The 103,427-nt window shown below is 69.4% G+C and carries 103 protein-coding genes, 1 tRNA gene and 1 pseudogene (1 of these 105 only partly in view); 45 read left to right on the plus strand and 60 right to left on the minus strand.

Features of this window, described 5'->3' with window-relative positions; translation table 11 throughout:
- The 3 genes in view from ureC to AXK61_RS19515 are tightly spaced (at most 6 nt apart) and all read right to left on the minus strand, a layout consistent with a single transcriptional unit that may run on beyond the window.
- Window positions 1-521 carry the start of an urease subunit alpha gene (ureC, locus tag AXK61_RS19505; protein ID WP_068746767.1) on the minus strand. Its footprint begins 1,207 nt before the window's first position, so the window shows 521 of its 1,728 coding nt (coding positions 1-521); the start codon lies at window positions 519-521; its stop codon lies off the left edge, out of view.
- A complete protein-coding gene (locus tag AXK61_RS19510; RefSeq protein WP_068746768.1) occupies window positions 518-871 on the minus strand; it encodes an urease subunit beta in 354 nt (117 codons plus the stop codon). The genes ureC and AXK61_RS19510 overlap by 4 nt, the downstream gene beginning before the upstream one ends.
- 6 nt (window positions 872-877) lie before the next feature.
- Window positions 878-1,180: an urease subunit gamma gene (locus AXK61_RS19515; protein WP_068746769.1), complete on the minus strand. Its 303-nt coding sequence runs from the start codon at window positions 1,178-1,180 to the stop codon at window positions 878-880.
- Window positions 1,181-1,346: 166 nt separating this feature from the next.
- Between AXK61_RS19515 and AXK61_RS19520 the strand changes: the two genes are divergently transcribed.
- Window positions 1,347-2,009 (plus strand): hypothetical protein, encoded by a 663-nt coding sequence (locus AXK61_RS19520; RefSeq protein WP_068746770.1) that lies wholly within the window; start codon window positions 1,347-1,349, stop codon window positions 2,007-2,009.
- Window positions 2,010-2,098: 89 nt separating this feature from the next.
- Here the strand turns inward: AXK61_RS19520 and gndA are convergent, their stop codons facing one another.
- Together gndA and AXK61_RS19530 are read right to left on the minus strand one after the other, a co-directional pair.
- Window positions 2,099-3,541 (minus strand): NADP-dependent phosphogluconate dehydrogenase, encoded by a 1,443-nt coding sequence (gene gndA / locus AXK61_RS19525; RefSeq protein WP_068571060.1) that lies wholly within the window; start codon window positions 3,539-3,541, stop codon window positions 2,099-2,101.
- A 79-nt stretch (window positions 3,542-3,620) separates the two neighbouring features.
- The gene (locus AXK61_RS19530; RefSeq protein WP_082789453.1) at window positions 3,621-4,058 is read right to left on the minus strand and encodes a very short patch repair endonuclease; all 438 of its coding nucleotides are present in this window, start codon (window positions 4,056-4,058) and stop codon (window positions 3,621-3,623) included.
- 245 nt (window positions 4,059-4,303) lie between these two features.
- Here AXK61_RS19530 and AXK61_RS19535 point away from each other — a divergent pair, with 245 nt between their 5' ends.
- From AXK61_RS19535 to AXK61_RS19550, 6 genes are read left to right on the plus strand one after another with little or no spacing between them, the layout of a single operon-like run.
- Window positions 4,304-5,755: an ATP-binding protein gene (locus tag AXK61_RS19535; RefSeq protein WP_231855609.1), complete on the plus strand. Its 1,452-nt coding sequence runs from the start codon at window positions 4,304-4,306 to the stop codon at window positions 5,753-5,755.
- Entirely contained in the window at window positions 5,752-6,738 is a 987-nt protein-coding gene (locus AXK61_RS26075) for a PD-(D/E)XK motif protein (RefSeq protein WP_082789454.1), read from the plus strand. The genes AXK61_RS19535 and AXK61_RS26075 overlap by 4 nt, the downstream gene beginning before the upstream one ends.
- Window positions 6,739-6,753: 15 nt before the next feature.
- On the plus strand, window positions 6,754-9,711 hold the full coding sequence (locus AXK61_RS19545) for a Z1 domain-containing protein (protein WP_068746773.1): 2,958 nt from the start codon (window positions 6,754-6,756) through the stop codon (window positions 9,709-9,711).
- Window positions 9,712-9,746: 35 nt separating this feature from the next.
- Window positions 9,747-10,262, plus strand: coding sequence for a PDDEXK family nuclease (locus AXK61_RS25510; RefSeq protein ID WP_197466878.1), 516 nt, complete (start codon window positions 9,747-9,749; stop codon window positions 10,260-10,262).
- Window positions 10,263-10,277: 15 nt separating this feature from the next.
- Entirely contained in the window at window positions 10,278-10,622 is a 345-nt protein-coding gene (locus tag AXK61_RS26080; protein ID WP_414930013.1) for an NgoMIV family type II restriction endonuclease, read from the plus strand.
- Window positions 10,623-10,674: 52 nt separating this feature from the next.
- Complete coding sequence (locus tag AXK61_RS19550; RefSeq protein WP_082789455.1) at window positions 10,675-11,778, plus strand: NaeI family type II restriction endonuclease; 1,104 nt, start codon at window positions 10,675-10,677, stop codon at window positions 11,776-11,778.
- 29 nt (window positions 11,779-11,807) lie between these two features.
- Here AXK61_RS19550 and AXK61_RS19555 read toward each other — a convergent pair whose 3' ends face one another.
- The 7 genes from AXK61_RS19555 to AXK61_RS19585 all read right to left on the minus strand — a co-directional run bounded on the left by AXK61_RS19555 (window position 11,808) and on the right by AXK61_RS19585 (window position 19,854).
- A complete protein-coding gene (locus AXK61_RS19555) occupies window positions 11,808-12,896 on the minus strand; it encodes a DNA cytosine methyltransferase (protein ID WP_068746775.1) in 1,089 nt (362 codons plus the stop codon).
- Window positions 12,897-13,038: 142 nt separating this feature from the next.
- Window positions 13,039-16,623: a chromosome segregation protein SMC gene (smc, locus tag AXK61_RS19560; protein ID WP_068746776.1), complete on the minus strand. Its 3,585-nt coding sequence runs from the start codon at window positions 16,621-16,623 to the stop codon at window positions 13,039-13,041.
- A 25-nt stretch (window positions 16,624-16,648) separates the two neighbouring features.
- Window positions 16,649-17,098, minus strand: coding sequence for a DUF350 domain-containing protein (locus tag AXK61_RS19565; protein WP_068571057.1), 450 nt, complete (start codon window positions 17,096-17,098; stop codon window positions 16,649-16,651).
- Window positions 17,095-18,300, minus strand: a complete 1,206-nt coding sequence (locus AXK61_RS19570) for a glutathionylspermidine synthase family protein (RefSeq protein ID WP_068746777.1) — start codon at window positions 18,298-18,300, stop codon at window positions 17,095-17,097. The genes AXK61_RS19565 and AXK61_RS19570 overlap by 4 nt, the downstream gene beginning before the upstream one ends.
- Window positions 18,300-19,127, minus strand: a complete 828-nt coding sequence (locus tag AXK61_RS19575; protein ID WP_068571055.1) for a hypothetical protein — start codon at window positions 19,125-19,127, stop codon at window positions 18,300-18,302. Before AXK61_RS19575 ends, AXK61_RS19570 begins: the two co-directional genes overlap by 1 nt.
- A 3-nt stretch (window positions 19,128-19,130) precedes the next feature.
- The gene (locus tag AXK61_RS19580; RefSeq protein WP_269451180.1) at window positions 19,131-19,412 is read right to left on the minus strand and encodes an acylphosphatase; all 282 of its coding nucleotides are present in this window, start codon (window positions 19,410-19,412) and stop codon (window positions 19,131-19,133) included.
- A 4-nt stretch (window positions 19,413-19,416) separates the two neighbouring features.
- Window positions 19,417-19,854, minus strand: coding sequence for an OsmC family protein (locus tag AXK61_RS19585; protein WP_068571054.1), 438 nt, complete (start codon window positions 19,852-19,854; stop codon window positions 19,417-19,419).
- Window positions 19,855-19,943: 89 nt separating this feature from the next.
- Between AXK61_RS19585 and AXK61_RS25170 the strand changes: the two genes are divergently transcribed.
- Genes AXK61_RS25170 through arr form a run of 3 tightly spaced genes read left to right on the plus strand, consistent with a single transcriptional unit; the run spans window position 19,944 to window position 21,421 of the window.
- Window positions 19,944-20,465: a hypothetical protein gene (locus AXK61_RS25170; RefSeq protein ID WP_139057867.1), complete on the plus strand. Its 522-nt coding sequence runs from the start codon at window positions 19,944-19,946 to the stop codon at window positions 20,463-20,465.
- A gap of 23 nt (window positions 20,466-20,488) precedes the next feature.
- The gene (locus AXK61_RS25175) at window positions 20,489-20,983 is read left to right on the plus strand and encodes a DUF1648 domain-containing protein (protein WP_068746778.1); all 495 of its coding nucleotides are present in this window, start codon (window positions 20,489-20,491) and stop codon (window positions 20,981-20,983) included.
- 15 nt (window positions 20,984-20,998) lie between these two features.
- A complete protein-coding gene (gene arr, locus AXK61_RS19600; protein ID WP_068571051.1) occupies window positions 20,999-21,421 on the plus strand; it encodes an NAD(+)--rifampin ADP-ribosyltransferase in 423 nt (140 codons plus the stop codon).
- Window positions 21,422-21,451: 30 nt separating this feature from the next.
- On the opposite strand, the gene AXK61_RS19605 is transcribed toward arr, so the two are convergent.
- Window positions 21,452-22,150, minus strand: a complete 699-nt coding sequence (locus tag AXK61_RS19605) for an LGFP repeat-containing protein (protein WP_068571050.1) — start codon at window positions 22,148-22,150, stop codon at window positions 21,452-21,454.
- Between the two features lie 135 nt (window positions 22,151-22,285).
- Window positions 22,286-23,710, minus strand: coding sequence for an aminotransferase-like domain-containing protein (locus tag AXK61_RS19610; protein WP_068571049.1), 1,425 nt, complete (start codon window positions 23,708-23,710; stop codon window positions 22,286-22,288).
- 93 nt (window positions 23,711-23,803) lie between these two features.
- Here AXK61_RS19610 and AXK61_RS19615 point away from each other — a divergent pair, with 93 nt between their 5' ends.
- Window positions 23,804-25,042, plus strand: a complete 1,239-nt coding sequence (locus AXK61_RS19615) for an aminotransferase class I/II-fold pyridoxal phosphate-dependent enzyme (RefSeq protein ID WP_068571048.1) — start codon at window positions 23,804-23,806, stop codon at window positions 25,040-25,042.
- A gap of 27 nt (window positions 25,043-25,069) precedes the next feature.
- Here the strand turns inward: AXK61_RS19615 and mutM are convergent, their stop codons facing one another.
- The 7 genes from mutM to AXK61_RS19650 form a co-directional block, all read right to left on the minus strand.
- Complete coding sequence (gene mutM, locus AXK61_RS19620) at window positions 25,070-25,930, minus strand: bifunctional DNA-formamidopyrimidine glycosylase/DNA-(apurinic or apyrimidinic site) lyase (protein ID WP_068746779.1); 861 nt, start codon at window positions 25,928-25,930, stop codon at window positions 25,070-25,072.
- Window positions 25,930-26,709: a ribonuclease III gene (rnc, locus tag AXK61_RS19625; protein ID WP_068746780.1), complete on the minus strand. Its 780-nt coding sequence runs from the start codon at window positions 26,707-26,709 to the stop codon at window positions 25,930-25,932. The genes mutM and rnc overlap by 1 nt, the downstream gene beginning before the upstream one ends.
- A complete protein-coding gene (locus AXK61_RS19630; protein WP_068746781.1) occupies window positions 26,706-27,290 on the minus strand; it encodes a YceD family protein in 585 nt (194 codons plus the stop codon). The genes rnc and AXK61_RS19630 overlap by 4 nt, the downstream gene beginning before the upstream one ends.
- Window positions 27,291-27,339: 49 nt before the next feature.
- Entirely contained in the window at window positions 27,340-28,140 is an 801-nt protein-coding gene (locus AXK61_RS19635) for a DivIVA domain-containing protein (RefSeq protein WP_068746782.1), read from the minus strand.
- Window positions 28,141-28,271: 131 nt separating this feature from the next.
- Window positions 28,272-28,745: a pantetheine-phosphate adenylyltransferase gene (coaD, locus tag AXK61_RS19640; protein ID WP_068571043.1), complete on the minus strand. Its 474-nt coding sequence runs from the start codon at window positions 28,743-28,745 to the stop codon at window positions 28,272-28,274.
- The gene (rsmD, locus tag AXK61_RS19645; protein ID WP_068746783.1) at window positions 28,742-29,302 is read right to left on the minus strand and encodes a 16S rRNA (guanine(966)-N(2))-methyltransferase RsmD; all 561 of its coding nucleotides are present in this window, start codon (window positions 29,300-29,302) and stop codon (window positions 28,742-28,744) included. Before rsmD ends, coaD begins: the two co-directional genes overlap by 4 nt.
- 21 nt (window positions 29,303-29,323) lie before the next feature.
- Window positions 29,324-30,625, minus strand: coding sequence for an MFS transporter (locus AXK61_RS19650; RefSeq protein WP_231855615.1), 1,302 nt, complete (start codon window positions 30,623-30,625; stop codon window positions 29,324-29,326).
- 331 nt (window positions 30,626-30,956) lie between these two features.
- Between AXK61_RS19650 and AXK61_RS19655 the strand changes: the two genes are divergently transcribed.
- Window positions 30,957-32,564, plus strand: coding sequence for an alkaline phosphatase D family protein (locus tag AXK61_RS19655; protein ID WP_068746785.1), 1,608 nt, complete (start codon window positions 30,957-30,959; stop codon window positions 32,562-32,564).
- Here the strand turns inward: AXK61_RS19655 and AXK61_RS19660 are convergent.
- A complete protein-coding gene (locus AXK61_RS19660) occupies window positions 32,551-33,936 on the minus strand; it encodes an LLM class flavin-dependent oxidoreductase (RefSeq protein WP_068746786.1) in 1,386 nt (461 codons plus the stop codon). The two genes, AXK61_RS19655 and AXK61_RS19660, sit on opposite strands and share 14 nt — an antisense overlap.
- A gap of 60 nt (window positions 33,937-33,996) precedes the next feature.
- Window positions 33,997-34,377: a VOC family protein gene (locus AXK61_RS19665; RefSeq protein ID WP_068571038.1), complete on the minus strand. Its 381-nt coding sequence runs from the start codon at window positions 34,375-34,377 to the stop codon at window positions 33,997-33,999.
- 40 nt (window positions 34,378-34,417) lie between these two features.
- On the opposite strand from AXK61_RS19665, the gene AXK61_RS19670 reads away from it, so the two are divergent.
- Genes AXK61_RS19670 through AXK61_RS19690 form a run of 5 tightly spaced genes read left to right on the plus strand, consistent with a single transcriptional unit; the run spans window position 34,418 to window position 38,141 of the window.
- A complete protein-coding gene (locus tag AXK61_RS19670) occupies window positions 34,418-35,281 on the plus strand; it encodes a ribokinase (RefSeq protein ID WP_068746787.1) in 864 nt (287 codons plus the stop codon).
- Complete coding sequence (locus AXK61_RS19675; protein WP_068746788.1) at window positions 35,278-35,835, plus strand: Vgb family protein; 558 nt, start codon at window positions 35,278-35,280, stop codon at window positions 35,833-35,835. Before AXK61_RS19670 ends, AXK61_RS19675 begins: the two co-directional genes overlap by 4 nt.
- Before the next feature lie 54 nt (window positions 35,836-35,889).
- A complete protein-coding gene (gene ectA, locus AXK61_RS19680) occupies window positions 35,890-36,420 on the plus strand; it encodes a diaminobutyrate acetyltransferase (protein WP_068746789.1) in 531 nt (176 codons plus the stop codon).
- Window positions 36,421-36,455: 35 nt separating this feature from the next.
- Window positions 36,456-37,751, plus strand: a complete 1,296-nt coding sequence (gene ectB, locus AXK61_RS19685) for a diaminobutyrate--2-oxoglutarate transaminase (protein ID WP_068746790.1) — start codon at window positions 36,456-36,458, stop codon at window positions 37,749-37,751.
- Complete coding sequence (locus AXK61_RS19690; protein WP_068746791.1) at window positions 37,752-38,141, plus strand: ectoine synthase; 390 nt, start codon at window positions 37,752-37,754, stop codon at window positions 38,139-38,141.
- A gap of 76 nt (window positions 38,142-38,217) precedes the next feature.
- Here the strand turns inward: AXK61_RS19690 and AXK61_RS19695 are convergent, their stop codons facing one another.
- Window positions 38,218-38,988, minus strand: coding sequence for a CbiQ family ECF transporter T component (locus tag AXK61_RS19695; protein ID WP_068746792.1), 771 nt, complete (start codon window positions 38,986-38,988; stop codon window positions 38,218-38,220).
- Window positions 38,985-40,976 carry an ATP-binding cassette domain-containing protein gene (locus AXK61_RS19700; RefSeq protein ID WP_231855610.1) on the minus strand — a complete coding sequence of 664 codons (1,992 nt, stop codon included), beginning with the start codon at window positions 40,974-40,976 and terminating at the stop codon, window positions 38,985-38,987. Before AXK61_RS19700 ends, AXK61_RS19695 begins: the two co-directional genes overlap by 4 nt.
- A gap of 69 nt (window positions 40,977-41,045) precedes the next feature.
- Here AXK61_RS19700 and AXK61_RS19705 point away from each other — a divergent pair, with 69 nt between their 5' ends.
- Both AXK61_RS19705 and AXK61_RS19710 read left to right on the plus strand, forming a co-directional pair.
- On the plus strand, window positions 41,046-41,798 hold the full coding sequence (locus AXK61_RS19705) for an isocitrate lyase/PEP mutase family protein (protein WP_068746826.1): 753 nt from the start codon (window positions 41,046-41,048) through the stop codon (window positions 41,796-41,798).
- A gap of 5 nt (window positions 41,799-41,803) precedes the next feature.
- Window positions 41,804-42,325 (plus strand): hypothetical protein, encoded by a 522-nt coding sequence (locus tag AXK61_RS19710; protein WP_068571031.1) that lies wholly within the window; start codon window positions 41,804-41,806, stop codon window positions 42,323-42,325.
- 13 nt (window positions 42,326-42,338) lie between these two features.
- Here the strand turns inward: AXK61_RS19710 and AXK61_RS19715 are convergent, their stop codons facing one another.
- The 3 genes from AXK61_RS19715 to AXK61_RS19725 are packed head-to-tail and all read right to left on the minus strand — an operon-like array spanning window position 42,339 to window position 45,848.
- Window positions 42,339-43,052, minus strand: coding sequence for a hypothetical protein (locus AXK61_RS19715; RefSeq protein ID WP_139057866.1), 714 nt, complete (start codon window positions 43,050-43,052; stop codon window positions 42,339-42,341).
- 44 nt (window positions 43,053-43,096) lie between these two features.
- Window positions 43,097-44,452 carry an MFS transporter gene (locus AXK61_RS19720; RefSeq protein ID WP_068746793.1) on the minus strand — a complete coding sequence of 452 codons (1,356 nt, stop codon included), beginning with the start codon at window positions 44,450-44,452 and terminating at the stop codon, window positions 43,097-43,099.
- A 25-nt stretch (window positions 44,453-44,477) separates the two neighbouring features.
- The gene (locus AXK61_RS19725; RefSeq protein WP_231855611.1) at window positions 44,478-45,848 is read right to left on the minus strand and encodes an MFS transporter; all 1,371 of its coding nucleotides are present in this window, start codon (window positions 45,846-45,848) and stop codon (window positions 44,478-44,480) included.
- A gap of 110 nt (window positions 45,849-45,958) precedes the next feature.
- On the opposite strand from AXK61_RS19725, the gene AXK61_RS19730 reads away from it, so the two are divergent.
- The 4 genes from AXK61_RS19730 (at window position 45,959) to AXK61_RS19745 (ending at window position 50,522) form a co-directional block, all read left to right on the plus strand.
- Complete coding sequence (locus tag AXK61_RS19730) at window positions 45,959-47,005, plus strand: magnesium and cobalt transport protein CorA (protein WP_068746794.1); 1,047 nt, start codon at window positions 45,959-45,961, stop codon at window positions 47,003-47,005.
- Between the two features lie 107 nt (window positions 47,006-47,112).
- The gene (locus AXK61_RS19735; protein WP_068571027.1) at window positions 47,113-47,364 is read left to right on the plus strand and encodes a hypothetical protein; all 252 of its coding nucleotides are present in this window, start codon (window positions 47,113-47,115) and stop codon (window positions 47,362-47,364) included.
- 42 nt (window positions 47,365-47,406) lie between these two features.
- Complete coding sequence (locus AXK61_RS19740) at window positions 47,407-48,273, plus strand: Sir2 family NAD-dependent protein deacetylase (protein WP_068746795.1); 867 nt, start codon at window positions 47,407-47,409, stop codon at window positions 48,271-48,273.
- Window positions 48,274-48,293: 20 nt separating this feature from the next.
- Window positions 48,294-50,522, plus strand: coding sequence for a glycoside hydrolase family 3 C-terminal domain-containing protein (locus AXK61_RS19745; RefSeq protein WP_068746796.1), 2,229 nt, complete (start codon window positions 48,294-48,296; stop codon window positions 50,520-50,522).
- Window positions 50,523-50,559: 37 nt separating this feature from the next.
- On the opposite strand, the gene AXK61_RS19750 is transcribed toward AXK61_RS19745, so the two are convergent.
- Complete coding sequence (locus tag AXK61_RS19750; RefSeq protein ID WP_068571077.1) at window positions 50,560-51,561, minus strand: glycoside hydrolase family 3 N-terminal domain-containing protein; 1,002 nt, start codon at window positions 51,559-51,561, stop codon at window positions 50,560-50,562.
- Window positions 51,562-51,641: 80 nt separating this feature from the next.
- Here AXK61_RS19750 and AXK61_RS19755 point away from each other — a divergent pair, with 80 nt between their 5' ends.
- Window positions 51,642-51,983: a helix-turn-helix domain-containing protein gene (locus AXK61_RS19755; RefSeq protein WP_068746797.1), complete on the plus strand. Its 342-nt coding sequence runs from the start codon at window positions 51,642-51,644 to the stop codon at window positions 51,981-51,983.
- A 20-nt stretch (window positions 51,984-52,003) separates the two neighbouring features.
- Here AXK61_RS19755 and AXK61_RS19760 read toward each other — a convergent pair whose 3' ends face one another.
- The 3 genes from AXK61_RS19760 to AXK61_RS19770 all read right to left on the minus strand — a co-directional run bounded on the left by AXK61_RS19760 (window position 52,004) and on the right by AXK61_RS19770 (window position 54,321).
- Window positions 52,004-52,588, minus strand: coding sequence for a ClpP family protease (locus AXK61_RS19760; protein ID WP_068571023.1), 585 nt, complete (start codon window positions 52,586-52,588; stop codon window positions 52,004-52,006).
- Complete coding sequence (locus AXK61_RS19765) at window positions 52,585-53,202, minus strand: ClpP family protease (RefSeq protein WP_068571022.1); 618 nt, start codon at window positions 53,200-53,202, stop codon at window positions 52,585-52,587. Before AXK61_RS19765 ends, AXK61_RS19760 begins: the two co-directional genes overlap by 4 nt.
- A gap of 111 nt (window positions 53,203-53,313) precedes the next feature.
- Window positions 53,314-54,321 (minus strand): AurF N-oxygenase family protein, encoded by a 1,008-nt coding sequence (locus tag AXK61_RS19770; RefSeq protein WP_068571021.1) that lies wholly within the window; start codon window positions 54,319-54,321, stop codon window positions 53,314-53,316.
- A gap of 108 nt (window positions 54,322-54,429) precedes the next feature.
- Between AXK61_RS19770 and AXK61_RS19775 the strand changes: the two genes are divergently transcribed.
- Window positions 54,430-54,936 (plus strand): SRPBCC family protein, encoded by a 507-nt coding sequence (locus AXK61_RS19775; RefSeq protein WP_414930012.1) that lies wholly within the window; start codon window positions 54,430-54,432, stop codon window positions 54,934-54,936.
- Window positions 54,937-54,948: 12 nt separating this feature from the next.
- Here the strand turns inward: AXK61_RS19775 and proB are convergent, their stop codons facing one another.
- The 10 genes from proB to AXK61_RS19825 all read right to left on the minus strand — a co-directional run bounded on the left by proB (window position 54,949) and on the right by AXK61_RS19825 (window position 68,237).
- A complete protein-coding gene (gene proB, locus AXK61_RS19780) occupies window positions 54,949-56,043 on the minus strand; it encodes a glutamate 5-kinase (RefSeq protein ID WP_068571075.1) in 1,095 nt (364 codons plus the stop codon).
- Between the two features lie 44 nt (window positions 56,044-56,087).
- The gene (gene obgE / locus AXK61_RS19785) at window positions 56,088-57,548 is read right to left on the minus strand and encodes a GTPase ObgE (RefSeq protein ID WP_068571020.1); all 1,461 of its coding nucleotides are present in this window, start codon (window positions 57,546-57,548) and stop codon (window positions 56,088-56,090) included.
- Between the two features lie 114 nt (window positions 57,549-57,662).
- On the minus strand, window positions 57,663-57,926 hold the full coding sequence (gene rpmA / locus AXK61_RS19790) for a 50S ribosomal protein L27 (RefSeq protein WP_068571019.1): 264 nt from the start codon (window positions 57,924-57,926) through the stop codon (window positions 57,663-57,665).
- A 44-nt stretch (window positions 57,927-57,970) separates the two neighbouring features.
- A complete protein-coding gene (gene rplU / locus AXK61_RS19795; RefSeq protein ID WP_068571018.1) occupies window positions 57,971-58,282 on the minus strand; it encodes a 50S ribosomal protein L21 in 312 nt (103 codons plus the stop codon).
- Window positions 58,283-58,429: 147 nt separating this feature from the next.
- A complete protein-coding gene (locus AXK61_RS19800; protein ID WP_068746798.1) occupies window positions 58,430-61,462 on the minus strand; it encodes a translation initiation factor IF-2 N-terminal domain-containing protein in 3,033 nt (1,010 codons plus the stop codon).
- A gap of 302 nt (window positions 61,463-61,764) precedes the next feature.
- On the minus strand, window positions 61,765-62,178 hold the full coding sequence (gene ndk / locus AXK61_RS19805) for a nucleoside-diphosphate kinase (RefSeq protein ID WP_068571016.1): 414 nt from the start codon (window positions 62,176-62,178) through the stop codon (window positions 61,765-61,767).
- Window positions 62,179-62,241: 63 nt separating this feature from the next.
- The gene (locus AXK61_RS19810) at window positions 62,242-62,640 is read right to left on the minus strand and encodes a DUF4233 domain-containing protein (RefSeq protein WP_068571015.1); all 399 of its coding nucleotides are present in this window, start codon (window positions 62,638-62,640) and stop codon (window positions 62,242-62,244) included.
- Window positions 62,637-64,064: a bifunctional tetrahydrofolate synthase/dihydrofolate synthase gene (gene folC, locus AXK61_RS19815; RefSeq protein ID WP_068571014.1), complete on the minus strand. Its 1,428-nt coding sequence runs from the start codon at window positions 64,062-64,064 to the stop codon at window positions 62,637-62,639. Before folC ends, AXK61_RS19810 begins: the two co-directional genes overlap by 4 nt.
- On the minus strand, window positions 64,061-66,763 hold the full coding sequence (locus tag AXK61_RS19820) for a valine--tRNA ligase (RefSeq protein WP_068571013.1): 2,703 nt from the start codon (window positions 66,761-66,763) through the stop codon (window positions 64,061-64,063). Before AXK61_RS19820 ends, folC begins: the two co-directional genes overlap by 4 nt.
- A 52-nt stretch (window positions 66,764-66,815) precedes the next feature.
- The gene (locus AXK61_RS19825) at window positions 66,816-68,237 is read right to left on the minus strand and encodes a neutral zinc metallopeptidase (protein WP_156485763.1); all 1,422 of its coding nucleotides are present in this window, start codon (window positions 68,235-68,237) and stop codon (window positions 66,816-66,818) included.
- A 46-nt stretch (window positions 68,238-68,283) separates the two neighbouring features.
- On the opposite strand from AXK61_RS19825, the gene AXK61_RS19830 reads away from it, so the two are divergent.
- Window positions 68,284-69,927, plus strand: coding sequence for a DUF2207 family protein (locus AXK61_RS19830; RefSeq protein WP_082789460.1), 1,644 nt, complete (start codon window positions 68,284-68,286; stop codon window positions 69,925-69,927).
- 34 nt (window positions 69,928-69,961) lie between these two features.
- Complete coding sequence (locus tag AXK61_RS19835) at window positions 69,962-71,581, plus strand: ABC-F family ATP-binding cassette domain-containing protein (RefSeq protein ID WP_068746800.1); 1,620 nt, start codon at window positions 69,962-69,964, stop codon at window positions 71,579-71,581.
- A gap of 93 nt (window positions 71,582-71,674) precedes the next feature.
- On the opposite strand, the gene clpX is transcribed toward AXK61_RS19835, so the two are convergent.
- From clpX to tig, 4 genes are all read right to left on the minus strand, one after another.
- Window positions 71,675-72,949, minus strand: coding sequence for an ATP-dependent Clp protease ATP-binding subunit ClpX (gene clpX, locus AXK61_RS19840; protein ID WP_068571009.1), 1,275 nt, complete (start codon window positions 72,947-72,949; stop codon window positions 71,675-71,677).
- Between the two features lie 186 nt (window positions 72,950-73,135).
- Complete coding sequence (locus AXK61_RS19845) at window positions 73,136-73,798, minus strand: ATP-dependent Clp protease proteolytic subunit (protein WP_068571008.1); 663 nt, start codon at window positions 73,796-73,798, stop codon at window positions 73,136-73,138.
- An 18-nt stretch (window positions 73,799-73,816) separates the two neighbouring features.
- Window positions 73,817-74,410: an ATP-dependent Clp protease proteolytic subunit gene (locus AXK61_RS19850; protein ID WP_175399982.1), complete on the minus strand. Its 594-nt coding sequence runs from the start codon at window positions 74,408-74,410 to the stop codon at window positions 73,817-73,819.
- 137 nt (window positions 74,411-74,547) lie between these two features.
- The gene (tig, locus tag AXK61_RS19855) at window positions 74,548-75,969 is read right to left on the minus strand and encodes a trigger factor (RefSeq protein ID WP_068571007.1); all 1,422 of its coding nucleotides are present in this window, start codon (window positions 75,967-75,969) and stop codon (window positions 74,548-74,550) included.
- A gap of 168 nt (window positions 75,970-76,137) precedes the next feature.
- Here tig and AXK61_RS19860 point away from each other — a divergent pair, with 168 nt between their 5' ends.
- The 3 genes from AXK61_RS19860 (at window position 76,138) to AXK61_RS19870 (ending at window position 77,971) form a co-directional block, all read left to right on the plus strand.
- Window positions 76,138-76,524 carry a DUF1304 domain-containing protein gene (locus AXK61_RS19860; RefSeq protein WP_068571006.1) on the plus strand — a complete coding sequence of 129 codons (387 nt, stop codon included), beginning with the start codon at window positions 76,138-76,140 and terminating at the stop codon, window positions 76,522-76,524.
- A gap of 63 nt (window positions 76,525-76,587) precedes the next feature.
- Complete coding sequence (gene speG / locus AXK61_RS19865) at window positions 76,588-77,109, plus strand: spermidine N1-acetyltransferase (RefSeq protein ID WP_068571005.1); 522 nt, start codon at window positions 76,588-76,590, stop codon at window positions 77,107-77,109.
- Window positions 77,110-77,215: 106 nt separating this feature from the next.
- The gene (locus AXK61_RS19870; RefSeq protein ID WP_082777945.1) at window positions 77,216-77,971 is read left to right on the plus strand and encodes a YoaK family protein; all 756 of its coding nucleotides are present in this window, start codon (window positions 77,216-77,218) and stop codon (window positions 77,969-77,971) included.
- Here the strand turns inward: AXK61_RS19870 and AXK61_RS19875 are convergent.
- A complete protein-coding gene (locus AXK61_RS19875; RefSeq protein ID WP_068746801.1) occupies window positions 77,922-78,458 on the minus strand; it encodes a winged helix-turn-helix transcriptional regulator in 537 nt (178 codons plus the stop codon). The genes AXK61_RS19870 and AXK61_RS19875 overlap by 50 nt on opposite strands.
- Window positions 78,459-78,546: 88 nt before the next feature.
- On the opposite strand from AXK61_RS19875, the gene AXK61_RS19880 reads away from it, so the two are divergent.
- From AXK61_RS19880 to AXK61_RS19890, 3 genes are all read left to right on the plus strand, one after another.
- Window positions 78,547-79,248 carry an SDR family oxidoreductase gene (locus AXK61_RS19880; RefSeq protein WP_068571004.1) on the plus strand — a complete coding sequence of 234 codons (702 nt, stop codon included), beginning with the start codon at window positions 78,547-78,549 and terminating at the stop codon, window positions 79,246-79,248.
- Between the two features lie 29 nt (window positions 79,249-79,277).
- Window positions 79,278-79,703 (plus strand): tautomerase family protein, encoded by a 426-nt coding sequence (locus AXK61_RS19885; protein ID WP_068746802.1) that lies wholly within the window; start codon window positions 79,278-79,280, stop codon window positions 79,701-79,703.
- Window positions 79,704-79,770: 67 nt separating this feature from the next.
- Entirely contained in the window at window positions 79,771-81,090 is a 1,320-nt protein-coding gene (locus AXK61_RS19890) for an MFS transporter (RefSeq protein ID WP_068746803.1), read from the plus strand.
- Window positions 81,091-81,102: 12 nt separating this feature from the next.
- Here AXK61_RS19890 and AXK61_RS19895 read toward each other — a convergent pair whose 3' ends face one another.
- Complete coding sequence (locus AXK61_RS19895) at window positions 81,103-82,005, minus strand: NADP-dependent oxidoreductase (RefSeq protein WP_068746804.1); 903 nt, start codon at window positions 82,003-82,005, stop codon at window positions 81,103-81,105.
- A 178-nt stretch (window positions 82,006-82,183) separates the two neighbouring features.
- Here AXK61_RS19895 and AXK61_RS19900 point away from each other — a divergent pair, with 178 nt between their 5' ends.
- The 3 genes and pseudogenes from AXK61_RS19900 to AXK61_RS25775 all read left to right on the plus strand — a co-directional run bounded on the left by AXK61_RS19900 (window position 82,184) and on the right by AXK61_RS25775 (window position 84,791).
- Complete coding sequence (locus AXK61_RS19900) at window positions 82,184-83,461, plus strand: ATP-binding protein (protein WP_068746805.1); 1,278 nt, start codon at window positions 82,184-82,186, stop codon at window positions 83,459-83,461.
- A gap of 190 nt (window positions 83,462-83,651) precedes the next feature.
- Window positions 83,652-84,395 (plus strand): annotated as a pseudogene (locus AXK61_RS19905) (uracil-DNA glycosylase); the annotation flags it as partial.
- 27 nt (window positions 84,396-84,422) lie between these two features.
- Window positions 84,423-84,791 carry a DUF488 domain-containing protein gene (locus AXK61_RS25775; protein WP_231855616.1) on the plus strand — a complete coding sequence of 123 codons (369 nt, stop codon included), beginning with the start codon at window positions 84,423-84,425 and terminating at the stop codon, window positions 84,789-84,791.
- A gap of 199 nt (window positions 84,792-84,990) precedes the next feature.
- Here AXK61_RS25775 and AXK61_RS19910 read toward each other — a convergent pair whose 3' ends face one another.
- From AXK61_RS19910 to AXK61_RS19920, 3 genes are read right to left on the minus strand one after another with little or no spacing between them, the layout of a single operon-like run.
- Entirely contained in the window at window positions 84,991-85,311 is a 321-nt protein-coding gene (locus AXK61_RS19910) for a hypothetical protein (protein ID WP_068746806.1), read from the minus strand.
- Between the two features lie 19 nt (window positions 85,312-85,330).
- Window positions 85,331-85,996, minus strand: coding sequence for a DUF1361 domain-containing protein (locus AXK61_RS19915; protein WP_068746807.1), 666 nt, complete (start codon window positions 85,994-85,996; stop codon window positions 85,331-85,333).
- 40 nt (window positions 85,997-86,036) lie between these two features.
- A complete protein-coding gene (locus AXK61_RS19920; RefSeq protein WP_231855613.1) occupies window positions 86,037-86,558 on the minus strand; it encodes a GNAT family N-acetyltransferase in 522 nt (173 codons plus the stop codon).
- Window positions 86,559-86,889: 331 nt separating this feature from the next.
- On the opposite strand from AXK61_RS19920, the gene AXK61_RS19925 reads away from it, so the two are divergent.
- A tRNA-Pro gene (locus tag AXK61_RS19925) sits at window positions 86,890-86,963 on the plus strand.
- Between the two features lie 78 nt (window positions 86,964-87,041).
- On the plus strand, window positions 87,042-87,275 hold the full coding sequence (locus AXK61_RS19930; protein ID WP_068746809.1) for a hypothetical protein: 234 nt from the start codon (window positions 87,042-87,044) through the stop codon (window positions 87,273-87,275).
- Between the two features lie 576 nt (window positions 87,276-87,851).
- Here AXK61_RS19930 and AXK61_RS19935 read toward each other — a convergent pair.
- Window positions 87,852-89,030: a benzoate/H(+) symporter BenE family transporter gene (locus AXK61_RS19935; protein ID WP_068746810.1), complete on the minus strand. Its 1,179-nt coding sequence runs from the start codon at window positions 89,028-89,030 to the stop codon at window positions 87,852-87,854.
- Window positions 89,031-89,052: 22 nt separating this feature from the next.
- Between AXK61_RS19935 and AXK61_RS19940 the strand changes: the two genes are divergently transcribed.
- Window positions 89,053-89,565 carry a helix-turn-helix domain-containing protein gene (locus AXK61_RS19940; RefSeq protein WP_068746811.1) on the plus strand — a complete coding sequence of 171 codons (513 nt, stop codon included), beginning with the start codon at window positions 89,053-89,055 and terminating at the stop codon, window positions 89,563-89,565.
- Here AXK61_RS19940 and AXK61_RS19945 read toward each other — a convergent pair.
- From AXK61_RS19945 to AXK61_RS19960, 4 genes are all read right to left on the minus strand, one after another.
- Window positions 89,562-90,149, minus strand: coding sequence for a hypothetical protein (locus AXK61_RS19945; protein WP_082789463.1), 588 nt, complete (start codon window positions 90,147-90,149; stop codon window positions 89,562-89,564). The genes AXK61_RS19940 and AXK61_RS19945 overlap by 4 nt on opposite strands.
- 61 nt (window positions 90,150-90,210) lie before the next feature.
- Window positions 90,211-90,978 carry an ABC transporter ATP-binding protein gene (locus tag AXK61_RS19950; RefSeq protein WP_068746812.1) on the minus strand — a complete coding sequence of 256 codons (768 nt, stop codon included), beginning with the start codon at window positions 90,976-90,978 and terminating at the stop codon, window positions 90,211-90,213.
- Window positions 90,975-92,036 carry a FecCD family ABC transporter permease gene (locus tag AXK61_RS19955; protein ID WP_068746813.1) on the minus strand — a complete coding sequence of 354 codons (1,062 nt, stop codon included), beginning with the start codon at window positions 92,034-92,036 and terminating at the stop codon, window positions 90,975-90,977. The genes AXK61_RS19950 and AXK61_RS19955 overlap by 4 nt, the downstream gene beginning before the upstream one ends.
- A complete protein-coding gene (locus AXK61_RS19960) occupies window positions 92,033-92,965 on the minus strand; it encodes an ABC transporter substrate-binding protein (RefSeq protein ID WP_068746814.1) in 933 nt (310 codons plus the stop codon). Before AXK61_RS19960 ends, AXK61_RS19955 begins: the two co-directional genes overlap by 4 nt.
- Window positions 92,966-93,022: 57 nt before the next feature.
- Between AXK61_RS19960 and AXK61_RS19965 the strand changes: the two genes are divergently transcribed.
- The 5 genes from AXK61_RS19965 to AXK61_RS19985 all read left to right on the plus strand — a co-directional run bounded on the left by AXK61_RS19965 (window position 93,023) and on the right by AXK61_RS19985 (window position 98,014).
- Window positions 93,023-93,661 (plus strand): Type 1 glutamine amidotransferase-like domain-containing protein, encoded by a 639-nt coding sequence (locus AXK61_RS19965; protein WP_231855614.1) that lies wholly within the window; start codon window positions 93,023-93,025, stop codon window positions 93,659-93,661.
- Between the two features lie 41 nt (window positions 93,662-93,702).
- Complete coding sequence (locus AXK61_RS19970) at window positions 93,703-94,836, plus strand: alkaline phosphatase family protein (protein WP_068746815.1); 1,134 nt, start codon at window positions 93,703-93,705, stop codon at window positions 94,834-94,836.
- Window positions 94,837-94,946: 110 nt separating this feature from the next.
- Window positions 94,947-96,149, plus strand: coding sequence for an acyltransferase (locus AXK61_RS19975; protein ID WP_082789464.1), 1,203 nt, complete (start codon window positions 94,947-94,949; stop codon window positions 96,147-96,149).
- 84 nt (window positions 96,150-96,233) lie between these two features.
- Window positions 96,234-97,100: a DUF222 domain-containing protein gene (locus tag AXK61_RS19980; protein ID WP_068746817.1), complete on the plus strand. Its 867-nt coding sequence runs from the start codon at window positions 96,234-96,236 to the stop codon at window positions 97,098-97,100.
- A complete protein-coding gene (locus tag AXK61_RS19985) occupies window positions 97,034-98,014 on the plus strand; it encodes an HNH endonuclease signature motif containing protein (RefSeq protein ID WP_068746818.1) in 981 nt (326 codons plus the stop codon). Before AXK61_RS19980 ends, AXK61_RS19985 begins: the two co-directional genes overlap by 67 nt.
- 9 nt (window positions 98,015-98,023) lie before the next feature.
- Here AXK61_RS19985 and AXK61_RS19990 read toward each other — a convergent pair whose 3' ends face one another.
- Both AXK61_RS19990 and AXK61_RS19995 read right to left on the minus strand, forming a co-directional pair.
- Complete coding sequence (locus tag AXK61_RS19990; RefSeq protein ID WP_139057862.1) at window positions 98,024-99,178, minus strand: hypothetical protein; 1,155 nt, start codon at window positions 99,176-99,178, stop codon at window positions 98,024-98,026.
- Window positions 99,179-99,240: 62 nt separating this feature from the next.
- Complete coding sequence (locus AXK61_RS19995) at window positions 99,241-101,007, minus strand: hypothetical protein (protein WP_068570984.1); 1,767 nt, start codon at window positions 101,005-101,007, stop codon at window positions 99,241-99,243.
- 303 nt (window positions 101,008-101,310) lie between these two features.
- Between AXK61_RS19995 and AXK61_RS24565 the strand changes: the two genes are divergently transcribed.
- The gene (locus tag AXK61_RS24565; RefSeq protein ID WP_139057861.1) at window positions 101,311-101,727 is read left to right on the plus strand and encodes a site-specific integrase; all 417 of its coding nucleotides are present in this window, start codon (window positions 101,311-101,313) and stop codon (window positions 101,725-101,727) included.
- Here AXK61_RS24565 and AXK61_RS25515 read toward each other — a convergent pair.
- Both AXK61_RS25515 and AXK61_RS20005 read right to left on the minus strand, forming a co-directional pair.
- The gene (locus AXK61_RS25515) at window positions 101,724-102,914 is read right to left on the minus strand and encodes a DUF5343 domain-containing protein (RefSeq protein WP_197466879.1); all 1,191 of its coding nucleotides are present in this window, start codon (window positions 102,912-102,914) and stop codon (window positions 101,724-101,726) included. The two genes, AXK61_RS24565 and AXK61_RS25515, sit on opposite strands and share 4 nt — an antisense overlap.
- Before the next feature lie 193 nt (window positions 102,915-103,107).
- The coding region (locus AXK61_RS20005; RefSeq protein WP_197466880.1) for a transposase at window positions 103,108-103,427 on the minus strand (320 nt) is incomplete at its 5' end.

The raw sequence follows: 103,427 nt of genomic DNA on the forward strand, positions 1-103,427 counted from the left end.
TTGGTGCCCGCCGCGGGGCCGGTGCCGCCGCCGATCATGGTGGTGACCCCGGAGGTGAGCGCGGTGTCGATCTGCTGGGCGCTGATGAAGTGGATGTGCGTGTCGATGCCACCGGCGGTGAGGATGCGCCCCTCCCCCGCGATGATCTCGGTCGCGGCGCCGATGGTGATGCTCACCCCGTCGGAGATCTGCGGGTTGCCGGCCTTGCCGATCTTCAGGATGTGCCCGTCGCGCAGCGCGACATCGGCTTTGACGATGCCCGTATGGTCGATGATGAGGGCGTTGGTGATGACGGTGTCGGGGATCGGCCCGGTGGTCGTCGAGCCCTCCCGGGTGAGTACGCCGTTCTCGCCCATGCCGTCGCGGATCACCTTGCCGCCGCCGAAGACGACCTCCTCCCCGTACACGGTGAGGTCGCGCTCAACGACCGCGAACAGCTCGGTGTCGGCGAGGCGGACGGCGTCGCCGACCGTCGGGCCGTAGAGGTCGGAGTACTCCCGCCGGCTCAGTTCGAAGCTCATCGTGCTCCCCCGTTCCCGGGTGCGGCGGGCGCACCGTCGGACGTCTCGAGCGGGCCGTTGACGCGGTTGGCGAGCCCGTGGACCTCGCGCGTCCCCGCGAGGGCGACCAGGCGCACCGTCTTGCCGTCGCCCGGCTCGAACCGCACGGCGGTCCCGGAGGGGATGTCCAGACGGTGGCCGTACGCCGCGGCGCGGTCGAAGTCCAGGGCCGCGTTGGCCTCGGCGAAGTGGAAGTGCGAGCCGACCTGGATCGGGCGGTCGCCGGTGTTGGCGACGCGGACGGTGCGCGTGGGCCGGCCGGCGTTGCCGGTGATCGGCGCGGCGGCGAGGCGGAGTTCTCCGGGGATCATGCGCGCCTACCGGATCGGGTGGTGGACGGTGACGAGCTTGGTGCCGTCGGGGAAGGTCGCCTCGACCTGGACGTCGTGGATCATCTCGGCGACGCCCTCCATGACATCGTCACGGGACAGGACGGTGGCGCCGTACGCCATGAGGTCGGCGACGCTCCGGCCGTCGCGGGCGCCCTCGACGAGCTCGTACGTGATGATCGCAACGGCCTCGGGATAGTTCAGCTTGAGGCCGCGGGACTGGCGGCGGCGCGCCAGGTCCGCGGCGACCACTATGAGCAGTTTGTCCTGCTCTCGAGGCAAGAGGTGCATGAGAATTCACTCAAATCCTTTGCCCCCGTGGCAGTCAAGCCAGATCGTTAGGCGCAACAACGTCGAAACACGAAGTTAACCTCGCGCCGACGCCGCGCTCCGCGGCGACCTAGTCTGGAAGGTACGGACGCATCCGCTCGACCGGCACGAGACGAGGTGATCGGCGATGGACAGGAACGTGGCTCGCGGCGAGAACAGTGCCATGACCTATCGGCGCCTGCGCGTGCTCATCGGCTGGATCGGCTTGAGCCTGCCGGTCGTCCTGCTCGCCGCGGGCATCGTCGACGGGCACGTGCAACAGTCGCTCAGCGCCTACTACTACACCGCCGTCGGGCCGTACTTCACCGGCGCGGTGTGCGTGATCGGGGTGTTCCTGCTGGCGTACCGGTTCGGCGACGCGGCGGTGGAGAACCTGCTCACCAGCATCGCCGGGATCGCGGCGCTCGGCGTCGCGTTCTTCCACGCGGCCCCGACGAACCCGAGTACCACGCAGAACGTGCTGGCCGCGATCCACCTGACCTGTGCGGGTGTGCTGTTCACGCTCCTCGGTGCCATCGCCGTGTTCCTGTTCCCCAGCGACGTCCCGCCCGCGCAGGCGTGGCAGGCCCGCACGTACCGGGCGCTCGGGGTGACGATCTGGGCGGCGATCGTGGCGATGGTCGCGCTGAACGCCCTGGTGCCGGAGTTCTACCGGAGCACGCACCTGTTCTTCTGGCTGGAGTCGGTGTGCGTCATCGCCTTCTCCGTGAGCTTCATCCTCAAGGGCAGGCTGCGCTGCAGCGGGGCGACACCGTCGACCGAACGGCGCCGCGAGGCAGCGCCGGCGTAGCTCCGGGCCAGCCGAGATGACCGGGGCCCTGCAAAAGCGACGGTGACCGCGGCGCGCAGCCACGGTCACCGTCGGGGATGTTGCCGGACTCAGTCCGTCTGGACCTCGCTGCGGTCGCCCGACCACAGGGTGTGGAAGACGCCCGGCTTGTCGACGCGCTTGTAGGTGTGCGCGCCGAAGAAGTCGCGCTGGCCCTGGACCAGAGCGGCCGGCAGACGATCGACGTTGAGCGAGTCGAAGTAACTCAGCGCCGTCGCGAAGCCCGGCACCGGCACGCCCGCCTGGGTCGCCGTCACGACGACGCGCCGCCACGCGTCCTGGCCGTCGCGGATCGCCTGCGCGAAGTACGGGGCCTCGAGCAGGGTCGCGAGGTTCGGGTTGGTCTCGTAGGCGTCCGCGAGCACGTTGAGGAACTGCGCGCGGATGATGCAGCCGCCGCGCCAGATCTTGGCGACCGCGCCCTTATCGATGTTCCAGCCGTACTTCTCGGCGCCGGCGATGATCGCGTCGAAGCCCTGGGCGTAGGCCACGATCTTGGAGGCGTAAAGGGCCTTGGCCACGTCGTCGACGAAGCTGTCGTCCACCGACGGTGCCGCCGGGCGCGGGATGTCCAGCGCGCGGACGGCGTCGCGCTGGTTGCGCTTCGAGGAGACTGCGCGGCCGAAGACGGCCTCGGCGACGCCGCCGACCGGCACGCCCAGGTCCAGGGCCGTCTGCACGGTCCAGACGCCGGTGCCCTTGCTGCCGGCCTGGTCGGTGACGATGTCGACGAAGGGCTTGCCCGTCTCGGCGTCGACGTGCTTGAGGATGTCGATGGTGATCTCGATGAGGTAGCTGTTGAGCGGCCCCTCGTTCCAGGTCTTGAAGATGTCCGAGATCGCCGCCGGCGAGTGGCCCGCGACGTTGCGCAGCAGGTCGTACGCCTCGCCGATGAGCTCCATGTCGGCGTACTCGATGCCGTTATGGATCATCTTGACGAAGTGTCCGGCGCCGTCGGTGCCCACGTGCGTCACGCAGGCCTCCCCCTCGGCGACCGCCGCGATCGACGCGAGGATCGGGCCGAGGGTCTCGTAGGACTCCGGGGTGCCCCCGGGCATGATCGACGGGCCCTTGAGCGCGCCCTCCTCGCCGCCGGAGATGCCGGCGCCGACGAAGTGAATGCCCGTCGGCGCGATCTTCGCCTCACGGGCGATGGTGTCGTGGAAGTTCGCGTTGCCGCCGTCGACGATGATGTCGCCCGGCTCGAACCGCTCCTTGAGCTGCTCGATCACCGCGTCCGTACCCGCGCCGGCCTGGACCATGATGATCGCGGTGCGCGGCTTGGCGAGGCTGGCGACGAACTCGTCGATGGTGTCGCTGGCGACGAAGTTCGCCTCGGGGTGGTTCTTGGCGACCTCGTGCGTCTTCTCCGGCGAGCGGTTGTAGATCGCGACGGTGTTGCCCTCACGGGACGCCAGGTTGCGGGCCAGGTTGGAGCCCATCACCGCCATCCCCACCACTCCGATGTTCGCCTTGGCGTCGTTGCTGCTCATCGCTCGTTCGTCCCTCTTCCTCGTGCCGGTCCACACTCGGCCCCTACGTTACGTCCCCATGCCCGACGGTGCCTCCACCTCACCCTCGGTTCGCACGCTCCCGCTTCGCCGCGTCTACGACGTCCTTGATGGCGGCCGCCGCAGTCGCGGGATCTTCGTGCTCCCACACTCGGACGACCGTCCACCCGGCCTTACGCAGACGCTGGTTCGTGTCCTCGTCCCTCGCCCGGTTCTTCTCGACCTTCGTCGCCCAGAACTCCGCGTTCGTCTTGCTCACCGAGTGGTGCTCCGGACATCCGTGCCAGAAGCACCCGTCGACGTAGATGGCGACCTTGAGCCGTGGGAAGACCAGATCCGCACGGCGGCGCGCCAGGTCTCGAAGTGGAGCTCGATCTACGAAATAGCGGAGGCCGAGACGGTGCGCCTCCCGCCGGACCGCCAATTCGGGTTGCGTGTCCCTGCGACGGTTCGACTTCATCGACCGTCTCACGCCGTCTGACGATGCCCACGAATTCATGACCCCAGTCTCATCGTCCTGTGACCACACACCACCAGGACCACTCTTTCGTACCCAAAAATCGGGTTGAACTCGCTCTTCAGACTGTCACAGTTCTGAAACCCGGGCCGGGTCCGTGTCAGCCACTACGACTATGGTCGCGATGTGAACCTCCCACGACGCGATCAGAGGTGTCGATGACCACCGCATGGCAATTTCGTGTTCCGACCACCGGCTCAGTGACTTTACCCCCGGACGCTCGGTACATGGAGGCGCTGACCAGTCAGGGCTACGGATTCGAGGCTGCGATCGCCGACCTCGTCGATAACTCAATCGATGCTGGGGCCCATGACGTCGTGATTCACTTCCTTCGCGACGAAGACAACCTCGTTAGCCTGCTGGTCATAGACGACGGTTGCGGCATGGATGCGCCAACGCTAGACATCGCCATGACAGTGGGAGCGCGACGCGACTATACCCCCCGCTCGCTAGGCATGTTCGGAACAGGACTCAAGTCAGCCTCACTGAGCCATGCAGATGCTGTCACAGTCGCGAGCCGAACCAAGAACACACGACCGGTCGGCAGACGATGGGCGATGAAAAACGCACTCAACGGCTTCCAGTGCGATATCGTGGACAACGACTACGCTCAGACGCTGATTGACCGATACAATGGCTGCCCAATCGGCTGGCACGGCACCGTGGTCAGATGGGACGACGTTAAGGACTTCCCGCAGATCGGGGACACTTCACAAACGGATAGATACCTCACCCGAACTATCAGCCGTCTCGGCCTTCACCTCGGCCTGCAATTTCACCGATTCCTTGCCGACGATCGTTTCAACATCACGATTGCGGTCGAAGACGTAGCCTCGGGAACCCAGTACATGAACTTCGGCGTCGAGCCGTTGAACCCATTCGGGTACCCCGTCACTGGGAATTCCGAGTATCCCCGGGCCTTCACTGCCGACTTGCCTGGAACGGATCCAATAACACTCAATGCTCATATTTGGACACCCAGATCCAATCTCGAGCAGTATAGGTCAATCGGCAGCGTTCTCGAGAAGCAAGGATTCTATTTTTATCGAAACAACCGGCTAGTTCAGGCCGGTGGCTGGAACAACTATCGCCAACCCGAACAACACCTTTCGTTGGCACGAGTCGCTATCGATATCCCCGATGGGTCGAGTGACATATTCAGGCTAACAGTCAAGAAAGACGGAGTCGAAACTTCCCCGGCATTCATCCGTGCTCTCGATGCCGCCCATGACAACACGGGCCGCAGCTTCTCAACATACATCGAAGCAGCACAGGCGACATACCGCGACGCCCGCAAGCGATCGACCGCGTCGCGCAAGCCCGTCCTCCCCCCAGGCAGCGGGATCGACCCTGCGGTAAAGATCAGCATTTCGCAGGAACTCCAATTCGTCGCAGGCGAGGACCCTATTGCGATACGCTGGTCACCACTTGAGCAAGAAATATTCTTTGAAATTGATCGAGACTCCCGAATCGTCCACCTGAACAAGAAATACCGCTCTAGCATCCTTGGAGGAAGGAACGGATCCCTAAACGACGCACCACTGGTAAAGGCACTGATGTATCTTCTTCTTCACAAGACATTCGAAGGCGAATACAGCGGCGCTCGAACAAAAGACAACCTCAAGATGTGGCAGACAGTTCTCACAGCCGCCGCTGAAGCTGAAATAGACAAGCCATGAGCGAGGGACCGGATTCTGGAGATTCGATTCCGCCGTGGGCATCAATCGAATACTACCTGGCCAACTCACTGTCCGCGATCTATCCCGTGTCGGACACCGATCACCTGGCACTTCACTACGAAGTACACGGTCCTTCAAAATCAGTCATGCTCCTGGTCGAGCTGCCTCGGTCAGAGAAGTGCCCATCTTCGCCTTCCCCGAGGATCGAGGTCACTGAAGTCAGGTACCGTGGTATGCGCTCCGCGCAGGTCCGAACCAATTCCGTCGACCTCCTTCGCGACTTCCACGACCTCACGATCGCAGTTGTGGACCGAATTCTCCGAGAAGGATTCTCACTTCAAGACGCCCTCAGCGCAACAATTGACTCTTGGCACCGCTTGATCGATACACGCAGCTCGTTGCAGGCAATCCGTACCGGACTGCACGGAGAGCTCGCGATCCTCGATTCGGTTGCGGTTCAACAGGGATGGCGCAGAGCAATGCAATCCTGGGTCGGACCGGAGGGAGCCGTGCACGATTTCTCGCTCGCCGGATTCGACCTTGAGGTCAAAACGACAACTTCAGAGTCCCGGATCCACTCGATTCACGGATTAGAACAACTAACTCCCAAGCCCGGCCGCGAACTATGGTGTGCATCGATCCAACTTGCACCAGGTGGAGCAGCGGGGCGAACCCTCACGGAGACTGTTGAGGCCACCCTAGCAGCGGCATACTCGACATCCAGAGAAGTCGGGGCAAAGCTACTCGACTTGATCCAATCTGCCGGCTACAGTAAGCATGATCCGCAGGCCTTAGACGAAAGATGGAGTATCCGTTCCGAACCATTGATGCTAAGCGCGATCCACGTTCCGCGGATCGCTCCGGAGCTTCTCGGGCAGGTCGCCCAAGATCGCATCTCGAACGTCACATACTCCGTCAATCTGAGCGGTCTCCCACCTGACGTCGATCCACCCCTGGATCTCACATCCTTCCGCCTACCCTAGAAAATTGAGAAGCCCATGTCCGACATTCAGTCTGCACGACTCGACCTACACAACGCGGTACTCGCTGATCTTGCGGCGACGAAGCCCAAGTCACTGTCTCGCGCACTCGAGTACCAAGCTGAGGCGTTGTCATCTCTGCATCAGACACTTGCAACGCTCGATGATTTCGCCACTGCTCTTTCTGACGCTTCCGCAACCGATGAGCTCGTCGAAATGTGGCGAAAGCGATTGACACATTGGGACTATGCTGCGCCGACGTCGTGGTCGAGTGCGCAGCCATCGACAACCGATCGTCGGGATCATATCTACTTAGGTCTTGGACTTGACGAGGCCTTGGCCAGCCAGCTCACGCGCCTTATCCCGGTGGCGACGACTGACCGACCAGTTGTCATCAGCGAAACGTTCGAGCAGTGGTATTCGCCTGATACGCAACACGGTCGCCCATTTTACTGGCCGCACTACGAGCAACTGTTAGAGAAAAAGGGGTGGAGTCCAGAGGCTATCGCGAGCCTAAACGATGCGTCAGACTCCGTTGTCGCACGACTTTCCGATCCCACACGGGAAGAAGCGTATCAAGCCAAGGGATTAGTAGTGGGCTACGTACAGTCTGGCAAGACTGCCAACTTCACGGGCGTGGTCGCAAAGTCCATCGATGCAGGCTATCGCCTAGTAATTGTGCTCGGCGGCACACTAAACATGCTTCGAGGACAGACACAGCGGCGCCTAGACATGGAGCTGGTCGGACGCGAGAATATTCTGCGAGGCGCAAACGAGATCGAATCAGACTACGCCGACGACCCTGCTTGGCTGAAGGGTGATTTTGCCTCATTTGGCGAGCTTCCTTCCGCACTGGGAGCGTTCGATATCGTACGAATGACCACTCGGGACAACGACTACAAGAGCCTATTGCAGGGCATTGTTGCGCTCGAGTTCGAGAAACGGGAGCCAACCCTTCCGTTGCACGACCCGCGAAACCTACACCGCTCATCTGCCCGACTCATGGTCGTAAAGAAGAACAAGTCGGTGCTCACGCGGCTCGTTAAGGACTTGAACAAAATCAAGACACCACTGGCCGAGATCCCTGTCATCATCATCGATGATGAGTCCGACGAAGCATCTGTGAACACGAAGGATCTCAGCAAACCAAACAACGAGCGAACGGCGATCAATAAATTGATCGGCCAGCTCCTGGTCATGCTTCCTCGCGCGCAGTATGTTGGCTACACAGCCACACCATTTGCGAACGTATTCATCGACCCCAGCGATGCCGTCGATATTTTCCCACGGGACTTCATTATCTCTTTGCCGCGCCCCGAGGGATACATGGGCGTGGAGGACTTTCACGATTTGCTTTCGCCAATTCCGCCCCTGGAACGAAACTTCGAGAACTCGAACGAGAAGGCTCACATACGAAACGTCACCCTGGAAGACGAAGATGAAGACGACACCTCGCTTCGCGAGGCGGTGGATGCATTCGTTCTCGCGGGAGCAATGAAGCTGTATCGCGAAGACCACGGCGACACGCCTATGACGTCGTACACCCACCACACGATGTTGATCCACGAGTCGATCCGGATGGCTGATCACCGTGAACTCCTAGTTCGAGCGAAGCGCCTATGGTTCAACGCCGGGTACGCAGGTCCTGCAGGGCACCGACGCCTTCGAGAACTCTTCAACTCAGACTTTGCCGTAGTCAGCGCATCCCGCTCCGAGGGCTACGCTGTACCTGACTCCTACGACGCATTGATGTCCTATATTGGCCCAGCTGTTGCTCGGATCGGTGGCGACGATAATCCGGTGATTGTCGTTAACGGCGATAAGGACCTGGAGACCGGCGTGGCTGATTTCGACAAACGTCCAATCTGGAAGATGCTCATCGGCGGACAGAAGCTCTCGCGGGGATTTACTGTCGAAGGATTGACAATCTCCTACTTCAGAAGGACCACTACGAGCGCTTCAACGCTTATGCAAATGGGGCGTTGGTTCGGCTTCCGCAGCGGATACAAGGATCTCGTGCGCCTGTATCTCGGGCGCACCGAAAGACTGACCGCCAAAAAGACGGTCGATCTATATGACGCGTTCGAGGCTATCTGCCTCGACGAGGAGACCTTCCGCGCAGAACTCAAGAAATATGCGAATCCGATCAACGGATCGTCCCAGATAACTCCCGCCCAAGTCCCTCCCCTGGTTTCGCAACACCTCGATTGGCTTAAACCGGTGAGTCCGAACAAGATGTTCAATGCTCGACTGATTGAAGCCGATACCGCTGGCGAGTGGAACGAACCGACAGCCTATCCTCAGACCGCAAAAGACGTACGCCACAATTTCGATCTATGGGCACCCCAGCTGGAGAAGCTCCCGCACGGTATCGAAACCTTAGAAGTCACGGCTCCTGACGGCGTCCGTGACAAGCTCGTCGCGCTGACTGGAATCATCACCCCGCAGGTCGCACTTGATATTTTCGAAAGATATCGCTGGGCGAATGCAGATCAATTCGCGCCGCATCTGGCGTTCCTTCGATCTATCACTGAATCTGAAGCCGTCGCCGATTGGCTATTGGTTGCCCCACAGTTGACCACGCCGACGCAACAGGCATCCTTGAGCAGCGCTCGCACGTACTCCTGGTTTGCACGCGATCGACGAAGTCAGCGGACGAGCTTCGGCGCTATCAGCGCTCCGCGCCACCGCACGCCGCTTCTCCGGATCGCCGGCGCGCTCCCGCCGTCGGACGATCCTGCTACAGAAGCACTGGTTCGCCCGAAGCGCGGGACCATAGCCTTGTACCCGATCGTCGAGCGCCCTGGACGAGAGTTGATTGAGGAATCTCGGGTCTTCGATCCCGGATCGACAGTCATGGCCTTCTCGTTCGTGGCACCATCGAGCGCTCGAAGTTTTGATGGCCGAATCCTTCGTTTCACCACAATCGATTCGTCGCAGACTTCGCCGGTCATTGACGCGCCCGGCACTACCTGACACCAGGGAGCGCGCGTGCAGACTACGCTTCGTTCATGCCTGCACCGTTCACGAGCGACCTCTGCGGCTACCGCGCTCACGGTAAGCCCAATACATCCGATGTCACCAGTAAGCAATCCGTGAGTCTAGGCATCGCGCTGTTCGACTCACTGGGCGTCGCACGAGACGCTAAGGGCGAGTCCGAGACTGGGCTTCCTCTTGCCAAGCGAGTCCTTGGCGACCTGAGCGCCCGCCTGCGTGACGCAGGTAGCTCGCGATTCGTCGTTGAAGATCGAGCACCCGCCGACTTCGAGCAGTTCCACCACGTCGGAGCCTTCGACCGGCTGAACATCGAACCGTCTCCTGAGTACACCAAGGCCTGGAACAGACTCACGGCACTGGTTCACCGTCAGAAGCCAACGCCGTCGAGCGGACAAATCAGCACGTTCATGGAGGCAGTCGAGACTGCGGTAGCAGACGAAGTCTCAGCCCGTCGGGCGGTGCTCAATGGCGTAGCGCGTGAATCATTACTCCACCTCGATGTGGCCGTCGCAAACGGTTCTACTCCTTGAATCTCCGAGCTCGATATTGGACTTTCTCTCAAATGGTCGCTTCGGACTGATAGGGCGCAGGACTGCCGCACACAGGGCGCGAAGCTAGCAGCGCTTCGACGTGGGCGAATGCCACATTTTGCGGCGGTAACAATCGAACCTCGACCGTATATGCTAAATCTCCTGTGCGGAGGTTCCGGAGATATCGACTGCGTATACCACTTAGATCTTCCCGCGTTAGGCGAGGCGATCGATTCTGTACTCAGATCGAAAAGAGACAAGAAGTCGCGTAATACAGTCGACACGTTTGACAGGTTGATCGATCAGCGACGGCTCCGCGACTACGACGAGTTGGTCAGGTACACTCTCACGTTATCCTGATCGAATTTTCTCAACCCTTCTGCACGAGCGTCTATCACGATCGGGGAACAGAATGTCATCACTCGAACCGGAGCCAAGCACCCTCTTCAAGTACGTCGACTTGAGCCTTCCTCTCGATGTCGACTCACCGATACTGGGGCACACACGCAAGCGGATGAATCCACCGCCGCCCAACTTCACCAAGTCGAAACGTCCCAAGATTGCGTTTGGCCCGCGCCCATCTTTGGGCGCCGGCACCCCGCCAACCAGAGCAGAAGACCCCGAACTCTGGGAAGTCCACGACGCCGTATTACGTGCCGATTCAACCGGCACGCACTTCGCACTGTGTATTAGGTTCGCATTCGATCAGATCCTCGATGGACAACGCACCGGGCGCTGGGACGTGACACAGCTCTCCAAGACCGAGAAGACACATATCGGCACTCTTGTCGAGATCTGGCTCCAACGCGAGTTTCAATTCGAAGACGGACACCATCTCGATTTCGCGATTTCTGGAATTGATGTCGACTGTAAATGGTCACAGAATATTTACGAATGGGAGATACCTCTCGAAATGTACTCGGACAGAAACGAAATCGCGTTAGTCGTATGGGCGAACGAAGACACTGCGCGGTGGGCGGCAGGCTTGGTGCGCATTGCCGAGTCCGTTCTGAAGCCGATGGGCAAGCAGCGCGACAAGAAGCGCAGACTCAACGACACCGGAATCGATTCCATCCTGTGGATCTTCCGAGAGCAGCCAATGATCCGCAATGTTCTCAACGAACATCAGTCCGTGGCCGCACGTCTCGCGGCGCAGAATAGTGGGCAGGCTGCGGTTAATCTACTTTTCCGCGAGGTGCAAGGTAGGCTGATCAATCAGTCGACGATTGCCACAGCTGCCCAGCAGATCGATGCAAGCAAGCGAGCGCGCGATGCACGTAGACACCTGGCTTCCGAGGGGATCCTCGTATTGGGCCCGTACCAGGCCCACGCCGCGATCGCTGCTGAGCTTGGCCTCCCACGCCCAGGACGCAGCCAGTTTGTGAGTGCCCGAGTGACCCCATTCTCCGACGGTGATAGTGGCGACTCAGCTGAAATTGACGGTACCTCGTGGCGACTCGCCATAGAATCAGATCCAGTTATCGCCGCGCCCAGACTTCCAAAGGTTTCGTGGTAGAGCGGTTGATCCCATCAGATGACGCGAAACTACATTGCCATGGCTGAGTACCGACTCGGCGTCCATCCGAACTCAACTTCACTAATCGCAACGTCGCGATCTGCCTCACTGATGCCGAGCACCGCGGACAGGACGTGGACACCGAGCCTCGGCGGAACCGCGTTACCGACCTGCTGGGAGATGTCGCCGCCGCTCCACGGGTAGTCGATGGGGAAAGTCTGCAGGCGACCCGCCTCGTTCATCGAGAATCTGGTCTCGGTGCCGTCCGCCAGTAGGACCTTGTTCCTCGAAACTTTGCCCGTCACAGTGAATGCTGGCAGGTCGGATGTGCGGCGTCCGCGAGCTCGCGCGTCTCCACCCGTTCCATAATTCGACACCACCGTGAAGGGTGCGAGATGTGGCAGGACACCCCCCATCGTTTCCCAATGCGCGACACCCGCGTCGACTACCGAAGGGCGTCCCTTGCCTTGATACTTCATGTGGGTCGGAGTAGGTAGCGAGATACATTCACTCGGAACACCCCGTCGCGCGATCAGCACAGCTCGCCGCCGTGTCTGGGGAACTCCGAACTCCTCAGTCCGGAGAATCCCTGTATCCACGCCATAGCCGTGCGTTTCCAGCACCCCAGCAACGGCCTCCCACACTGGAAGCACCGCTGGTACCTGCTCCATGACGATTGCTTCATAGGGGGTAGAGGCCGTCAGCGCCCACAGCAACGGCTGCAGCACCAGCCCAGTTCGTTCGTCGTCGAACTGCGCGACCTGATGGTCGACCTCGTCGAGCTTGCCGGCACCGAGCTTGTCCACCAGGTCAAGGACTGTGTCCAACGCCCTACGCCCTGCTCCGTGACCCGCAACCGTGAACGTTTGGCAAGGCGGCCCTCCCGTCAGCACGTTGTAGCCCGTGAAGTCTGACGGTCCGAAGTGGCGGACGTCCCCTGCCTGCGTCGGTAACTGGGCAGCAATCCGGGTCTCGATCGCGGCAGAGTCAAACTCGATTCCGACAGATTCGATTCCCAGCCAGTGAGCCGCTACGTCGAGGCCGCCTGGACCGGCGAAGAGGTCGACGATCCTGGGAGATGCGAGTCGCGGTAGTTGACCCAATCGCGTATCTGACATGGTTTCACCAGCTTATTCGATGTCGATTCGAGACGCCTACAGGCGCGCCGACCCCGGTCGAACGCCCACAGCGCTTCAGGTAGCGCGAACACTACCGACCCTGACTGACAAGTTCGCACGTACGGTTGCGCGGCTGAACGTCTTAGACGGGCAGCGCGCCCAGCTCCTGCCCACGAATCCGCTGGGAGATGACCTGCGTGATCCCATCTCCCCGCATCGACACGCCATACAGCGCGTCGGCGACCTCCATCGTCGGCTTCTGGTGCGTGATGACGATCAGCTGGCTCTTGTCCCGCAGCTGCTCGAACAGGGAAATCAGCCGCCGCAGGTTGGTGTCGTCCAACGCCGCCTCGACCTCGTCCATCACGTAGAAGGGTGAGGGCCGGGCACGGAAGATGGCGACCAGCATCGCGACGGCGGTCAGGGACTTCTCACCACCGGACAGCAGTGAGAGTCGCTTGACCTTCTTGCCCGGCGGCCGGGCCTCCACGTCGATGCCCGTCGCGAGCATGTCGGAGGGGTCGGTCAGGATCAGCCGGCCCTCGCCACCCGGGAACAGGGTCTCGAAGACACCCACGAACTCGCGCTCCACGTCCAGCCAGGCCTCGGTGAACACCTGCAGGATCTTGGCGTCCACCTCCTCGACCACGCTCAGCAGATCCTCGCGGGCCGATTTCACGTCCTCGAGCTGCGTGGAGAGGAAGTTGTAGCGCTCCTCCAGCGCCGCGAACTCCTCCAGCGCCAGCGGGTTCACGCGGCCCAGCGTCGCGAGATCCTTCTCCGCGAGCTTGAGCCGCCGCTCCTGCGCCGCCCGATCGAACGGCAGCCCCACCGGCTTCATCACGGTCTCGCCCCGCTCGCGCGCGGCCTCGTACTCCTCCAGCTCCAGCGCAGAAGCCGGCAACAAGACATCGGGCCCGTATTCGGCCACCAGATCGTCCGGCGCCATGCCGAACGACGACAGCACCTGCTCCTCGAGCTGCTCGATCCGCAGGGCCGCCTGCGCCCGCGCCACCTCGTCGCGATGCACGGCATCCGTCAGCTGGGCCAGCCGGGCGGCCAACGACGAGCTCTCCTGCCGAGCCACATCCAACGCCCCGGCACGCTCGGCCCGTGATGCTTCCAGCGCATCACGGTGCGCGGCAGCCCTTGTCACCGCCCGCGCCAACCGCGACGACACCAGCGAGGCTCCCTCGGCAACCGACGCCGCAACCGCAGCAGCAGACAACCGCGATGCAGCCGCCGCCTCAGCCCGCTCCCGCGCCGCCCGCTCGGCCGCGGCGGCCCGTCGAAGCCCCTCGGCCTTGCCCCGCACACCGGCCGCACGCTCCTCGGCCGTCCGCCGAGCGAGCCGGGCCTCCATCTCCACCGAACGCGCCGCAGCAAGGGCCGCAGCCGCAGCGTCGCGCTCCTCGGTCCCCACGGTCACCGACTCGGACGGCAGCGCCTCGGCCAGCCGCAGCCGCTCCTCGCGCTCGACCAGCGCCGCCCGCGTCTCGTCCCGGGAACCTTCGATCCGGGTTCGCTGGGCCACCAGACGCTCGGCCTCGTCCCGCGCACTCCGCGCCGCCTGGCCCAACCGCGCCAGCTGCTCGTAGATCGCGCCCAACTGCGCGTCCGACTCGTGCAGGGCGGCCAGCGCCGACTCCGTCACCTCGCGCCGCGCCGCCAAGTCCTCGTTCGCCCCGGCCAGAGCAGCCGACAGAGACTCCACCGAACGCCGGGTCTCCCCCAGCGTCGCCTCCGCCGTGTCGATCGACTTCTGCACCTCGAGCGTCGACTGCCGCGCCGCGGAACCGCCGGTCAGCACTCCGTGGGAGATCACGTCACCGTCGGACGTGACGGCCCGCAGCTCGGGCCGCTCCGCGACCACCGCCACTGCCTCCGGAACGGAGCCGACGAGCACGCATCCGGCCAGCGCCGCCGTCACCGCCCCCGCCAACGACGACGGTGCCTCCACGCAGTCCGCAGCCCAGACGGCACCGTCGGGCAGGGGGCCGCCCGGCAACGAACCCGACGCGAGTCCCTCGACGACGACCGTCGCCCGTCCGCTGTCCGCGTCGCGCAGCGCGGAGATGGCCGAAACGGCCAGATTCCGAGAGTCCGCCGCCACGGCCTCGGCCACCGGGCCCAGCGCCACCGCGACGGCCTTCTCGTACCCGGCCCGGATCGCGAGCCGCGAGGCGACGGCAGCGGTCACCCCGTCCACGTGCTCGACGACCCAGGCGGCACCGTCGCCCCGGTCCAGATTCATCGACAGCGCCTCGATGCGTGCGGCGAGTGAGGCGACCTTCTGCTCCGCTTCGCGCTCCGAGGCCTGTAGCTCCTCGACCCGCGCGGTCGCGGCGTTGAAGGCGGCGACGCTGCGCTCGTGGTGCTCGTCGAGCGACGCCTCGGAGGCGTCGAGCTCGGCGATCTGCCCCTGGACCTGCTCGAACTCGGACTCGGCGGCCTCGGCGCGCTCCACGGCCTCGGCGATCGCGGCCGTCAGCCGGCCGGACTCCGCCTCGACGGACTCCGCCCGGGTCCGCAGGGTCTCCACCTGGCCGGCGAGTCGCGCCAACCCTTCCCGACGGTCCGCGATGGCCGCGACCGCGGCCATGTGCGCCTTCTCGGCCTCCCGGGCCGACTCCTCACGCTCGGCGAGCTCGTCGGTAGCGCCCTCGAGGATCATGGCGGCCTCTTCGAGGGCCTCCATGAGCTCGGCCTCCTCCTCGGCGACGCGCTCGGCCTCGGCTTCGAGCTCGTCCGGGTCCCGGCCCGGGGCGTGCTGCACGGGCTCGGACAGCAGGCGGGCGCGTTCGGAGGCGATGCGGCCCGTCGACGAGACGCGTTCGGCGAGCGCCGAGAGCGAGAACCAGCCCTCGCCCGCGGCCTTCACCGCCGGATCGAGCGTGGCCACGGCCTCGGAGTGCGACGTGACCAGCGCGTTCGCCTCGTCCAGCTGTTCGGCGACGAGGTTCTGCTCCTCGCGCACCGCGGCCTCGTTGCCGCTCTGGTCGGCGAGTTCGGCGCGACGTCGCACCAGGTCGTCCGCGGCCAGGCGGAGCCGTGAGTCGCGGAGGTCGGCCTGGATGGTCTGCGCCCGCCGCGCGACCTCGGCCTGCCGCCCCAGGGGCTTGAGCTGGCGGCGCAGCTCCGTCGTCAGGTCGGTGAGTCGGGCGAGGTTGGCCTGCATCGAGTCGAGCTTGCGGACCGCCTTCTCCTTGCGGCGCCGGTGCTTGAGAACCCCGGCCGCCTCCTCGATGAAGGCGCGACGCTCCTCGGGCTTCGACTCGAGGATCGCGGCGAGCTGGCCCTGCCCGACGATGACGTGCATCTCGCGGCCGATGCCGCTGTCCGAGAGCAGTTCCTGCACGTCCATGAGCCGGCACTTGGTGCCGTTGATCTCGTACTCACCGGCGCCGTCGCGGAACATGCGCCGCGTGATGGAGACCTCGGAGTAGTCGATGGGCAGCGCACCGTCGGAGTTGTCGATGGTGAGCGTGACCTCCGCGCGGCCCAGGGGCGCCCGGCCGGAGGTGCCGGCGAAGATGACGTCCTCCATCTTGCCGCCGCGCAGCCCCTTGGCGCCCTGCTCGCCCATCACCCAGCGCAGCGCGTCCAGGATGTTCGACTTGCCCGAGCCGTTGGGCCCGACGACGCAGGTGATGCCCGGTTCGAGGCGAAGAGTCGTCGCCGAAGCGAAGGACTTGAAGCCCTTCAACGTCAGCGACTTGAGATACACGAAACGCCAGTTTAGGCGGTGCCCGTCAGAGGACCGCCATCGCCACGATCAGACCGAGGGCGATGTGGCACGCGCCGATCACCCGGGCCTGCGGGAGGAACACCTCGGAGTACATGAGCTCCTCCATGTCCACGCCCGTGACCAGGTCCAACACGCGCACGGACACGATCTGGGCGATGATCCCGACGAGGCCGTAGACCACCGCGTAGGTCACGCCCTCCGCCAGCCGTCCGCCCGCGGCGTAGATCGCGACCACGATGATGAAGGCCATCGACAGCATGCCCGCCGCGGTCACGTAGGTGGCGTTGGGTTTGCCCGCCTTGACGAGCTCGCGGAGCTTGCCGGGCGTGGACAGGTCGACGGCGTAGAAGCCGGCGACCATCAGCACGAGGCCCACGAGGGCGTACAGGCAGATCGCGCCGACGCCCTTACCCAGGGTGCCCATGTCCGCGGCGGCGAGGAAGGTCGTGTTCATGATGCGGTCGTACCTTTCGGAGTGATGCGGTGCGGGATGAAGGCGGCACCGTCGTCGGTGATGAGGCCGGAGGTCTCGCGGATGCCGATGCCGGCGGACTCGTCACCGACGACCCACGCCCCGATCACGGGACGGTAGCCGTCGAACTCGGGCAACGGGTCGAACATCTGGTACACGTAGCCCTCGGCGCCGTAGACGCCGCCGGTGGCCGTCTCCCGACCGCTGTCCACGATCGTGAGGTTCGCGCCCTCCCGCCCGAGCTTCGGCTTCTTCACGTACTCGGTGAGGAAGCCGGGGCTGTCGATGAAGGCGGGCAACAGGTTCGGGTGGTCGGGGTACATCTCCCACAGCACCGCGAGGATCGCCTTGTTGGAGAGGATCGTCTTCCACAGCGGCTCGATCCACGTGGTGGCGGGGATCGATTCGACGACCCGCTTGCCGAAGTCGTCCTCGAGGATCCACTCCCACGGGTACAGCTTGAACACCGAATGGATCGGCGCGTCCTCGAGATCGACGAAGGTCTTCAGGTCGTGGTCCCAGCCGATGTCCTCGATGGGCAGCCCGACGGTGTCGAAGCCCGCCTCGGCGGCCGTCTCCTGCAGGTAGCCGGTGGTCACGTGGTCCTCGCCCGTCGCGTCGGCGCCGGACCAGGTGAAGTGCAGCTCCGACGCCGGGAGGACATTGCGGATCTCGCCCCAGCGCGCGACGAGCGCCTCGTGCAGCGAGTTCCACTGGTCGTAGCCGCCCTCGTCCCAGGAGCGCTTGTCCGGCGCGGTGTCCTGGAACCAGTACCACTGCACCACAGCGGCTTCCAGCAGGGAGGTGGGCGTATCGGCGTTGTACTCCAACAGTTTCGCGGGCCGCCGGCCGTCGTAGCGCAGGTCGAACCGTCCGTAGACGTGCGGGTCCTGCCGCTTCCACGACTCCTCGATCGGGCCCCACGCCCACTCGGGGATGCCGAAATCGGCGTACCGCTCGGTGAGGATCACGTTCTCGACGGCCTTGAGGCACATCGAGTGCAGCACCTCCACCTGCGCCTCGAGGGCGAGCACCTCGTCCATGTCGAACTCGTAGAACACGGACTCGTCCCAGTAGTTCCGGCTGTCGCCGGCCCCGTCGCGCGCCGGGGTGCCGAACACCAGGCCCTGCGATTCGACGGTCCGCTGCCAGCCCTCGCGGGGCGTTCCGCGCATGCGCCGCATCAGGAACCGCTCGATCCGGAGCCGCCCTTGGAGCTCCCGCCCTTGCTGGAGGTGCCCAGGCCGCCGCGATCGATGTTCTTGCCGCTCGAGCCGCTGTTGCTGCCCGCGTTGGTGTTTCCAGACCCGCCCTTGTTGCTCGTGCCCTTCGATCCGGCGGCGGGCGGCGCGGGCTTGCTCGCCGCGTTGGTCTGGCCGTTGGTGCCGAAGGAGGTGGTCTTGGCCGGGTCGATCGCCGACCCCGACGAGGTCCGGAACGCGGTGTTGGCGGGCCGGTCGTAGCTGCCGCCGGTGAGGCGGCCGTTGTTGACGGTGCCGCCGTAGTTGTACCGATAGCTCAGGCCGTTGAGCAGGATGAACCCGGTCACCGGGTTGTACGTGCCGCGCGAGCAGTAGTCGTCGGAGACCACCTGCTGCCCGTCCACCGTGCAGTACGCCGTCTGCGTGCTGACGTTGCGCGCACCGTCGTTGTCCGGAATGGCGACGTAGAGCAGGGCGATCGCACCGACCACACCCACGCCGACGCCCGCGCCGATCATCTGCTTGCGGCGCCGGCTCTTCTTCGCGGCCGCGGCGGCGGCCTCCGCGGCCTCGCGCTCCTGGTCCTCGGCACGCTGGCGCTGCGCGCGCTGCCGGGCGCGGGCCTCGGCCACCGTCTCCGGGCGTGCCTGCGTGTTCTCGTCCTGCTCGCGCATCCGGCCCGGTCGCCGCGGAGCGTCACCGGTGTCCGGCAGGTGCAGTTCGGGCGGCATGCCCGGCACGGGAAGGTGGTTCGACTCCGGCCCGGGGATGAAACCCGCGGGACGGTTCTCAGGAACGGGCGGCTGCATGCCTCACCTCTCCTCGAACGACGGGAGCCCGCCGCGTGCGGGCCCGAACAGTTCCACGACCAGGTCGACCCTGCCCGGTGTGTGCCCCGACCAGAGGCGCTGCAGCAGAGTGTCGCACGCCGGGCGGCCGCCCTCGACCACGACCCGCACGCGACCGTCCGGCTGATTGGCCGCGTAGCCGAGCAGGCCGAGTTCCAGAGCCTGGGTCTTGGTCCAGTAGCGGAAGCCGACGCCCTGCACGCTGCCGTGGACCCACGCCGTCATCCGCGCCTGCTCGTCGGTCACCGAGTCAGTCCGTGGTGATGTCGAGGTTGACGACGGTGCCGGCCTTGAGCGTGCGGCCCACGGTGCAGACCTGATCGATCGCACGGCGCGCGATCGTGACCAGGCGCTCCCGCGCGGCCTCGTCGAGCTCGGACAGGTCCAGCTCCAGGATCTCGTTGAGCTCGGGGTAGACCTCGTTCTCCCGGTCCGCGTCACCGGAGACCCGGACGACCGCGTCGTAGTCCTCGCCGAGCCGGCGGGCGAGCACGTGGTCCGTGGACATGCCGCTGCACGCCGCGAGCGCGATCTTGAGCAGCTCGCCGGGGGTGAACACGCCCTCGACGTCCACCGAACCGACCAGCACCTCCGCACCGCGCGAACTGCGACCCGTGTACCGGCGCACGCCGGTGCGCTCGACCCAGAGTTCCGTGGACGGTGCCTGCGCGTTCGTATCGTCGGCCATGCGACCAATCTACGGCAGATCCGGGCATCTCGACCGCATCCGGTTCCCGCGCCCGGTGCCGTTCACCGAACGCGCGTACCGTGCGGATCATGCGGGCCCGCCAGTGGATCTTCGTCGTCGCCGTTCTCGCGTGCGCGGCCGCTCTGGCCTGGGCGGCCGCGTCCGGTCCGGACCCGTTCCCCACCCACACGGGGCTGGGCGGCCGGGCCGACAGTTGGCGGCCGCGGGGGTCCGCGGTCGTCGAGCTCGCGCTCGTCACCGGCGGCCTCGCCGTCCTCTTCGCCTGCCTGTCGTACGTCGCGCCGCGGCTGCCGGCGTCATTGGTGAACACCCCGCGCCGCGACTACTGGCTGACGGACGCGCACCGTCCGGCGTTCTCGCGGATCATCGCGGACTTCTTCCTCCTGATCGGCAGCGTCGTCCTGTTCCTCGGCGCGGCGTCCACCGCCCTGTCCGTGATCGACGCGCGCGAGAGCGCCGCCCGGTCGGCTCTGCTGGTGCTGTTCGTCCTGACGGTCGCCGCTTCGGTGATCCACCTGTTCTGGACGCTGTCGCATCCGCCGCGCTCCCCCGCCGTCAGGCCCCGTCGCGCCGCTCCCCACCCCAGGTAGTTCGCAGCAGTAACCTTGCAATCATGAGACCTCGATGGTGGATCTTCGTCGGCTCACTGATCCTGTGCGCGGCGGCCCTGGCGTGGGCGGCATCGTCGGGCCCCGATCCGTTCCCGACGCACTGGGGCCTGAACGGCGCGGGCGATTCGTTCTCGCCCCGCGGCAGGGCGCTGGCGATCAACGCGGCCGGAGCGGCCGGGGTCGCGGTGCTGTTCGCCCTGCTGGCGAAGTTCGTATCGGCGATCCCCGATGCGATGATCAACCTCCCACCGGGCACCCGGGCCTACTGGCTCGATGCCGAGCACCGCGCGGAGTTCGACGCTCTTCTGCAGCGTTGGCTGCTCATGATCGGCTCCGGAGTGCTACTCCTCCTGACCATCACGATCGCGGGGGCGATCCTCGGTTCAGGATCGAATCCCGTTCTGGCCGTGGCCGTGTGGGTCTTCCTCGCACTGATCCTCGCGGGCGTCGTGCACCTGATCCGAACGCTCGTCACGGCGCCGAAGCGCGCGGCGTAGCGCTACGCTGGGCGAATGAGTCAGGCGCCGGGCGAGGGCCCGTTCTTCCACGGAACCACCGCCGAACTCCGGCCCGGGGACCTCCTCCGCGCGGGGTTCCGCTCCAACTACAACCCGGACGTGGTCATGAACCACATCTACTTCACGGCCCTGCGGGACGGTGCGGGTCTGGGTGCCGAGCTCGCTGCGGAACTCAAGGCCGACGGTGCCGCCCCGCACGTCTACGAGGTCGAGCCGACGGGTGCGTTCGAGGACGACCCGAACGTCACCGACAAGAAGTTCCCGGGCAACCCCACCCGCTCGTTCCGCAGCACGGAGCCGCTGCGCGTCGTCGCCGAGGTCCACGACTGGACCCGGCTGACGCCCGAGGCCCTGCGGATGTGGCGCGACACCATCGTCTCCAAGGCCCCCGCCGACCGCGGCGAGATCATCAACTGAGCGCCGCGCGGGGTCCGGTCGTGGCCGGGCTTACAGCCCCGCGGGCACGACCTTGCCGTTGACGGTGACCTCGACCTTGCCGGTCTGGGGGTTGAAGGTGATCTTGCCGTGCTCGAAGGTGGTCTGCTTGACCGATCCGACGGTGGTCTCGTCGCTCGTCACGGCGCCGAGCGGGCCGGCGGAGCCGTTCGCGCCGCCCACCTTCTGGGGCTTGCCCTCGGCGTCGCGCTCAATGTTCCAGGCGTCGCGGATCTTGCCCCAGGTGATGTAGGCGGGGGTTCCGGCGTCGGCGTTCTTAGCCGTGATCACGCCGCCCTTGAACTGTTGGAAGATCACACCGCTGTCGCGGGTGCCGGCGTTGTGCGAGCCCATCAGCACCGGGCCGAGCCCCTTGCGTTGGGCCTCGGTCGCGGACGCGTACTTGACGGCGATCGGGCCCGTCAGCTTCACCTCGCTGCCGTCGGTGCCCTTGGCCGTGACCGTGCCCGACGGCTTGGCCGCCGTGGACGACCGCGCCGCGGACGATCCCGACGATGCGGGGCGCGACGCGGAGGCGCCGGCGGACGATGAGGATCCCGCCGTGGTGGTCGACGCAGCTGCGGATGCGGTGGTCGTCGATGCGACGTCCTTGGTGTCCGCGGTGCTGCTGCATCCCGCGGCGATGAACAGGGCCGCGGTCAGTGCCACTGCGGCGCCGACGGCGCGCCGATCTGCGAATCTCGTGCTCATGAGGTCGTGTTCAGTCCCTACCGCGGCACGATCGGCCGCTCGTTCGAACATTCGGCGTCCACGACTCTAGCGACGCAGGCAGTGCTCCACCGGGCGACTGCGGAATCCGTTGCGCGTCATCGTGAACGACCCGCCTCATCGCGTGGGAAGGGCCAGGCCGGTCAGCACCTCCCGGAGCGATGCGCCGAACGCATCGGCATCGCGACCGTGGAGCCTCGCATAGCTGAGTACCAGCCCCGGGACCGGTTCCGCCGCACACTGGCTGCTCAACGATCGCGTGCGCCAATCCCGTTCGCTGAGCGCTCCGACCACCGCCTCGTCGTCATGCCCGGGCAGCAGCACGCACAGGTGCAGCCCCGCCTCCACACCGGTCACCACGAGTTCGGGGCAGTGCTCGCCGAGCACCGTCACCAGCCGCATCCGGCGGTCGCTGTACACGCGGGCCGCGCGCGCCAGGTGCCGATCCATCGCGCCGGTGCGGATGTACTCCCCCAGCGCGTCGGCGGGCAGCGCCGACGGTCCGCGTCGGTGGACCGCCAGCCAGCGCTCCACGGGCCTGCGCAGTCCGGCCGGCGGCACGCACCAGGCGACCCGCAGGTCCGGTGCCAGCGACTTCGACGAGGTCCCCACGTACGCCACGTGATCGGCCGCGCCGGGAAGCGTCACCAGTGCCGGCAGCGGGGCGACGCCGTAGCGGAACTCGCCGTCGTAGTCGTCCTCGATGACGAGCGACCCCGTCCGGCCGGCCCACTCCGCCAATGCGACGCGGCGCTCGACGCTCATCCGGTGGCCCAGCGGGTACTGGTGCGCGGGCGTGGTGAAGACGATCGCGGGGTCGTCGCCGAGCGCCGCAGTCGACAGCCCGTCGGGATCGGCGGCGTGGAATCTCACGTCGAGGCCCTGGTCACGGGCCATGAGCAGCGCGCCGCGGTACCCGGGATCCTCTATGTGCACCACCGCGGACCGACCCGGCGAGGCGTCGACGAATGCCGCGTACAGCGCGGCGACCGCGGACCGCGAGCTGTCGAAGAGCAGCGGCTGCGCGTCGGCGATGCCGCGATGCCGTCGCAGGTGCCCGGACAGCGCGGCCACCAGCGTGGGACTGGGCTCCTCCCACGGATTCACGCCGGCCATCCCACCCGCCGCCGCCCGAACCGCGCGCCGCCATGCCCGCTCGTCGATCAGCGCCGCGTCGGGGATGCCCGGCCGGAGGTCGCGCGGGGAGCGCCCCTGCCGCGGAGCGGGGTCGGGCGTCGACGGCGTGGGCGCGACACCGCGGGTCCGCGCCCCGGCGCGCGCGGCGACGGCGGCACCGTCGCTGATCCGCGTGCCCGAGCCGTGCTGGGCGACGATGAATCCTGCCGCGGCGAGCTCGTCGAACGCCCGCACGACGGTGCCCCGCGAGACGCCGGCCTGCTCGGCGAGGGCGCGGCTCGACGGGAGCCGGTCACCGTCGGACAGTGCGCCGTCCGCGATCCGCTGGACGATCGCCCCCACCAGCTCGGTCGCGCCGGCGATCTCGCCCAGGACGAGGGAGCCGGAGGCGGCGGTGCGAGTCATGGGGGAAGTGTAGGCCGCTCGCGACGAAGTGGTCCTGCCGAATCGACGAAAGTGGAGCTTCTCATCGGTCCGCATAGACGATGGGATGGACCCATGACGATCTACCGGCAGTCCGACCGCCTCCGCGACGTGCGCTACGACGTGCGGGGCCCGATCCTGACCGAGGCGATGCGCCTCGAGCGCGAGGGACACGACGTGCTCCGCCTCAACCTCGGCAACATGCGGCCCTTCGGCCTCGACGCGCGGCCGGAGATCGTCGACGCGGTGGCCGCCAATCTCGGCGCCGCGCAGGCGTACTCCGATTCGCGTGGCATCGCTCCGGCCCGCGAGGCGGTCGCCGAGCACTACCGGCGGTGCGGCATCGAGGCGGCCTCCGCGGAGCACGTCTTCCTCGGCAACGGCGTCAGCGAGCTCATCACGCTCACGCTGCAGGCGTTCGTGAACCCCGGCGACGAGATCCTGGTGCCTGCACCCGACTACCCGACGTGGACGGGCGCCGTGAACCTCACCGGCGGCGTCCCCGTGCATTACGCGGCCGACGAGGCGAACGGCTGGAACCCGTCGATCGAGGACATCGAGTCCAAGGTGACGCCGCGGACCACCGCGCTGGTGATGATCAACCCCAACAACCCGACCGGCGCCGTGTACAGCGAGGAGACGGTGCGCGGGATGGCCGATGTCGCGCGGCGGCACGGCCTCGTCCTGCTCAGCGACGAGATCTACGAGGAACTGGTCTTCGGGGGCGCCCGGCATCATCACGCGGCCCGCGCGGCCGGCGACGACGTGCTGTGCCTGACCTTCGGCGGGCTGTCGAAGGCGTACCGGGTGTGCGGCTACCGTGCCGGCTGGGTCATGGCGACGGGCGCACTCTCCCAGGCCGCCGACCTGCTGGAGGGCATCACACTGCTGTCCAACATGCGGGTCTGCCCGAACGTGGCGGGCCAGTACGCGATCCCGCTCGCGCTGGAGGCCGGGCGACCCGGTTCTCCCCTGTCCGGCGACATCGTGGATCCGGGCGGCGTGCTGGCGCGGCAGCTCGCGGTCACGGCCGACGCGCTCAACGCCATCCCCGGTGTCAGCTGCGTTCCGCCGCGCGGCGCGCTGTACTGCTTCCCGCGGCTGGATCGCGAGATGTTCGGCATCGACGACGACGAGGAGTTCGTCCTCGACCTCCTGCGCACCGAGCACATCCTCGTGACGCACGGGACCGGATTCAATTGGCCCGAGCCCGACCACTTCCGGATCGTCTGCCTGCCCGAGGTATCGATCCTCGAGCGCGCCGTCTCCTCGATCGGCGACTACCTCGATCGCCGGCGGCGCATGGCCGCGTGACGACTACCCGGTGCGCTCGCGGCGCGACTACCCCCGTGGCTGCGGTTGGCACTTCGGGCAGAAGTGCGAGCCCCGGTTCATGAAGGACTCGCGCCGCATGATCGTCCCGCATCGTCGGCAAGGATCACCGTCGCGCCCGTAGGCGTCGAGGCTGCGCGAGAAGTAGCCGGACTGGCCGTTGACGTTCACGTACAGCGAGTCGAAACTGGTGCCACCCTGGTCCAGGGCGGATCGCATCACGTCGGTGGCATCGTCGATCAGCCGGCCGAGGGCGGGCTTCGTCAGCGCCGACGCGCGCCGCCGGCCGTGGATGCCGGAGCGCCACAGCGCCTCGTCGGCGTAGATGTTGCCCACGCCGGAGATCACGGTCTGATCCAGCAGGATCCGCTTGATCTCGGTGTCCTTGGCCTTCATCCGCCGCACCACGGCATCCCGGTCAAACAGCGGATCCAGCGGATCGCGCGCGATGTGCGCCACCGATTCCGGGACGAGCGTGCCGGCGACCTCCACGAGCGGGTCCACCGCCCAGCCGCCGAAGGTGCGCTGATCGACGAAGCGGAGCACGGCATCGTCGGACAACCCGGCCCGGATGCGCAGGTGGCGGTCGTCGCCCGGGCCCACCAGCATCTGCCCGCTCATCCCCAGGTGCACCACGATCGCGGCATCCGCCGATTCACCGCGGCGCGTCAGGGGCAGCCACAGGAACTTCCCGCGCCGCTGCGCGGATTCGACGGTGGCGCCGGTGATCTGGCCGATCATGTCGGCCTCGCCCGCGGCGTGCCGACGCGCGGCCCGCGGGTGCAGGACCTCCACGGAGGTGACCCCGCGCCCCACCAGGTGATCGACGAAGCCGCGGCGGACGACCTCGACCTCGGGGAGCTCGGGCATCAGGCCGACTCGGGTGCGGGCTCCGCAGCGACCGTGTCGGCTTCCGCAGCCGACGAGTCGGTGTCGTTCTCGTCCAAGGACTTCCACGCCGCTGCGGCGGCGCGCTGCTCGGCTTCCTTCTTGGTGCGACCCACGCCCTCGCCGAGGTCGTGCTCATCGACCACCGCGACGGCGGTGAACTCCTTGTCGTGGTCGGGCCCCGTCGAACTGACCCGGTACGCGGGCGCACCCAGGTCCCGCTCGGCGGTGAGCTCCTGCAGCGAGGTCTTCCAGTCCAGGCCGGCGCCCATCGACGACGACGCCGTCAGCAGCGGCAAGAACAGGCGCAGGACCACCTCGCGCGCAACGTCGATGCCGTGCTCGATGTGCACGGCGCCCAGCAGGGCCTCCGTGCCGTCGGCGAGGATCGAATCCTTGTCGCGGCCGCCCGTGAGCTCCTCACCACGGCCGAGGAACAGGTGCGCGCCGAGGCCGCCCTCCCCCAGCCCGCGGGCCACGCGCGCCAGGGCGTGCATGTTGACGACGCTGGCGCGGATCTTCGCGAGCTCACCCTCGGGCTTGTCGGGATGAGTCACGTAGAGCCACTCGGTCACCGAGATCCCCAGCACGCTGTCGCCCAGGAACTCCAGCCGCTCGTTGGTGGGCAGGCCGCCCGCCTCGTAGGCGTAGGACCGGTGCGTGAGGGCGAGCGTGAGCAGCTCGTCTTCGAGACCGACGCCCAGTGCTTCCAGCAGCGGGGCGCGGTCCGTGGCGGGCGGCGCGGGAAGGCGCTTGCTCACTTGTCGTCGGCCTCGCCCTCGGCGGCCGAGGAGAACTGCGCCAACTTCGCCCAGCGGGGATCGAGCTGCTCGTGGGCGTGGTCTGCGGGGAGATCCGCCAGCCGCTCGCCGCACACCTGGCACAGGCCCCGGCAGTCCGGCGAGCAGGTGGGATCGAGGTTCAGTTCCATCCCGACGGCGTCGATGATGGCCTGCTCGAGGTCGATCAGATCGTCGTCGATGCGGTACATCTCGTCGTCGTCCGTGGTCTTCGCCGTCTCGCTGTCCGGGTAGGCGTACAACTCGGTGAGGAACAGGTTGAGGGCGCCGGACACCTCGCCCAGGCAGCGCGCGCACTGCCCGGTCGTGTCGGCGCTCACGGTGCCGGTCACGAGGACCCCCTCGGACACGGCCTGGACCTGAAGGTCCAGGTCGATCTCCTCGCCGGCCTCGATGCCGATCAGGTCGACACCGATCCGTTCGGGAGCGGCCACGGTGCGGTGCATCTGCGCAGAGGTGCCCGGACGACGACCGAAGGCTCGGACGTCGAGGACGTACGGCTTGCCGGCCGGCTGGCGCACGGCGGCACTGGTTTCGTTCACAACAAACCTCGGAAAGTGTCGGGGGTCGAGCCAAACACCCGATTGTACGTCAAGAAGCCCGGTGCGTATCCGCGCGCGACTCCGCGAACTCCTCGAGGTAGCCGTCGGCGGCGCCGTGGTCGCTGTAGTCGTGCACGCCGGCGGCGGTGCGCAACTGCTGACGGCCGCGGTTCACCGAACGCATGGTGGCCCCGAGAACCTCCTCGAACTGTGCGAGCTTGGTGTCGACGTACACGTCGCACTCGCCGCGGAGGCGGTCGGATTCCGCGTGGGCCGCGTCGATGATCCGGTCCGACTCACCCTTGGCTGCCGCCACGACCTCGGTCTCCGAGACCAGGCGCTCCTGCTCGGCGATGCCCTCGGACACCGAGCGCTGGTACGCGGCGTTACCGTCGGCCACGACCCGCTCCGCCTCGGACCGCGCGCGGCCGGTGACGGCCTCGTACTCGCGCTGGGCGCCCCGTCGGACCCGCTCGTCCTCGGCGCGGGCCTCGGCGACCAGCCCCGTGGCGTGCTGGTGGGCCTCGGCCACCATGCGGTCGGCCTGGGCCTTCGCGTCGGCCAGCAGGCGGTCCGCCTCGGCGCGCGAGCGGCTCAGCGTGGCGTCCGCCTCCGAGTTCGCCTGTGTCACGGTGGTGTCGTAGTGGGTGCGCGCCTCGCTGATCAGGCGATCCTTCTGGTCGAGCACGTCCTGCGCGTCGTCCAGATCGGCCGGGAACGCGTCACGGATGTCGTCGAGGAGCTCGAGCACATCCCCGCGGGGCACGAGGCATCCGGCGGTCATGGGGACGCTGCGCGCCTCCTCCAGGATGGCGCCCAGCTCGTCCAGTGCTTCGAATACGCGGTACATACACCCATTGTGACGGGTGGGACCGATGTTTCGCCGTAACGCCGCCGCCGCGTGTCGAGCGGGTCGTCGATTCGGCGGATTCCTCCCCTACGAGGCCCGATCCGGCCTCGTGATCCAGGAATCGACCGATTTCACGACAACTTGGCCGCCAACGCGGTCTGCACGTTGGGCGGGATCAGCTCGGAGACATCGCCACCCAGCTTCGCGACCTCCTTGACCAGCGAACTCGAGACGTAGGAATACCGCGGGGCCGTGGTCAGGAACGCGGTCTCGACGCCGGTCAGGTGCATGTTCATCCCGGCCATCGGCAGCTCGTAGTCGAAGTCGGTGGAGTTGCGCAGCCCCTTGAGAATGCACGCCACGCCGTTGTCCCGCGCGTAGTCCACGAGCAGCCCCGTCCACCGGTCGACGGTGACTCCGGGCAGGTCCGCGACATTCTCCTCGATCAGCGCGATCCGCTCGTCGATGGAGAACATGCCCTGCTTGTTGGGGTTCACCACGACGGTGATCACGAGCTCGTCGAAGATCCGTGCGGCGCGGCGGAAGATGTCGAGGTGGCCGTTGGTCATGGGGTCAAAGGACCCGGGGCAGCACGCCTTGCTCATACCCGGTCATCCTGCCAGACGGCGATCTCCACGCGGGTCTCTCCGTAGTCCCGGGACATGTCGAGCTCGAATCCCTCCGGCCACGTCGCCGCCGGCGTCCGGGCCGAGCGCTCCACCACCACGTGCGCGCCGGCCGCGAGCCAACCGCCGGACAGCGCGGCGAGGTCACCGTCGACGGCCTCCGCCGGCACGTCGTACGGCGGGTCCAGCAGGACCAGGTCGAAGGGCTCGGCCGGGAGGTCCAGGAACGCCCGCACGGCCCGACGGTGCGCCACCGCCCCGTCGAGCCCGACGGTGCGCGCGTTCTGGTTGATCACCATGACCGCCTTGGCATCCGAGTCCACGAGGACAGCGCGGGCGGCGCCGCGCGACAGCGCCTCGAAGCCCAGCGCGCCGGAGCCCGCGTACAGGTCGAGGACGGCGAGCCCGTCGAAGTCCAGACGCGACTGCAGTGCACTGAACAGCGCCTCCCGCACGCGGTCCGAGGTCGGGCGGGTGCCGCGGGGCGGCACCGCGAGCCTGCGCCCGCGAGCCGCCCCCGCGATGATCCTGGTCATCGCACCAGCCTAACGGCGGCGTCAGCTCGCCTTGGCGAGCCTCGCCTCCTCGATCTGCGCGAGCCGAGTCGCGTCGGTGTCGGGCCCCGGCACCTCGGTGCCGCGCAGGGAGCAGCCGTTCGTCTCCTGGAGGAACGGCAGGGCGATCAGGCCGATCACGCAGGCGCCCATCATGTACCAGGCGGGGAACATCGACTGCCCGGTCCCGTCGACCACAGCCTCGTTCACCAGCGGCGCTGTACCGCCGAAGGCCGCGGTGGCCACGTTGTAGGCGATGGCGAAGCCTGCGAAGCGAACCGGTGTGGGGAACATCGCGGGGAAGGTCGCTGTGATCGTGGCGAGCTGCGGGATGTACAGAACACCGAGCACGACCAGCGCCAGCATCGCCCACACGACGCCCTGCTTCATCAGCTCGAACATCGGCCAAGCCAAGAGGAGCAGACCTATCAGCGACAGCCACCACATCGGCTTCCGTCCGGTGCGATCGGACAACGCGCCGAAGAACGGAATGAGTGCCGCCATGATCACCTGTGCCACCAGCAGGATCTTCGACCCGGACTCGGGGTCCATTCCGATAGCGCTGCGCAGGTACGTAGGCATGTAGGCGATCAGCGTGTAGTTCGACACGTTGAGCGCGATCACCAGGCCGAACAGGATCAGGATCGGGCGCCACTGCTGCGTCAGCAACTGCTTGATGCCGGCGAGCACCGAGTCCTGGTTCTCGTTCTGCTCCTTGACCTCTTCGAAAACGGGGCTGTCGTGGATCTGGTTCCTCAGGTACCAGCCGATCAGGCCCATCGGCAGCGCGAACAGGAACGGGATACGCCAGCCGAACGACTGCATCTGGTCGTCGGACAGCAGCACCTGCAGGAGCAGCACAATCGCGGTACCGCCGGCGAAGCCGCACATGGTGCCGAACTCGAGGAAGCTTCCGTACTTACCGCGATGCCGGTCCGGCGAGTATTCGGCCATGAAGGTCGCGGCGCCGCCGTACTCGCCGCCGGTCGAGAACCCCTGCACCACACGCAGCAGGATCAGCAGAATCGGCGCGAGCCAGCCGACCGAGGAGAAGGTCGGAAGGAAGCCGATCAGCGCGGTCGAACCCGCCATCAGCAGGATGGTCGTGGCGAGAACCGCCTTGCGACCGATCTTGTCGCCCAACGGACCCCAGACGAACCCGCCCAGCGGCCGAAGCACGAACGAGATGGCGAAGCCGAGAAGTGTTCCGAAGTTGCCCGAGTCCTCGGGGAACAGCGCGTTCGCGAGGTAGACCGCCGTCGAGGCGTACACACCGTAGTCGAACCACTCAGTGAAATTGCCCATCGCGGAAGCGCCGATGGCCTTGTGAAGCGTCTTCTTGCGCTGTTGCTCGGTCTCCTGAAGTCCGGTCACGGACAACGGAGATTCCACGGAAGGCGATGTTGAATTATCAGGCATGCAGATCAGCCCCTGGCGTTGGTCACCGTGCGGACCGGGCTTGCCTGTGGCTAGACACTGCTGGGCCCACCGGACGTGTGATTACCGCGCGTTCGACGTTAACAGAATCGAACGATCCATCCACCGCCACCGGTTCATCAGGTGGACACCGTCCGGCATCCCCGCTGGTAACCCTGCGTTCGCCGGGCGGGAACCCGATCCGGGCATCGTCCTGTCCATGCCCCTCAGTGATTCCCCGTTCTCGCGTCGCACCGCCCTCCGCGCCGGTGCCGCCGGCGCGCTGCTCGTCCCCGCAGGCGCACTGCTGTCCGCCTGCGGTACGTCGTCCGACGGTGCCGCGGCCTCGTCGTCGGCCGGCTCGACCGGCCTGGTGCGCGGCCGCCCCAGCCTCACGCACGGCATCGCCTCGGGCGATCCGCGGACCGACGGTGCCCTCGTCTGGGCCCGTTCGGACACGCCCGCGCGGATGATCGTGGAGACCGCCTCGTCGGAGTCCTTCAGCGACCCGCGCCGCTTCGAGGGCCCGAAGCTGGACCCGTTGTCCGACGGTGCCGGGCGGTTCCGCATCACCGGTCTCGAACCGGGGCAGACGGTGCACTACCGCGTCACCCTCGAGGGCGAGAACGGCGCGCTGTCCGAGCCCCGCGCGGGCACGTTCCGCACGGCACCGGCGGCGGGGAACGTCAAGTTCCTGTGGTCCGGTGACGTGGTGGGCCAGGGCTGGGGTATCAATCGCGATGGCGGCATGGCGATCATGGGCGCGATGGCCGACGCTCGGCCGGACTTCTTCATCCACTCCGGGGATGCGATCTACGCCGACAACCCCGTGCCGGAGACCCAGAAGCAGAACGACGGCAACACCTACCGCAACGTCACCGCTGCGGCGAAGAACCAGGTCGCGCAGACCCTGGACGACTTCCGCGGCAACTTCGCCTACAACCTGCTCGACGAGCACTACCGCCGGTTCGCGGCGACCGTGCCGCAGCTGATCCAGTGGGACGACCACGAGGTGATCAACAACTGGTACCCGGGCGAGTCCCTTGCGGGGCAGAAGCGCAAGGGCTACACCGAGACCGACGTGAACAAGCTGGCGGAATACTCCTATCGGGCGTGGCGGGAGTGGCAGCCGGTGCAGCCGACCGACGCCGCCGACGGCCGCCTGTACCGCAAGATCTCCTACGGCCCGCTGCTCGACGTGTTCGTGCTGGACATGCGCAGCTACAAGGATCCGAACCCGAACAACTGGGCCACCACCGACGACGGCGGCATCCTGGGCGCCAAGCAGACCCAGTGGCTGATCGACGGCCTGAGCGGCTCCACCGCCACGTGGAAGGTGGTCGCGAACGACCTGCCGCTGAGCATCGTCGTGCCGGACTCGCTGTCGGACCCCAAGGACGGCCCGAAGTCGATGGAGGCGGTGGCACAGGGTGAGAACGGCACGCCGCTGGGGCGCGAGATCGCGTTCTCCCGCATCCTGTCCCGGACCAAGGACGTCAAGAACATCGTGTACCTCACCGCCGACGTGCACTACACCGCCGCGATCTCCTACCACCCGGACAAGGCCACGTACCAGGACTTCTCGCCGTTCTGGGAGTTCGTCTCGGGCCCGCTCAACGCAGGCGCGTTCCCGAAGAGCCCGCTGGATGGGACCTTCGGGGCGCAGTACGAGTTCGTGCACGCCCCGGACACGCCGAACACGTCCCCCGCCGAGGGCTTCCAGCACTTCGGCGAGGTGACGATCGACTCGGGCTCGCGGGCGCTCACGGTGAACCTGCGCGACGCGAAGGGCGCGAGCCTCTACGCGAAGGAACTCACGCCGGCGTAGGCGCGCCCACGTAGCGGTGCCGCCGGGCGGGGTGATCGGCGGGGAGCCGGTCGCCCTGTCCGAACAGCTTGTGGCGCAGCGTCCCGGGGGTGTACTCGGACGGGTACACGCCCCGTCGGCGCAGCTCCGGCACGATGAACTCGACGATGTCCTCGAAGGTACCGGGAGTGATGGCGTAGGCCAGGTTGAAGCCGTCAACGTCGGTCTCCTCGCCCCACTCCTGCAGTTCGTCGGCGACGCGCTGCGCGGACCCCACGAGCACCGGCCCCATGCCGCCGATCCGGCCCCACTTGCCGATGTCCTCTACCGTCCAGTCCTTACCGGACGGGTCGGCCTGCTGGAAGTTGGAAACGGCGGAGATGATGGCGTTGGATTTCACGTCGCCCACCGGATCGCTCGGGTCGTAGGCGCCCAGGTCCACGCCCATCCACCCGGACATGAAGACCAGCGAGCCCTCGACGCTCGCGTAGCGGTGGTACTCCTCTAGTTTCGCCTGCGCCTTCGCCTCGGTCTCGTCGGTCACGATGGTCAGGAGGGTGTAGACCTTGGCGGAGTACGGGTCCCGGCCGTTGGCGACGAGGCCCTCGCGGACGGTCCGCACCACGTCCTTCAGGATCGCCTTGGTCGGCGCGGCCACGAAGATCGCCTCGGCGTTCTCCGTCGCGAACTTCAGGCCTCGTGGCGATGCGCCGGCCTGGTAGATCACGGGGCTGCGCTGCGGCGAGGGCTCGCCCACATGGATGCCCGGCACGTCGAAGTACTTGCCGTGGTGGCCGATCGGATGCACCTTCGACGGATCGGTGAACACGCCGCTCTCCCGGTCGCGGATCACCGCGTCGTCCTCCCAGGAGCCCTCCCATAGCTTGTAGAGGACCTCGAGGTACTCGTCGGCGTGGTCGTAGCGCTCGTCGTGCTGCAGCTGATCGAGCTGCCCCATGTTCTTCGCCGCCGACGGCAGGTAGCCGGTCACCACGTTCCAGCCGATCCGGCCGTTCGTCAGGTGGTCGAGCGTGGTCAGCCTGCGCGCGAACGGGAACGGGTGCTCGAAGCCGGTACCGGCGGTGATCCCGATACCCAGGTGCTCGGTGGCGCCGGCAATCGCCGACGCCAGCAGGATCGGGTCGGACACCGGCACCTGCGCCGCGTGCTTGATGGCGGCGTCGCCGTTGCCGTTGTACGCGTCGTAGATCCCCAGGACGTCGGCGATGAAGATGCCGTCGAAGGTGCCGCGCTCCAACAGCTTCGCGAGATCGGTCCAGTAGCTCAGTTCCTTGTAGCGGTGGGACTGGTCCTCCGGGTGGCGCCACAGCCCCGGGGACTGGTGGGCGACGCAGTTCATGTCGAAGGCGTTGAAGCGGATCTGGCGGGTCATGATGGGCGACGGTATGCCGGTGGCCGTCCCGCGCCCAGCCTTGCGCTCAGCGTGACGCGATCACGCGAGGTTGAGCTGCCAGGAGACACCGAACCTGTCCCCCACCCACGCGAAGGCCGTCGAGAAGCCGTACTCCCCCAGCGGCATGTACGTCTTTCCCTCGGCGCCGAGCACCGCGGTCAGACGCTCCAACTCGACACGGTCGTCGCAGTCGACGAACAGTGACGTCGACGGGGTGAAGTCGAAGGCGTGGTTCACCGCGCTGTCGCTGATCAACACGTGCTCGCCCTTGATCACCAGCTCGGCCAACTGGATGCCCTGCGCCGGGTCCGCGTGCGGGACCGACGTGAGGACGGCACCGTCGAACGCCGAGACGTACAGGTCGATCGCGGCCGCAGCCGTGCCGCCCTGGAACATGAGGAACGGACGAATCATGGTCATGGGCCGAGCCTACGGCGACGGTGCGTCGTAGGGTGCGGACATGACATCAGTGGTCGTGGTGGGCAGTGTGAATCTCGATGCGGTCACCGTGTGCGAGCGTTTTCCCCGGCCGGGAGAGACGATCACGGGACGCTCGGTGATCTTCGGACAGGGCGGCAAGGGCGCCAATCAGGCGAGGTCGGCGGCCCGCGCGGGCGGCGCGACCGTGTTCGTGGGCGCGGTGGGCGAGGACGCCGCCGCCGAGACGGTACTGGGCTCGCTCGCGGCGGCGGGCGTCGACGTCACGCGAGTGGCGCGCGTTGCCGGCAGCACCGGGTTCGCGAACGTCACGGTCGACGCGTCGGGCGAGAACCACATCGTGGTGGTGCCCGGCGCGAACGCACAGGTCCGCATCGACGACGGTGCGCGGCGGGCCATCGCCGCGGCGGACGTGCTGCTGCTGCAGCTCGAGATCCCGCTGGAGACGGTCGTCGAGGCCGCCCGCGCCGCGCGGGAGGCGGGCACCGTCGTCCTGCTCAATCCCTCTCCCGTGCAGGACCTCCCCGACGAGCTGGTGGACCTGCTCGACGGGGTGATCGTCAACCGGGACGAGGCGGAGGCGCTCGCCGAGGTCGTGCGCCGCGTTCCGCAGGTCGTCACCACCCTGGGCGGCGACGGGGCCCGCACGTCCGGGCCGGACGGCGAGATCGCGACGCCGGGGTTCGCAGTGCACGTCGTCGACACCACGGGCGCGGGTGATGCCTTCGCGGGCGCGCTCGCCGCCGGCTGGCAGCTCCCACCGGCCGAGCGATTGCACAGGGCGAACGCCGCGGGCGCGCTCACCGCCACGGGCGCAGGCGCGTCCGCGGCACCGTCGGCAGCCGAGATCGACACCTTTCTCGCCGCGCAGGAGGCCGCTCGATGAGTATCACGATCCACGACGTCCCCGGTTCCGGTCCCTACGCGCTGACCGCCGGCCCGGACGGCGGCCTCTGGTTCACCCTGGTCGGGAGCGGCGAGGTCGGTCGGTACGACGTCGAGGCCGGGGAGACCGCGCTCTATCCGGTAGGGCCGGACGCCGGGCCCACCATCATCGTCCCGGGCCCCGACGGCGCGCTGTGGTTCACCGAGATCGGTGCCGGCCGGATCGGCCGGATGACGCCCGACGGGGCCGTCACGCACGGGCCCCTCGCCGACCCCGCCGCACGGCCCCACGGCATCTGCGCCGGACCGGACGCCCGGATGTGGTTCACGGAATGGGCCGGGAACGCGGTCGGATCGGTGGATTCGGAGGGGCGAATCCGCAGGTACGAGCTACCGATGCCCGGCGCGGAGCCGCACGGGATCGCCCTCGGCCCCGACGGTGCGTTGTGGGCCGCGCTGGAGGCCGGGTCGCTCGCGCGGCTGGCCCCTCCACGCCATGATGTGACCCATCTCACATTCACCCGGCTCGCTGGGGATACACCGGTGTTCCAGTGACCGATTTCGGAGCGCGGGTGACTTCCGCCGGGCCGGTTGTTAGCGTCGAAAGCGATGAGCCCGTCTCACAAGAGCGATCCCACCGCCCCCGCGAGATCGGGGGTCACCACCCGACGCCCGTCGATCGACGACGGGATCCGGCTGTGGGAGATCGCCAGGGACACCGAGGTTCTGGATCTCAATTCGACGTACGCGTACACGCTGTTGTGCCGTGACTTCGCCGCCACCACCATCGTCGCCGAACGTGACGGTGCGGTAGCGGGTTTCGTCACGGGCTACCGCCGACCCGACCGCCCGGACACGCTGTTCGTGTGGCAGGTCGCGGTGGACGCCGCGCACCGCGGTCACGGCATCGCCTCGCGTATGCTCATCGATCTGTTGGATCATCTTGCGGTGGCGGGCGTTTCACGCCTGGAGACCACGATCACCGCATCCAACACCGCGTCCCAGGAGCTGTTCGGCTCCGTGGCCAAGAAGCGCGGTTCCACTCTCACGGTGCGCGACCTGTTCGCCTCGCACCACATCTCCCCCACGCAATCCGACCCCCACGAGCCGGAGCAGCTGTACGTCATCGACCCCGCCTGACCGGCGGGGGCTGCAGGCCCACTAGGAGGATCACCATGTCCACCCTGACCGACGAGAACACCAGTACTGCCGATTTCGAGCAGCCCTCGATCTTCAGCACCCGCGAGTCGCAGGTGCGCAGCTACTCCCGCGGTTGGCCCGCCGTCTTCGACCGGGCCGAGGGGTCGTGGCTGATCGACCGCGACGGCCGCCGCTACCTGGACTTCTTCGCGGGCGCCGGCGCCCTCAACTACGGGCACAACCACCCGAAGCTCAAGCAGGCCCTCGTCGAGTACATCTCCGAGGGGCACATCACCCACTCGCTCGACATGTCGACCGTGGCGAAGGGCGAGTTCCTGCAGACCTTCGAGGACAAGATCCTGCGCCCGCGCGGCCTCGACTACAAGGTGCAGTTCCCCGGCCCCACCGGCACCAACACCGTCGAGGCGGCCCTGAAGCTCGCCCGCAAGGTGAAGGGTCGCGAGTCGATCATCAACTTCACCAACGCCTTCCACGGCATGACGCTGGGCGCGCTGTCGGTGACCGGCAACTCGATGAAGCGCGGTGGCGCGGGTATCCCGCTGGTGCACGCCACGCCAATGCCCTTCGACAACTACTTCGACGGTGTCGCACCGGATTTCCAGTGGTTCGAGGCCGTGCTCGCCGACTCGGGCAGCGGCCTGAACAAGCCCGCCGGCGTCATCGTCGAGACCGTGCAGGGCGAGGGCGGCGTCAACGTCGCGCGCCCCGAGTGGCTGCGCGCCCTGGCCGACCTGTGCAAGCGGCACGACATGCTGCTGATCGTCGACGACGTCCAGATGGGTTGCGGCCGTACGGGTCCGTTCTTCTCGTTCGAGGCCGCCGGGATCACCCCGGACATCGTCACCCTGTCCAAGTCGATCGGCGGATACGGCCTGCCGATGGCGCTCACACTGATGAAGCCCGAGCTGGACGTGTGGAGCCCCGGCGAGCACAACGGCACCTTCCGCGGCAACAACCCCGCGTTCGTGACCGCGAAGCACGCGATCGACGAGTTCTGGTCGGACGACAGCTTCGAGAAGGAGACGCTCCGCAAGGGTGCGCACATCGAGAAGCGCTTCGACGAGCTGTGCGCCGAGTTCCCCGAGCAGCTGAGCCACCGCGGCCGCGGCATGGTGCAGGGCCTGGTCTTCGCCGACGCCGACAAGGCCGGCGAGGTCTGCGCCACCGCCTACGAGCAGGGGCTCCTCGCCGAGACCTCCGGCCCGTCGGACGAGGTGGTCAAACTGCTGCCGCCGCTGACCATCACCGACTCCGATCTCGATCTGGGCCTCGACATCCTGGCCACCGCGACCCGAAAGGTGCTGAGCTGAATGATCGTCCGTACCACCGATGAGATCACCGGCACCGAGCGCGATGTCGCCGCGGGCCACTGGCGCAGCAAGCGCATCGTCCTCGGCGGCGACCGGGTCGGGTTCTCCTTCCACGAGACCGTGATCGAGCCCGGAACCGTCAACGAGTTCCACTACGCCAACCACGTGGAGGCCGTCTGGCTCGTGGAGGGCGAGGGCACGCTCCTCGATCGTGAGACGGGCGTCGAGTACCCGCTCGCGCCCGGCACGATGTACCTGCTCGACGGCAACGAGCGGCACACCGTCACCACGCGGACCCGGATGCGCATGCTCTGCGTGTTCAACCCGCCCGTCGTCGGCACCGAGGTCCACGACGAGAACGGCGTCTACCCCCTGGTCGCCGTCGACTGATCCCCTTCTCCAATTGAACACCGTTACGAACGGGAAACCTGCAGGTCAGAACATTCGTAACGGTGTTCAATTGCGTTCAGAGGGCGAGAGCGAGCGCGCAGACGAGCAGCACCACGACGGCGGCCACTGCGTCCCGGCGGCCCGGGCCCGAGGCACGGGCCACGAGCCTGCCGGTCCCTCCCCGAGCGGCGATCGCCTCCCCCATCTCCGTGGCCCGGCGCAGCGCCACCACCATCGCGGCGACGCACAGGTCCACCAGTTCCGCTCCGCGGGAAGGCTTCACCGGCGACGGAGGCTGCAGCCGCCGGGCCGCCGCCAGGGTACGGAACTCGTCGATCATGAGCGGGAAGGTTCGCAGCGCCAGCGCGATCGTCACGGCCCACTCGTCGACGGGGACACGCAGACGCCGTAGGGGCCGTCCGAGCCGCGCGACCGCCGGGGCGACATCGGCGGGGTCGGTCGTCCACGCGATCAGCGCGCCCGCACCCAGCAGCACCAGCCCCAACAGCACCACGCGCAGCAGGTTCAGCAGCCCGCCGAGACCGAGCGAGACCGGGCCGAGGTCCACGTGCGGGGCGCCGCCGCTGGCCGCCATCAGGCACCCGCCGATCACCACGACAACGAGCACCCACCGCGGCACCGACGGCACCACCGACAGCGGGATCCGCGCCGCCGCCGCCGCGAGGACCAGCAGCGCGGCGAACAGCCCGACGACCGGCCATCCGGGGTCCACGGTGAGCACGACCGACAGCGCCGCCACCGCGAGGAGCTTGGTCCCGGCCCACAGCTCGTGCAGGTAGGAGCGCTGCGGAAGCGGCCGCAGCACGAGGGACGAGGACCGGCTCACGCGACCTCCTCCGCATCGACGACGCCACGGGCGAGGTGCACCGTGCGGTCGCACAGCCGGTCGAGATGATCGACGTCGTGCGAGATGATCACCATCGCCTGGCCGCCGTCCCGCACCGCCACGAGCAGGTCGATGAGCTCGCGCTGGGAGGTCAGGTCGAGCCCCGCGAGCGGCTCGTCGAGGATCAGCAGCCGCGGGTTCCGCGCGAGCAGCCCGGCGAGGGCCACCCGACGCAATTGACCGCCGCTGAGGCGGTCCACGAGCAGGTCCGCCGCGTCGGCCGGGAGCCCGACCGCGGCGAGCGCTCCGGTGATCGCCGCACCGTCGTCGCTCCGATACCCGGCGAGCGCCGCGAGGGCATCGCCGGCGGTCCCGCGCATCAGTTGCAGTCGTGCCGCCTGGAGGGCCAGCGCGACCGCGCCGACCTGCTCGGAGACCGGCGCACCGTCGAGCTCGCAGCTGCCGGCCGTGGGCTCGAGCAGCCCCGCCATCACCCATGCGAGCGTCGACTTTCCCGACCCGTTCCCGCCGCACAGCAGCACGGCCTCGCCGTCGCCGACCGTGAGGTCGACGCCCCGCAGAGCGGCTCTGCTCCAGGGAGTCCCGGCGTCGTACTCGTAGTGCACGTCCCGCAGCGTCAGCACGGGCGCGCCCAGCGGGGGACGCGCGGTCGTCCGGGCCGACGGGGCCGGGGCCGATGCCCGCCTCGCGGTTCCGAGGTCGACGGTGCGGTCGGCGCCCGCAGCCTCTTCGGGGTAGTGGGTGATGTGCACCAGGCCGAGGTCGTGATGCCTGCTCAGCCCACCGAGCAGCCCGAGCAGGTCGGCCCGGCCCGCGCGGTCGACCATCGTCGTCACCTCGTCCGCGACGACCAGCGCCGGGCGCCGGGCCAGCGCCGCCGCGACCGCGAGGCGCTGCGCCTCGCCGCCGGACAGCCCCGATGTGTCGCGGTCCCCCATACCCGCGAGGCCGACCTCGGTCAGGAGCCCGTCGACGTCGACCTCGATCCCCTGCGGCAGGCCCCACACGACGTCGTCGGCGACACGGATGCCGAGGACCTGGCTGTCGGCGTGCTGCAGCACGAGAGCGGTGCCACCCACCTTCCCGAGGCCGACCGGACCGGGCCGCTCGACGGTGCCGCCCGTCGGCGCCACGCCCGCCAACAGGCGCATCAGCGTGGACTTGCCGGTGCCGTTGGCGCCGGTCACCGCCACATGATCACCCGGTCCGACCGTGAACGAGAGATCCCTGAGCGTGTCCCGGTCGGCGCCGGGGTAGCGGAAGTCGACGTGCCGCAGCGCCATCGGGAGCGGCTGCGGCGCTCCGTCGTCCGGCTCCACCGGGAACAGGTCCTGCGGCGCCGCGCTGGTGGCCACGACCCGTCGCAGCACCGGCGTGAGGATGCGCCACGCGAAGGAACAGCCGAACACCACGATCAACCACACCGACACCCACACGAAGACCGGCCACCGCTCCAGACCGACATCGGCGAGCCGGTGCAGCGCCGCGCCCGCCCCCGCGCCGCCCGGCACCGTCTCGAACAGCGCGCCCAGCCCGTGCACGTTCGCCGCGAACGCGCCGAGGACGACGGTCCGCAGATCGGCGAGCACCGCGAGGAAGGTGAACACGGCGGACGCGACGACGATCCCCCACAGGCCCGCGACGGCGAGCATGGTCCCGCGCCCGCGGCCCCGTCGGCGGACCTGACCGCAGATGACGCCCATGTACACGCAGGTCCATGCCGAGACGAGGCCGCCGAAACCCGCGAGCAGGAAGGAGATCATGCCCGAGGCCATCGCGGTGGCCACCGCGGCCCGCGCGCGGTGATGGAAGGCCAGGACACCCATGGGAACCGCACCGGCCCAGGCGAAGACGACGGCGCCGGGCACGACCATCGACAGCACCGCGATCGCGGACATGAGGGCCGCGGTGATCGCGGCGTGCGCGAACTCGACGGGCCGCAGAGGGCCCGAGTACCTCTCTGACATCGAATCACCCTATCCGCGATCTCGACCCGAACCGTGGCGCCCGCGCCGCGGATGCACCAGACTGGCGGCATGACCTCGCTCGCCGATCTGGCCGTCACTCTCACGTCCCTGCACCGCAAGGGCGATCCCGTCGTCCTGCCCACCACGTGGGACGCCTGGTCCGCGAACACCGCCGTCGCGGCGGGGTTCGCCGCACTCACCGTCGGATCGCACCCGATGGCCGATTCGGTCGGCAAGCCCGACGGCGAGGGTATGACCTTCGACGAGGCGATGACCCGCGTCGCCCAGATCACCTCCGCGGTCCCGGTTCCCGTCTCCGTCGACATCGAGTCCGGTTACGGGCAGTCCGCCGAGCGGATCATCGAGGGCCTGCTGGGTGCCGGTGCGGTGGGCCTGAACATCGAGGACACGGTGCACGGCGAGGGCGGCCGCTTCCGCGAGGCCCAGGAGCACGCGGACCTGATCGCCGCGCTCCGCGCCGCGTCCGCCGCCGCGGGCGTGCACGTCGTGATCAACGCCCGCACCGACATCTTCAAGAACCAGGTGGGTGAGGCGGAGGATCGGGTCGAGCGCGCCATCGCGCGGATGCAGCTGTGCGCCGATGCCGGCGCCGATTCGCTCTACCCGGTCGCATTCCACGACGCGGCCACGCTCCGTCACCTCGCGGACGCCCTGCCGCTCCCCGTGAACGCGATCGCGAACCCCGCGACCGACGATCTGGCCGCCCTCGCCGCCGCCGGCGCGGGCCGGATCAGCTTCGGGCCGATCTGGCAGATGCAGCTCACCGAACGATCGAACGAACTGCTCGCCCGCTGGCGCTGACCGCCGTGGGACTGTTCTCGAGCGGGCCGCGTGACACCGCCGGCCTGATCCCGGGATCCGTCACCGTGGTCGGCGTGCCCGTCGACGCCGAGGACGCGCGCGGCTACATGGGGCGCAGTGTGCACGTCGCGGTCTCCGCGCCGGGGATCGGGCCGTTCTACCGGAAGGCCCGGGCCTCGATGCTGAAGTCAGACCGGTACCCCGAGGTGGGCATGACCGTGCCCGCCTGGCTCGACCCGCAGACCCACGAGCCCGTCCGCATCGAGTGGGAGATCGTGCCCACGCGCGACGAGAGCGCCCGCGCGGCGTTCCTCTACTGCACGGGGTCACCGGAGGCGCCACCGCCGGGCACGCTGCCCGACGGTACGCCGTCGCCCCTGTCCCCCAGCACGATCGGCGCATTCGCGGCGCCGCCACATCCCGTCGACCGGCTCACCGCGCTCGCCTCACTGCTCGACCGCGGCCTGATCTCCCGCGAGCAGTTCGGCGCGCTGCGCGATCGCGTGCTGCGAGAGACGGGCCCGTAAGCGCTTGCAGGAATCACCCGCTACGCCCTGACCCGCAGAAGTAGGCGAGCGCAGCCTCGCGGCTCGTCCTCAGTGCGGCCAGGTCGGTTCGGTCCGCCTCGAGCGCACAGGTCGTGCGGCCCGTTCCGTCGCGTCCGACGACGGTGCCCGCCAACGCCCGCAGTGGCGCTGCTCCCGCGGGTACGACGTAGAACACGTAGTGCATCGCGCCAGCACCACCGGCACCCGACGTCCGCAGATACCCGTCGACCACCCGGAACTCGCGGGTCGAGATCTGCCCGCGGTCGATGAGGCGGCCGCCGCCGGCCCGGTACACCCGGTACTCGATCGCGCCCGACGAACCGCCCCAGCCGACCGGCACCAGGAGGTCGTGGTCGGCGTCGCCGAGCAGGGATCGGTAGACCGCACGTGCGGGACGTGCGCCGTCGATCGGAAGCCGCGACCCGACCGAGACGCTCTCCGGGGCTCCGCGCACGCGAAGCGAGACGGTCCCCGCACCGTCGACCGCCCGGAAGGCGACGTCCACCGCCGGGGCGCCGTCACCGATCGCCGGCACCGTGTACTCGTCGAGCGCGGGCCCGACAGCCGTCGGCGGGCCCGGCCCCGCGGACGAGCTCGGCGCGTGCCCGCCGCCGTCCGGGGCGCAACCGGCCGCCAGCACGAGCATGCCCACGGCGAGACACCGCACGACGCCCGTGCGTGGCCGTCCTCCCCACCGCGATGTCATGTGCCCAGCATGTTCGCCCGGCCTTGGCGTGCGCTTGCCGGCGACTACCGCGCACCGTCGACCGCGAAGGCGCTGCCGCGCTCCCGGTCGAGGTAGGTCTCGGACTTGTTGCGCAGGAAGAAGACGTACACGACCAGCGAGATCGCGATGGTCACGGTCACGTAGGCGATGAACCAGGGCACGTGGCCGGACTTCTTCGCGGCCTCGTAGATCAGCGGCGCGGTGCCTCCGAAGATCGAGTTGGCCAGGGCGTAGCCGATTCCCACGCCGAGGGCGCGGATGTGCGACGGGAAGAGCTCGGCCTTCACGAGTGCGTTGATCGAGGTGTAGCCGGTGATGATCACGTAGCCCCCGCACACCATCGCGAGCGAGGCGACCGCGACATGGAGGTTCGGCAGGTACGTGATGAGGAAGTAGGTGTAGATCACGCCGCCCACGCCGAAGAAGACCAGCATGGGCTTACGACCGATCTTGTCGCTGATCATGCCGCCGATCGGCTGGATGAGCATGAGGAAGATCAGGCCGATGAGGTTCACCCACGTCGCCGTCAGCGCGTGGTCGGTGTAGGCCGTCTTGACGATGGCGGGCGCGTTCACGCTGTAGACGTAGAACGCGAGCGTCCCGCCCATCGTGATGAGGAAGCACAGCACGAGTTGCCGCCAGTACCCGGTGAGCAGCTCGCGCATCGTGCCCGAGCTGGTGTCCTCACCGTCGCGGATCGCGGCGAGTTGCTCCTCGGACAGCGACTCGTCCATCGTCCGGCGCAGCCAGAACACGATGATCGCCGCGATACCACCGACGAAGAACGCGATGCGCCAACCGAAGTCGGACACCTGCGCCTTGGAGAACAGCCCCAGGAGCACCAGAAGCATGAACTGCGCCAGCACGTGCCCGCCGACGAGCGTGACGTACTGGAAGGACGAGAAGAAGCCCCGCCGCTCCCGCGTCGCCGCCTCGGACATGTACGTGGCGGACGTGCCGTACTCGCCGCCCGTCGCGAATCCCTGCACCAGCCGGCACAGGATGAGCACCACCGCCGCAGCCACACCGATGGTCTCGCGGCCCGGTACTACCGCGATCACGAACGAACAGCCGGCCATGAGCGAGACGCTCATCGTCAGCGCCGCGCGCCGCCCTTTCCGGTCGGCGTAACGGCCGAAGAACCACGAGCCGACCGGTCGCATGAGGAAGGTGACGGCGAAGATCGCGTAGACGTAGACGGTCGAGTTCTTGTCGGCCTTGTCGAAGAACTGGCTCTCGAAGTACGTGGCGAAGACGGTGTAGACGTAGACGTCATACCATTCAACGAGGTTGCCGCTCGATCCGCGCAGCGTGTTCCAGATCGCCCGGCGGGTGTCCGCCCGGGACGAGACCGGCACCGTCGCATTCGATTCCCTCATGATCGCCTTCCCGGCCGGATGCGGCCTACACCTCGTCGGCGGAGCGTCCGGTGCTCCGGTGGCCGAGGACGGCCACCGTGATCATCAGCAGCAGCATCGCCGCCGCGACCACCGCGAACACCCACACGCTGCCACGATCGTCGAGGATCGGAAGCAGAACGAACGGAAGGAATGCGGTCACGAGCTTCGAGAGCGAGTAGGCGGCGCCGGCCGCGGTGCCGCGGATCGCCGTGGGGTACGAGTCGGCGAGGTAGACGTGGTAGGCGTTGGAGAACAGGTTCGAGGCCAGGGTGTAGCAGAAGCCGGCCGCCACGATCTGCGCGGGGCTGCCCGCGAAACCGAACCACAGGCCGAAGACGGCCATCAGCCCCGCCGAACCGATGACGAGGTAGCGGCGTTCGATCCGCTCGACGATCGGCAGTGCCAGCGCGGCACCGAGGGGGTAGCCGATGTACGACAGCGCCACGAACAGCAGCGAGGTCTGGATCGAGTAGCCCTTGGCCAGCAGCACGAGCGGCGCGATGGTGCCGAAGCCGTAGTAGCCGAACACCTCCAGGGCGGAGACGATCCACAGCATGACGGTGCGCCGCCGGTACGGCGGGCGGAACAGCGCGCGGATCGTGATCGACCGCGACCGTACCGGGCGCAGCGCCGCGTCGGGCTCGGCGAGGACCGCGCCCTCCTTCACGGCCTGCGCCTCCAGCCGGCGGACGATGGCGTCGGCCTCGTCGGAGCGCCCCTGCGCCTCGAGCCATCGGGGCGATTCGGGGAGGCCCCGTCGGACCAGCCAGACGATCAGCGAACCGAACGCCCCGAAGACGAACAGCAGCCGCCACCCCTGCACCTGCGCTCCCCCGATCTCGAAGACCTGCGGCGTGAGCCAGCGCGCGGCGAAGCCCACCACCGGCACGCCGAGGAAGGACACGACGTAGGCCAGGGAGATGTACTTTCCGCGCACGTTCTTCGGCAGGATGTCCGAGAGGTAGGAGTCGGCGAGCGCGAACTCGCCGCCGATCCCGATGCCCGCGATGAACCTGGTCACCACCAGGAAGGCCGCGTTCGGGCTGAACGCGCCCGCGAGCGAGGCCGCTGAGTAGAGCGCCAGGTTGAGCATGAATGCGGTGCGTCGGCCGTACCGGTCGGCCAGGCGGCCCATGAACAGTGCGCCGATGAACTGGCCGATGAACGCGGAGGCCAGGAGCAGCTTGAGCTCGTCGGCGCCGAGCGCGAAGTCCTTCTTCAGCACGGTCGCGATGGTCGCGGCCAGGAAGTTCTCGTACTGATCGAAGAACAGTCCGAGCCCGATCACCCCCACTGCGGCGAAGTGCAGTCGCGTCATCGGCAGCCTGTCGAGCCGTGCCGCGATCGACGGCTCCTGCGTGGTCTCGGTCGTCACCCGTCGAAATATACTTCGGTGTACGAATTCATGTGGACCGAGCGTGTCCGATCGGCGAACGCACGGCGCGAACCCCCGCACGCGGGCCGCGGATGCGGTTGAATCCAACCGTGATCGTGGATTGTGCTCACTACGTCGACGGGGCCCGGCAGGCGGAGGCGGCCCTCCCTCCCCTCGACGCCGCCCGGTTGTGCGGCGGCGGCGGCTTCGTCTGGCTCGGCCTGTTCGAACCGACGCCCGAGGAGATGGAGTCCGTGCGACAGGCCTTCGACCTGCACGAGCTCGCCGTCGAGGACGCCCAGGACTACCACCTGCGACCGAAGGTCGAGGACTTCGACGCCTCGGTGAAGCTCGTCATCCTCCGGACCGCACGCTACGACGACGACCGCGAGGAGGTCGACTTCGGCGAGATCAGCGTCTTCGTCGGCAGTGACTTCGTCATCACGGTGCGGCAGGGCGTGGCGAGCGAGCTGCATCGGGCCCGGGCCCGTCTCGAGCAGAAGCCGGAGCTCCTCGCCCTGGGGACCGACGCGGTGTTGTGGGCCATCCTCGACCAGGTGGTCGACGGCTACGAGCCCGTCGTCGCGGGCCTCGAGCACGACATCGAGCAGATCGAGGCGACGGTGTTCTCCGGTGCGGTCGCCCCCACGGAACGGATCTACCTGCTGCGCCGTGAGGTGACCAATTTCTACCGCGCCGCGCACCCCCTGCTCGCGGTGGTCAACGCCGTCGGGAAGAGCCTCGACGAGGAGCGCCTCTCCCCCTACCTGCGCGATGTCTACGACCGGCTCCAGCTCGTCAACGAGGAGGTGTCCGCCCAGCGCGACCTCCTCGGCACGATCCTCCAGGCCAACATCGCCGTCGTCTCGGTCCAGCAGGCGAACTCGGCGGCCCGGCAGAACAGCACCATGGAGCAGCTCACGGTGTTGGCCACGATCTTCCTGCCCCTGACCTTCATCACGGGCTTCTTCGGGCAGAACTTCGAGTGGCTGACCTCGCACATCGACGGCTTCTGGCACTTCATGATCCTCGGCATCGGCGGCCTCCTCATTCCGCTGATAGCCCTGGCACTGTGGCTGCGCCGCAACAAGGCGCCCGAGGTCGATCCGTTCGCCAGCACGCACCACGGGCAGCACAAGGGCGAAGCCCACACCTGACGCATCCGCGCCGCGCAAGCGCGGGCCAACCCGCCGCCAACCCGCGCCGGGAAGACTGTGCTCGAACGCGCACCGGATCGTCGTGCGCCCCCACGGAGGAGACCCGAATGTCGTTCGCACCGCGCCGACTGACCGCCACCGCCCTGCTCGGCCTCGCCCTGGCGGGCGGTGCCGCGACCGTCGGCGCCGCGACCGCGCAGGCAGCGGGCCCCGGGCTCGGCGACTCGTGCATCGGTGCCGAGGTAGGCAAGCGGGCCGTGACCGCGGACGGCACCCGGATCCTGTGCAGCGAGTACCGGTGGGTCGTCGATCACGGCCAGCGGCCGAGCCACTCCTGGGCCGACGACCAGCCGCGGTGAGACCGCCCCGTCCGCCTCGCGACCGCGAGTAGCCTGGACGACGTGCGCACTGCGATACCCGCCTGGGAGCCCGCGGAGGCCACCGCACCCGACGCGGACTGGGCCGACCGGCTCGACCGGGCGCGGGAGCTGCTGAAGGGGCGCCGCATCGTGGCGCTCACCGGCGCCGGGATCTCCACCGCGTCCGGCATCCCCGATTACCGGAGCCCGGACGCGCCCCGTCGCACCCCGATGACGCTCCAACAGTTCCTGGGATCCGCCGAGTTCCGGAAACGGTACTGGGCGCGCAACCACCTCGGTTGGCGGCACATGGACGCGGCGCTGCCCAATGCGGCGCACCGCGGCCTCGCAGCGCTGCCCGGCGTGACGGGCGTGATCACCCAGAACGTCGACCTCCTGCATCTCAAGGCCGGCTCGCGCGGCGTCGTCGACCTGCACGGGAACTACGCGCAGGTGCGGTGCCTGAGCTGCGCGAGCCGGATCAGCCGGCACCGTCTGCACGCGCAGCTCGAACCCCTCAACGCCGGCTTCGTCGCGCGGATCGCCGGGCGCGGCGCCCTCGAGGTCGCCCCCGACGCCGATGTCGTCATCGAGGACACGGGCGACTTCACGATGGTCGACTGCGGCGCCTGCGGCGGCGTCCTCAAGCCCGACATCGTCTACTTCGGGGAGTCCGTGCCCAAGCCGCGCGTCGCCCGCGCGTTCGCCATGGTCGACGATGCCGAGGCCCTCCTCGTGCTCGGCACCTCACTGACCGTGATGTCAGGGCTGCGGTTCGTGCGGCATGCGCACAAGCAGGGCAAGCCGATCGTCATCGTGAACCGCGGCCGCACCCGCGGCGACGAGCTCGCCGACGTCACCGTCGACGTGGACGTCGCCACCGCCCTGCAGCGTCTCGCCCTGCCCTGATCGCCGACCGAGAGGACCCCGTGAGCACCGACGCCGCCGATCTCCCGCTCGAGGACCGAGCCCGCCTGCTCACGGGCGCGGACTTCTGGACCACCGCCGCGGCCCCCGGGGTGCCGTCGATCGTGCTCACCGACGGCCCGCACGGCGTGCGGCGCCAACTCGGGGCGTCGGACCACCTGGGCCTCAACGCGTCCGCCCCCGCCACCTGCTTCCCACCCGCCGTGGCCGTCGGCTCGAGCTGGAACCCCGAGGTGGCGCGGCGCATCGGCGAGGCGGTCGCCGTCGAGGGGCGCGCCCTGGGCGTCTCGGTGATCCTGGGCCCCGGCGTGAACATCAAGCGGCACCCGCTGTGCGGCAGGAACTTCGAGTACTACTCCGAGGACCCGCTGCTCGCCGGTGCGCTCGGGGCGGCGCTCGTGCAGGGGCAGCAGAGCCGCGGGGCCGGCGCCTCCGTCAAGCACTTCGCGCTCAACAACCAGGAAACGGAACGGATGCGGGTCAGCGTCGACGCGGACCCGCGCACCGTCCGCGAGATCTACCTCCCCGCCTTCGAGCAGATCGTCCGCGAGGCCGCTCCCGCCACCGTGATGTGCTCGTACAACCGGATCGGCGGCGTCTACGCCTCGCAGAACCACTGGCTGCTGACCTCACTGCTGCGCGAGGAGTGGGCGTACGAGGGGCTCGTCGTCTCCGACTGGGGCGCGGTGCACGACCCCGTCGCCGCGGTCCGTGCGGGCCTGGACCTGGAAATGCCGCACGACCCCACCAGTACCGAGCGCGTGCTCGCCGCCGTCGCCGCGGGCGACCTCGACGAGGGGACCGTGACCCGGGCCGCGCAGCGCGTGATCGACCTGGCGCGGTGGGCACCGTCGGACGACGAGCCCGCGCCCGACCTCGAGGCGCACCACCGACTGGCCCGGGAGGTCGCGGCGGAGTGCGCCGTGCTGCTGCGCAACGAGCACGCCGCGCTCCCCCTCGGCGCGGGCTCCGGGTCCGTCGCGGTGATCGGCGAGCTAGCCCGGATCCCGCGGTACCAGGGCGGCGGATCGAGTCACATCAACGCCACCCGCGTCGACGTCCCGCTCGACGAGATCGTCGCGCGCGCAGAAGAACTCGGCATCCCGACCGAGTTCGCGGCAGGCTACACGCTCGACGGTGACGACGCCGGGCACGGCGACGACCACGCGCTCCATGCGGAGGCCGTCGGCACGGCCGCCCGAGCCGGCACGGCGGTGATCTTCGCCGGGCTCACCGAGGCGGAGGAGTCCGAGGGCTTCGACCGCCCGGACCTGCGGATCGCGTCGCGCCAGGTGGACCTGATCCGCGCGGCCGCGGCCGCGGCGTCCCGCACCGTCGTGGTCCTCGTGGGCGGCGGCGTGGTCGAGCTCGAATCGTGGCACGACGAGGTCGACGCGATCCTCGAGGCCTTCCTGCTCGGCCAGGGCGGCGGCGCAGCGATCGCCGACCTGCTGTTCGGACTGGCGGAACCGTCGGGCCGCCTGGCCGAGACCATCCCCCGGACCATCGAGCAGACCCCGGCGTTCGGGACCTTCCCCGGCGAGCTCGGCACCGTCCGGTACGGCGAGGGCCTGCTCGTGGGCTACCGCTGGTACACCACCCGTGGGATCACGCCGCGCTACCCGTTCGGGCACGGCCTGAGCTACACGGACGTCGTCGTCGACGACCTCGCAGTGGCGGTCACCGGCCCCGACACCGCGACCGCTCGGGTGCGGGTGCGCAACACCGGCGACCGCGCGGGAAAGCACGTGGTGCAGCTCTACGTCGGCGGGGAGGCCGGTCCGGTCTTCCGGCCCCGACGGTCCCTGGCCGCTTTCCGCAAGGTCGCGCTCGGGCCCGGTGAATCGACGACGGTCGAGCTCGACCTGCCTCGCCGCGCGTTCGCGTACTGGGACGCACGGCGGAACGACTGGGTCGTCGCCGGCGGCGCCTACCGCATCGAGGTGGGCCGCAGCAGCGAGGACATCGACGGTGCCGCCCAGATCGAGCTCGACGGCGACGTGATCGTCGAACGCCTGGACATGGACTCGACGATCGCCGAGTGGGCGGCGCACCCCGTGGCCGGGGAGGGCTTCCGGGCCGCGCTCACCGGATCCGTCGGGGGCATGTCCGTCGACCAGCTCCTGGAACTCGCGGGCTCGATGCCCCTGGGCAAGGCGCTGGACATGCTGCCCGGTCCCGCGGGCGCCGAAGCCCGCGCCGGGCTGGAGGCCGCGATCGCTGCACAGTGACCGCGGACCGTGCATCGCGCGCAGCGCGGGCGTGCGGTCAGAGGCCGGCGCGCGCGAGCGCCTGCGCGGCCTCGTCGCCCTGGGCCACGTCCCGCGCGGAGCAGCACAGCAGGTCGGCGCCGGCCCGGACCGCCGCGACCGCCCGCTGCCCCGTGGAGCCGTACGCGGCGAGGGCTCCCGCCTCCAGCGCGTCGGTGATGATCGTGCCCGAGAAACCGAGACGGCCGCGCAGGTGGGTCTGCAGGATCGTGCGGGACATGCCGGCCGGGTTCGCCGCATCCAGAGCGGGATAGACGGCCCACGACGGCATCACCATCCGCACCCCCGCCGCGATCGCGGCGGTGTACGGCGCCATGTCGACCGACTGCAGGGTCGCGGCCGGCAGGTCGACGGTGACCGTGGTCAGGTCCGTGTTCGCCCCCGCCGGAGCAGCTCCCAGGCCCGGGAAGTGCTTGGCGCACGCCGAGATCCCCGCGCCCTGCGCTGCCCGGATGAAGGCCGCGGCGCAGTCCGCGACGACCTGCGGGTCGGACGAGAAGCTGCGCTGCGTGGCGTCCAGGAAGTCGCCCGCGGACCTGTGAACGCCCAGCACGGGCGCGAGGTCGCCGGAGATCCCGGCCCCGCCGAGTACCGCGGCCGCCGCTGCACCCTGCGCCCTCGCAGCTGACGCCGGGTCGGCCGAGGTGCCCACCTGCTTCGCGGACGCCGACGGGCCGCCGGGCACCCGGTTGACCTGGCCGCCCTCCTGATCGGTGAGCAGCGTGAGCGAGCCCTTCGCCGCCCGGCGGAACTCGGCCGTCACCTCCGCGAGCTGCGCCGCGGACGAGATGTTCTCCGAGAAGAAGATGACGCCGCCCACGCGCCCCTGCGAGACCTTGGTCAGCAGCTCCCCGGGCGGCGTGAGGCCGCTGTAGGAGTACACCACTCGCCGCCCCGCGTCCGGCGCCGCCGCGGCCCTCCCCGCGGACACCGCTGTGAGGGTCGCGAACACGGCACCCGTGCCCGCGACGAGGAACGCCCTGCGGTCGAAGTCCACCATGATCATCGAGGGTACCCACTCGCACGCTGCTCAGAGCGGATCCGACGGTGCCGCGGCCCGGCCCGTCGTAGCGTGAGTCCATGGAGACCCGCAACGAGGCACTGTTCCGGCACGAGCTCGGCGCCCACCTGCGCCGGCAGCGGCACGAGCGCGGCGAGCGGCTGGCCGACACCGCCGAGCGCGCCGGGATCTCTCCGCAATACCTCTCCGAGATCGAGCGCGGGCTCAAGGATCCGTCCAGCGAGATGCTCTCGGCCATCGCCGGTGCGCTCGACACCGACGTGGGTGCGATCGCCGTCGCGGTGGGTCTGCGAATGCAGGCCGCACGCCCGGTGGTGCGGCTCGGCGTCGTCGCCACCGGACCGGTCGCGGCGCCCCGTCGGGTCTCCCCCGGCCCGCGGCTGCTCGCCCTGGCGGCCTGACCGCCCCGGCAGGGCCTGCTTCAGGCCTCCTCGATCACCTCGTCGATCAGCCCGTAGTCGACGGCCGCCGCGGCGGTGAAGACACGGTCGTGGTCCGTATCGGCGCGGAGCTGCTCGGGGGTCTGGCCGGTGTGCCGCGCCAGGACCCGCTCCATCTGGGCGCGCACGCGGATCACCTCGTCGGCCTGCAGGATCAGGTCCGGAATCGTGCCGCGTCCCTGCGCCGACGGCTGGTGCAGCACGACCCGCGAGTGCGGGAGACCCATCCGCCGGCCCGGTGCGCCGCCCGCGAGCAGCACCGCCCCCACCGCGACGGCCTGCCCGACGCAGGTGGTCGCCACCGGCGGCCGGATGTACCGCATGGTGTCGTAGATCGCCAGGGCCGCACTGGGATCGCCGCCCTCGCAGTTGATGTACAGCTGGATCTCGCCCTCGCCGTCGGAGGCGAGGAACAGCAGCTGCGCGACGATCGCGTTCGCGACCCCGGCGTCGATCCCGGTGCCGAGGTAGACGACCCGCTCCGAGAGCAGGTGCGAGTAGACATCGGTGATGCGCTCGCCGGTGGGGCGCCGGTCGATCACATTGGGGATCGTGTAGGTGCTCATCGAACCGCCCCCGCGAGGTCGAAACCGGTGCGGCGACGGCCCGGGACGATGGTGTCGAAGGAGTCGACGATCTCGTCGACGAAGCCGTAGTCGCGGGCCTCCTGCGCCGTGTACCAGCGGTCGTGCAGCGAATCCTCGAAGATCTGCTCCAGCGGCCGCCCGGTGTCCTCCGCGATCAGGCCGAGCACCGTGTCGCGGGTGTGCCGCAGGTCGCCGGCCTGCAGCTCGATGTCGACGGCGGTGCCGCCGATGCCCGCGGAGCCCTGGTGCATGAGCACCCGGGAGTGCGGCAGTGCGCGCCGCTTGCCCGGCGTGCCCGCGGACAGCAGGAACTGTCCTGCGCTGTAGGCGATCCCGAGCACGAGTGTGGAGACATCGCACGGCACGAGCCGCATGACATCGCGGATCGCGAGCATGGACGGCACGGAGCCGCCGGGCGAGTGGATCCACAGCGCGATGTCGCCGGGACTCGCCGCCGCGAGCGAGAGGATCTGCGTGGCGAGAAGGGAACCGTTGTCGTCGTCGAGCGGACCGTCGAGCACGACGACCCGATGGTCGTAGAGCTCACGGCGCACCCGCTCGCTGAACCTGGGGGTGGTGGGTGTGTCTGTCATGCCCCCATCGTGACGCGGGTCGCGTCGCCGGGGAAGACGAATCCGCCTGGGGCGGAACCGCTCACAGCAGCTCCGCCCCAGGCGGATCGGATCGTGCGGCTCCGCGGAGGATCAGCCGGCGGCGTAGGCGGGCTCGCTCCGGAAGCGGGAGACGCGACCGTCGATGCCGAGCGCCCGCCACAGGAGGCGCGAAACCGGGTTCATCAGCTTCGTCTTCTCCGCGAGCAGGCGGACGTCGCCGAAGACCTCGCGCTTCATGACCTGCGACTCGGGCGAGCGCCAGTACATCTGCTTCCAGACCTCGCGCGGAATGTCGAAGCGCTTGCGGAACTCGCGCGGCGGCACCGCGATCGCCGTGAGCAGTGAACGCATCACGAGCGGCAGCGCCAGCGAGAGCAGGAACCGCGGGAATGCGCCGCGGGTGGGGATGCGGTGCTCGAGCAGTTGGTGCGCGAACGAGATGTGCCGCGCCTCCTCCGCCACGTGGAGCTGCATGACGGCGGTCATGGTGGGGTGCTGCTCGATGCCGGAGCGCAGGAACTGCTTCTGCACATGGTCGATCGGCTCCTCGCCGCCGAGCACGCCCATGTAGAAGATCATCGGGAAGGTGGTGGCCGCCAACGGGATGATCGGCGAGAGCCGCCGGAACCACAGCGGACCGCCGGGCACGTCCATGCCGATCCGGTTGACGAACTCCTGGAACATCAGCGTGTGCTGACACTCCTCCTTCGCCTCATGCGTGGCGTAGCGGAACTCCGGCGAATTGTTCGGCTGCAGGGCGGTGTACTGCATGATGCCGCGGATCAGCACCGACTCGAACTGCAGCCCCACTTTGGCCACGTTGGCCTGGCGCCACATGCCCATCTCGATCTGCTTGGCGCGCGGCTGCGACTGGTACCACGCGGTCCGACCGATCGGATCGAAGCGGGAGTCGAGGATCCACCGCGGATCGTCGGGTACCACGGCCAGCTCTGGCGAGTCCCAATCGATGTCGACGTACGGATCGAAGTTGCGCAGTACCGAGGCCTCGGACAGGTCCTGCAGAGTCTGCTCGTACTCCGCCTGGCCCGCGAACGGGCGGCCGCGGGTGCGCCCCATGTGCGTGATGTGCAGCGCCATGACGACCTCCGGGTTCTCGATGACACAGCTCTACCAAAAATGTACCACGATGATGGACATTTCCTACCTGTCTGTATGAACGCCCAGGTCCGGCCTGTAGGGTCTGCCGTGATCACCCGGGACACCGGGTCCCAGATGATCGTCGCCCGCACCGCCGACGCCGGAGGTTCCATGACCACCATCAACCACACCGCGACCGCGACCGTGCCGGTGAGCACCGCCTTCGCGCACGTCGCGGACTACCGGACCGTGCCGCAGTGGTTCTTCGGGATCAGCCGGTTCGTGCCGCAGGGCGCGAAGGACTACGGCCTCGGCGCCGTGTACGACTCCGCAGTGAAGATCGGCCCCAAGGAGATCGGCTCCGTCGTCGAGGTCACTGAGTTCGACGAGGACAGCCTGATCACGCTGAAGTCGATCTCCGGATTCCGCACCACGTCGCGGTGGCGGTTCCGCGCCGTCGACGAGGGGCGCACCGAGCTCGCCGTCGAGTTCACCTACGACCTGCCGGGCGGCTTCGCGGGCAAGGCCCTCGGCATGATCATCGAGCCCTTCGCCGTCCAGGCGGTCAAAGCCTCCGAGGCGGCACTGCGCCGGGACCTCGAGGGCGCGGCGTAGCGAGGAGCGCTCTCAGCGCACCGGCACGAGGTCGTCCGCATGGACGACGGGACGCCGCAACCCCTCGGGCAACTCCGCGGTGCCCTGACCGAGCATCGCCTCGATCTCCGAGTGGTCGTAGGCCACGACGCCGCGGGCCCGGACGGTGCCCGCCGCGTCGCACAGGTTGACCACGTCTCCCCCGGAGAACGTGCCGCTCACACCGTGCACGCCCGCGGGCAGCAGCGATCGCCGGCGGTCCACGACCGCGGCGACGGCACCGTCGTCCAGCACGAGGTCCCCGTGGACGTCGGCGGCGTGCCGCACCCAGAACCGCCGCGCCGACAGGCGCACGGCCCGGGGACGGAAGACCGTGCCCACATCCGCACCGTCGAGCGCCCGGTCCGCGACCGCCGCTGCGGTCAGCAGCACGGGCACTCCCGCGTCGGCGGCGAGCCGAGCGGCGGACAGCTTCGACGCCATCCCGCCCGTGCCGAGTGCGCCGCCGGAACCGGCCACGACCCCGTCGAGGTCCTCCGGGCCGTCGACGGCCGCGATGAGCGAGGCCTCGCCCTTGCGCGGGTCCCCGTCGTAGAGCCCGTCGACGTCGGACAGCAGGACCAGCGCATCGGCGCCGGTCAGGTGTGCGACGAGGGCGGCCAGCCGGTCGTTGTCACCGAAGCGCACCTCGTTGGAGGCCACCACGTCGTTCTCGTTGATGATCGGGACGGCACCGAGCGTGCGCAGCCGGTCCAGCGTGCGCTGCGCGTTGGCCGCGTGCACGCGGAGCCCGATGTCGTGCGCGGTGAGCAGCACCAACGAGACGATCCGCTCGTAGCGCCGGAAGGAGGCGCCCCAGGCGTTGGCCAGCTGCAGCTGCCCCACCGAGGCGACGGCCTGCTTGGTCGCGAGGTCGGTGGGCCGTCGCTTCAACCCCAGCGGCGCCATGCCCGCGCCGATCGCGCCGGAGGACACCACGACGACCTCGGTGCCCCGGTCCAGGCGCGCGACGATCGCGTCGGTCAGCGCGTCCAGACGGTCCGACGCGAGGCCGTGCTCGAGATCGGTCAGCGCGGAGCTGCCGATCTTGACCACCAGCTTGCGGGCGCCCGCGACGAGGGCGCGCATGTCCCCGTCGAGCAGCTCGCCGTGAGGCGTCGCGGGCGCCTCGGTCACAGGTCGTCCTCGTCGTCGCTCGCCAGGCCGCGCCGCACGTCGTGCTGGTGGCGACGCTCGGCGGCGCCCACGCGGTCGTTCTGCTCGAGCCGGATGTCGGTGCCGCGGCCCGTGACCGGCACGTCGTCGATGGTGCCGAGCGAGGGCTCCCAGTTGAAGCAGACGTCGCCGATGGTGACCGGGGCTCCCGGCTCCGCACCGAGCTTGACCAGCTCCTTCTCGACGCCGAGCCGGTTGAGCCGGTCGGCGAGGAAGCCGACGGCCTCGTCGTTGTCGAAGGGCGTCTGCTTGATCCACCGCTCGGGCCGCGGTCCGCGCACGATGAAGCCGCCCGGCTGCGCGGGATCGGAGATGACCTCGAACCCGGACTCGTCGATGGCGATGGGCCGGATGACGGGGCGACGGGCGACCGGGGTCCCCCGCTCCTCGCGGTAGCGCTGCACGAGCTCGGCGAGCGCGAAGGTCAGCTCGCGCAGGCCCGTGTGCGCCACCGCGGAGATCACGAAGACCGGCCAGCCGCGCTTCTCGAACTCGGGGCGCACCATCTCGGCGAGCTCCTCGGCGTCCGGCACGTCGGCCTTGTTCAGCACGACGATGCGCGGGCGCTCGGACAGGTCGCCCAGGCCCGTGTCGGCGGCGAGCGCCGGCTGGTACGCGGCCAGCTCGGCCTCCAGCGCGTCGACATCGCTCACCGGGTCACGGCCGGGCTCGAGGGTCGCGCAGTCCACGACGTGCGCGAGCACGGCGCACCGCTCGAGGTGACGCAGGAAGTCCAGGCCCAGGCCGCGGCCCGTCGACGCGCCGGGGATGAGGCCCGGGACGTCGGCGATGGTGAAGGTGGTCTCCCCAGCGGAGACGACGCCGAGGTTCGGCGCGAGCGTGGTGAACGGGTAATCGGCGATCTTGGGCTTCGCGGCCGACAGCACCGAGACCAGCGAGGACTTGCCCGCGGACGGGAAGCCGACCAGTCCCACATCGGCGACCGACTTGAGCTCGAGCACCAGATCGCGCGTCTGGCCCTCCTCGCCGAGCAGCGCGAAGCCGGGCGCCTTGCGCGCCTTCGACACCAGCGCCGCGTTGCCGCGGCCACCGCGGCCGCCCTGCGCGGCGTCGAACCGGGTGCCCGCGCCCACGAGATCGGCGACCATCCGGCCGTCGGTGTCCAGGACGACGGTGCCGTCCGGCACCTTCAGGATGAGGTCCTGCCCGGAGCGGCCCTCGCGGTTCCCGCCCTCGCCGGGCTTGCCGTTGGTGGCCTTGAGGTGCGGGCGGAAGTGGAAGTCGAGCAGCGTGTGCACCTGCGGGTCGACCTCGAGGATCACCGAGCCGCCGCGGCCTCCGTTGCCGCCGTCGGGGCCGCCGAGCGGCTTGAACTTCTCCCGGTGGATCGAGGCGCAGCCGTGGCCACCGTTACCTGCCGTGACATGCACCGTCACGCGGTCGACGAACCTGGACATGGATGAACCTCTTTCTACCGTGTGCCCGCCCGAGGGCGGAAAGACGAAAGCGGGCGGGCCCCTGACAAGGAGACCACGCCCGCCTTCGAGAAGACTTCGTACTGCTGCCGCGGACTAGGCCTCCGCAGCGACCGGCACGATGTTGACCGTCTTGCGGCCACGCTTGGTGCCGAACTCCACGGCGCCCGCCGCGAGGGCGAACAGCGTGTCGTCGCCGCCACGGCCGACGAGCACGCCGGGGTGGAAGTGGGTGCCGCGCTGGCGGACGATGATCTCACCGGCGCTGACCTTCTGGCCACCGAACCGCTTGACGCCCAGTCGCTGGGCGTTGGAATCACGACCGTTGCGCGAGCTGGACGCGCCCTTCTTGTGTGCCATCTGGCTACTCCTGTACTAAAAGTGTGAGTGGTCTGGTTCGCCGGTCAGGCGATCGCGGTCACCTTGACGACCGTCAGCTTCTGCCGGTGGCCCTGACGCTTGTGGTAGCCGGTCTTGTTCTTGAACTTGTGGATGCGGATCTTCGGTCCCTTGACCTGATCCACGACCTCGGCGGTGACCGAGATCTTCTCCAGCGCGGCGGCGTCGGTGGTGAGGTTCGCACCGTCGACGACGAGCGCCACGGGCAGCTTGACGCTGCTACCGAGCTCACCGTCGATCTTCTCGACCTTCACCAGGTCGCCGACGGCGACCTTGTACTGCTTGCCGCCGGTCTTGACGATCGCATACGTGGCCATCTTCGGGCTTACCTCTTCTTACACATCTCGTAGTTCAGCGCGCGCCAGGTGCGCGGCTCGTATCACGCGGGTACTCCGGAACACGCACGCACGAGCGCGCCGCCGGAAAAGCGACCTTCCCAGGTTACGGGAACGCCGACGCCAGGGTCAAACCGGCTGGTCCGCCTTGTCGGCACCGTCACCCTCGACGCCACCCGCCGCCGGTCCCGCGGGCCGGGCAGCGGCACGGCGCCGGGCCCGCTTGCGCGCGGGCTCCGCCACCGATGCACCGGCCGCATCGCCCGCGGGGGCGGTCGGCGCGTCGGGCACGGGGATCGCGATGTCGACGACGATCGTCTGCGCGGACGCCGACGTCGTGGTGGGCGCCTTCCGCGCCACCCGGCGGCGGCGCGGGGCCGACGGTGCCTGCTCCGCCGGCGTCTGCTCGGCCACCGGTGCGGCCTCGGGCGGTGCGGCAGCAGGCGCGGCCTGCGCCGCCGGAGCCTGCTCGGGCTCGGCGGCAGGTGCCTCGGGCGCCACATCGAGCACCTCGGGTGCCTCGGCCGCCGCCTCCGTCACCGGCGCGGCCACCTCGTTACCGTCCTCATCGTGGTGCGCCGCCATCGCCCGGAACATCGGATGCTCACCCTTGTGCGCGACGGGCTCCTTCGCGGGCGCGGGCTGCGCCTCCGGGGCCTGGACGGCACCGTCGGACTTGGAACGCTTGCGCTTCTTGCGGCCCGTGCCCTCGGACCGCTCCCCCGAGCGGCCGGCCTCCTCGCCGCCGCCCGCCGACTCGACGGGCGCGTCGTGGACGATGATGCCGCGGCCGGCGCACGCCTGGCACGGCGTGGAGAAGGCCTCGACGAGGCCCGTGCCGATCCGCTTGCGGGTCATCTGGACCAGGCCCAGCGAGGTGACCTCGGAGACCTGGTGGCGAGTGCGGTCGCGGCCCAGGGCCTCGGTGAGGCGCCGCAGCACGAGGTCGCGGTTGGACTCGAGGACCATGTCGATGAAGTCGACGACGATCATGCCGCCGATGTCGCGCAGGCGCATCTGCCGCACGATCTCCTCGGCCGCCTCGAGGTTGTTGCGGGTGACCGTCTCCTCGAGGTTGCCGCCGGCGCCGGTGAACTTGCCGGTGTTGACGTCCACGACGGTCATCGCCTCGGTGCGGTCGATGACCAGGGTGCCGCCCGAGGGCAGCCAGACCTTGCGGTCCATGGCCTTCGCGAGCTGCTCGTCGATGCGGTAGGTCGCGAAGACGTCCGGCGCGTCAGCGTGGGCCTTCTCGAACTTCTCGACCCGCGGCAGCAGGTCGGGAGCGACATCACCGACGTACTTCGACGTCGTGTCCCAGGCCTTGCGGCCCTCGATGACGAGCTTGCTGAAGTCCTCGTTGAAGAGGTCGCGGACGACCTTGACCAGCAGGTCCGGCTCCTCGTAGAGCGCCTTGACGCCCTTCTGCGAGGAAGCGGCCTCGATCTCGGCCCACTGCGCCTGCAGCCGCGCGACATCGCCCGCGAGCTCCTCGGCGCTCACGCCCTCGGACGCGGTGCGGATGATCACGCCCGCGTCGGCGGGGACGATCTCCTTGAGGATCTCCTTGAGGCGCTTGCGCTCGGTGTCGGGCAGCTTGCGCGAGATGCCGGCGGAGCCGCCGCCCGGCACGTACACCAGGAAGCGTCCCGCGAGGGAGATCTGCGTCGTCAGCCGGGCGCCCTTGTGGCCGACCGGGTCCTTGGAGACCTGCACCAGCACCTGATCGCCGGGCTTGAGGGCCTGCTCGATCTTGCGGGCGTTGCCGTCGAGACCGGCGGCGTCCCAATTGACCTCGCCGGCGTAGAGCACGCCGTTGCGGCCGCGGCCGATGTCGACGAACGCGGCCTCCATCGAGGGCAGCACGTTCTGCACGCGGCCCAAGTAGATGTTGCCGACCATCGACGCCGAGCTCGACGAGGTGACGAAGTGCTCCACCAGCACGCCGTCCTCGAGGACCGCGACCTGGGTGTAGTCGGCGGGGTGCGGCACGGTGTGGCCGTCCTGGCCCTGCGACGGCCCCACGCCGGTGCGCTCGCGCACCACCATCACGCGGTCGACGGCCTCGCGGCGGGCGAGGAACTCCGACTCGGTGAGGATCGGCGGGCGGCGGCGTACGGTGTCGCGGCCGTCGCGGCGGCGCTGGCGCTTGGCCTCCAGGCGGGTCGAGCCGCTGATGCCGCGCACCTCGTCGCGGCGGGCGCGCTGACGCGATTCCCGCGGCTCGCGCTCGTGGACGACGGTGTTGGGCGGGTCGTCGGACGAGGCCGCCTCGGCGCCGTCCTCCCCCGCGCCCGTGCGGCGCCGGCGACGGCGCCGGCGGCGACGCGAGCCACCGTCGGTCACGTCCTCGACGTCATCGCCCTCGGCGTCGTCCGACGATGCCTCGTCGGTCTTCTCCTCGGCGGCGGCCGCGCCGTCCGCCTCGGGCTGCTGCTCGTCAGTGCTCGCGTCCTGCGCGGGCGCACCGTCGATCTGCTCGGCCTGGTCCTGGCCGTCCTGCTCGTCGGCGTTCTCGCCGCGACCGCGACCGCGGCCACGACGGCCCCGGCGGCGGCGACGATTGCCGGCGCCCTCGTCATCCGCGGAATCGTCGGACGACGATGCCGACTCCGCCGGCTCGGCGGCGGCCTCGGCGACCGGCTCGGTGTCCTGCTCGGTCGCGGGAGCGTCGACGGCCGGGGCCTCGGGCTCCTGGGCGTCCTCGACGACGTCCTTCTTCTTCGGCGCGCGCGCCTTCCGCGGCGCGGGCTCGACCTGCTCGGGCTGCAGGAACAGCGGCACCGTGGTGTCGATGGTCGACGGGGCCACCTCGGCGATGGGCTCGATGACTGCGGCCTCGGAGAAGAGGGACGGGGTCTCCTCGACGGGCTCGGCGGGTGCCGCGGTGGCGGGTGTGGCGGGTTCGACCGCGACCTGCTGGTCAGCGACTTCGGGTGCTCCGCCCGCGAGCTCGGCGATGCGATCGCGGACGCGCTCGGCGGCGCTGCGGTCGATGCTCGAGTGCGCACTGCGCGCGACGAATCCGAGATCACCGAGGTGCGCGAGCACCTCCTTGCTCGTGAGCCCGAGCAGACGCGCCAGCGCGTGGACGCGCAGCTTCTGCGGGAACTCCTCCCGAGCTTCGTTGTTCTGTTCTTCCGGCGACGTGTTGTCGGCCACTGAATCTCCTACCGACCCCCGGGCGCGATCACTACTCGGTCGCGGCCACGCGGGGGCGTGTCGTGTGGTGGGGCTCCAGGTGACCTGAAGCCTCACGTTTGTCAAGGTCTGCACGTGTCTCGTGCGTGGCGCACGCTTGCTCGGTGTTCGCCGAGCTGCCGGGCCGGTCGGTGCTGCGCGGTTGCGCGCGCCGACGTGCGTCCGACTCATCATCCCACACGTCACAGCCGCGGCGGAAAAGTATCGGGCCCGCGCTGCGCGGTTCGCGCGGCGCGGGCCCGGGGGACGTGGGTCGACGCAGGTCAGGCGAGACCGGGGAACCAGAGGGCGATCTCGCGCGCAGCGGACTCGGGCGAGTCGGAACCGTGCACGAGGTTCTCCTGGGTCTCCAGGCCGAGGTCACCGCGGATGGTGCCCGGCACGGCCTTCTCCACGGGGTCGGTGCCGCCGGCGAGCTGACGGAACGCCGCGATCGCGCGGGGGCCCTCCAGCACCGCGGCCACGACGGGCCCGGAGGTGATGAATTCGAGCAGGGAGTCGAAGAAGGGCTTCTCCTTGTGTTCGGCGTAGTGGCCCTCGGCCACCTCGATGGAGACGTGCTTGAGCTCGAGGGCCGCGATGGTCAGGCCCTTCCGCTCGATGCGCGCCAGGATCTCCCCGGACAGGCCGCGCCGCACGCCGTCGGGCTTGATGAGAATCAGAGTCCGCTCAGTCACGGGCACAGACTAACGGGACGGTGCGGTCACCGTCGACGACGGTCCCCCGGACGGTGCGCCGGCTCAGTCCGCGATCGGCTCCTGGCCCTGCAGCCGCCCCTCGGCCATCCGCTTCTTCACGTCCCGCTCGATGTAGACGATGTACGCCCAGACCAGGGCGAACACGACGCCCACGGCGCCGATCCCCCAGTGCACCGCGAAGCCGGCGATCACGGCGACCTGCAGCGCGCAGATCGCGGGGATGGCCCACGGCTTCTTCACGACCATGCAGCCGGCGAAGCAGGCCGCGGCCAGGATCAGGACGTACGCGACCTTCAGGCCCGACAGCCCCGGGGACAGCCGGATCACCACCGGCAGGGCCAACAGGATCACGATCATCTCGAGGATCAGCGTGCCGGACAGGATGCCGCGGAAGCTCTTCCACGGGTCCTTGGTGGGCGGCGTGAACCGCTGGGTACTCACTGGGGTTCCTTTCCGAACAGCGAACGCGCGGCTCCCGCGGTCACCACCGAGCCGGTGATGAGCACGCCGACGCCCGACGCCGGTGCGCCGGTGTCGAAGCCGTCGTCCGACTCGTCGTCGGCGAGCGCGATCGCGGTCTCGACCGCATCGATCATCGTGGGTGAGGTGACGACGCGGTCCTCGCCGAAGATCTCCTCGGCGATCGCGGCGAGCCGCTCGACCTCGAGCGCCCGCGGCGAGCCGTTGTGCGTGACCACCACGGTGTCGAGCACGGGCTCCAGGGCGGTCAGCACGCCGATCGCGTCCTTGTCGGCGAGCACGGAGACCACGCCGATCAGCGTGTGGAAACCGAACTCGGTCTCGATGGTGCGCGCCAGCGCCTGCGCGCCGTGCGGGTTGTGCGCGGCGTCGATGAGCACCGTCGGGGCGGTACGGACGCGTTCGAGCCTGCCCGGCGACGCGGCCTTCGCGAAGCCCTCCCGCACCGTGTCGAGGTCGAGCTGCTGGTCTGCGCCCGCGCCGAAGAAGGCCTCTACCGCGGCGAGCGCGACCACGGCGTTGTTCGCCTGGTGCTCGCCGTGCAGGGGCAGGAAGATCTCGTCGTAGACGCCTCCCAGGCCCTGCAGGGTCAGCTGCTGCCCGCCGACGGCGACGCGCCGCTCGACGACCATGAACTCGGAGCCCTCACGCGCGACGGCCGCATCGGCCTCGACGGCCTTCCGGAGCAGCACGTCCATGGCGGCCGGCTCCTGCTTGCCCACGACCACGACGGTGTCCTTGGGGATCAGCCGCTCGGGCGCGCGCTTGATGATCCCCGCCTTCTCCCCCGCGATCGACGGGATGTCCGGGCCCAGGATCTCGACGTGGTCGAGGCCGATCGGCGTGATCACGGCGACCTCGGCCGTCACGACGTTCGTGGCGTCCCAGGTGCCGCCGAGCCCGACCTCCACCACCGCCACGTCGACGGGGGCCTCGGCGAACGCCGCGAAGGCCATCGCGGTGAGCACTTCGAACTTGCTCATCCGCGGACCGTCGGCGGCCTCGGACTGCGCGTCGACGAGCTCGATGAAGGGCTCGAGCTCGCGGTAGGTCTCCACGTACTGACGTGCTGTGAGCGGCGCACCGTCGACCGCGATGCGCTCGGTGGCGAGCTGCAGGTGAGGACTGGTGATCCGGCCCGTCCGGCGCGAGAAAGCGAGCAGCAGCGAGTCGATCATGCGCGCCGTCGACGACTTGCCGTTCGTTCCTGCGATCTGGATCGACGGGTACGCGTCCTGCGGCGAGCCGAGGAGCTGCATGAGCGCGGAGATCCGCGCCAGGGACGGCTCGATCTTGGTCTCGGGCCAGCGCTGATCGAGTTCCGCCTCGACGCGGGCGAGCTCGGCCAGGTCGTCGGGGTCGGCGGCGAAGGCGGGGACCGTCACGCGGCGCCCCCGCCGAGCTGCGCGATCCGCGCCGTCAGCCGCTCGACCTCCTCCTGCGCGACGCTCTGCCGCCCCCGGATCTTGTCGACGACGGCGTCGGGCGCCTTCGCCAGGAAGGCCTCGTTGCCGAGCTTGGCCGTGGTCCCGTCGAGCTCCTTCTGCGCGGCCTTGAGGTCCTTCTCCAGGCGCGCCCGCTCGGCCCCCAGGTCGACGGTGCCGGACGTGTCCAGTTCGACGGTGACCGTGCCCCCGGCCAGCCGGACCTCGAGCGACGCCGTGGCGGCGAAGCCCTCCTCCGGCGGAGTCAGGCGGCACAGGTTCGCGGCCGCGGCCGCGAGCGAGGTCAGGCCCGCCCCGTCGAGGCCGGTGAGCCGCGCGGCGACCCGCTGGCCCGGCTTGAGCAGCTGGTCGCTGCGGAACCGGCGGATCTCGGTGACGAGACGCTGCAGGTCCGCGAAGCTGCGGGCGGATTCGACACCGTCGGCGGGGATCTCGGCGGGCGCCCAGTCGCGGGACGGCCAGTCGGCGATCACCAGGGAGGTACCGCCGGTGAGGGCCTTCCACAGCACCTCCGTGACGAAGGGCATCGTCGGGTGCAGCATCCGCAGCACGACATCGAGGGCCTTGCCGAGCACCAGGCGGGTGTTCTCGCCGAGCGCCGCGTCGCCGTGATCGTTCGCGGCGTGCAGCTGCAGTTTGGCGACCTCCAGGTACCAGTCGCACAGCTCGTCCCACGCGAAGTGGTACAGCGCCTCGCACGCCTTGCCCAGCTCGTTCGCGTCGAAGGCGGCGTCGGCCTCGGCCTGCACCGCCGCGAGGCGGTCCAGGATCCAGCGGTCGGCGTCGGTGAGCTGATCGCGGGCCGGGAGCTCACCGACGTGCGCGTCGTTCATCAGCGCCAGTTTGGTGGCGTTGAACAGCTTGGTGGCGAACTTCCTCGACGATGCCGCGGCGTCGGCGCCCACGTTGAGGTCGGCGCCGGGGATGGTGCCGCGGGCCAGGGTGAAGCGCAGCGCGTCGGCGCCGTACTCCTCGACCCAGTCCAGCGGATCGATGCCGTTGCCCTTCGACTTGGACATCTTCTTACCGAACTCGTCGCGCACGAGGCCGTGCAGCAGCACCTCGTGGAAGGGCACCTTGCCGGGCGCGTTCGGCTCCTCGCCGATGAAGGTGCCGAACATCATCATCCGGGCGACCCAGAAGAAGATGATGTCGTAGCCGGTGATCAGCGTCGACGTGGGATAGAACTTCGCCAGGTCGGCCGTGGAGTCCGGCCAGCCCATCGTGGAGAACGGGAACAGGCCCGAGCTGAACCAGGTGTCCAGCACGTCGGGGTCCTGCTCGTAGCCCGCGGGCGGTGTGTCGTCGGGGCCGCAGCACACCACGTCCCGCACGCCGTCCGCGTCGGCCGGGCCGTACCAGACGGGGATGCGGTGGCCCCACCACAGCTGGCGGGAGATGTTCCAGTCGTGCATCTCGTCGACCCAGTCGAAGAACCGCGGCGCCAGCGACTCGGGGACGATCGTGGTGTCGCCGCTGCGGACCGCGTCACCAGCAGCCTTCGAGAGCCGATCCACCTTGACCCACCACTGCATCGACAGCCGCGGCTCGATCGGCTCGCCGGAGCGCTCGCTGTGGCCGACGCTGTGCCGGTACGGGCGGATCTCCTTGACGATGCGGCCCTGCTCGGCCAGCGCCTCACGGATCGCCTTGCGGGCGGCGAACCGGTCCATGCCGTCGAACGGCGTTCCGGTGCCGACGATGTGGGCGGTCTCGTCCATGATCGTGGGCATCGGCAGGCCGTGCCGCTGGCCGAGGGCGAAGTCGTTGGGGTCGTGCGCGGGGGTGATCTTCACCGCGCCGGAACCGAACTCGGGGTCGACGTAGTCGTCGGCCACGACGGGGATGCCGCGGTCGAGAAAGGGGTGCGCGAGCGTCGTCCCGACCAGCGCGCGGTAGCGCTCGTCGTCCGGGTGCACGGCGATCGCCGTGTCGCCCAGCATCGTCTCGAGGCGAGTGGTGGCGCAGACGATGTGCGGCTCACCGTCGTTCATGGACCCGTACCGGAAGGAGACGAGCTCCCCGTCGACCTCCTTGTGGTCGACCTCGAGGTCGGAGATGCCGGTCTGCAGCACCGGGGACCAGTTGACGAGTCGCTCGGCGCGGTAGATCAGACCGGCGTCGAAGAGCTGCTTGAAGATGGTCTGGACGGCGCGCGAGAGGCCCTCGTCCATGGTGAACCGCTCGCGGGACCAATCGATGCCCACGCCGATTCGACGCATCTGGCCGGTGATGTTGCCGTGGCTGGCCTCCTTGAAGGCCCAGGCGCGCTCGAGGAACTTCTCGCGGCCGATCTCGCGGCGGCTGGTCCCTTCCGCGGCGAGCTGCTTCTCGACGAGGGACTGCGTGGCGATGCCGGCGTGGTCGGTGCCGGGCAGCCACAGCACCTCGTAGCCCTGCATCCGCTTACGGCGGCACAGCGCGTCGGTGATGGTCTGGTCCAGGGCGTGGCCCAGGTGCAGGCTGCCGGTCACGTTCGGCGGCGGCAGGACCACGGAGAACGCGGGCTTGGGCGAGGTGTTGTCGGCGGTGAAGTAGCCCGCGCCCACCCAGCCGGCGTAGATGTCCGCCTCTACCGCACCGGGCTCCCAGGCGGCGGGGAGTCGGTCGAGAGCGGAGTCGCGCGGCGCAGTAGTCACCCCACGATTCTAGTCAGCGCATGCGAGGGTGTTCCGCCGGGCGGGGCTGTGCTCACGCCACGTCGTTCGACGACGCCGCCCACGTGTTGCACCGCGCCAGTCGATTCGTCTGGTAGCCGGTGTTCCACCAGCCCTGAGCGTGGGCGCTGGTCCCGTGGTCGCGGTCGGAGCCGGGCTGGTCGCCCCGCTCCTGGTCCTCGAACGCCGTCCGGTAGTCGCGGCTGGTGAACTGACCACCGGTGTCACTCACCGACTTCACCAGCATCCCGCTGAAGCACTGCGCCTGCAGCTCGGTGCGGCGCGAGACCTCGAGCCCGCGGTCCGAGGTGCGGCCGTACTGCCGTTCCAGCCGCACCTCGGCGGCGAGGATGCCCGTCACCCGCTGCACGTGGTGCCCGTACTCGTGCGCGAAGACGGACAGGTAGATCACCGGCTGGTTCCCGTAGCGGTCCACCTCCAACCCACTCGGCGGCATGTAGAGGGTCTCGTTCGAGGGGCAGTAGAACGCCGCCACGTTCTCCGTCGCCAGATCGGTCGTGCCGCACGGCGAGGAGAGCTTCGTACCGGACGGCACGAGCACGGTGGGCTTGCGGTAACTCAGTCCGGCGCCCTCGGTCGCCGACTGCCAGGCCCGGTCCAGGCACGGCGCGACGCTGTCGAAGAAGCGCTTGCCCGCAGCGCTGTCGGAGGGCCAGCCCGTCGCGGTGCACGGCTGGGTCGGCAGCCCGGCGTTCGCATTCGCGAACAGCGGATTGCCCTGGAGCGCAGCCGTTCCCGTGGGGGTCGAGCCGGCCGACACGGACGAGCCGGTGGTCCCGCGCTGCGAGGTCGTGCGCGTGGCGGCGGCCGGGGTCGTCGAGGTGGCCTCCGACGTGGTGACGGGGCCGCCCGGCGCCCCCGTGGGCGACGCACCCGTGTCCACCGTCGACCTGCCCGCCAGCGCGAGCACCGCGACGCCCAGCAGCAGAGCGATCAGCACCACGATCGCGACGACCAGCACGGCGACCCACGGTCCGCCGCCGGAGCGCACGGGCGGGACCGGCGCCCACGCCGGCGCCCCGTAGCCGACGGGGCGCCCGTACCCGACGGGTGCCCCGTTGCCGGCGGGCCCGCGGTACGGGGCGGGCATCGACCACTGGGCGGGAGGCACGACGCGGGGCGGCGCCGCGGGGACCGGTCGCTGCGGGACGGGCCGATACGCGGGCTGCGCGACCTGCGGCCGAGGGACTCCGGGGCGCGCGGCTCCGGGGCCGTAACTCGGGGCGTAGGGACGGACCGGGCCGGCCGGGCGGGGCGGCACCGTCGGCCTGCGGACGCCGGCGGAGATGCGGTACTGACCCGAGAGACCGTGCGCGGGTGCGGGACGTGGGGCCTGCGCGGGCGGCGGGACGGGGACCCGGCGCGGCGGCGGAGGCCCAGCGGGCGTGCCCGGGCGCGGGTAGCCGCGGCCCCGCGGATCGTACGGATTCCCCACGTCTGCGCCCCTCTCCACCCCTGGACGTCCGTTATCGTACCTAGCCATGTGGGAGGACAGAGGGATGCGTGGTGCGGGGCTGCTCGGCAGGCCGGCGGCGATCGTGCTCGTGGGCCTGCTGGCGGCATTGTTCGCCGTCGCGCCCGCAGCGGCCGATCCGAACGGCGTCGGGGTGGACGTCGCGATGGACCTCCGCGACGACGGCACGCTCGGCGTGACGACGACGATCACCGCCCCTACGGGTCGCGCTGTGGCGCAGCGACTCCCGCTCGACGTGCAGGTCGAGGGCTCCCGGATCCAGCACTTCACGGTGTCCGACGTGAAGGCGGAGAACGGCACCGCCACTGTCGCCGATGGCGCACTGCAGGTCTCCGCGCCGGGCGGCACCACGAAGGTCACGTACACCGTGCGCGGCACGGTGGAGAACGGCCCGGAGCTGCAGCAGTTCACCTGGCCGATCGCCGCTGGGTACACCGTCGACCTCGAACGCCTCACCGCCACGTTCGGCTCTCCGGCCGCCGCGCCGGACTCCCCGCTGTGCGGCATCGGCAGTCCCGGCGAGCGGCGCCTGTGCTCCATGACCGAGACCGACGCCACCGGGCACGTCTCCATGCAACAGACCGGGCTGCCGAAGGGCAAGGCCGCGGTCTTCACCGTGCTCCTGCCCGCGCGCACGGTGAAGGCGGACGCGAGGTTCACCTCCGCGGCCCCGTCCCGCGCCGCCGAGCCCGGTACCGCAGCGCTGATCGCACTGTCGCTGGGCACCGTCCTCGCCCTGGCAGCGGCCGGGTTCGCGCTGCTGCGCCGCCGCGCCGACGACGCGGCGGCCGAGTCCGCGGGCCCGACTGCCGACCTGCTCGTCCCCGCGGGCGCTGCGGGTGGGCGGGCCGGCACCGTCGCCTTCGCCTCGCCCGACGGTGTCCTCCCCGGCCAGGTCGGTGCGCTGGCGGACGGCCGCGTGCGCCCGTCCGACATCGGCGCGACGGTGCTCGACCTCGCGGTCCGCGGCTACCTCTGGATCGCCCAGCTGCCGGGCGGGGACTACCAGATCTCCCGCCGCGCGCCGCTCGACGACGCCGTCTCGCCCACCGAGCGCGCCGTCGTCGACGCGATCCTGCCGGACGGCGCCGAGTCCACCACGACCGGCGAGCTCGCGGGCGGCGCCCGGCCCGTGGCGCTGTCCGGTGCCCGTTCCGCGGCCCGCGCGTCCGTGATCGAGCGCGGCTGGGTCCGCACTCTCCCCCGGGCGCGCCGGACGGCGCTCGCCTTCGCGGTGGCCGAGGTGGGCGCGATCGCGGCGCTGATCTGTGCGTTCGTCGGGGCGACGGTGCTCTGGGCGCTCGCCGTGATCATCCTCGGACTGGGTCTGACGGTGGCCGCCCTCCTGCTCCCGGAGCGGACCGTCGCGGGCAGCCGCCTGGCGGCCGGCGTGGGCGGGATGCGGCAGTACCTGATCGCGACGAACGTCGGCGCGCTGCCGCCGGAACAGCGCGCACAGCTCTTCGAGCGGGGCCTGCCGTACGCGCACGCCTTCGGCGACCTGCGGGGATGGGTCGGGACCTGGGGCGGCACCGTCGGAGCGCCCCTGGACTGGTACCGCTCCGCGCAAGGCCCCGTCGCCGGTCTCACGACGCTCGGCGCCGTCCTCGACGGCGTCGCGGCGCAGGCGGCGGCCGGGGAAATCGACTAGCGTCCACACGGCCGCCACGTCCAGAATAGGACCAATGGGGCATCTCGAGGCGACGCACGTGGAGTACTACCTGCCGGACGGACGGGCGCTGCTCGGCGACGTCTCGTTCCGGATCGGCGACGGTGCCGTCGCCGCCCTCGTCGGCCGCAACGGCGCGGGCAAGACCACCCTGTTGCGCCTCCTCGCGGGCGAGCTGGAGCCGCACGGCGGCACGGTGACCTCGAGCGGCGGTGTCGGGGTGATGCCGCAGTTCATCGGGTCGGTGCGCGACGACCGGACGGTCCGCGATCTACTGCTGTCCGTCTCCCCTCCGCGACTGCAGGCGGTGGCGCGCGAGCTGGACGCCGTGGAGCTGCTGCTCATGGACGACGACGGCGACGCCAACCAGATCCGCTACGCGAACGCGCTGACCGACTGGGGCGACGCCGGCGGCTACGCGGCCGAGACGCTGTGGGACGCGTGCACCGTCGCGGCGCTGGGCGTGCCCTACGACCGCGCGCAATGGCGCGGGCTGACCTCGCTGTCCGGCGGCGAGCAGAAGCGGCTGGCGCTGGAGGCACTGCTCCGGGGTGACGCGGAGGTCCTCCTCCTCGACGAGCCCGACAACTACCTGGACGTGCCGGGCAAGGAATGGCTCGAGGAGCAGCTGCGGCAGACGCCCAAGACCGTGCTCTTCGTGAGCCACGACCGGGAACTGCTCTCCCGCGCGGCGACCCGGATCGTCGCCGTCGAGCCCGCCCCCGGCGGATCGGACACCTGGGTGCACGGCGGGGGCTTCGCCACCTTCCACCGCGCCCGCGACGAACGCTTCGCCCGGTTCGACGAGCTCCGGCGACGCTGGGACGAACGGCACCAGCAGCTCAAGAAGCTCGTCCTGACGCTGCGCGAGCAGGCGAAGTTCAACGACGGCATGGCATCCCGGTATCAAGCCGCGCAGACGCGGCTGCGGCGCTTCGAGGAGGCCGGGCCGCCGCCGGAGCCGCCGCGTCGGCAGGAGATCACCATGCGCCTGCGGGGTGGGCGGACCGGGGTACGCGCGGTGACCGCGAAGCAGTTGGAGCTCACGGGCCTCATGCAGCCCTTCGACCTCGAGGTGTTCTACGGCGAGCGGGTCGCGGTCCTCGGGTCGAACGGCTCGGGCAAATCGCACTTCCTGCGGCTCCTCGCGGGTGAGGACGTGGCGCACACCGGCACCGCGGCGCTCGGCGCTCGCGTGATCCCGGGCCACTTCGCGCAGACGCACGCGCATCCGGAGCTGCAGGGCCGGACGCTCGTGCAGATCCTCCGCGAGGAGCACGCCGCCGACCTCGGGCGATCCATGCCGGCGCTGCGCCGGTACGAGCTGCACGGGCAGGCGGACCAGCGGTTCGAGAGTCTGTCCGGTGGACAGCAGGCCCGGCTCCAGGTGCTGCTGCTCGAGTTCGCGGGGACCACCGCCCTCCTGCTCGACGAGCCGACCGACAACCTCGACCTGGAGAGCGCCGAGGCGCTGCAGGACGCATTGGAGGCGTACGAGGGCACGGTGCTGGCCGTCACGCACGACCGGTGGTTCGCGCGCTCGTTCGACCGGTTCCTGGTGTTCGGGTCCGACGGTGCCGTGCGCGAGGCCGCGGAGCCCGTCTGGCGCGAGGCGCGGGTGCAGCGCACGCGCTGACCGGGCGTCGGCGCCGCGGTGACGCGGTGACGCGGTGACGCGGAAACGACTGCGCCCCCGACCGGTTCCGGTCGGGGCGCGGTCGACGCGTGGTTACGCGCTCTTCTCGCGGCGCTCGTGCGAGCGCTTGCGGGGCACGATGGTGGGCAGCACGTTGTCGCGCACCGTCTCCCCCGTCACGACGACCTTCGCCACATCGTCGCGCGACGGGATGTCGAACATCACGGGGTTGAGGACCTCTTCCATGATCGCGCGGAGCCCGCGGGCTCCGGTGCCGCGATGGATGGCCTGATCGGCGATGGCACCGAGGGCGTCCTCGTCGAACTCGAGTTCCACGCCGTCCATCTCGAACAGGCGCTGGTACTGCTTGACCAGGGCGTTCTTCGGCTCCGAGAGGATCGAGACCAACGACTCCTTGTCCAGGTTGGACACCGACGCGATGACGGGGAGGCGGCCGATGAACTCCGGGATCAGGCCGAACTTGATCAGGTCCTCGGGCAGCACGTCGGCGAAGTGATCGACGGTGTCGACCTCGCTCTTGGTGCGCACCTCGTTGCCGAACCCCAGGCCCCGCTTGCCGATCCGGTCGCCCACGACCTTCTCGAGCCCGGCGAAGGCGCCCGCCACGATGAACAGCACGTTCGTCGTGTCGATCTGGATGAACTCCTGGTGCGGGTGCTTGCGGCCACCCTGCGGCGGGACGCTGGCCTGCGTGCCCTCGAGGATCTTCAGCAGCGCCTGCTGCACGCCCTCGCCGGACACGTCGCGCGTGATCGACGGGTTCTCGCTCTTGCGGGCGATCTTGTCGACCTCGTCGATGTAGATGATGCCGGTCTCGGCGCGCTTGACGTCGTAATCGGCGGCCTGGATCAGCTTGAGGAGGATGTTCTCCACGTCCTCGCCGACGTAACCCGCCTCGGTGAGCGCGGTGGCATCGGCGATGGCGAAGGGCACGTTGAGCATCTTCGCCAGCGTCTGCGCCAGGTAGGTCTTGCCGCAGCCGGTGGGGCCGAGCATGAGGATGTTGGACTTCGCCAGCTCCACGCTCTCGCCGCGCGCGTCCTTGCGCTCGCCCGCCTGGATCCGCTTGTAGTGGTTGTAGACCGCGACCGCGAGGTTCCGCTTGGCCGAGTCCTGCCCGATCACGTAGTTGTCCAGGAAGTCGCGGATCTCGACCGGCTTGGGCAGCTCGTCCAGCTTCACATCGCTGGACTCCGCGAGCTCCTCCTCGATGATCTCGTTGCACAGGTCGATGCACTCATCGCAGATGTACACGCCGGGACCGGCGATCAGCTTCTTGACCTGCTTCTGGCTCTTTCCGCAGAAGGAGCACTTCAACAGGTCTGCGCCGTCCCCGATCCGTGCCATGCCGTGCCCTACTTCCCTTGCCGATGACTGGTCTGCCCGCAGTCCCGAGGGCAGCCGACGTCTGATGTCGACGGTACCCGCGAACCGAATTCCCGGCGACCGATATGAACAGCTTGCTGCAGGTGGCGCCGGGGGCCGCGGAACCCGCGCACGCGGCGTGTCGCGGCCCCCGGTCACCTGCTCGAATTACTTGGCGGACGCCTTGCGGTACGGGAACACCGTGTCGACGATGCCGTACTCCTTGGCCTGGTCGGCCGTCAGGATGTTGTCGCGGTCGGTGTCCTTGCGGATCCGCTCGAAGGTCTGGCCGGTGTGGTTCGCCAGGATCTCGTCGAGACGGTTGCGTACGCGCTCGATCTCGGCCGCCTGGATCTCCAGGTCCGAGACCTGCCCGCGAGCCCCGCCGCCGCTGCGCGGCTGGTGGATCAGCACCGTCGAGTTGGGGAGCGCGGCGCGCTTGCCCGGCGTACCGCCGGCCAACAGGATGGCCGCCGCGGACGCCGCGGTGCCGAGCACGACGGTCGCGACGTCGCAGTGGACGTACTGCATCGTGTCGTAGATGCCCAGCGCGTCGTAGACGCTGCCGCCGGGCGAGTTGATGTACAGCGTGATGTCGCGGTCCGGGTCCTGCGACTCGAGCACCAGCAGCTGCGCCATCACGTCGTTCGCCGAGACCTCGTCGACCTGGGTCTTGAGGAAGATGATCCGCTCGTCGAAGAGCTTGGCGTACGGGTCCATGACCCGCTGCTCACCGTTGGCGGCGCGCTCGAAGAACTGCGGAATCGTGTAGCGGGACTGCGGCGGCAGGTGCAGGCCCTGCGCCGTGTTCTGGGGGAAACCGTCGGTCATTGAAGTGAAGTCCTCTCGCTACTTGACGGCGCTCGCGCGGCTGACGACATGGTCGACGAAGCCGTAGTCGCGGGCCTCCTCGGCCGTGAACCAGTTGTCGCGGTCCGCGTCGGCCTCGATCTTCTCGATCGGCTGGCCGGTGAACTGCGCGTTGAGGCGGTTCATCTCGATCTTGGTCTTGCGGTAGAGCTCGGCCTGGATCGCGATGTCGGCCGCGGTGCCGCCGATGCCGGCGGACGGCTGATGCATCATGATGCGCGCATGCGGGAGCGCGTAGCGCTTGCCCTTGGCGCCGGCGGCGAGCAGGAACTCGCCCATCGACGCGGCCATGCCCATCGCGTACGTCGCGACATCGCACTCGACGAACTCCATGGTGTCGAAGATCGCCATGCCGGCGGAGATGCTGCCGCCGGGCGAGTTGATGTAGAGGTTGATGTCCTTGGTCGGATCCTCCGCGGACAGCAGCAGCATCTGCGCGCAGAGCTGGTTCGCGATGTCGTCGTTCACCTCGCTGCCGAGGAAGATGATCCGCGACTCCAGGAGGCGGCTGTACACCGAATCGTTGAGGTTCAAACCGGCGAGTCCGGTCCGCATGATGGGGTTGGAGGTCATCCGCTGCTCCCTGCCTTTCTTTGCTGACATCGACACTAACGAACGCACGGGGGCGGAACGTCCCCCGGCGCGCCCGGCTCCGCTGAGGGCAGAAAGCCCCGCAGCCGGATCCGGCTGCGGGGCGATCCCTGGTCGAACTACTTCTCGTCGGTGGCGGAGCCCTCGGCGGTGATCTCCTCGGCCTCGGCGACGACGGCCTCCTCGGAGGCGGCCTCCTCGGCGAGCTCCTCGCCGGCGTCGTCACGGTCGAACAGTGCCTTGGTGTCGACGGCGTTGCCGTCGGCGTCCTTGACCGTCACCTCGAGCACGACGTCCGCGAGGCCCTTGCCCCGGCGGACCTCCTGGAACAGGGCGGGCAGCTGCCCGGCCTGCTGGATCTGCTGGATGAACTCGGCGGGCTGCACGCCGTAGCGCTGCGACTGGAAGAGAATGTGCTCCTGCAGCTCCTGCTGGTCGACCTGCACGTCCTGGGCGTCGGCGATCGCGTCGAGCAGCAGCTGGACCTTCACCTGCTTCTCGGCCGACTCGCGGGCCTGGTTCTCGAACTCCTCGCGCGTGGTGCCCTGCGCCTTGAGCGCGGTCTCGAGGAGCTCCTCGTTGTGGCCCACCTGGTGCAGCACGTCGTGCACGTTGGCGTCGGTCTGCTCCTTGACGACCGCCTCCGGCAGCGGCACCTCGACGGACTCGAGCAGCTTGTCGAGCACGGCGTCGCGGATGTCGGCGGCCTGGCCCAGCCGCTTGTTCTGCTCGACGCGCTCACGCAGGTCGGCGCGCAGCTCGTCGACGGTGTCGAACTCGCTCGCGAGCTGGGCGAACTCGTCGTCCAGCTCGGGCAGCTCGCGCTCCTTGACGGAACCGACGACGACGGTGACGTCCGCCTCCTTGCCCGCGAACTCGCCGGCCACGAGGGTGGTCGGGAAGGTCTTCGACTCGCCCGCCGACAGGCCGACGACGGCCTCGTCGAGCCCGTCGATCAGCTGGCCGTTGCCGACCTCGTGCGACAGGCCGGTGGTCTTGGCGTCCTCGACGTCCGCGCCGTCGACGGTGGCCGACAGGTCGATGGTGATGAAGTCACCGGTCTCGACCGCACGCTCGACGCCCTTGAGGGTGCCGAAGCGGGCGCGCAGGCCCTCGATCTGCTCGTCGACATCGGCGTCCGTGACCTCGAGCGACGGGACCTCGACCTCGATGGCCGAGTAGTCGGGCAGCGTGATCTCGGGGCGCACGTCGACCTCGGCGGTGAACGAGAAGGTCTCGCCGTACTCGAGCTTGTCGATGTCGATCTCGGGCTGTCCCAGGGCCTTGACCTCGGAGTCGAGGACGGCCTGGCTGTACTTGCCGGGCAGCGCGTCGTTGATGACCTGCGAGAGCACGGCGTCGCGGCCGACGCGCGCCTCGATCAGCTTCGCGGGGGCCTTGCCCTTGCGGAAGCCGGGGATGTTGACCTGCTGCGCGAGCGTCTCGTAGGCGCGATCGAAATCGGGCGCGAGCTCGTCGAAGGGAACCTCGACACTCAGGCGGACGCGAGTCGGGCTCAGCTGCTCGACGGTGCTCTTCACTCGTTCTCCTCGGGTTGGTATCAGCAGGAGGCCGCCTGATGTGCGGTTTCCTGCGGGCAGCACGGGGCCCCGTCGGGCCCACGGCACTCGGACAATCGTACGCGACGGTGCCGGGCCGGTTCAGGCCGGGAGGGTGGCGGACGGGCGGTCATCGGCCATGATGAACACATGATCCCCGCCGGACTCGTTCTCGCCGCCGTCGCGGCGCTCGTGCACTGCTTCATCTTCTACCTGGAATCGATCGCGTGGACGTCGCCGCGATCGCGTGCGACCTTCGGCACGACGGCAGAGACGGCGGAGATCACCCGGCCTCTCGCCTTCAATCAGGGCTTCTACAACCTGTTCCTGGCGATCGCGGTGTTCCTCGGCCTCGCGCTGTTCGGGCCGCAGCGCGCCGTCGGCGCGACCCTGATCCTCGTGGGCGTCGGCTCGATGCTCGCGGCGGCCCTCGTGCTCGCCCTCTCGGACCGGACCAAGCTCCGCGCGGCGGCGATCCAGGGCTTCGCGCCGCTGCTCGCGGTGGTGTTCCTCGGCATCGGGCTGGCTGCACAGTAGGGGCGCATCCCCGGGAGGCGGACCCACTGGCGATCGGCCCCACGGCGGCCTAGCGTGGACTCCATGACCGTCCAGCTGCGCGCGATGGAACGCACGGACCTGCGGTTCGTGCACGGCCTGTTCAACGACCGGGCAGTGATGTCGTACTGGTTCGAGGAGCCCTTCGACGCGTTGGCCGAGCTCGAGGACATCTACGAGCGGCACATCCACGACGAGCGCGAGCGTCGGTTCATCATCGAGAACGACGGGCTGCCGGTGGGCCTGGTCGAGCTCGTCGAGATCAATGTCATCCACCGGAACTGCGAGTTCCAGATCATCGTGGCGCCGGCGCAGCAGGGGCGCGGCTACGCGAGCATCGCCACCCGCAGGGCGCTCGACTACGCGTTCCGGATCCTCAACCTGCACAAGGTGTACCTCTACGTGGACGTGGCCAACGAGAAGGCGGCGCACGTCTACGAGAAGCTGGGGTTCACCGAGGAAGGGCTGCTCCGCGAGCAGTTCTTCTCGAACGGCCGGTACCGCGATGCGCGGCTCATGGGCGTCTTCCAGCGCGACTTCCTCGCGGTGGACGACGCACCGGCGTGACCTCGGCCTCCCCCGGCTCGTGATGTGACCCGCCCTTGACGGGCGGCCGGGTGTGAATCGGTGCGGCCGTACGGCGAAGGATGCTTCCCGTCGGTAACCATGGGGAATGACCACCCCGACGGAGCAACAGCCCACGAAGCCGCAGCCCCGCCCGGTCGTCTCCCGGGACGCCGCGATCGGACCCGACGCACGCCTGTCCTGGCTCCTCGCCGGCATGGCGGGCATGGTCGGCGCGGTCGCCTTCCTGCACTCCGCGGGATACTTCGTGACCTTCATGACGGGCAACACCGAACGCGCCGTGCTCACGTGGTTCAAGGCGTCCGACGCGCAGCAGGTGGCCGGGGCGGGTGCGCTCGCGGCCACGGCGCTGATCGTCGCCTTCGTGATCGGTGTCGTCGTGGCGTCGATCTGCCGCCGCTACTTCTGGCAGAACCACGCGCACGGGCCGACGGTGCTCACCACCGCGGGCCTGCTGCTCGCGTCGGCGACGGATTTCGTTCTGGACGGCTTCGCGGAGCCCCAGGTGCGCTTCATCCCCATCCTGATCATCACCTTCTCGCTGGGCGCCCTGAACACCTCGTTCACGAAGAACGGCGAGGTCTCGGTCCCTCTCTCGTACGTGACGGGCACGTTGGTCAAGCTCGGGCAGGGTATCGAGCGGCACGCGACCGGCAACGGCACCGTCTTCGACTGGCTCGGTTACGCCCTCGTGTACGCGGGATTCGTCCTCGGCGCCGCGGTCGGCGGCATCATCGGCTCCTTCGTGACCGGCCCGCAGGTGATCCTCGCGGCGGGCCTTCTCTGCGGTGCGATCACGCTGGTGACCTTCCTGCACTCGGATCGCCGCAAGCTGCTGGGTTGACGCGCTCCGGCGCGCCCCACCGGTCCCGGTTGAGCCGGATCTCGATCGCGTCCGGGAGAACCTCCGTCCCGGCCGCGGCCGGCCTGGTCCGGACCGGCTCCCCCGACTCCGTGTCCACGAAGACGAGCGGCGCCCCCTCGGGTTGCAGGTGGGCGTCGCCGAACTGGATCAGCGCGAGGAACACCGGCAGCAGGTCCTGACCCGCCGCCGTGAGCCGATACTCCGCGCGGGTACGCGCCCCGGGCTCGCGGTACTCCGTCGCTGCGATGAGATCCGCCGAGGTCAGTTGTTTGAGCGCGCGCGACACCGCAGGGGCGGAGGTCTCCGTCCGAGTGACGAGATCGTCGAAGCGCGTCGTGCCGTAGAGGAGTTCCCGCACGACGAGGAACACCGTCTTCGTGGTGAGCAGGTCCAGCGTGCGCGCGGCCGAGCAGCCGTCGCCGATCGCCCAGGTACTTCGGTCCCGCAGTCGCTCCTCGAACTCCATCACCCGATCATAACTAACGCTTGCGTTACCCAGACGAAGATGCTTGAATCGAGCTGACTAACGTAGTCATTACTCAGAAGGAGCAGTCATGGTCGCCATCAAGGACGCCGTCATCGTCGTCACGGGAGGCAGACGGGGCCTCGGTGCCGCGCTGGTCGACGGGGCGCTGGCCCGCGGGGCACGCAAGGTCTACGCGACGGGGCGGGAGCCGTTCACCGATCCCCGCCCCGAGGTCGTTCCCGTCGCCCTCGAGGTCCGTTCGACGGAATCCGCCGAGGCCCTTGCGCGGCTCGCGTCGGATGCCGAGGTCGTGTTCAACAACGCCGGGATCATGACTCCCACACCACTGGCGACCGGCGAGCTCGCGGACATCGAGGCGATGTTCGACGTCAACGCGCTCGGCCTGCTGCGCGTGGCGCGGGCCTTCGCTCCGGTACTGGCGGCGAACGGCGGTGGCGCCCTCGTCGACATGCACTCCGTGCTCTCGTGGCTGTCCGGCTCCGGCGGTTACGGCGCGTCGAAGGCCGCCGCGTGGTCGATCACGAATTCGCTCCGTGTCGAACTCGCCGCGCAGAACACCCAGGTCGTCGGCGTGCACGCGGGCTTCATCGATACCGACATGGTGTCGGCGATCCCGGTCCCCAAGGCGACGCCCGACGAGATCGCCACGGCGATCCTCGACGGTGTCGCCACCGGCGAGGTGGAGATCCTCGCCGACGAGATCACGACCATCACGAAGGCGGCCCTCTCCGGCCCCGTCGAAGCCCTGACCTTCCCCGCCGGCGCCTGACCCGACCAATCCGAACCGAAGGAATCATCATGCCGCTCTGGAACATCCACCACACGCCCGATGTCTTCACCGCCGCCGAGAAGGAATCGCTCGCCGCAGCGATCACCGATCAGTACGCGGCGATCGGCCTGCCGCGCTTCTACGTCGTCGTCCTCTTCCACGAGGTCGCACCACAGGACTTCTTCATCGGCGGCACCAGCGCCCCGGTCGCGGTGCGCATCGCGATCGACCACATCGCCCGACACGCCGCCGATTCGACCAGTCGGACACAGATCGCGCAGTGGGTGCGCGGGATGGTCGCACCGTCGCTCGCCCGGCACCCCGACCTGCAGTGGGAATTCCACGTCGACGACACCAGCGAGGAGATGTGGATGATCAACGGCCTCGTACCCCCACCGGCGCAGTCCGAGGCGGAGCGGACCTGGGCGGCGACGAACCGCTCCTCGGCGTACTGACGTCGATTGCGGTCACCGCGAGCACAACCGGTGACGAGGACCCCGGACCGCCGATAGCTTCCGATCGGTGAGCACCGCCACCGTCGAATCCGTTCCCGCGCCCTCCGCTCCCGACCCTGCGCAGTTGCGGCGCGTGGTCGCGGCGTCGCTGCTGGGCACCACTGTCGAGTGGTACGACTTCTTCCTCTACTCGACCGCGGCATCGTTGGTCTTCACCAAACTCTTCTTCCCGGAGACGAGTTCGTTCGTGGGAACGATGCTCAGCTTCGTCACGTTCGCCGTGGGCTTCGTCATGCGTCCGATCGGCGGTCTCGTCTTCGGGCACGTCGGTGATCGGATCGGCCGGCGGCAGACCCTCGCGCTGACGATGCTGCTGATGGGTGTGGCCACGGCAATGATGGGCGCGCTCCCCACCGCCGGCCAGGTGGGTGTCCTGGCCCCGATCCTGTTGCTGCTGCTGCGGATCGTCCAGGGTTTCGCGCTCGGCGGGGAGTGGGCGGGCGCGGTCCTGCTGGCCGTCGAGCACGCGCCCGAGGGCCGCAAGGGCCGATTCGGTGCGGTCCCGCAGGTGGGTCTCGCGCTCGGCCTCGGACTCGGCACCGCCGTCTTCGCACTGCTGCAAACGGTTTTCGACGACGACCAGTTCCTCCGGTTCGGGTGGCGGATCGCCTTCGCCGTGTCGATCGTGCTGGTGGTGATCGGCGTCGCCGTGCGGCTAGCGGTCGACGAGACCCCCGCGTTCGTGGCGGCCCGGGCGACGTTGGACACCACCCGCACGCCCCTGCGTCAGCTGCTGGGCGATCCCGTGTTGCGCCGCAACACGATCGCCGGGTGCCTCGCGCGGTGGGCCGAGGGTAGCGCGTTCAACACGTGGGGCGTCTTCGCCATCACCTACGCCACGGCGACGCTCGCGATGGACAAGATCGGGGTACTGCTCGCCGTGACCGCGGCCGCCCTCGTCATGGCCGCGGTGATCCCGTTCGCGGGCGCACTCGCGGACCGGATCGGGCCGGGCGGGGTGTACGGCACCGGCGTGCTGCTCTACGGCCTCGCGGTGTTCCCCGTGTTCGCACTGTTCGGGACCGCGTCGATCGCCTGGTTCACTGTGGGCCTCGTCGTGGTGTTCGGGTTCGTCCACGGCCTCTTCTACGCCGCGCAGGGCACCTTCTTCGCGAGCCTGTTCCCCACCGAGGTCCGCTACACGGGACTGTCCGTCGTGTACCAGTTCTCGGGGATCTACGCGTCGGGCCTGACTCCCCTCATCCTCACCGCCCTGATCCACGGGGCCGACGGTGCGCCGTGGCCCGCGGCGGGATATCTGGTCGCCACGGCCGCGATCTCGGTGGCGGCGACGGCGTGGATCAGACGGGTCGCTCGGCTCCCGTGAACGGGCACAATGTCATTCGCCGGGCACGAGCACGATCTTGCCGCGGAACCCGCCGCGCCGACTGAGCTTCTGCGCCCGCGCCACCTCCGCCAACGGGAAGGCCTGCACGTCCGGTACGCAGAAGCGGCCGGCGGCCAGGAGCACGCCGAGATCGTCCAACGCGTGCAGCGCACGCCCGCCGTCGCCGCGACTGAAGACGACGCCGTACGCCGCGGCACCGTCGACATCGGCGACGGTGAGCACTCGATCCGGCCCGCCGGCCAGCAGGATCAGTTCCGGCAGAACTCCGTTGCCGGCGATGTCGAGGGCGCGATCGACACCGCCCGGCACCATCCGACGGACGCGCTCCACCACGCCCTCCCCGTAGGCGACGGGATCGGCGCCGAGATCGCGGACGTACTCGGCGTTCCGCGGTCCCGCGATGCCGATCACCCGCGCTCCCCGCGCCACCGCCAGTTGGACCGCGGCACTGCCGATGCCACCCGACGCGCCGTTGATCAGCACGGTCCCCCCCTGCACACCGAGCTGATCGAGGGCCCGGGTCGCGGTCTCGACGGCGGAGGGCAGGGCGGCCGCGGCCTGCGCATCGAGTCCGGCGGGAATCGGTGCGTAGTGCGCGAGCACCGCGAGGTCCGCCTGCGCCCTGCCGTCGGGACAGAAGCCGAACACCCGGTCACCGAGCATGGTGTCCGAGACTCCCTCGCCCACCTCGTCGACGACTCCGGCCGCCTCGTAGCCCAGGTACTGCGGTAGTCCCGGATCCATCAGGCCCTCGCGCTTCGTCCAGTCGCTCGCGTTCACCCCGGCGCCGAGCACGGCGATCCGCACTTCCCCCGGGCCCGGGTGCGGCGCCGGGATCTCGACGATCCGCAACACCTCCGGCCCACCGAACTCATCGAACCGCACCGCCCGCATCGCCGCCCCCGCCCGTCCGCTCCGTACCCGGTGGCACAGTGTTCCGGTGCCCAGTGTCCTCCGCGATCGGTGGGACTCCCAACACCGCGACCCTCGGGGCGCGACCCCTGAGGCACCGTGGGTTCGGACCCGCAAAACCCACATGCGCACACATGTGACCCGTGCCACACTGCCACCCATGAGGCCACGCATCCGGGACTTCCACGACGACGACCTCGACACCGTCGTGCAGCTGTGGGAGGCCGCGCACCACCGCGGCACGACGCCCGTGTACTCGATGGCGGAGGTCATCGCGTCGTGTCAGCAGGACCACGCGATGGTCGCGACGGTGGACGATCGCGTGGTCGCCGTGGCGGTGGGCCGCGCTGCCCACGCTCAGGGGTGGATCGTGTTCTTCGACGTCGCCCCGGACATCGACCGTCGCGTCGCGGGCACGCTGCTCGACGCCCTGGAACGGCGGATGGCCCCGTTGGGGCTCGGCAAGCTCTCCGTCCTCACCTCGGGCGACGACGATGCCGCAGCCGCGTTGTCGGAGAACGGCTTCGAGATCCGCGATCCGGTGCGGTACCTGGAGCGCCCGATGCCCGTGCAGCGCCGCGAGCTCGACCTGCTCAAGGAGGTGGGCGGGCGGCTGCTGCCGCGGCACCTGTGGGACGGCGTGAGCGGCATGCGACAGGAGAAGGAGATGCTCGAGCAGCGCCTCGTGACGCCGCTCGCGCGACCGGACATGGCGGAGCGATTCGGCGTGATGCCGCCGCACGCGGTGATGCTATTCGGTCCGCCCGGCACCGGGAAGACGACCTTCGCGAAAGCCGTCGCATCGCGACTGGACTGGCCCTTCGTGGAGCTCTTCCCCTCCCGCCTCGCCGACTCTCCCGGCGGCCTCGCCGGCGCACTGCGGTCCGCGTTCGAATCGATCGCATCGCTCGAGCACGCCGTGGTGTTCATCGACGAGGTGGAGGAGATCGCCTCGCACCGCCGCGGCGACCCGCCGTCACCCACGCAGGGCGTGACCAACGAGCTGCTCAAGCAGGTGGCGGAGTTCCGCGACCAGGAGGGTCGACTCCTGGTGTGCGCCACCAACTTCGTCCGCGCGCTCGACGACGCGTTCCTCCGGCACGGCCGGTTCGACTACGTCATGCCGATCGGGCTCCCCGACGCCGGCGCACGCTCCGCGATCTGGGGTCGCTACATCCCGGAGCACGTGATCGGTGCGATCGACATCGACGCCCTGACCGTCGCCAGCGAGGGCATGACCCCCGCCGACATCGAGTACGCGGCGCGGCGCGCCTCACAGGACGCCCTGGCCCGTGCGCTCGACGCCGAGGAAGGCGCCCCGCCCCAGGAGCTGAGCACCGACGACTACCTCGCAGCGCTGGGCGCGACCCGAGCCACGGTCTCGCCGGCGGTGGCCGCGGAGTTCTCGGAGGACATCGAGACCTACGCGCGCCTGTGACCGGGTCGTGCGCCGAGGAGCCGAGCGGGTGCACGATTTCGAATACTCGGCGAATCCTGCTATCCTGGTACTCAAGTTCGTGAGCGTGACTGTAAACCGCTCAGTGAAACAGAGGCCGGGGCGCATTACAGGTGCCACCGGCCTCGCCCATATCCGGAGCACGTCTCCTCCGTGGCGATAGCCTCGAAGCATGCCCACGCGAGCCCGATCCACCCGGCCGGAGGACGCACCGTCGGCAGCGGGAAGCGTACGGACCGTGCCGGAGCTGGACGCGCTGATCACCACCTGCCGGGCGTGTCCGCGGCTCGTCGCCTGGCGGGAGGAGGTCGCGCGGGTCAAACGCGCGTCGTTCGCGGACCAGACCTACTGGGGCAGGCCGATACCCGGGTTCGGGCGGATCGACGCGTCGATCCTCATCGTCGGGCTGGCGCCCGCGGCCCACGGCGCCAACCGCACGGGCCGGATGTTCACCGGCGATCGCAGCGGGGACGTGTTGTTCGCGGCGCTGCACGCGGTGGGTCTCGCGAATCAGCCCACGGCCAGCGCGATCGACGACGGCCTGGAACTCATCGACACCCGGATCAGCTCTCCCGTCCACTGTGCACCGCCGGACAACCGGCCGACACCGGACGAGCGCCGCACCTGCTCCCCCTTCCTCGCGCGCGAATTCGAACTCCTCCCGAGGGTGTGCGTCGCCGTCGTGCTGGGAGGGTTCGGCTGGCGGGCACTGTTCTCCGTGCTCACGGAGGGAGGCTGGACGATCCCCCGGCCCCGCCCGAAGTTCGGCCACGGCACACGAGTGGACCTGAGGCACCCGGACGGCCGCCGGCTCACCGTCCTCGGGTGTTTCCATGTGAGCCAGCAGAACACCTTCACCGGGCGGCTCACACCGGCCATGCTGGAGGAGGTGCTGCGGGACGCGAGGCGCATCGCAGCCGAGCGAACGACGGAAGGTGCGACGATGACGGTCCAGGTCAAGCGGGTGTACGAGGCCGAGGAGGCCACGGACGGGAAGCGGGTCCTCGTCGACCGCCTGTGGCCCCGCGGGGTCAGCAAGGACCGGGCCGACCTGTTCGAGTGGTGCAAGGAGGTGGCACCGTCCACCGAGCTGCGCAGATGGTACGAGCACGACCCGGCGAAGTACCCGGAGTTCGTGTCGCGGTACCGCGCCGAGCTCGCGGAGCCCGACGCCGCCGCGGCCTATGCGGACCTTGCGAAGCTCGTAGCGAACGGGCCCGTCACGCTGCTGACCGCGTCGAAGGCGGAGGGGATCAGTCAGGCGCACGTCCTGGCGGCCCTCCTCGAGGAGCGTGACCCGCTCGTCCGTTGACGGATCCAACTTCTCCGACCGGCACGGGGGCCCCTCGGCACTGCTAGCGTCGCGCCGTAGCCGCACTGTCGTTCGCCAACCTCGCCATCCGCCCCGTGTCCGCGCGCCGGCACGAGAAGTGCCTCCACAACGCCGTCGACGCCGCGCTGCAGCTGTCCCGCGGCTGAGTGGAACCGGTGCACGACTGCACGGGCCGGAATCAGCCCCTGCGGGACCACCAGTGACGGGTCCGGCGCGGCTCCGGCGGGATCAGTACCTCACGGAAGCGGTCCGCGAACCCCGCGATGGCGCGCTGCTCGTCCTCGAGCAGTCCACGATTCCCACTGGTGACCTCCAGGGCTATCGGCGTGCCCGGCCCGACGTCGAGGTCCGCCCAGCACAGGGGCAGGTTCTGCGCGAGCAGGCGGCGCCCGCCCACGACCAGGTAGATCCGCGACACGTACCGTGCGGACTCCCAGCTCAGCCTGTCTGCGCGGTCGGCGTCCAGGTAGCCGTCCGCGACGAATCGCTCCAGGTACACAGGGCCGACGGTACGCCGCTCACCCGCGATCCGCGGCCTTCTCGATCTCCGCGACGACCGGCGGAGTGAGCGAGAAGATCGTCAGGTACGCGAGCCCGAAGAACGCGGCCACCGCAGCCGCGACCCCCGTGGACTGCACGTACGAGAAGGGCGAGGTCACCCAGTCGAGCGTGGCGAACACGACGGCGTCCGGCCGCGTCACCAGGTCCCACGAGTTCCAGCGCTGGAACCGCCCGATCACGACGCCGATCGCGCACAGTCCCACGGACAGCAGCACCACGAGCCACCCCCACCGCGCACCGAACTCGCGCTGCAGGCGTCGGTGCACGAGCAGCATCGAGACGACGCCGAGCAGAATCCCCGTCCACGCCGCGAACCCGTACTGGAGCACGTGCCGCCACATGTTCTCCCCGTCTCCGAGGTGCACGAGATCGGTGACCAGGTACGGCGAGTTCGGCAGGAACGCCAGCCAGCCCAGCCCGAGCGGGACGAGCGCCCAGCGGCGGCGCACCGCTTGGAAGCCGAGCGCGAACAGCATCGGGATCCAGGCGAGGAAGAGGTTCCAGATGAGGAACCGGCTCGGGTACGTGAGCGGCGCCGCCGGGTCGGTGGTCCCGAGGACCACGGTCAGCGCGGTGGTGGCGAGCAGGGAGGCCAGCAGCAGGGTGCCGCGCGTTCTCGTCATCCGACCAGTTTGCCAGCCTGCACGAATTCGTTAGGGCCGGTCAGCTCCGCCGAACCATCCGCGACTCGTGGCAGGACCACTCCTCGTCGACCTGGACGGCACCGTCGAGTTCGAAGCCGTGCTTGCGGTAGAAGGCGAGCGCGCGGCCGTTCCCCGTCGCGAGCCACAGGTACGCCTCGCCCGCCCCGATCACCGCCTCCATCAGCGCAGCCGCGAGGCCGGTGCCGTGGTGGTCCGGCAGGACGTTCAGGGACCAGAGTTGTATGCCCGACGGTGCGCCCTCCTCCCGTGCGGTGCCGCCGGTCGCGAAGCCGACGATGCGCTCCGTCGCCGTCTCGACCGCGCACACGGTGCGCACACCCCGCCGCTGCTGGTCGCCCAGGTCCGCGACGATCCGGTTCCAGCGCACGATCCCGTCCGCCGTGGTCAGCGCGTTGAGCTTCGCCCGGTCCACCATGCCCGGGTACGTCGCCTTCCAGACCTGGACGTGCACGTCCGCAAGTGCCTCGGCGTCGCCGGTGCGCGGCGTCCGGAGCGCGTAGCCCTTCGGTTCGTGAGTCACGACACCCATTGTACTGCCGCGTCCACCGTGCGCGCCAGGAGCATCGCGATCATCATCGGGTCGACTCCGCCCGGCACCGGGGCGAGCGCCCCGCCACCCCGCTGGCCCCGGGGAGCCCACTGCGAAACCCCATTGCCGGTGGCCGCGCCCGTCCGTAGCGTTCCGCGGCGACTCCGCCCAAGTCGCGTCTACCCGGTAAGGAAGCGACCTGCCCGCGACGGTGAGGGTGGCCGCCCGTTCGAGCCGGGCCGGAGCCGGAGGGCTCACAACGACGCGGGCGCAGTCGGGGTCCTCGCGCCGGGTACTCTCTACCTGGTCACGGAAGTGATCACGGGATGTGGCGCAGCTTGGTAGCGCATTCGCTTTGGGAGCGAAGGGTCGCAGGTTCAAATCCTGTCATCCCGACAGAATATGCAGGTCCGACGGTGGATTCATCCGACCGCGTGCCCGATCCCACGGACCGCGCGTGGCCTAGAATCGGGCATGCCGATCAAATCCGGCCCCGTGGGCATCGACCGGCACGGCGGGCGGCACTGCTGGTGCTGCGGGGCGATGAAGTTCGCGCCCTACGAGCAGGTGGACCTCATCTGCTGGGGCTGCCGGGCGGTGAACACCACCGCGGATCCGGAGCCATCGCGCCCGACGCCCGTTCTGCCCGCGGTTCCCCGGCGGCGGGGCCTCTCCGCGATCGGCGACCTCGGCGGGCTGCTTCCGTAGCGCCAGCAACCCAACCCAACGGCGACCTCGGCGCAGTGAGTCTCCGCGGACGCTGCGCGACACCCGCTCACGCTGCACGACTGTGCGTACGCACCGCGTGCGCGCGAGCGCGTGGAGTGCGCGGATGGATGCGTGCGGCCTCCTGTGGCCGGCCGACGTTGGATTCCCTGCGGTTTTCGGTGATCGCGACCCGCGATGTCGTCGCCGAAACCGCTGGCAACTGTCGTCCCCCGCGCCGCACCGAGAGGCGGCTCAGGCGTTTCGTCCCCGGTGAAACGCCGGGCGTCTGGTGCGGGAGCGGCCGTCCCCCGCGCCGCGCCGTCGTCCCCCACGCCACGTCCGTTGTCCCCCGCGTCGCGCCGTCGTCCCCCGCGCCGCGTCCGTCGCCCGGCACCGTCGGGCTACACGACCCCAGCCATGCGCGCGACGCATGGCTTGATGTCAGAAAATAGCCTCTGACGTGCAGTTATGCAGCCATGCGTGGCACGCATGGCAAATGAGAACGACTACGCCTCCTCCGAGGAACGCCGCCACCCGACCGAGCCCGCCTCCCGCGGCCGCGCCAGCGCCCGCGCACTACTCCGAGGACCGTCGAACCCCCAGCAGCAGGTAGACGACGATGCCGACCACGAGCGCCCAGAACGCCGACCCGATGCCGGCCACCGTCGTCCCGGACGCGGCGACGACGAAGGTCACCGCGGCCGGCACCCGAGCCTCCACCTCCGCCATCGCCCCCGCGCACGCAGCGGCGAACGCGCCCACGAGCGCGACGCCGGCGACGGCCTGGATCACACCCTCGGGCGCCGCGAGCACGACCGCCGTCAGGCCTGTACTGACCACGCCAAGAACGAGATTCGCAGCCCCCGACGACACACCGGCGATCCAGCGGCGCGACGTCGGCCCCGCATCCGGTCCCGCGGCGAGGGCGGCGCTGATCGCGGCGAGGTTGATCGCATGCCCGCCGAACGGCGCACCGACCGCCGACAGGACACCGGTCACCGTCAACGCCGGCCGCCAGGGGACCGAGTAGCCGTACGTCGCGAGCACGGCCGCACCGGGGATGTTCTGCGAGGCCATGGTCACGATGTACAGCGGCAACAGCACGCCGGTCATCGCCTGCAGCGTCCAGGCGGGTGTCGTCCACTCCACGTGCGGCACCAGCGCCGAGAAGGCGGGGACGGCATCGTCGCGCACCAGGGCGATGGCGATGACGACCAGCGCGACCACGAAGGCCAGTGGGACCGCCCACCGCGGCCGGACCTTGAGCAGCACCAGCCACACGAGCAGCACCGGCGCGACGGCCGCGGGATGCGCGGCGAGCGCCTTCACCGGCGCGATGCACAGCGGTAGCAGGACGCCCGCGAGCATGGCCTGCGCGATCGGCGTGGGGATCCGCTGCACCCACCGCGCAAGGGCGGGCCACAGCCCGGTCACCACGAAGAGAACCCCGCACACCACGAACGCGCCGACCGCTGCCGGCCACCCGCCCGCGACGGCGCCGGTGGTCGCGAGCAGCGCGGCACCGGGCGTGGACCAGGCGCTGATGATCGGCATCCGGTACCGCCAGGACAGCAGCGCGGATGCCGCTCCCATGGTCACCGTGACCGCCAGCAGCCCCGACGCGGCCTGTCCCGGGCTCGCACCCACTCCACGCAGTCCGGCGAGCACCACGGCGAAGGCGGAGGTGTAGCCGACGAGGGCGGTGACGATGCCCGCCCCGACGGGCACCATCGTTCCGTTCTCAGAACGTTCCATGAACAGAACGTAGCATGGGGTCATGCCCTCCCCCGATGTCGGCGGCCGTCTCCGCGAGCTCCGCACCGAACGCGGCCTCAGCCTGTCCGAGCTCGCCCGCCGCGCGGGCGTCGGGAAGGGATCACTCTCGGAGATCGAGGCCGGCGGGCGCAATCCCACGGTCGAGACCCTCTACGCCCTCTGCGTTCCGCTCGACGTACCCCTCACCGCCCTGGTCGGCGAATCCCCCGGGGCCCACAGCGTCGCCGACGGCGGCATGCGCACCGCGCTCCTCTCCGTGCGCCACCTACCGCACATGACCGTCGAGGTCTTCCGGCTGGAGTTCCCCGCCGGGTCGGACCACGTCTCCCCCGGGCACGGTGAGCGGGTCCGGGAGCACCTCACGGTGGTCGACGGGGCGCTGGTCGTCGGCCCGGTGGGCGACGAACGACTCGTGCAGCAGGGCTACTCGCGCAGCTGGACCAGCGACGGGCCGCACCGGTTCGCCACCGTCGGCGGCGCCGAGGCCGTCGTGGTGATCACGACCCCGCGTTAGAAGGTCTTCACACCCGACGAGGCGACGACCATCCCGTGCCCGGTGGTCCGGTGGGTGAACGCGGTCCCGTACTCGTTGGCGACGATGAACCAGCCGCGGGCCGTGTAGGTCCGGTAGTCGAGCGTGATCGGATCCGTCACTCCGAGATTGCCGAGCACGTAGGTGAGATCGCCGTCGCTCGTGACGTTCACGCCGTTCGCCTCGTCGCCGGATTCGGTACGCGGGCGGGGCCGGTCGAACTCCAGCTGGCAGCCGACGCTGGTCTCACTGACCTGACAGGTGGTGCGCCCGCTGCGCGTCCGAATGACGGTGTAGGCGTTGCCGTTCTCAGGCAGGACGACCGCCGTCGCGGCCGCACCCGACGGCCGCGCGCTGGTCGTGGTCGACGGTGCGGTGGTCGTCGTCGCCGGCGCCTCGGGAGCGGGCGTGGCGATTCCCGGCCCCACGCCGCCCGGAATCACCGTGACACCGTTCGCGCCGTTCCCGGACACCGTCGCCGAACACCCGGCGAGCAGCGCCGAGCAGCCGACGACCACCGCCATCGCGAGTCGTGTGCGCATCGCGGCCTCCAGATCCGTCGTCACTCCTGCATCAAGAGTAAACATTGATCCCTCCCAGCGCAGCGACCAGTCTCAGCGCCGGCGTTCAGCGCAGCAGCCCCAGGACCGGCCGGCCGTCGGGTCCGGTCTCAACGTGCACGCGGGCGCCGAAGTGCGCGGCGATCAGGTCCGCGGTGAGCACCTGCGCCGGCGTCCCGGCAGCGGCGACCCGGCCTCCGGACAGCAGCACCAGCCGGTCCGCGTACTGCGCCGCGAGCGTGAGGTCGTGGATGGTGGTGATCACGGTCAGCCCGTCGTCGCGGCGCAGGCGGTCCACGAGGTCCATGACCTGCTGCTGGTGCCCGATGTCCAGGGCCGTCGTCGGCTCGTCGAGCAGCAACACGGGCGCCTCCTGAGCGAGGGCGCGGGCCAGCACGACGCGCTGCCGCTCGCCGCCGGACAGGTGATCGACGTCGCGCTCGGCGAACCCCTCGAGGCCGAGCCGGGCCAGCACGGCATGCACGATCCGGCGGTCGTCCGCGCTCTCACGCCCCAGGTAGGCGACGTACGGCGACCTGCCGAGCAGCGCGTAGTCGAACACCGTCATCCCCTCGGGGAGCTGCGGCGACTGCGGGGCGTAGGCGAGAAGGCGCGCGCGGTCACGGGGGCGCAGCCGGCGCGGGTCGGCCCCGTCGACGGTGACCGTCCCCCCGCTGCGCACCAGGCCCAGGGCGGCGCGCAACAGCGTCGACTTCCCGGCCCCGTTCGGCCCGATCACCGCGGTCCACGAGCCCGACGGTGCCGTCATCGCCACGTCGTGCAGTACGGGGCGCCCGTCGAGCGCGACATCGACGCCGGAGAACTCCACGCTCACAGCCCGCTCCGTTCCCGCATCGCGCGCAGCACGCCGACGAAGAACGGACCGCCGACGAACGCGGTGACCACACCGAGCGGCAGCTCGCCGGGAGAGACGACGGTGCGCGCGAGGATGTCGGCGAGCACCAGGAAGACGGCACCGCCGAGGAGGGAGAGCGGGAGCACCGCCCGGTACGAGGTTCCCGCGAGCCGGCGCACGACGTGCGGGACGACGATGCCCACGAACCCGATGAGCCCGCCCACCGCGACGGCGGTGGCGGTGGCGAGGGACGCCGCCACGAGCACCAGCACGCGGACGCGCCGCGCCGAGACGCCGAGGGTCGTGGCCTCGTCGTCGCCGACCCCGAGGACGTCGAGCAGGCGACCGTGGAGCACCAGCGCGACCACGGAGATCCCGGCGTAGGGCAGGACGGCGAGCAGTCGCGGACCGTCGACCGAGGCCACGCCGCCGAGCACCCAGGAGTAGATGCGCTGCAGTTCCTGGGCGTCGCGCTGCATGAGGAAGGTCTGCACCGCGCTGAGGAATGCGGAGACGGCGACGCCGGCCAGGAGCAGCGTCGACGTGCCTCGCCCACCTGCCGCACTGCCCAACGCGTAGGCGAGGGCGACGCCCGCGAGCGCCCCCACGAACGCCGCGACGGGCACCGTGGCCGCGGGGTCGCCGGGCAGGAACACGATGGTCGCGGTGGCACCGAGGCCCGCACCGGCCGCGGCACCCAGCAGGTACGGGTCGGCGAGCGGGTTACGGAAGACACCCTGGTAGCCGGCGCCCGCGATCGCGAGGAGCCCGCCGACGAGAGCGGCCGCGAGCACCCGCGGAAGCCTGATCTCCACCAGCAGGTTCCGCTCCAGGCGCGTGAGCCCCGAGTCGACATGGACGCCGGGCAGCAGATCGACGAGCTCCGTCAGGACGGCGCGGGCGGGCAGGTGGACCGCCCCGACCAGCAGTCCCGCCACCATCGACGCGAGGAGCGCGACGACGGCGACCGACAGCGGGACCGGACGCAGGCCGCCCGCGCGCCGCGGCACCGTCGACGATCGGACCGGAGCGCTCACCGCCCGGCCGGAACCTTCTGCGCCGCACGGGTGACCGCATCGGCGACGGCCCGGTAGAAGTCGGGCAGGCGCGGTCCCCAGCGCGAGGGCACGTCCGCCGGGAGGGCGACGACGGTGCCGTCCCGTACGGCCCGCAGGTCGCGCCAGCCCGGGCGCTGCGCGACCACCTCGGGGGTCTGGCCGCAGCACTGGGTGTCGGCCAGGAGGATCAGCGCCGGATCCGCCTGGAGCAGCGCCTCCTGCGAGAGCTGCGGGTACCCCGTGCCCGGCTTGTCGGCGGCATCGGCCACGTTGTGCAGCCCGAACGCGCCGTAGACCTTCCCGATGAAGGTCGACGAGGTGACGGTGTACAGCTGGGCGTCGAGCTCGTGGAAGTAGCTCAGCGGCTGGGCGGGACGCGGCGCGGCGCGGATCGACTCGTCGATGGCGGCGCGCATCCGTGCGGTGAGCGCCTTCGCGTCCGCCTGCCGGCCGGTCGCGGTGCCGAGGTCGGTGATCTGGTCGAGCGCGCCGTCGAGGTCCTTCGCCGCGGGCTCCACCAACACCGGGATCCCCACCTTCTGCAACGCCGCGACGATGCCGTCCTGGTCGTCGGAGACGACCACCAGGTCGGGCTTGTAGCCGATGACCGCCTCGGCGTTGGGTTTGAAGCCCGAGAGCGCCGTGCGCGGAGCCTCGGCCGGGTAACTGGACTGGTCGTCGACCGCGACGACCTGCTTCCCCGCCCCGATCGCGAAGAGGGTCTCGGTGTGCGTGGGCGCGAGCGAGACGATCCGCTGCGGCGCGACCGGTACGGTGATCCGGCCGTTGGCGGCGTCCACCACAACGGTCCGCCCCTGCGGCTCCTCGGCCGCCGAGCCGCAGGCCGCGACGAGGACGAGCAGCGCCGCGAATGCGGCGAGGGCCGCCGTGCTCCGGTGCGAACGCATCGTCTTCTCCTCCGGTTCGTGCGGATCCAGTGTGGCAGAGGCCGTACTGTTGCGATCGTGAAGCTGCTGCTGATGTCCCTGAACGCCGGGGCGCTCCCCGACTTCCTGCGCCGGCACACGGGGCGGGAGCCGAGCGCCCTGCGGCTCGGCTTCATCGACGACGCCGGCGCGCCGTACGCGGACCAGCCCTTCGGCTCATTCGAATGGAATCAGCTGACCGACCTGGGATTCCGGCTGACCCGGATGACGGTCGGGAAGTACCGGGACGCGCGGGACTTCGCGTCGGATCTCGGCACCGTCGACGCCGTGTACCTCTCGGGCGGGCACACCTTCGTCCTGCTCGGTGCGCTGCAGAGCAACGGCACCGGCGAGGTGCTCAAGGAGCGGGTGCGGGCCGGGCTGCCGTACATCGGCCTCAGCGCCGGGTCGGTCGTCGCGGGGCCGAACGTCGAGCCCGTCGCGCCCCTCGACGACCCCGCCGACGCCCCGGACGTCACGGACTTCACCGGGCTGGGACTCGTCGACACCGTCGTCATCCCGCACGCCGACGGTCTGCTCCCGCCGTACCCTCCCTCGGTGATCGAGGAGGTGGTGCGCACCTACGGCGGCCGGTTCCCGCTGACCCGGGTCAACGACGATCAGGCACTGCTCGTGGAGGACGGCGTGGCCACGCTGATCCCGTCCGGCATCACGTAGTTCCCGCCTCGACGCGCCTTTGCGGACGTTACGATCGATCGATGACCGGCATGCTCTCCGACGTATTGCCCTCGGTCTGTACCGCTTTCGGCATCCCCGGCGCGAACCCCCTGGGCCTGGCGGTGGAGCGTGATGTCGTGCTGCTGCTCGTCGACGGGCTCGGCGCGGAGCTCCTGCGGCGGCACGCCGATACCGCTCCCAACCTTGCCGCGCACGCCGGCGTCACGCTGGACGCGGGCTTCCCCGCCACCACCGCCACCAGTCTGTCGAGCCTCGCGCTCGGGGCGCCCTGCGCGACGCACGGCATCGTCGGATACAGCTTCGGCGTCCCCGACGAACACGGCCGGCGCCTGTTCAACTCCCTGCGCTGGACCATCGACGGCGCGTCCGGGCCGGATGCCCGGGAGTCGCACCCGCCCCGCGAACTGCAGCGCCGCCGCAGCAAGCTCGAGACCCTCGCCGACGCCGGCGCCGAGATCCACTACGTGGTGCCCGCCTACCAGGAGAAGTCGGGCCTGACCCGTGCCTCGTTCCGCGCCGCCGGGGTGCTGCACGCGGCCTCCACCCTCGACGAGGTCCGCGAGGGCGTGCTCGCCGTGGCGCGGCACGACACCGCCGCCCGACGGTTCGCCTACGCCTACGCGGGCCTGCTCGACGCCGCGGGGCACGTGCACGGCCCCGGCTCCCCGGAGTGGCTGGCCGCGCTGCGCGCCGTCGACGCGATGTTCGCGGACCTGCTGATGGAGCTGCCGCCGACCTGCACGCTGCTGGTCACCGCCGATCACGGCATGATTCAGGCCGAGTCCCTGGTGAACCTCGACGCGGTACCGGCCCTGCGCCGGGGCGTGCGCGTGATCGCCGGCGAGGCCCGGGTCCGGCACGTCTACCTCCAGCGGGGGCACCACGTCGACGACGTCCTGGCCCGGTGGACGGACACCCTCGCCGGGCACGCCCGGGTCGTCAGCCGCGAGCAGGCGCTCGACGAGCACTGGTTCGGTCCCACTCCCCCGAACCCCGTCGTCGCGCACCGCATCGGCCACGTCCTGGCCGTCGCGGAGGGACGATCCGTACTGGTGACCCCCAGCCAGGAGCCGATGGAGTCGCGCATGCTGGGCCATCACGGCGCGTGGACCATCGATGAGCAGGCGATCCCGCTGATCGTCGTGAACGGCTGACGGCCGGGTCCCACCCTCCGCGGGATGCGTGAGCGAAGAGTGTAGAATTCTTCAATCGTTACATATCGACAGCACGGGGTGAAGACGCGCAGCCCTGCTTCAGTCATAGGGTGGTGCCCACCATCGAAACCCAGAAGCCGGTGCCGGCCGCATCGCCGACGTCCGTCGTGTCGCCGAAGCCCAAGCGCGAACAGACCGCCGACCTGACGCGGGTGGTCCTCTTCCTCCTGGTGGTCGTCGCGCACTGCGTCACGACGATCAACTACACGCCCGACGTCGTCCGCCCGTCCGGGCTGGTCTCCGCCGCGCTGCACATCACGCGGTACGGCTTCGTCGCGGTCACGTTGTTCGTGCTGGTGCTGAGCATGCGCGGCCGCACGATGACGGCACCCGAGTTCTGGCGCAAGCGCTTCGGGCTGATCGTGGGACCGTTCCTGGTCTGGACGCTGGTGTACTCGGTCACGGACCACCTGCTCACCGCGGACTACCCGTTCCCGTCGTTCGGGCGGTGGCTGGGCGACCTCGGCCGCACGATGCTGACCGGCGACGCCAAGTACCAGCTCTACTTCCTGCTCATCTCGATGCAGATCTACCTGTTCTTCCCGGCACTGACGAAGCTGGCGGAGCGGCTCGAGCGACGGCCGTGGACGGTACTGACCACGGCCGCCGCGATCCAGCTCGGCTTCTTCGCGATCTACCAGTACGCACCGCGCCCCCAGGGCCAGCCGTGGGAGACGCTGTTCAACCACATGTGGAAGCTGCTCCCCATGTACGTGCTGTTCATGGCGATCGGCATGCTCGCGGCGCAGCACTACGAGGCGGTCGGGAGCTGGCTGCGATCGCACGCACTGCGCGTGATCGCGGTGTGCCTCGCGGCGTCGGCGTTCAGCCTGATCGCCTACCTGCGAGCCACCGACCCCGGCGTCGTGCCGGACAGCGCGGTCGCCGCCTGGAACCCGCTCTACCTGCCGTGGTACGTGGCGGGGGTCATCCTGTTGTGGCTCGCCGCGATGATGTGGGACGACCTGCGTGCGTCGGGCCGGCCCGTCGGTGAGCGCGTCGTGTCGTGGGCGACGGTGCGGGCGTTCGGCGTGTTCGCCGTCCATCCGTTGATGCTCGACATCCTGAACCATATCGGCTTCTTCGACGTGCTCGGCACATGGTTCCCCGCGTCCGCTGTCCTGCGCACCACGACGCTCGCGGTGATCGTGCTGGCCATGTCGCTGCTGTTCGTGGACCTGATGCTCCGCACGCCGGTCAGCCGGTGGTTCGTGGCGCGCGACCGGATCCGCAGCGGTCGCGCGGTCGACTGACGTACTTCTTTGCTTCGAACACCTACTCGATAATTTCCCAGCAACCCTACTTTTTGTTCGAGTTTCTGCGGTAGAATAGAAGGCATGAACCACTCGGACGATGCCTTCACGCTGGGCAGGCGGGCCGGCACCCCGCTCCCCGGGGTGTTCGACGGTGCGGTGTCCGGGTTGAGCGCGGCGGGTGCGCTCTCACGGCTACGCGTGTTGACCGCGCAGCAGAACCGCCTGGAGGCCGAACGCTCCGCCGTACTGACCAGGGTGTACGAGCTGCGGGACGATGCGCGTCGGGTGCGAGAGGAATCCTCACGCCGGTTCGTCGACGACTGGGACGAGCTCGTCGCGGAGGTCAGCGCCGCGCTCGGGACCGGCCGGTCCGCTGCGGGCGCTGCGGTCCACCGCGGCCTCGATCTGCGGGAGCGCTGCCCTCGCCTGTTCGAGCTGTTCGCGGCCGGGCGAGTGAGCCTGCCGCTCGTCCGGGAGGTACTGCGCTCCTCCGCGGCCGTTCTCGACGACCGGGTGGCCGCGATGTTCGACGATCGGATCACCGCGTGGCTCGCTGCCCGCGCGGGTCTGTCGATCACCGCGCGAGCCGTTGCCGACGCCGCGAAGTCGATACTCACTCGGCTCGATCCGGCCGCCGCGCGCGAGGTGCCCCCGGTGGAACCCCGGGAACGGCTGGAGTTCCACTCCCGCGCCGACGGGCTGGTCGATCTGGAGGCGGTCATGCCGAAGGCGGAGGCGATCCGCCTGTCCGCTCTGGTCGGGCCGGTCGCGGAGTCGGTGTGTCGAGACGACGGCCGTACCCTGGGGCAGCGGCAGGTCGCCGCTCTCGTCGCGCTGGCCGAGGGCTATGAGGGTCTGGGCTGCCGGTGCAGCCACGAGGGGTGCGATCTCCGGGAGGCCCGCCCGCGAACCGGGCCGTCTCACCGGACATCCAGGCCCTCGCGGTGATCGTCCTCAACGAGACCGACCTGTTCGACGCGACCAGCACGGACGACGACCTCTTCACGCCGGAGCCGGCGCCCGAAGTCACGCCGGAGCCGGCGCCCGAAGTCGCGCCGGAGCCCGATTCCGCGCCGACGCCGACGCCGGATGCCGAGCCTGATTCCGAGGCCGCGGCGGCGCGCGGGGCAGTCGTGTTGACCGGCGATCCGGGCATCACCGGGCCGGTCACCGTCGAACAGGCTCGGGAGTTGATCGCGCAGTCCCGGACCCAGTTCCGCGTCCTCGGACGGCGAGACCCGGCCACCGGCACCGTCCACGCGCGCGGCGCGTCCGGATACCGGCCCACCTGGTACCAGCTGTTGGTCATGCGGCTCACCTACCCCACCTGCGTGTTCCCCGGCTACAGTGTGGCCGCGGACCGCTGCCAGGCCGATCACGTCGGCGAGTACGACCACACCGATCCCGCCGCGGGCGGGCCGACCACCGTGGCGGGCCGAGGCACGTCCGGGAACCTGGTGCCGCTCTGCGGTTTCCACCACCGGATCAAGACGGAGACCGGTTGGCTGTCCGACATCCTGCAGGACGGCACCGTCGAATGGCGGCATCCCGCCGGCGGCATCTGGACGGTCCCACCCGGCACGGCGAGGGATCTCCTCCCCGGCCTGGGACTGATCATCTGGGACGGCCCCGAGCCGGGTCCGGCCCGCACGAAGAACCCCGACGGGTTGGAGTCCGACGCGAAGCGCCGGGCCACGGCGCGGCGCGCGCTGCGCATCGAGAATCGGCTCCTCCGCCATGAACGGCGCGGGCGCGAGGCTGCGGAAGCCGAAGCCCGCGAGCGCGAACGGGAGTGTCGGGAGGCTGAGGCCCAGGGACGCACGTACGACGTCACCGCGCCGCTGAAGCCGCCGCCGTTCTGACCCGGAAAGTCAGTACTGCTGCGGATATCCGCTCGACACCCAGAGGTTCTCCGTCGGGACGCCGACCGTCCCGGTCTGCCAGCGGTGGATCGCCTCGGCGCGCAGTGCGTGGTCGAGTCCCTCGTTGCGCATCCGCTGATCGATGTAGAGCAGCGCCTGGACGCCCGCGGTGAAGGGCACCGTCAGCACCTGTCCGATCGCGGATCCGACCGCCGCGATCGCCAGCCCGACGACCGTGCCACCGGCGAGGTTGCGCGTCGCGTCGCCCGATTCGACCAGCGCCGTGCCGACGCCGAACGGGATCGCGACGATGGCGGCGACGATCCCCGTGACGACGTACGTCAGCAGGAGGATGCCGACGAGTCGCCAGTACCCCGGCTCCTGCAGGCGCCAGGCTCGGCGCAGCGCGGTGATCGGCCCGAGTCGCTCGAGCACGACGGCCTGGTAGGACAGCGAGAACGCGGGCATGAGAGCAATCGCGCCTGCCACGATGAGCACGAACGCGAGCACAGCGACGAGGACGGTGCCGACCACCATGCCGGTGTTGCCGAGGCCGCCGATGGTCATCCCGATCGCTGCTCCGAAGATGAGCAGCATCGGAACGAAGAAGATGAGGAACTGGATCACGCTGAGCCCGATCAGTGGCAACAGCCTGGGGCCGACCAGACGAGCCGCCTCCCCGATGCTGGTCTTCTCGCCGAGGACCGACCGCGCCACGACCACGGTGAGGACGCCCGTGAGGAACAGAGTGGCGATCGCTGCGATGAGGGATATCCCGAGGCTGGCGGCGGACGAGCCGAGGATGAGGGCGACCGATGCGTCGTCGTCCGCCTTCGGATCCGTCGACACAGTGGTCAGCGGGATCTGCGCCAGGAAGGTGACCACCTGGGAGAGCACCACGACGATCGCCGTCAGCCCGACCATCACCGCCGGGTTCGCGCGGATCGCCGCGAAGGCTCCGCCGTACAGCCCGCCGAGGTCGAGCGGCCGGATCGGGACGATGCCGACCTTCACCTCGGGTGCGGGCGCGCCCCAGCCCGGTCCGGCGGGAAAGCCCTGTCCGGTTGGGAAGCCCGGTCCGGGCGGGAACCCCGGCGGTGGGTACCCGGGCTGTGCGTAGCCGTACTGCGGATAGCTCTGGCGTACCGGCTCATCTGTGCTCACACACCCATCCTGCATTGCGGATGCAGTCCCGACAACTTCGTGCAAGCCGCCTCCGTCTCGGGTCACACCGGCCAGTACCCTCCCGGCGGGTCGATCGCGGGGTGCCGCCCGAGGTACTCCGCGGTGAGTGGCACGTCGACCTGCTCCGGCGGCACAGCCGGATCCATCTGGTAGACCTCGCCGTCGTCATCGACGTAGTAGCCGGCGAAGGTCGGATCGCTGACCGCTATCCGCCACGCGTGCTTCAGCCGGTGCAGGTTGATGTCGAACTTCGTGAAGTTCGGGTCGATCGCCGCGATCCGCTGGCTGAAGGTCTCGACCGCCGTCCGGGGCGGGAGGAACGGACTGTCTGCCGCCGAGGGGATCCCGTACGCCACGTCCCCCGCGCTCGTACCCAACGCCTCCCGCTCGGTCACGAGCCTCCCGTTCACCATGCGGCACGCCAGCACGACGACGGTGACGCGGGCCACCTCGTCGGGGTCGACCCGCGCGAAGTACCTCGGCGCCCGACTCGCGTCGACCCGCGGGAAGATCTTCCAGTCCGCGTCCGACGGTGCCGGACCGTCACCGTCGGGGCCGTCCATCTGCAGCTCCCACCGGTTGCCGTCGATCCGGGAGACGGTCGCCTTGGCCCCCTTGTACCGGCACGCCGTGGCCACGAGGTGGATCCCGGTGATCTCGGCCATGGGCACGATGCCGTACGCCGAGGTCTGCTTCACGGCGTCGTACTCGTCCACCTCGACGAAGCCGTCGGGGATCACCGACCCGGGCAGTGCCGTGATCCGGACCGAGGAGTAGTCGCCGGCCGCCGACGCGTCGGGCCCGAACCGGTACACGCGCCCGCGGTACACGCAGTACACGTCGCCGGGCAGCACCTGGCTGCCGTCGAGGCGGACGCCCCACTCGCGCACCTTCCCGCCGCCCGGGGCGCCGCTGAAGAGCTGGTCGATGATGCGGCTCACCCGTTCCTTCGGCACATCGGGAGCCACGAAGCCCCGTGCGCGAGCCTGCGCGAGGATCGCCGAGCCGGGGTTCAGCCGGTACGTGCGGACGTAGTACGTGATCGCGTCGTCCCAGGTGAAGTGCCCGTCCGTCCGTTTGTGGATCGGCACGACGCCGCGGTCCGATCCGCTCCACGGGTCCGGGAGGAATCCGCGCGCCGCGGCGACCAGCGCGCCGCCGTCGAGGTAGTCGGCGAGCTGCCTGGCATCGTCCGCGGACAGTCGCGCACAGAGGTCGTCGGGCATGCCGCCGGTCGGATCGCGCATATCCGGCCGCCAGACGGTCAGCGGGATCGTCGGTCCCGACAGCGCCTCCTGCTCGGCGGCTCGCCGGACGTGGTCCGGAACCCCCACGCGGGACATGTCGGGGCCCGCCGTACTCGGTACGGGCTTCGGGTCCGACGGTGCCGCTGCCTGCGGCGACGCGGCCTGCGGGGGCGCGAGGGGCCGCAGTCCCCCGCCGATCGACTCGGCCGTCGCCCCGACGCCGAGGTAGTAGTCGAGATTCTCCGCGGCCGTGTGCAGGCGCAGGTCCGTCGCCCCGCTCGCCCGCACGTGGGTCACCACGGCGACGCGGACCAGATGCTCTGGAACCTCGACCGCGTCCCGGAGTTCCTCGAACGCGCGTCCCGCCGGGGCGGTCGATCCGACGAGGCGCGGCAGAGCGTCGTGTTCGGAGTACCACCACGTCGCGAGCCGTGCGGTCCGGGCCGGCGGGTCGAACCACGCCACCACCGCGAACGCGTCCCACGGAACCCCCGTCGCCGTGATCTCCCGCCCCACGATCCCGATCAGCGCAGTCAACGACGCCGTCCGGTCCCCACTCATCCCTGTCCCCGTTCCCCCGCCCACGCGGGCTCCATCCGCTCCGACGGTACGCCTCTTCGCGCGACCCCACGACACGACAAAGTCCCCGGCCGGAAACCGACGCCAGCAGGCAATTTGCCGCTTTCAGCGCCAGCTGAAGCCCGTGCCCCCGCTGGAGAGACTTAGTCTTCCAAACTAGGGCTGAACAACCCGGGGTCCACACCCCGCGCACACGGCTCGACCGAGGACGCCGCATTCCTCACCGCAGAGCAGGTCGAATACCTCACCGACGCCACATCCTGGCCGTTCAACATCCTGGTCCACATGGCCGCCTGGACCGGCCTCCGCAGCGGCGAACTCGCAGGCCTCCAAATCGGCGACATCGACCTTGGCCGCAACCCATCCGTCAGCGTCCAGCGCACCGCATTGGTCGTGCACGGCGCTCCGGCCACCGGCGAAACCACAGCGACCGGACCCCACGCCGTCTACGACTCGCCCAAGACCCGCCGATCCAGACGACGCACCGCCCATAGCCTGCGCCACACCTACGCCTCGTTCTGTGTCAGCGCGGGCCTGCACCCGAAGCAGATCGCCGACTACATGGGCCACGCGTCGGTCAACACCACAATGGGCATCTACGCCCACCTATTCGAGGACGACCACACCGAGGCAATGGCCGCGCTCGGCAACGTCGGAGCAGCCCGCCGAGACAACGTCACCCCGCTGCGCGGATGGGGTTAGCCGACTTGGCGAATCCAGTCTCTAATATTCATCCCGACGCGCTCGACGTCAGCATCGTCTAGGACACCACTGTGCATAATCACGTTTCTAGAGCGCTCGATATTGGAGAATATCGAGTTCATCCAATCGATTCGTCGTACAAATGGCTCGAAATCCGGCCAATTTTGCTGCATAATCTTCGTCAAATGGTCCATCTGCGTATAGGTTAGCGGCTCGTCTCCTCGTGTGCCATGCCATTTGACTTTGTCTTCTTCTTCACGACGATCTTCCGCGAAGGTTCTAATCTTGTCGGAGACCTTCGTGTCCCACCAATTGTCGCCGTGGGCCTGTTGTAGAACCTTTTCCACAAAAGTACGAGCGCTTCGCTCAAAGGCGGTAATTGCAGCATATATATTTGCCATACGCAACCCTGCGGCGAGATCTTCCTGATCGAGAAGATCATAGTTCAGGGCCATGCGCAATGCTTCTTCGTCGCCGTATCCGACCGCTTTGTGCCGCCCGGCGCGATCCAGCGCCTCCTCTGTCAACAGTGCGCGGTATACGAAGTTGTACATCTCTCCGTTCACCCCAGATGCTCCATTCAAACTTCGAAACAGAGCATCGTAAACGGCGGGGTCGCGGGATTCAGGAAGATGAATGTTGATGTTATAATGAAGCCCAGACATTGTCAGCTTGCTGCCAGAGGGTTGGTCGACGCCCTTGCCGTCGTCCTCCGAACCAGGATCATCACCACTGTCATCGGAGGCATCTTTATCGGTCGGCGCGTCGAAGTCGGCTAGTCCGCACAGCGCCTTGAATGTAGTAGCCATCTTGCTAAGAATGTCGTCGCTGTACTGCCCCTGCGACAGGGTTTTCATCTTGGATTGAGCTTCGGCCTTGGTGAGGGTCTGTGCATTCTTGTTTATTTGAAACAAGTCGGCATAAGCCTCTCGGATAGCCTTTGCCATCACCTTCTTCGACTCAGTCTTGTCGAGATACTCGTGATACCTCTTCAGCGGAGTTCCAGTATCACCAATGAACTCCAGGGACTTGAGCATTCCGATTACTAGTCGGTCGGCGCTGCTAGTGAAACCGAGATCCTCTAAGAACTTTTGAGTGAATCGCTCTGGAGCCTGGGCATTCTGCGCTGCTTCCAGCACAGCACCGAGATTCTTCGTGCTCGTCAGGTAGGCCTTCGGCAACGCCATGGATCCGTCTCCCCGCTAGCCTCGATCTTTCGTGAGGTGGTCGTCCCCTCCTGATCGGTTTCGGATTGGTGTCCTCGAGTGAGGGTTTCGTTCGTGGGCATGGTGATGCGGCCCGGTGTTGCGTCGGGTGGCGTCGGGTTCCACTGTCCCGTGGGGGTGTTTCGTGATCGGATTGTCAAGGAAGTCGTGTCGGTCATGTGGGTGCTCGCATCCGGTTCAGGCGCTGTAGGCCGGCGATCAGCAGGCCGGTGTCGGGGGCTGTCGCGGCGAGGTGCAGGCGGGTGCGGCGGGCGTGCCGGGCGATGGATCCGGCGATGCAGAAGAGTCGGTGGCGCAGTCGTTTGGGTTCCCACCGGCGGGCATCATGGCTGGTCAGGGCGAGCATTTGGGTCCAGGCTATGAGGTCGGCAGCCAGCGCGGCGATCGCGGTCCAGATCCGGTTCTTCGCGAACCGGTGCAGGGGGAGGTTCCGCAGGCCGGTGTCCTTCAATGCGCGGATGCGGTCCTCGCAGC

Source organism: Tsukamurella pseudospumae, from assembly GCF_001575205.1.
GTDB classification, from domain to species: domain Bacteria; phylum Actinomycetota; class Actinomycetes; order Mycobacteriales; family Mycobacteriaceae; genus Tsukamurella; species Tsukamurella pseudospumae.

Bases quoted from the DNA above. Each gene is read 5' to 3' on its own strand.
- AXK61_RS19510 (WP_068746768.1), bottom strand. From the start codon at position 871: ATGATCCCCGGAGAACTCCGCCTCGCCGCCGCGCCGATCACCGGCAAC.
- AXK61_RS19515 (WP_068746769.1), bottom strand. From the start codon at position 1,180: ATGCACCTCTTGCCTCGAGAGCAGGACAAACTGCTCATAGTGGTCGCC.
- AXK61_RS19520 (WP_068746770.1), top strand. From the start codon at position 1,347: ATGGACAGGAACGTGGCTCGCGGCGAGAACAGTGCCATGACCTATCGG.
- gndA (WP_068571060.1), bottom strand. From the start codon at position 3,541: ATGAGCAGCAACGACGCCAAGGCGAACATCGGAGTGGTGGGGATGGCG.
- AXK61_RS19530 (WP_082789453.1), bottom strand. From the start codon at position 4,058: ATGAATTCGTGGGCATCGTCAGACGGCGTGAGACGGTCGATGAAGTCG.
- AXK61_RS19535 (WP_231855609.1), top strand. From the start codon at position 4,304: ATGGAGGCGCTGACCAGTCAGGGCTACGGATTCGAGGCTGCGATCGCC.
- AXK61_RS26075 (WP_082789454.1), top strand. From the start codon at position 5,752: ATGAGCGAGGGACCGGATTCTGGAGATTCGATTCCGCCGTGGGCATCA.
- AXK61_RS19545 (WP_068746773.1), top strand. From the start codon at position 6,754: ATGTCCGACATTCAGTCTGCACGACTCGACCTACACAACGCGGTACTC.
- AXK61_RS25510 (WP_197466878.1), top strand. From the start codon at position 9,747: ATGCCTGCACCGTTCACGAGCGACCTCTGCGGCTACCGCGCTCACGGT.
- AXK61_RS19550 (WP_082789455.1), top strand. From the start codon at position 10,675: ATGTCATCACTCGAACCGGAGCCAAGCACCCTCTTCAAGTACGTCGAC.
- AXK61_RS19555 (WP_068746775.1), bottom strand. From the start codon at position 12,896: ATGTCAGATACGCGATTGGGTCAACTACCGCGACTCGCATCTCCCAGG.
- AXK61_RS19565 (WP_068571057.1), bottom strand. From the start codon at position 17,098: ATGAACACGACCTTCCTCGCCGCCGCGGACATGGGCACCCTGGGTAAG.
- AXK61_RS19570 (WP_068746777.1), bottom strand. From the start codon at position 18,300: ATGCGGCGCATGCGCGGAACGCCCCGCGAGGGCTGGCAGCGGACCGTC.
- AXK61_RS19575 (WP_068571055.1), bottom strand. From the start codon at position 19,127: ATGCAGCCGCCCGTTCCTGAGAACCGTCCCGCGGGTTTCATCCCCGGG.
- AXK61_RS19585 (WP_068571054.1), bottom strand. From the start codon at position 19,854: ATGGCCGACGATACGAACGCGCAGGCACCGTCCACGGAACTCTGGGTC.
- AXK61_RS25170 (WP_139057867.1), top strand. From the start codon at position 19,944: ATGCGGGCCCGCCAGTGGATCTTCGTCGTCGCCGTTCTCGCGTGCGCG.
- AXK61_RS25175 (WP_068746778.1), top strand. From the start codon at position 20,489: ATGAGACCTCGATGGTGGATCTTCGTCGGCTCACTGATCCTGTGCGCG.
- arr (WP_068571051.1), top strand. From the start codon at position 20,999: ATGAGTCAGGCGCCGGGCGAGGGCCCGTTCTTCCACGGAACCACCGCC.
- AXK61_RS19605 (WP_068571050.1), bottom strand. From the start codon at position 22,150: ATGAGCACGAGATTCGCAGATCGGCGCGCCGTCGGCGCCGCAGTGGCA.
- AXK61_RS19610 (WP_068571049.1), bottom strand. From the start codon at position 23,710: ATGACTCGCACCGCCGCCTCCGGCTCCCTCGTCCTGGGCGAGATCGCC.
- AXK61_RS19615 (WP_068571048.1), top strand. From the start codon at position 23,804: ATGACGATCTACCGGCAGTCCGACCGCCTCCGCGACGTGCGCTACGAC.
- mutM (WP_068746779.1), bottom strand. From the start codon at position 25,930: ATGCCCGAGCTCCCCGAGGTCGAGGTCGTCCGCCGCGGCTTCGTCGAT.
- AXK61_RS19635 (WP_068746782.1), bottom strand. From the start codon at position 28,140: ATGTACCGCGTATTCGAAGCACTGGACGAGCTGGGCGCCATCCTGGAG.
- coaD (WP_068571043.1), bottom strand. From the start codon at position 28,745: ATGAGCAAGGCGTGCTGCCCCGGGTCCTTTGACCCCATGACCAACGGC.
- rsmD (WP_068746783.1), bottom strand. From the start codon at position 29,302: ATGACCAGGATCATCGCGGGGGCGGCTCGCGGGCGCAGGCTCGCGGTG.
- AXK61_RS19650 (WP_231855615.1), bottom strand. From the start codon at position 30,625: ATGGGCAATTTCACTGAGTGGTTCGACTACGGTGTGTACGCCTCGACG.
- AXK61_RS19655 (WP_068746785.1), top strand. From the start codon at position 30,957: ATGCCCCTCAGTGATTCCCCGTTCTCGCGTCGCACCGCCCTCCGCGCC.
- AXK61_RS19660 (WP_068746786.1), bottom strand. From the start codon at position 33,936: ATGACCCGCCAGATCCGCTTCAACGCCTTCGACATGAACTGCGTCGCC.
- AXK61_RS19665 (WP_068571038.1), bottom strand. From the start codon at position 34,377: ATGACCATGATTCGTCCGTTCCTCATGTTCCAGGGCGGCACGGCTGCG.
- AXK61_RS19670 (WP_068746787.1), top strand. From the start codon at position 34,418: ATGACATCAGTGGTCGTGGTGGGCAGTGTGAATCTCGATGCGGTCACC.
- AXK61_RS19675 (WP_068746788.1), top strand. From the start codon at position 35,278: ATGAGTATCACGATCCACGACGTCCCCGGTTCCGGTCCCTACGCGCTG.
- ectA (WP_068746789.1), top strand. From the start codon at position 35,890: ATGAGCCCGTCTCACAAGAGCGATCCCACCGCCCCCGCGAGATCGGGG.
- ectB (WP_068746790.1), top strand. From the start codon at position 36,456: ATGTCCACCCTGACCGACGAGAACACCAGTACTGCCGATTTCGAGCAG.
- AXK61_RS19690 (WP_068746791.1), top strand. From the start codon at position 37,752: ATGATCGTCCGTACCACCGATGAGATCACCGGCACCGAGCGCGATGTC.
- AXK61_RS19700 (WP_231855610.1), bottom strand. From the start codon at position 40,976: ATGTCAGAGAGGTACTCGGGCCCTCTGCGGCCCGTCGAGTTCGCGCAC.
- AXK61_RS19705 (WP_068746826.1), top strand. From the start codon at position 41,046: ATGACCTCGCTCGCCGATCTGGCCGTCACTCTCACGTCCCTGCACCGC.
- AXK61_RS19715 (WP_139057866.1), bottom strand. From the start codon at position 43,052: ATGACATCGCGGTGGGGAGGACGGCCACGCACGGGCGTCGTGCGGTGT.
- AXK61_RS19720 (WP_068746793.1), bottom strand. From the start codon at position 44,452: ATGAGGGAATCGAATGCGACGGTGCCGGTCTCGTCCCGGGCGGACACC.
- AXK61_RS19735 (WP_068571027.1), top strand. From the start codon at position 47,113: ATGTCGTTCGCACCGCGCCGACTGACCGCCACCGCCCTGCTCGGCCTC.
- AXK61_RS19750 (WP_068571077.1), bottom strand. From the start codon at position 51,561: ATGGTGGACTTCGACCGCAGGGCGTTCCTCGTCGCGGGCACGGGTGCC.
- AXK61_RS19755 (WP_068746797.1), top strand. From the start codon at position 51,642: ATGGAGACCCGCAACGAGGCACTGTTCCGGCACGAGCTCGGCGCCCAC.
- AXK61_RS19760 (WP_068571023.1), bottom strand. From the start codon at position 52,588: ATGAGCACCTACACGATCCCCAATGTGATCGACCGGCGCCCCACCGGC.
- AXK61_RS19765 (WP_068571022.1), bottom strand. From the start codon at position 53,202: ATGACAGACACACCCACCACCCCCAGGTTCAGCGAGCGGGTGCGCCGT.
- AXK61_RS19770 (WP_068571021.1), bottom strand. From the start codon at position 54,321: ATGGCGCTGCACATCACGCACATGGGGCGCACCCGCGGCCGCCCGTTC.
- proB (WP_068571075.1), bottom strand. From the start codon at position 56,043: ATGCGCGCCCTCGTCGCGGGCGCCCGCAAGCTGGTGGTCAAGATCGGC.
- obgE (WP_068571020.1), bottom strand. From the start codon at position 57,548: ATGTCCAGGTTCGTCGACCGCGTGACGGTGCATGTCACGGCAGGTAAC.
- rpmA (WP_068571019.1), bottom strand. From the start codon at position 57,926: ATGGCACACAAGAAGGGCGCGTCCAGCTCGCGCAACGGTCGTGATTCC.
- rplU (WP_068571018.1), bottom strand. From the start codon at position 58,282: ATGGCCACGTATGCGATCGTCAAGACCGGCGGCAAGCAGTACAAGGTC.
- AXK61_RS19830 (WP_082789460.1), top strand. From the start codon at position 68,284: ATGTGGGAGGACAGAGGGATGCGTGGTGCGGGGCTGCTCGGCAGGCCG.
- AXK61_RS19835 (WP_068746800.1), top strand. From the start codon at position 69,962: ATGGGGCATCTCGAGGCGACGCACGTGGAGTACTACCTGCCGGACGGA.
- clpX (WP_068571009.1), bottom strand. From the start codon at position 72,949: ATGGCACGGATCGGGGACGGCGCAGACCTGTTGAAGTGCTCCTTCTGC.
- AXK61_RS19845 (WP_068571008.1), bottom strand. From the start codon at position 73,798: ATGACCGACGGTTTCCCCCAGAACACGGCGCAGGGCCTGCACCTGCCG.
- AXK61_RS19850 (WP_175399982.1), bottom strand. From the start codon at position 74,410: ATGACCTCCAACCCCATCATGCGGACCGGACTCGCCGGTTTGAACCTC.
- AXK61_RS19860 (WP_068571006.1), top strand. From the start codon at position 76,138: ATGATCCCCGCCGGACTCGTTCTCGCCGCCGTCGCGGCGCTCGTGCAC.
- speG (WP_068571005.1), top strand. From the start codon at position 76,588: ATGACCGTCCAGCTGCGCGCGATGGAACGCACGGACCTGCGGTTCGTG.
- AXK61_RS19870 (WP_082777945.1), top strand. From the start codon at position 77,216: ATGACCACCCCGACGGAGCAACAGCCCACGAAGCCGCAGCCCCGCCCG.
- AXK61_RS19875 (WP_068746801.1), bottom strand. From the start codon at position 78,458: ATGGAGTTCGAGGAGCGACTGCGGGACCGAAGTACCTGGGCGATCGGC.
- AXK61_RS19880 (WP_068571004.1), top strand. From the start codon at position 78,547: ATGGTCGCCATCAAGGACGCCGTCATCGTCGTCACGGGAGGCAGACGG.
- AXK61_RS19885 (WP_068746802.1), top strand. From the start codon at position 79,278: ATGCCGCTCTGGAACATCCACCACACGCCCGATGTCTTCACCGCCGCC.
- AXK61_RS19895 (WP_068746804.1), bottom strand. From the start codon at position 82,005: ATGCGGGCGGTGCGGTTCGATGAGTTCGGTGGGCCGGAGGTGTTGCGG.
- AXK61_RS19900 (WP_068746805.1), top strand. From the start codon at position 82,184: ATGAGGCCACGCATCCGGGACTTCCACGACGACGACCTCGACACCGTC.
- AXK61_RS25775 (WP_231855616.1), top strand. From the start codon at position 84,423: ATGACGGTCCAGGTCAAGCGGGTGTACGAGGCCGAGGAGGCCACGGAC.
- AXK61_RS19915 (WP_068746807.1), bottom strand. From the start codon at position 85,996: ATGACGAGAACGCGCGGCACCCTGCTGCTGGCCTCCCTGCTCGCCACC.
- AXK61_RS19930 (WP_068746809.1), top strand. From the start codon at position 87,042: ATGCCGATCAAATCCGGCCCCGTGGGCATCGACCGGCACGGCGGGCGG.
- AXK61_RS19935 (WP_068746810.1), bottom strand. From the start codon at position 89,030: ATGGAACGTTCTGAGAACGGAACGATGGTGCCCGTCGGGGCGGGCATC.
- AXK61_RS19940 (WP_068746811.1), top strand. From the start codon at position 89,053: ATGCCCTCCCCCGATGTCGGCGGCCGTCTCCGCGAGCTCCGCACCGAA.
- AXK61_RS19960 (WP_068746814.1), bottom strand. From the start codon at position 92,965: ATGCGTTCGCACCGGAGCACGGCGGCCCTCGCCGCATTCGCGGCGCTG.
- AXK61_RS19970 (WP_068746815.1), top strand. From the start codon at position 93,703: ATGACCGGCATGCTCTCCGACGTATTGCCCTCGGTCTGTACCGCTTTC.
- AXK61_RS19980 (WP_068746817.1), top strand. From the start codon at position 96,234: ATGAACCACTCGGACGATGCCTTCACGCTGGGCAGGCGGGCCGGCACC.
- AXK61_RS19995 (WP_068570984.1), bottom strand. From the start codon at position 101,007: ATGAGTGGGGACCGGACGGCGTCGTTGACTGCGCTGATCGGGATCGTG.
- AXK61_RS24565 (WP_139057861.1), top strand. From the start codon at position 101,311: ATGGCCGCCTGGACCGGCCTCCGCAGCGGCGAACTCGCAGGCCTCCAA.
- AXK61_RS25515 (WP_197466879.1), bottom strand. From the start codon at position 102,914: ATGGCGTTGCCGAAGGCCTACCTGACGAGCACGAAGAATCTCGGTGCT.